We start from the raw sequence: 115343 nt of genomic DNA, 5'->3' as shown, positions 1-115343 counted from the left end.
ACATTTTCTCAGCCAGAACAAAGGATTTCATCACCACTTTAAACGATCAAAACGTAGTCTTAGTTCGTGAACTCCAGTCCACAGACAGCCAAAAGACACTCCGTGACACTGCCAGGATGCTCGTAGATATGCTCAATATGGAGGCCATGACGAAGGCCTGGGTCTCATACAGCAACCCTGTAGATGAATTGGTCAGCCTCCCCAGCGCCTATAAGGAAGCTATGACAGCCCTTGAAGTAGGAAAAATATTCTACAGCGATAAAAATACTTTCGGTTATAGCCAGCTAGGTATTGGACGGCTGATCTACCAACTTCCGGTATCTGTCTGCGAAATGTTTATAGATGAGATCTTTAAGAAAGAGACTCTGGATTCCCTGGACGAAGAATCTCTGATCACAATTAAGACTTTTTTTGAAAACAATCTGAATCTGTCAGAGACCTCCAGGAAACTCTATGTCCATCGAAACACTCTGGTCTACCGTTTTGAGAAATTAGAAAAAAAGTTCGGACTGGACATCCGAACTTTTGAAGATGCTTTAACCTTTAAGCTTGCCATGCTAGTTTGCAACTATATAAAATACAAAAAGTAAAAAAGAATCCTACGGAAGATTTCTGTTATAGGAAAGAACTTTCACGCATTAGCGTGACAAGTTCTTTCCTAAATCTCCTACATGGATTTTCTCTCGGCAATCTCCGCCATCTTCGCGTCATTGAGGCGGGTATCACCATGCACACGGCTGTAGGACAGATACCCGTTCATCCGGTCAATTTTGGTCAGATTACTGGACCCGCAGACTGGACATACATCCATATCCAACTCCTCATGCCCGCAGTCGTCACAGTAGGCTAAAGACAAGTTCACACCCTCATAATATCCCAAGGCCATAGCACGCCGAATCAATGTGCGAATCGCCTCTTTGTTATAACTCACCGGGTATCTCACATACTGAATCTTTCCACCATTGCACAGCTCCCAAAATCGCCCTTCCAGGTCCTGCTTTTCGATGGGAGTAATATCTTCTGTCACATGACAGTGGAAACTGTTGCTCACATATGGACGGTCCGAAACCCCTTCCACAATACCGTACATCTTACGGAATTGTTCAATCTGAAGACCGCAGAGGCTCTCCGCCGGTGTCCCATAAATCGCATATAGATAGCCGTCTTCCTCTTTGTACTGATTCACCTTATCGTTGATATATTTTAGCACTTCCAGAGCAAACTGGCCGTCCTCTGTGATAGATTTTCCATTGTAAAGTTCTTGAAGCTCATTCAAAGCAGTAATTCCAAAAGAAGCAGTCATCGGTTTTAAAATCTTCCCAATTTTCTCATGGGGCTGAAGATGTCCTCCATAAAAACCACCTTCACAATATGCCAGTGGATTCGTGGACGCTCTCATCTGTCCCAAATACTCATAGGTTCTGATATGGAGATTTCGTATCATTTCCAAATAGAAATCCAATACTTCATAGAAATCTCTGCTCTCCGAGCGGGCCTTGGCCAAAATCATCGGCAAATGCAGACTAACTGCTCCCACATTAAATCTTCCCACAAATACCGGCACATCTTTCTCGTCTGCCGGCTTCATTCCACCTCTCTCATACCAAGGACTCAAGAACGCTCTACAGCCCATAGGGCTGATTACCTTTTTGTACTTTTTATACATACTGGCAATATAGCCGTCTCCGGACATAGAGAGCCAGTCTGGATACATCGTCTTGGCAGAGCATTCTAAGCCCACCTCAAACACATCCTCACAGCACTTTCCTTCCCCATGAATGTTCTCATCATATAAAAATACAATCTTTGGAAACAGCACCGGTTTTTTATGTCCTTTTTTGCCCTGACCATCTTTATGCACATTCAGCAAAGAAATCGAGCACATCTTTTCAAACGGCTCTGTCCCTAAGCCAAGGGTCACTGTCACAAACGGATAGTCCCCGCGGGAAGAGCCAACCGTGTTCAATTTATACTCAATTCCCTGCCAGCCTTGATCGTACTCTCTTTTCACTTTGTCCAGCGCGTACTCCACTGCACGTTCTTCTCTTCCCTCCCAGGAAGGATCTGAATACTTCATATACTCCTCAATATATTTCTCATAACTCTTCTGGGCGTAAGGAGCTAGAATTTTGTCGACTTCAGGAACCGTAAAGCCTCCGTACTGCTGAGCCGCAGTACTCAATACGATGTCCCCCATCACGTCAAACGCCGTATCCAAACTCTTTGGCTCATTGTACCAGACATTTCCCATCTCGAACCCGTCCTTCAGAACAGTAGCCACATCAAACAGACAGCAGTTCATGGTATCCAGACGCGCAGATTGATCGTGTATATAGATATATCCATCCTTACACGCCTGCAATTCGTTGCGGTTCATAAAGAATTTCCGGTAGAGTTCCTTGTTCAACTCATTAAAAATCAAACTCCTCTTGGTCGCCACCAACGCGCTGTCCGTATTCGCATTACTTTTGTCCCCAATATAACGAATTGCCTGGCTCTTCGTATACACATCATCCATCATATGAATGAAATCCAACTTATAATTTCTATAATCCCTGTAGCTTTTTGCCACCGCTGGATTCACCCTTTCCAGCGCTCCCTCCACAATGTTATGCATATCCTGGATGGGAATTTCTTTTTTCCCCAGAGATTCCGCCTTCTCAGTGGCAAAACGACAGATAAATTCTTTTTCTTCTTCAGAAAATTTATAGAGAATACGGGCTGCGGATTTATTGACAGCCGTCACTATTTTCTCAGCGTTAAATTCTTCTCGGGTTCCGTCTTTCTTGATGATGTAAATCATAATTGCTCCTTTCAAACACAATATATAGATTTTTCATAATCTCCCCTAACAATATCTTGTAGAAAAGAGTATAGCATATTCATTCTAAAAAGAAAAGCCCCTTTTTGTCGCCGAGAAGCTATAGCCGAGAGACTGCCGTTCGCACAGTACTATTCCACAGGGTATTCTAGCATGAATACAGCTCTAATTTAGCGTGTGATATTTTTCAGCCAGCGGTAAGAACGATACCGTTTCCACGAAAAAGGCATCTTAATCACTTCATCCGCACACAAAATCATATACACCCAAGGCATGGGAATCTTCAGCACAAAGGCAGAAAACGCTCCCACACAGATGGAAACACCCCAGAGAGCCGCCGAATCCAAAATCAATCCGAACCTCGTATCTCCCCCAGACCGAAAAACTCCCACAATCCAAGTACTGTTCAAGGTTTGGAAAATCACAAAATAAGCCATAATGAAAAACATCACCGTCAAATAAGACCTGGCCTGAGGCGTCAGATTCATCACTCTGTGAAGCAGCGGCAGAACTGCGAGAATTACACAAGAGCCGCAGACTCCTACGACGATGGATAGCCGGGTGAGTCTCCGGGCATATTCCTTCGCAAGTTCCTCTTTGCGTTCACCAATCGCTTTTCCGCAGAGAATCGCCGTGGCGCTTGCCACTCCAAACCCAACAACCATAGCTAGCTGCCGGCTAACCTGCGTCACGGAATGCGCTGCCACCGCGGCGCTGCCCAGATGTCCCACAATCGCTGAGATCATTGCCATTCCCAATCCCCAGGCCAATTCATTCAGCAAAACAGGAACCGCGTAGACTCTAAAATCGCTCATCAACTGAGGACTTCTCTCCAACAGATCACGAAAACGAACTTTGACTGTATCATTGAATTTTCTGGCATAGATTATAACCAGAAGAATTTCCGTACATCTGGCTACCAGAGTACCCACTGCTGCTCCTTGGCTACCGAGCTGTGGCGCACCTAAAAGGCCAAATATTAAAATCGCATTGATGACAACATTGACGATCAGTGAGATTAAATATACCACTGTGGCGACGATTACCCTCTCTACACTTCTCATGATACTCAGATACACACAGGTTATACCTGAAAGCACATAAGAGCAGGAAACAATCTTAAGATATTTTACTCCCTCGGCGATCACTGTAGGCTCATTGGTAAAAATTTTCATCACGGGTACCGGAAAAAGCCAGGCCACAACCGTAAACAATAGTCCCGCATATATTCCTACTCTCAAAGAAATCCCCAAAATTCTCTCAATTGTCCGCACATCTTGTTTTCCCCAATACTGGGCTGTCAACACTGCTGCCCCAGATGTCAATCCAAAATAGATCAGTGACAAAATGAAATATACCTGATTGGCCAAGGAAACACCTGATAATGCGTTTTCTCCGACCCTCCCAAGCATAATGACATCGGCGGAAGTCACTCCGACGTTGATCAGATTCTGAAGCGCTATCGGCAGTACCAGTACAGCCACTGTCCGGTAAAATTGCCTTGAATTTAATTCCGTTTTCATGTCTTTCCCCCTATCTTTTTTTCTTCTTAATCTGAACAGACTCCATCTATTTTAGCATTTCCAATAAATCTTTCAAGAGAAAATTGCTATTCTTTTCAATTCCTGATATAATGTTTCCATTAATGAATAGGAGGGGTTCAAATTGGAAAACTTTACTGTACCCAAAGATTACCATGCAGAGCTGAATCTGCACGATACTCAGGTCGCCATTAAAACCGTCAAAGATTTTTTTCAGCAGACTCTAGCTCAGCGTCTGAATCTTCTACGTGTCTCGGCACCTCTCTTCGTCGATCCTAAATCCGGGTTAAATGATAACTTAAATGGTGTAGAACGCCCAGTAAGTTTTGACATTAAAAACATGACAAACACTGCAGAAATCGTCCATTCCCTCGCGAAGTGGAAACGTTACGCTTTGAAAAAATACGGTTTTTCTGAAGGAGAAGGCCTCTACACAGATATGACCGCGATTCGCCGGGATGAAGATCTCGACAATATCCATTCTGTCTATGTGGACCAGTGGGATTGGGAAAAAATCATTTCTAAAGAAAACCGGACTGTGGACACTCTGAAGGAAGTTGTCCGTACCATCTATAAGGTACTCCGCAAGACGGAAAAATATATGGCTATTCAATATGATTACATAGAAGAAATCCTCCCCAAAGATATTTTCTTTATCACCACTCAGGAGCTTCTAGATCTCTATCCAGACTGCACTCCAAAGGAACGGGAGTACAAAATCACAAAAGAAAAAGGCGCTGTTTTCCTGATGAAAATCGGAAAGACACTCAGCAACGGGGAACGCCATGACGGGCGTGCTCCTGATTACGACGATTGGGAATTAAACGGTGATATTTTGGTCTACTATCCTGTTCTGGATATCGCATTGGAGCTTACCTCTATGGGTATCCGTGTGGATGAGGAGTCTTTAGACCGACAGCTGAGCATCTCAGGCTGTGACGACCGCCGGGAACTGGATTTCCAAAAAGCCGTTCTGAACAAAGAACTTCCCTATACCATAGGCGGAGGAATCGGTCAATCCCGTATCTGTATGTTTTTCCTGAGAAAAGCGCACATTGGGGAAGTTCATGTATCCATCTGGCCGGACGAGATGCGTAAATCCGCCAAAGAAAGAGGTATTATGCTCCTATAACAAAGTAGGCGATCCCACTTTAGCTCCTCTATCCCCTCAATTTTTGAGGTGCGTAACTCATTTTGCGCGCTGCCGCAACACCGCTTTGCGGTGAAATTCCTCTTTGCGGCGTGCGCATCCTTAACGGAGCGTTTATGTAATAGGAAAGAACTCTCACGCATTAGCGTGACAAGGTCTTTCCTATTACATAAAATAACAAATGCCGTGTAGCCATCTCTGTTGATGACTATACGGCATTTGTTTGTATAAAATATTCCTCGTCTTTTCATATTTTCACGGCAGCGTATAGATCAGCACTCCGACCATGATAACCAAGTTTCCCAATACTTTCCTGCGGGTAAACCGTTCCCGCAGAAGAAGCCAAGACAACACCATCACAAACACATAGCTAAACGTATCAATCACAGCGCCATATTTCATATCCACCTGCGTATAGGCGTAGGTATTCACCAGCAGCACTCCGAAAAAAATACCATATGCCACAATTACCCGCCAGTTCAGATACTCATAAATCCAGCTTTTATATGTCTGATTGGCACTCTTTTTCAACAGCACTTGGGAGATTGCGGTCAAAAACGTCATTCCAAACATCAATAGCATGTAAACATTCATACGGTCTTCTCCCCTTCCTTCCCGCCTGTCTGCGTACTGACAATTATAACGCCCGCAAAAACGATCAGTAAGCCTACGATATTCCTCACAGTTAAATTCTCATGGAAGATTGCCACCGCCCATACCTGGCTCCAAATCAGGTAAATACTTCGATTCGCATACGCCACATTCAACTCGAATTTTTTAATTACCTTTTGCCATGCCAACGCATAGACAAAGCAGTTTAAAAGCATCAAAAACAAAAAGATGTACAGCCAAAGACTGCGGATACCGTCTCTGTTCAGACAGTTAGAAGCCAATTTTGAGAACACACTGGTAAAAGAAAAAAGCATGATATTCAAATGCAACAAGATATAATCTTTGATTCTTTCCATAACTCCTCCAGTGTTTTTCCATTGACAGCGACACACCGCTGCACTTCCTCTATGATGTTGTCCAGCTCACTTTCTGAATTTACTTGCGCAATGACATGGCCGATACGGTCTGTCCCATTGGCCATAGCCGCCACAGCATCTCCCACGACATAGTCTAAGGCCACCGCCGTCCCAGCCATACGTATCTTTTCCAGATTCTTTTCATAGACAGCCGTGATCTTCCCGTTGACCGGGCTCATCAATAACTTCGCCATACAAGGCTTATGGCCCTCCTGTTCAAACCGGACGTCTTCTCCCAACGCATTCCATATCATTTTTTCATAAAAATTAAAGCCACAGTACCTTTCAATCAGTTCTGGTATACAGGTCGCGCCTGTCCGTCCGCCTACTTCGATCACCCAGGCTTTTTCCCCTTTCACAAACACATCCGCATTCACAGGGCACTGGTCCATCCCTGTCGCCTCCACTGCCAGCTGTATCTGCCGTTTAATCTCCTTCCTCAGTGCCTCGCTGCCCCGGTAAGGAAAGCCATGTCCCATGGGCACCGTGATTTTTTCTCCCTGGAATACAAATTTCTCATGGGGTTCCAAAAAAACCAGCCTGCCGTCTCGCACAAAGCCATCCACACCAATCTCTGTTCCTGTAAGACACTCTTCCACCAGCACATAAGGACACCTGGACCCTCTCATGGCGTCTTCATAGGCTTTCTCTACGCCCTGCTCCTCGGACACAAGGGTAATGCCGCGACTCCCAGAGCTGTCCACCCGTTTTATCACCACGGGATATCCCAAATGCCCCGCGGCTGCTTTCGCTTCCTCCGAGCTTGCGGCTGTGAAAAACTTTGCTCCGGAGACACCTCGCGCAGCAAAAGCTGCTTTCATTCTGGCCTTATCTGTGACTGTCCTCGCTGCCTTATATGAGATTCCAGGCAGTCCCAGCTTCTCACACACATAGCCAATCGTAACCACTGCCACATCGGTTCCAGAAGTACAGATACCGTCAATCCTTTCTCTCTGGGCTGCTCTGAGTACCGCTTCTTGATCTCTGGTATCCAATTTATAAACCTTATCGGCAAAGGCAAATCCCGGATAATTTCCGGGAATACTCACAACGATGGTCTCCAATCCCATCTCCTTCGCTTTTTGAATCAGCGGTACCTGATAAATGCCCGCTCCGAGAATCATTATCCTCTTCAATCCGCACCATCCTTCTCTTCTATATTCACTGTCTCTCTGACGATATACTGAGGAGTGTTATTCAAAGACAGAATAATCTTTCCCAGATATTCACCGATAATCCCCAGTACCATGAGCACCAATCCAAAGAACACGACCATAATACAGATCGTAGAGGACCACCCCACGACAATGCCTGGGTCTAAAATTTTACGTATCACAATCACAAGAGCTGCCAGAAAGCCACCACATGCTGAAATGCCGCCCAAGACAGAAGAAATCCGAAGAGGAATCACAGAGTAGTTCCAATAGGCCAACCAGAGGCGTATCAGCTTCTTCAATGTATAGTTGGAGGTTCCTACTTCTCGCTTGAAATGCTCCACCTCTACATTTCCGATGTTATGAGTAGTTCGGTAGAAAATTCCGTCCACATACGGATTAAAGCTGGTATATTTCACAACCTCATCCCGGACAGCCTTGGTAATCATCCAGAAATTACTAGAGACAATCTCCTTAGGTCTACCCAACAAGATTCTAGAGCTGACTTCGTTCAATTTGCTGGAAAAATTTTTCAGCAGGGAATTTTTCTTCTGCGGATAGCAGCCATAGACAAGATCATAGCCTTCCTCCATTTTCTCAATCAATTTGTGTATCTGAGAGGGATGGGTCTGCATATCATCGTCCATTCCCAATACATAATCCCCTTTCGTATAATTCATCGCTGCCATAAGCGCGTTGTGTTGTCCAAAATTTCGCATCAGGTTAATCCCTCTGACTTGGGGATAGTCCTCGCCTAGTTTTTGTATTTCATGAAACGTCCGGTCCTTGGAACAGTCATTCACCAGTACAAATTCACAGTCATAGCCTTCCATCTTTTGAAATTCTTCCATCACCATCTCCACCACTTTTCGAATCGTGGCCTCTGAGTTATAGCACGGAATTACAATCGACACTAGCATGTTCTCAACCCTCATTTCCCAGATTATCATAGAACAACGGAGTCCCTCCTGTATGGATAAACAGGATATTGCTGTCCCTAATCTCTTTCTCTTTCAAATAGTTTTTCATTCCCCAAAATGCTTTGCCGGTGTAGGTAGGGTCCATCGGAATTCCATTTCTACAGAATTCTTCCCTGATCTGGTTCAGAATCTCCTGGTTGTACTTCCCGTAACCTCCGGCCTTATACTGATCTAAGAGATGTATCTGCGCTCTGTCCTCCGACTTCAATGGTAATCTGTTTTTCTGAAAATAGCTCTCAATTCCCTCCCAAATAATTCGCTCCGCTCTCTCTTTTTCTCGAGAAGAAATCATCACTCCGATAATTTTCCGGCAGTCTTTTCTCAAAAGATGACCGCCTACCAATCCGCTCTGAGTCGCACCAGTCCCCGATGGAAAGAAAATATAGTCAAAGTGAATTCCTCTCTCTGCCTCATACTCGCAAATTTCTTGGTAAGCCTTCACGTAGGCTCCCACCGGTACTCCCTCATTGCCAGTCCCAAATTTACTCCCATAAATATAATAAGGGCGATATCCCTGCTTTCTAAGTCTGAGCATAGTCTCCTCCACTGTCTCAGCGATCTGGTCCTTCTCGCAGGGAATCACTTCAGCTCCTAACCACCTCATCAGACGGCTGTTGTTCGTCTCAATCCTCTCTTCATTCTCTTCCCGGGAACTTATCATAAAACAAGGAACTCCCTTTGTCCAGCACAGATTTGCCAACACTCTGCACAGATTGGAACGGCTATTTCCATAGACCAACATACAGTCACATCCCTGCTCTGTCATATCGTCAAAAAATTCCTGCCCTATCCGAACTTTATTTCCGCCCAGAGAAAATGGCAGTAAATCTTCCCTCATAATAAACAACTGATTACCATTCTGATTTGGATAAATCAGAGAATGAATTTTACTTTGCATCTCAATAACCTTCTTTGACTCTTTTCTCACTATTATAGGAGATTTTCAAAGTCCACGCAAGTTAAAAAGTGAACAAGCTTGTTTCATCTCTCCAATCTGCTGAACAAAGTGGGCAAGCCCACTTCAATTTCCCCTTCCCCTCAATTTTTGAGGGGCACAGTCTCACTTTACGCGCCGCCACAACGCTGTTTTGCAGTGAACTACCTTTTACATAAAAAATCTCCGGCTGGAATTTCCTACCGGAGATTTTTATTTTCTTTACTTTTTATTAGGTTTCCGTTCTTTATACTGCTGGGTCCGTCGGATCATAATTCTGGCTGCCCGGAATCCAAATCCAACCTGGTTTGCCCAGTGGATCTCTCAGGTTATCGCCAATATGAATTGTGGCACCGTTACAATTCGTATATACCCAGAGAGCATCCCTCACATTTGTACGGATACAACCATGTGATGCCGGCTGTCCTAACAGGTCAAACTCTGCCGCTGGAAGGCTGTAGCTGTTTGGTGCAGACCCTGCCACAGAATGAACAAAAATTCCGCCCTGTCCTGCTCCTACCACATGACTCGCATACTGTCCATAAGACGGTCCCATCAGAAGCTGCCATCTTCCAGCGCGATTCAGACGATAGGTTCCTGTAGGCGTCGGCGTGCCTGCTTTTCCTACAGATACACGGATTGCCTTTACTGGTGTCGTACCACTCGCATTGTAGATCGTCATAACACAGGTTGTACGATTTACCTGGACGCTGTACGGCCCTTTGATTTCATCGCTCACGTCCAGTTTCAACCATCCATCGGCTTTAAAGTGGAATTTCAAACCGTCGATGGTTTTCCATTTGTTTTTCACAAATTTTCCGTTGGACGGGTCGATATAGCGCAGGCCATCGCCTTCTTTTTCTCCCAGATGGGTCTTTACCCATCCAGTCTGCCATACACCGGTACCATCTGCATAACCCCATTTTCCTTTCAACTCCGATTTCCAGCCTGTATACTGCCTGCTTTTATAAGTCATCATAATACCTTTTTCAGAATTGAAATAATAATTCTTTCCGTTGATGGTATGCCATCCTCTGTAGAGCTTGCCGGTGGGATACGCATAGTATTTCCATTTTCCACTCTTAATCCAGCCGCCTTTGACCATCTGTCCATTGCATTTTGTCTTGGTAGACGGTTTAAAATAGTACAGTGTACTTCCAACCTTATACACACCAGATGCCATCACACCGTTGGACTTAATATAACGTGAACCCTGCCAGCCATTCATCTTCATCTTGCCATATCCGCTTCCGCTCTTATAATAGTATGCCCAGCATACACGTTTCGGATCGCTCTTCAAAGTGATACTCTGCCAACCAGTCTTAATCACCTGTGCATAATCGTTTCCAAAATAATACCAATCCTTGGTCTTAGGAACCATTCCCCAGATATTCCGATAGTTAGCCCGCACTCCGGAGGAAGAGAAGCAATAAGTTTTCCACTTTCCGCTGGAATCTTTTACTTTTCCCAGAACACCGCGGTACAGACGACCTTTATTGTTCACACCGTAGTATTTACCCGGACGGTTAAATGTTCCCTTTACTAATTTATCATGCTCCACATAACCTCCCTTGGTCAGAAAATACCAGGGGTCGTCTCCCATATCTCTGTCCGGAGCATTGACACACTGCTCTATCTGACGCAGTTCATACATCGTCTGGTTCCACATATACTCAGAACCTTTATAGTACTTACCGTTAGTCTGTTTATTCAGCTCAGCGCCGCCGACTGACAATCCATAGTACTGATAACGGGATGCAATCGCTCCACTAGAAACCTTTGTCGGAAGATATACCCAACCCTTCATCAGAAATCCGATGTAGCCATTCTCATCCGCATTTTCACTGCCGTAGAAATAACTGCTCTTTCCATTATATGGATTTTTCACTGCAAAGCGTCCAGTCTGAGGAACACATTCATCGGTCAATGCATAGTACTGGCCACCAATCTCAAAAATTGTATTTCCAGGATCACTCTGTTTTGCTTTCAACTCGTCCAAAGACAGACGTTTACCGCTCTCATCATAGTAATACCAGTGACTCTTTCCAGTAGCTTTATCCGGCGTCCATTTCCAGCCGTTCTGAAGTGTCCCCACTTGAGAATCCATCGGTGAGATACTTGCGGACATCAAGGCCACCTTGCTCGTCTCAATCACTCCGTCTGAATTATTTTCTCCCACGCCGAGGAAATAATAAATTCCGTCTTCTTTGGGAAGGCCGGTATCTGATGCCTGTATCTCAGCCGCGCCTGTCACCATATATCCATTCTGATCAAAATAATAATAGGAAGTTCCTTCTGCGGATTGGACTCCCACGATACCGTCATTCGCTGTAAAATATGCAGAATCACAACCATCCACATGACAGTATAACTGATAATTTCCGTTTTCATCCTGTACCCATTCCACATCGTCGCCAGATACAATTCCCTGCGAATCCACCAAATGCTTATGTACTAGTCCATCCGTACGAATCTCAGTCACAGTCTCTTCCTGAACGGATTCTTCCTCTGCCTCAGGCTTTTCTGTCGGAGTAGGCTCCACCTCCTCGTCAGTTCCAAAGTCAGTGTCATCCTCCTCGACAGGTACAGTTGTCTCTTCTGTTTCATTCTCCTCACCCTGTTCAGTCTCCTCGTCTGTACTAGGCAAGTCTGTCTTTTCTTCGGTTTCCTGCTGTTCCTCCTGTGCCTGTGGGTCAGCTGCAACGGCTGCACCGACTTCCAGGATCATGGAAGCACACAAAGTCATACTCAGCATTACACACAAAACTTTTTTCTTCATTTTTTCCTCCTGCTTCGTTCTCCTTACTCATAAATTTTTTCATTCTCCAAGCCCCGACTCAATAAAGCTAGTCAATGTCTCTAACGCTTTTTCCTCATCCTCCCCTTCACATACTAATTCAATCTCATCGCCACATTTTACGCAGGCCCCAAGAACACTCAGCACGCTTTTCGCGTTCGCGGTCCCACCGTTAAAATTAAAAGTAACCATTGATTTGTACTTCAATGCTTCTTTACACAAATTACCTGCTGGCCGTAGATGCAGCCCTGTCGGATTTTTTACCTGTACTTTACAGCTTCTCATAAAAACACCTCTACTCTCCTGGTATCGTTACCTCTGTGGTCTCTGACAATTTTACATCTGTGTTGATCTCACTTACCAATGTATAGCCATCCGGCAAAACTACTTCCACCGGTATCTGATAACTGCCTGCCTTCTTTCCATCCAAGTTAATGGACGCCTGAATATCACTTACCTTCAGACTATCTAAGCTGGCTCCATTTTCCCTCACCCGGATCTCAATCTTATCGGTCTCAAACACAACTTCCAAATTAGATGGTGCATTTTTCACTGTAATGTCTTTGGTAGAAATCGTATAGGCTTGACTTCCTAAAGGTAATATTTCTGTCTTCACAATCAACGTCTCACTCGTACCCGACGTGAGCTTCAAATTTGAGGGTAGAAAATCTGTCAAATTTATCTTTGTCTCAAAGTCCTCACTGTGCCCGGATACATCAATCTGATCTGCTGATATCCAAATTGTATTTCCTTGCTCCTCCAGCTCTCTCAGTGCCTCTTCGTCTCCAGCCACACTAATCTCACTGGGTGTCATTGTCAACCCATTCACTTTATAGCCATCTGCGGGAGCCCCCACGTAATCAGCTTTCACAGTCACATCCGATTTCACTTTCCACAAATTCACAGTCACAGAAACCTCCGGCGATGAGATATCATATTTCAGATACTTCATCTGACTCTCTGAGAGCCCTTCCTGATTTTTATCAATAATCTTCAGCTGTACCTGTTTCGTTGTGTCGCTAGTGATTCCCTCTACGTCATCCACATATGCAATGACCTGGTCAATCTTCCGAATCAGTGACTGAGGCCCCGTGATTCTCACTTTCTCTGGATTTGCCTCCACAGAGCCTATCTCATAGCCTTTCCCAGGCTTCTCATCACCAGTATCCACAGTAACAATGAATTCCTGTGTCATCATCTCCTCAATCTGGATTTCCATATTCCTTGGCGCTGCCTGAGCATTATTCTGGTCAATTCCTGCACATGTCACCGTGATAGGCACCATAATGGGCTCCGTATCCAAATCCACAACCTGTTTCAAGTCAGCTGTGGCTTTCAAATCTTCTTTGGTCAAATCATCGACAATTTTTCTCTTTCCAGTGACCGTTACGTTCACTGAGTCCTGATTCTCTGGAATCAGGCACATTTTTCCTCCGCTTTCTATGTATGCCTCATTTAAAACCTCCACCGGAACATCTTGAAACGTCCTGGTTTTTATCGGATTGTCCACATTGACAATAATCAGCCAAATGAGTATAGCCGCCAAAACAGACATGATCTTCAGAGGAATATTAGTGGTCAGACTTTTTTTCATACTTTCCCCTACCCTTCCATAGACTGATCAGTTTACTGTTATTGATGACGGTCTTATTCTGTACGTGCAGAAGTTGTTCTTTCAGCTGTGCACTGGTAATATTACGCTTCAGCACACCGTTCATTGCAGTCGAAACTTCTCCTGTCTCTTCTGAGACGATAATTGTAAAGGAATCGCTCACCTCGCTGATGCCCACACCGGCGCGGTGTCTAGTTCCCAATTGTTTACTCAACTCCATATTGTCCGACAATGGCAAATAACAAGTGGCCGCTACAATTCGGTTTCCCCGCACAATTACCGCTCCATCATGTAGAGGAGTATTGTGCTCAAATATATTAATCAACAGCTGGCTGGTAATCAGTGAATCCAGAAGAATTCCTGTCCTCTCATACTCTGTCAGCACGACTTCCTGCTCAATCACTATCAAAGCTCCCGTCTTAACCTCGCCCATGTCAAAACAGGCCTTCACAATCTCGTTGATCGTCTTATCTGTAAAACGGGCCTGCACTTCTTTCCCGCTCTCAAAGGGAATCACTGAGGCGATAATATTTTTCTGTCCCAACTGCTCCAGTATTTTCCGCAATTCCGGCTGAAAAATAATTACCAATGCCGTCAACATGACAGTTGCCACATTATTGATGATCCAGATCAATGTGTTCATATGAAAAATATAGATCACAATAACAAAGCACAGAACTACCATAATTCCCTTCAGCAAGGTATACGCTCTGGTCTGCTTAATCCAAATCATAAATTGATATATGAAAACGGAGATAATCAGAATTTCAATAATATCAATAATGCCTATACTCGGCAATGAAATCTTTGACACATACTTTTCTAGAAACTGATTGACACTATTCATTCTGTCCTCCTTTCCCTAAGTTTTACAGGTCCTTCAAAGACTCCTCCAATTTCTTTTCAAAGTCTACTTCTTTTATCTCTGAGGCATCCTTAAGAGGAAGCGCATCTGCTTCCAATTCACTGGTTCGCTCCATCCTCTCAGTAGGAATACTGTCCAGAGATTCTCCCTGCGGCTCCCACTGCTCTCTCGAACGAGAAACCACATATTCCGCTCCCTTCTTATTCGGTTTGTTCTCTTCCTCGCGCTCAGGAGCCGCATTAATCTTTTTAATGTTTCTCTCTGATGTAGCCACAGTAGCCTTTGGAACTGCTTTCACATAATAATAGTACTCATCATCCTCATATTCCAGACGCTCTGTCCGACTATAATCTCCTCCAAACACAAAGAGCTCCAAGACCATCCCGATTAAGATTGCGATCACGCTGAAAATCAACAGCTCCAAAATAGAAGTCTGCACATTCAGAAACAGTCCACCAATCAGCATCAAAAAAATATAGGTGACTCCGCCTGCCACAATGGATACCCTCCAGGCATAGTCAAACGCTCTGGTACGTATCGCATATACCAATAAAATCACTGCCACAAAGGCAATCATCGTCATCCACATCTCCTGATTTTTCATCAGTCCATCCATCAAAACTTTGAGCTTCTGTGGAATCTCTGTGTCCTGGTTTTGAAGTACCGCGGACTGTTCTCTCACCAGATCAATAAAATAGTAAAAAATCACTCCACACCCGGCTGGAAGAGCTGCCATAGGACTGGCCAGCAGTCCGCTTCCCACAGGAAGTAGCGCCGGTATGTGCAGCCCCATAGTCAGCGGTGTGAAAATCATTACAAGGTTTACTTTATTACTGAAACGCAGAAACAAAATCAACATAAATAAAATCAGAACCAGTGCAAAGGCGGCCACCTCAATCCCGATTCCGTAACAGTGCCCAATCACCATCGCAAAACTTAGATATAAAATTAAGTTTGCCGGCAAAATTGCACATAACAATGCCAGAATCACAACAACAAATGGGCTATTCAAAGCCTCTGTGAAACCAAGCATCGAATTAATCCAGATAAAACTGGCCAAAGCCAAAATAAACTTCAAAAATGGGACGATATAAATCTCATACTGCCCATAGAAATTTTTTATCTTCTGCTTCATTTCCAAAAATGTTGTCATTTTTCTTATTTCCTCCTACTGGTTCTTCTGTCACCGTTCTTCTTTTCATTCTTGCCGTACATTCTTTCGAGCTTTGTAAGCTGAATATAGTACTGCTTGACACTTTTTTTCGCGCGATGATATCTGACAGAATACTGTACATAAGTCAGCACAGTATAGACCGCGAGGACTACGAGATAGCCAATAATGAGTTCAGCCCCCAGAGTCACCAAATTCATTTTATGAATGCTATTCAGCAGATATTCCGCAAAATACGCAAAAATCACTGCCACCAGCAAAAGATATCCAATAGTGACCAGAAAAAAATTCTTAATCAAAGCCATCCCTATATAGTCGCTCCGGTAAAATTTACTGATCGGAAGATATGTTTTGCCCGCGTTATTCTCGTACATCGCCAAATGATTCATCAACTTCACTTTTTCCAGATTTAGCATCAGAAATTCCTCATTTCTCTCCATCTTTTCAGTCAAACTGTTCATTTCTTATACAGATTAAGATGTCAAAAGCTTCCTGATGAATATTTTACATCGTGTAAACACAGACAAATTTTCCAACTTTTGACCCTAGAATCCATATAAAATTATTCTAACATAAATCTATGACCATGAAAAGGGCTTTTTCAGTCCCCTCTTCCGATACAAACCGTCAAAAAATAGATATTCTCAACGCCATGTCGCTTTGCTTCCTCACTGACTGCATCAACCGTGCTCCCAGTAGTGTAGACATCGTCAATCACCAAAAGTCTTCGTATTTGCCAGTCCCCTTCTCTTCCCTCAAAAGAATTTTTTAGGTTTTTTCTTCTTATAGAAGCTTCCAGAGATTTTTGGGCAGAAGTCACAGATTTTTTTCTCATGTAACCGCAGCATAAGGGAAGTCCCGTCGCCTCTGCCACAACCTTCGCCAGATATCCCGCCTGGTCGAACCCTCTTATTCTCTTTTTTCTGGGATGAATCGGAACAGACAGAACTGCTTGCGGTCTCCAACGCCTCAGATCTATTCCTCCATATCTAATCATAGCCTGTGCATAAAAATCTCCATATTCTCTGCGACCCCCGTCTTTGTATTTTAAAAGAGAAGCACGCATTCTCTCATCATAGTCAAAAATTCCTCTTCCCTCATCAAACACATGCTCTCTTCTGCTGCAATCCTGACAATACTCTTTCTCCATGTAAAAAATTCTCTTTCCGCACTTTTTACATCTCGGTTCCCCTATTGGCTTTAGCTCGCCCTCGCATTTCGGGCAAATTAGCCAATTCTGTTCCTTCAAAATCTGATGACAAATTGGACAACAACGAGGATAGAGAGCGTTCAAAAAACTTTCCTTAATCCTAAATTTCATTCCCTCCTTTATATTTTCAGTTCTCCCAATTCCTCAATCCGCAAATCCAAGGAGCTGTATCTCTTCTGTTGTCTCTCATTTCGAATCATCTCCTGAAAGGTCTGCGGACTTCCCACCAAAGTAACGCATTTTCGAGCTCTGGTCACCGCTGTATAGAGAAGATTCCGGTTCATCAGCATCTTAGGGCCATTTAACAGCGGAATAATCACCGCCGAATATTCACTGCCCTGGGATTTATGAATCGTAACCGCATAAGCCAATTCCAGTTCATCAAGCTGCTTAAAAGAATAGTCCGCGAACTTTCCCTCCTCAAATTCAACAGTCAGCATCTCGGCAAACTCATTGATTTCACAGATTCTTCCCACATCTCCATTAAAAACTCCGACTCCTTTGTCCACCGGTATTCCATATTTTCCTCGAACCTCCCACTCTAGCTGATAGTTGTTCTTCACCTGCATCACCTTATCACCCTGACGCAGAAGTCCGCCTCCCACCTCTTTTTCTTTTTTCTCATGAGACGGTGGGTTCAGATAATACTGTAGAATCTGATTCAGCCGCTCTACCCCCAGAAGTCCTTTTCTCATGGGTGTTAAGACTTGAATATCGAAAGGCTCCGACTGGACATAAGGCGGTAGCTTTTCCTGAATCAGCGCTAAAATCACTCTCACTATAATGTCTGCATTATCTCTCTTTAAAAAGAAAAAATCGCGGCTTCTGTTGTCCAGGGCGACCGGCTGCCCCGCATTGATCTTATGCGCATTCACTACAATATCGCTTTGCGTCGCCTGACGAAAAATCTTATTCAGCTCCACCACTGGGAATGCTTTCGAGCGGATGATATCTCTGAGCACATTTCCCGGCCCTACACTGGGCAGCTGATCTACATCTCCTACCAAGATCAGCCTCGTCCCCACTGTCACTGCACTCAGCAAAGCGTGTATCAAGTGGATATCCACCATCGACATCTCATCAATGATAATCACATCCACCTCTAGAGGATTCTCTTCATTTCTCTCAAAGTGAATTCCCTTGCCTTCCTCCTGTCCCATGCCGTTTAGTTCCAACAGTCGATGTATTGTCTGTGCCTCACACCCAGTAGTCTCAGTCATCCTCTTGGCTGCTCTGCCTGTGGGAGCCGCCAAAGCAATACTCATACCCTCCGCCTCGAAATACCGAATAATCATATTAATCGTGGTTGTCTTTCCAGTGCCCGGACCTCCTGTCAAGATAAACAGACCACATCCGGCTGCCTGCCGCACTGCCTCTCTTTGCATCTCATCCAATTCAATTCCTACACCGTCCTCAATTCTACTGATGTTTTTCTCCACCGTGACTGGATTTTCCGGGCACTGCACATTTAGTTCTGCCAGCATTCTTGCCGTATTCAGCTCCAAATAATAATACTGGCTTCCATAAATTCTCTGCTCTTCTCCCTGCGTCTTCACCACGATCTTTCTCTCAATCGCCAAATCCATCAGGTGTTTCTCCATATACTCTGCTTCCACCCCTAAGATATCCTCAGCTCTGGACAAAAGTATTTCTCTTGGAAGATAGATATGTCCCTCTCCCACAGCCTGAAGCAGAGTATAGAGCAGTCCGCTGCGAATTCGATAGTCAGAATCTGTGTGGATTCCAATCTTAGCAGCGATTTCATCGGCAATTTTAAACCCCACTCCCTCAATGTCCTCTGCCAAACGGTAAGGATTTTCCTGAAGTACTCCATAGAGGGACTGCCCGTATTTATGGTAGATTTTTGCTCCCAAATTAAGGGTGATACCGTATTTTTGCAGGAACATCATAGCCTGCCTCATATCCGCTTTTTCTGTAATCTGGGCAGCAATCTCCTGAGCTTTCTTCTCACTGATTCCCTTCACCTCAGAAAGCCTCTCCGGCTCCTCTTCCACAATGCGGACCGTCTCTTCCCCGAACTTTTTCACAATCCTTGCGGCCAAAGCGGGCCCAATCCCTTTGATAGCCCCGGACCCGAGATATCTCTCCATTGCCTGGGTATCCTCCGGAACTTTCACCTCATAGGCATCGATCTGAAATTGATCTCCATAGGTGTGATGCTGAATATATTTTCCACTGGCTTCAATCAGTTCTCCCGGAGAGATACTCTGAAATGTTCCCACGCAGGTGAGCTCTTCTTTTCCTTGAATCAACACGAAAACTGTGTACCCATTGTCCTCATTCCGAAATATAATGTGATCTATGTATCCTTTGATTTTCTCCTGCATATCTTCTCCTAAAATTAGGCAAAATAGGCTGTTGCAGAACACAGTCTGAGTTCTGCAACAGCCACTCTCTTCTTTCACTCCATGCGGGCTGCAAATTCCGCATATTTTCCAGTTCCCTCTGCGGCTACCAGCATTGGATTCTCAGCAATCATCGTATTGATTCCGGTCCTCTGCTCAAGCAGCTCCTCCATGCCATTCAACAAGGCTCCGCCTCCTGTCAGCACAATCCCCCGATCTACAATATCCGCTGCCAGCTCAGGCGGTGTCTTCTCCAGAACACCATGCACCATCTCGACAATCTGTGCCGTGTCTTCTTTCAAAGCGACACGAATTTCCTCCGAAGTCAAAGTCGCCACCTTGGGAAGCCCAGTCACCACGTTTCTGCCCTTCACTTCCATAGTATTCCCGCCAGGCCGCTCACAGGCTGTCCCAATCTTAATTTTAATACTCTCCGCCGTCTGCTCCCCGATAAACAGATTATGTGCCTTGCGGACGTATCTCATAATTGATTGGTCAAAGCTATCCCCGGCCACCTTAATCGAATTGAATTCCACCACATCTCCAAGGGAGATGATCGCCACATCGGTCGTCCCTCCGCCAATATCCACTACCATATTTCCAAATGGCTTTAAGATATCAATTCCAGAACCAATCGCTGCCGCAATCGGTTCTTCAATCAGATAGACCGCTCTGGCTCCTGCCTGATAAGTAGCTTCCTCCATCGCCCTGCGCTCTACCTCGGTAGCCTGACTGGGAACGCTGATACTGATTCTAGGTTTTCGAAAAGCCCTTCTGCCCATAGCCTTGGAGATAAAGTATTTCAGCATCTTCTCCAAGACCAAATAATCCGTGATCTCTCCCTGCCTAATCGGACGGATAGCCTCAATGTTACCTCCTGCCCGCCCGATCATCTGGCGTGCTTCCTCTCCAATCGCCTTGATCTTCTCGGTATCTTTATCGTATGCCACGATAGAGGGCTCTTTTAATACAATTCCTTTTCCTGTGGAATAAACCAATGAACTGGTCGTTCCCAGATCAATGCCGATATCAATTGCAGGCATATGGACTCCTTTCTTCTACTAAAGCCTTCGCATTACTGATTATCTCTCATTATATACAAAACTTCCCCATATGAAAAGAGGCATTTTAGATCGGTTCGTGAGCAGTCACACACTTTCCGGAACGTTAGAGATCTAAGCTGTAACATTCCGCCTTCTCTTCGCCGTCACAAATATCTCGCTACATACTGGCCAGTATAGGAGTCAGGATTTTGAGCGATTTCCTCCGGCGTCCCCTGGGCAATAATCTTCCCGCCTTTGTCTCCGCCTTCCGGTCCAATATCAATAATATAATCTGCCGTCTTAATTACATCCAGATTGTGTTCAATCACTACAACCGTATTTCCGCCTTCTGCCAGCCTCTTCAAAATTTCGATCAGTTTTCTCACGTCTTCAAAGTGCAGCCCCGTCGTAGGTTCATCTAAAATGTAGATGGTCTTTCCGGTACTGCGCTTGGACAGCTCCGTGGCCAGCTTGATTCTCTGTGCCTCTCCGCCGGACAGAGTAGTCGAAGGCTGCCCCAGTCTTATATAAGACAATCCCACATCATATAAAGTCTGAATTTTCCTTCGGATAGACGGAATCGGCTCAAAAAATTCAAGAGCCTCCTCCACGGTCATATCCAGCACATCATAAATACTCTTTCCCTTATATTTAACTTCCAGAGTTTCCCGGTTGTACCGCTTCCCATGACAGACTTCACAAGGCACGTACACATCCGGCAAAAAGTGCATTTCGATTTTCAAAATTCCATCTCCGCTGCATGCCTCGCACCTTCCGCCTTTTACATTAAAGCTGAACCTGCCCTTCTTATATCCCCGCGCTTTCGCATCCGCCGTGGAGGCGAAGAGATCTCGTATCTGGTCAAACACACCTGTGTAAGTGGCTGGGTTCGATCTGGGCGTACGTCCAATGGGAGATTGGTCAATATCAATGACCTTGTCCAACTGCTCTGTGCCTATAATCTCTTTGTGTTTTCCTGGAATCGTCCGTGCCCGGTTCAGTTTTTTCGCTAGGCACTTATACAGAATTTCATTGACCAGAGAACTCTTGCCTGAACCTGATACACCCGTGACACAGGTCATCACTCCCAACGGAAATTTCGCAGTGATATTTTTCAGGTTATTCTGGGAAGCTCCCTTGACTGTCAGCCAGCCCACAGGTGTTTTTCTCGTCTCTGGAACAGGAATCTGTCTTTTTCCGCTCAGATAATCCCCTGTGATGGAGGCCGGGTTTTTCATCAGTTCCTCCGCTGTACCGATTCCCACCAGCTCGCCTCCGTGTTCTCCTGCCCCAGGTCCAATATCTACTACACAGTCGGCTGCTCTCATGGTATCCTCGTCGTGCTCTACCACAATCAGAGAATTGCCCAAATCCCTCAAATGCATCAACGTCTTCAGCAGTTTGTCATTATCCCGCTGATGAAGACCAATACTAGGCTCATCCAAGATATAAGCTACCCCGACTAGCCCGGATCCTATCTGCGTCGCAAGTCGAATTCTCTGGGCCTCCCCACCGGAAAGCGTTCCCGTAGCCCTCGACAGCGTGAGATAATTCAGTCCCACATCACACAGAAAACCGACACGCGCTTTGATCTCTTTAAGAATCTGATTTCCGATCAGTTTTTGCTGCTCAGAAAGCTCTAGCTGATTCAAGAAATCTTTCAGGTGATCTGCCGTCAGAGAAGTAACCTCAAAAATGTTCTTCTCTCCTACTGTTACCGCCAAAGATTCTTTCTTCAATCTCTGGCCTTTACACTTTGGACAGGGTGTGATCTGCATGAAACTCTCATATTCCTGCTTCATGGTCTCTGAGCCTGTCTCCCGGTATCTCTGTTCCACATTTCGAATAAGTCCCTGAAAGGCCACATCATAGACCCCTTCTCCCCTCTGGCCCTTGTAACGTACCTTCAAAACTTTTCCATTGGTACCGTACAGAATCACATCCTGAATTTCCTGGGGATAATCCTGGAAGGGTGTGTCTAAGCTGAAATGGTATTCTTCACACAGAGCATCCAAAATCGCGCGGGTAAAGCTTCCCTTGTCCGTGCAAGACTGCCACCCCATCACGGCAATGGCACCCTGGGAAATACTCAGACTCCGATCCGGTATCATAAGCTCCGGGTCAAATTCCATCTTATATCCCAGTCCCAAGCATTCCGGGCAGGCTCCAAAAGGATTGTTGAAGGAAAAACTCCGCGGTTCGATCTCATCAATGCTCACCCCACAGTCCGGACACGAAAAGCTCTGGCTGAAATTCATCACAGTTCCATCCATTTTGTCCACGACCAACAACCCTTCGGCCAGCTCCAGGACATTCTCAATGGAGTCTGTCAGCCTTTTTTCAATTCCCGCTTTCACCACAAGGCGGTCCACCACGATCTCAATATTGTGCTTAATATTTTTGTCCAGTTTGATTTCTTCTGAGAGTTCATACAGACTGCCATCTATCTGCACTCTCACATATCCGCTCTTTTTCGCCTGCGCCAGCAGCTTTGCGTGTGTTCCCTTGCGTCCGCGCACTACGGGTGCCAGCAGCTGTATCCTCGTACGCTCCGGCAAAGCCATAATCTGATCCACCATCTGATCTACGGTCTGCTTCTTGATCTCTTTTCCGCAGACGGGACAGTGGGGGATTCCAATCCTCGCATAGAGCAGACGAAAATAATCATAGATCTCCGTGACAGTTCCCACCGTAGACCTGGGATTCCTGTTGGTGGATTTCTGGTCAATGGAAATCGCTGGCGGCAGTCCTTCAATACTCTCCACATCTGGTTTTTCCATCTGTCCCAAAAATTGTCTCGCGTAGGAAGACAGCGATTCCATGTACCTTCGCTGCCCTTCCGCGTATATCGTGTCAAAAGCCAGAGAAGACTTTCCCGAGCCACTTAAACCTGTAAGCACCACCAGTTTATTTCTGGGGATGTCTACGCTCAGATGCTTTAAATTATTCTCGTTCGCTCCCCGTATCCTGATAAATTCCTTCCTGTTTTTTTCTGCTTCCATGTATCTGTATTCTCCTTTTTCTCTCGTCATCCAGGTACAGTCGACTATACTACAAATAAAAATATAATGCAATCCTAAGCAACTGCAAACTGTCGGCCTCAACCATTCCCCTTTGCACGGACACCGCCGGAGTTTTCCTCTCTAAATTCCGTCATATTTCTGCGGTACCACAGCGGCATCATAGTTCTCTGACATTTTGGGTTCCTTCTCTGTTCAATTCCTATCGCGTGAAAGAAAGATTTCCACAACCCTACATAGGGGTCTGATACCTCACAGCTTCTCTCCATCGCATTCAATTCCTCCCCCGTAATTTTCGTGAGATAGAACTCCTCATCCGGCGGATGTACCGCCGCCGTCATCCTTCCCTCGTCCACGATGATCCATGCCTCCGACGGCATCCGATCTGAAAAATTCGGCGCCAGAAGAGTTAAAATCTCCGACTTCGGCTGAATTTTGGCCCACAGTATCTCTCTGCCCTCCACGCTGGAAAACCTGGTAAACTCTCGAAAATAGTGCGCCTCGTTTTTTACCTTGCGGTCTAACTGAAATACCCGGTTTACCCACTCATTTCCCAGAAGGTCTACCGCCTCTGCCCCAACATGAAAACCCAGAATCAAAAAACGATAGATCGCATCCAACTTTTCCCGCTGACAGGACAAAGATGCACCATATACCATCCGAAACGCCTGTTCCGAAATTTTACGCCGTATCGAGCTCACCACTTTCCGCGCTTTTTCTGAATCACGTTCCACGTGGTGATAACTACAGAACAATTCCAATTCCTCCACTGGCTCCAGCATCAGCCTCACATTAGAATGCCCTGCCCGGGACGCCCATGCCTCATACACACAGGTCATCATCCCCTCAAAGCTGTCTTCACATGTAAATACTTCCATGATTTCTTTGTCCTTTCAAATCTGGCCAGATATGGATTTTTTCATATCTTCCACAGTAGGCGGCATTTGCAATTTCATATCCTCAAACAGAGACAACTGCCGGTACGACTGTGGGTGTCCCATCTCCCAGTTCGTCCTGGCATCCTCCCCTGTCAGCTGTCTAGTCAAAAAATCTTCTTCGATCGGAATGGAGTACATCATTCTGCCCCGACAGGTTATAAAGTATTTTGCCCGTTTTAGCACGACTCCAATCTTCTTCAGGCCGTCAAAATCTAAGCTGCTTCCCTGTCTGGCCTTGATGATTCTCATGGCCGATTTGACTCCAATCCCCGGCACTTTGAGAAGTTCCTCGTAGGTAGCCCGATTGATCTCCACTGGAAAAGTCTCCAGATGGCGAAGTGCCCAATCACACTTTGGGTCCAGCAAAACATTGAAATTTGGCCTCTGGGGGCTCAGCAGTTCCTCCGCCTGAAAGCCATAATACCGCAACAGCCAGTCAGCCTGATACAATCTGTGCTCCCTCAGCAGCGGCGGAGCCGTTCCCAGCTCCGGCAGAAGCGGGTCCTCATTCAAAGGTATATAGGCTGAGAAAAAAACTCTCTTCAGATCAAATTTCTGATACAAAGCCTGAGTAGTCGCAAGCAGCTGGTAATCGCTCTCCTGAGTTGCCCCGATAATCATCTGAGTACTCTGTCCCGCTGGTACAAAGCTTCTTTTTCTTTTCCTCTGCGGATTCTGAAAGCTCTGCGGGCCCGTGATTTTCATGCCTCCATTCGCAAAAATGGTCCCGGACAGATGCCGATTAATCTGATGCCGTTCCATCCTGGGGTCTTTTCCCAGAGAAAGCCGATATTCCCCAATTCCCCTCTGAATCTGCCGTATCGGCCTGAGAATACGATCGTGTGTCTTATTCGGAGCCAGCTTTTTCATCCCCTCTGCTGTAGGTAATTCCAAATTTACACTCATACGGTCTGCCAGATATCCCGTCTGTTCGATCAACTCTGGCGCTGCCCCTGGAATTGCCTTTACATGGATATATCCCCGAAACCGATACTGTGTGCGCAGCAGATAGAGTGTCCGGTACATCTGTTCCATTGTATAGTCAGGTGTTCTTACCACTCCTGAGCTTAAAAACAAGCCCTCAATATAGTTTCTCTTATAAAATTCTATGGTAAGCCGGCAAATCTCCTCCGGTGTAAAAGTCGCTCTCGGAGTATCGTTGGAACGCCGGTTCAGACAGTACTTACAGTCATAGACACATTCATTGCTCAACAGAATCTTCAACAGAGAAATACACCGGCCGTCCGCCGCAAAACTGTGGCAAATCCCAGCGGCACAGGCATTTCCCAGACTCCCTTTCTCCCCTCTTCTGTTCACTCCGCTGGAAGTGCAGGCCACGTCATATTTCGCCGCGTCTGCCAAAATAGTCAGCTTCTCCTCCAGACTCATGGACTCTCTCACAGCTAAATTTCGTTCCTCTTGTCTGCCTTCCATGTGTTTTCCTCCTCCAAGTCTGTCTCATTTTCAGAACATTTGTTCTTTCTATCTTAACATATTCTTTCTCTGCGCACAAGCAAAATCGAACATATTTTCTATTTTTTTGTAACTATTCAGCCATGCAACTGATAAGAACAAAAATCCGGAGCAAGCTTGCTTACGGAGGAGTTTTGCTCTTATCAGGCATATGGCGCTTAGCCATAAGCAAGGATTTAGCCGCATATGCGGCGATATAAGCTGCATAGCAGCTAAACCGAGCTGTTATGGCGGAATAGTTACACTTCTTTTGTAACAGTTCAACTCCCTCTTCCCCTCAATCTTTGAGGGGTGCGTTCCACTTTTCATGCCTCAGCGTGACAAGACCTTTCCTATAAAATAAAAAACCGCACCGGACAAGTATCACTCCTCGTCCGATACAGTTTTTCTTCCTCTAACTCAAAAAATCGACAAATACCTGATTACTCAGGCTGATTCCCCTTCTGGTAAGCCTCAACCTCCCATCCAGTCTCTCCAAGAGTCCAAGCTTCTCATGCTTTTCAATTACATTCCCATAAGCCTCTTCCAGAGGCCGGCCAAAATTCTTCAGGAATTCCTCTTCCCGAATTCCCTGAATCATCCGAAGGCCCAGAAACAGAAATTCTTCCATCTCTTCTCTCTGAGTCAAAACTTCCCTCTGTTTCTGGAGTACGTCCAAATCTGCTCCGTGGGCCAGATACTCCTTCAAGTCGGAGGTATTGCAATATCTTACATTTTTCCTGAGAGATGCTGCTCCTAGACCAACTCCCAGATAGGAAACTCTCTGCCAGTACCCCAGATTATGAAGGCATTCCTTCCCCCTCAGCGCATAGTTTGAAATCTCATACTGATGGTACCCGTGCTCCTCTAGTATTTCTCTGGTTCTCTCATACATTCTCCGCTCGCTGTCCTCATCCGGAAGATTCAACTCTCTCTCATAAAAAGGAGTCCCCTCCTCCACTATCAGGCTATAAGCAGATATGTGTTCCGGAGTAAGTGCCAGAACTGCCTCCAAGTTTTCCTCCCAGTCCAAAACACTCTGGCCCGGAATCCCAGACATCAAATCCACATTGATATTTTGAAAGCCTGCCTCTCTCGCCATATGGTAAGATTTCAAGAATTCTTCCCAGGTGTGAATCCTCCCCAATCTCTTCAGTTCCTGGTCCTTAGCCGACTGACAGCCCAGGCTAAGACGGTTAATTCCACCACTTTGATAAGCTTTTAACTTATTCTCCGTCAAAGTCCCTGGATTTGCTTCCAGAGAAATCTCCGCCTCCGGCTCAAACTGAAAATCCCGCCGAATCTCGTCTAGTATCTGCGTAATCTCCTCTCCATTCATCAGCGACGGAGTTCCTCCGCCGAAAAAAATAGAACGGACTTTCCAATTCTCTGCCCTCTCCCGTCTTCCTAGACTTCTGATCTCTTTTAGAACCGCCTGCACATAAGCACTCCTTATGTCCTCGCTGTAAGGTCCTGAGAGGAAATCACAATAGTCACACTTTTTTACACAGAAAGGCAGGTGCACATAGATTTCCAGCGGCTGCCAAATCCTCGGGGTCTCACTGCTCATCGCTGCCATCCTGGTCTGCGGTTTCCTCCCCGCTGCCGTCTTCCCCAGCTCCCGTCTGGTCCCCGGAACCATCCGCACCGTTTTCTCCTTGATCGGTACTGTCCTCGGAAGATACGTTTTCATTATCTGAAATATTTGGAGCCTGTCCAGCCTCTTTTTGATTCAGATAGTCATTGGTCATAGACACACCATCCTTTGTCTGAGTGTTCTCAGGATTGTCCGCCTCCGGCTGAACCGTCGGCGTCGGCGACTCTTTTACTAACTCCTTTATTTGCGTCTCCTCCTCGCTCTTTTCTTTACCGCAGCCGCTAAAGACAACCATTCCCGCTGCGAGAAACAGACACAAAACTGCCGCAATTCTTTTTCTCATCTCCATGTTATCCTCCCTGCCCTGAGCAGACCTTTTCACTATTTATCATCTAACTTCAATACACTCATAAATGCTTTTTGGGGAATCTCCACATTTCCCACCTGGCGCATTCGCTTCTTGCCTTCCTTCTGCTTCTCTAACAGCTTCTTCTTACGACTGATATCGCCACCGTAACACTTTGCCAATACGTCTTTTCTCATGGCTTTTACCGTCTCCCTGGCGATAATCTTACTACCGATTGCCGCCTGAATCGGTATCTCGAACAGCTGGCGGGGAATCTCCTCTTTTAACTTTTCACACATTTTTCTTCCCCTGTCATAAGCCGTGTCCGCATGGACGATAAATGAAAGAGCGTCTACCTCCTCTTTGTTTACAAGAATATCCAGTTTCACCAATTCACTGCGTTCGTAACCACACAGTTCATAGTCCAAGGAAGCATATCCCCGTGACCTGGATTTCAGGGCATCAAAAAAATCATAGATAATTTCATTCAATGGAAGTTTATATTTCAGCAGCGCCCGCGTCTCTTCCATGTACTCCATCCCCTGATACTGTCCTCGGCGTTCCTGGCACAAATCCATAATCGCGCCGATGAATTCTGTCGTCACCATAATCTCCGCGTCGACCATCGGTTCTTCCATGTACTCAATCTCCGAAGGGTCCGGGAGATTTGACGGGTTGGTCAATTCCAGCATCTCCCCGTTGGTCTTGTAGACTTTATAGATAACTCCCGGCGCTGTCGTTACCAAATCCAGATTATACTCTCTTTCAAGCCGTTCCTGAATAATTTCCAAATGCAGCAATCCTAAGAATCCGCAGCGAAAACCAAATCCCAACGCGACCGAAGTCTCCGGCTCATACTGCAACGAGGCATCATTCAACTGCAACTTTTCCAGCGCATCTCTTAAGTCCTGATACTTTGCACCGTCTGCCGGGTACATTCCACAGTACACCATAGGATTGACTTTCTTATAGCCTGGAAGCGGCTCGGCACAGGGATTATTCCGGTCAGTAATCGTATCCCCCACTCGGGTATCTCTCACATTTTTAATGCTGGCGGTAATATAGCCAACCATACCCGCGCTCAGCTCATCACAGGGAATAAACTGTCCTGCACCGAAATATCCTACCTCTACAACTTCTTCTTCAGCTTCGGTTGCCATCATGCGGATGGTTGTACCCTTTCGGACGCTCCCCTCCTTAATCCGGCAAAATACAATCACTCCTTTGTACGCATCATACACGGAGTCAAAAATTAAGGCTTGCAGCGGAGCCTTTGGATCTCCCTCAGGAGCTGGAATCTTCTCCACAATCTGCTCCAACACCTGTTCTACGTTTTCCCCGGTTTTGGCGGAAATACGGGGAGCGTCCATAGCCTCAATGCCGATCACATCTTCAATCTCATTGATTACCCGGTCAGGGTCCGCGCTTGGAAGATCAATCTTGTTTATCACTGGCAAAACATCCAAGTCATGATCTAAGGCCAAGTAGACATTCGCCAGAGTCTGCGCCTCGATTCCCTGGGCCGCGTCCACCACAAGAATTGCCCCATCACAGGCTGCCAGACTTCTAGATACTTCGTAGTTAAAGTCCACGTGTCCTGGGGTGTCAATCAAGTTAAAAATATATTCCTGTCCATCTTTTGCCTTATACACAATTCGCACTGTCTGTGCCTTGATCGTAATGCCTCTCTCCCGCTCCAATTCCATATTGTCCAGCACCTGAGCCTGCATCTCCCGGTCTGTCAACAGACCTGTCATCTCGATAATCCTGTCTGCAAGTGTGGATTTTCCGTGATCAATATGTGCAATGATACAAAAATTTCTTATTTTACTCTGATCTATCGTCACCAAAGATAACTTCCTCCTATAACCAATATGTACTCCTGTCATCTTATAAATCATATCATTAAACAGCCGTCTGCCGCAAGCCCATCTTTCCTATAACAATCAGATAACCGCTTATCATGCAAACCCTCAAGCCGCCTGTCGGCGGCACCTCCAAAAAATATAAGCTACGGATTGCTCCGTGCATTGCACGTCCGCAATCCTGACAGGTATTCTCACTCCGGCGCATACGCCTGCGTGCTCATATCTGTTGCCCCTTCCAATGTCTGTGCGTCTTGGCAAGCAAGCTTGCCAGCCGTTGCCCGGAAGCTTATACAGTAAAAGGCCCGCCTGTATTCTGGCGAGCCTCCCTCTTCTATCCTTCTCCTGTCAACACCCTGTTCAGTATATCCGCAAAAGGTTCCATCGCATTTTTTACTTCCACCACAGAATTCGTCTGCGCCCCTGCCTCGAGCAAAATAGCTTTGGGTCTAAGATGAAGATTATACCTAAGACCCGCAAGGTAAATTCCCCGATACAAATCAGGGTAATACTGCTCTGCCTGATACTCCAATTGGAAAGAAAACGCCAAGTTATCCTGGACATAAGGATTCGGCAGATAGTCAACCGGACCGTTGTTCACCGTGTAGCTCAGCCCGTTGTAACACATAATCTGGGCCGTGGGTTTTCCATTGATCTCTGTCACCAGATGCCGATCTTCCGGGACTCCATCCCGGTGCAAATCAATAACTACTTCAATAGAAGGATTCTCCTGCAATACCTGTTCTACTTTTGCCCGGGCAAAATCATAAGCTTGATTTCGGTCTAGTTCCCCATTGACAATATCAAATGCGTCTGTGACATGAATGACCGAATATCCGTATTGGTCCTGCAAAATCTGTGCCAGATAATCCCCCACACCCACCACCGTCGTACTGACATCGCCAGGAACTGTATCTGTAAAATCTTCCTGAGAATGGCTGTGGTATATCAATATCTGAGGCTTTGAGTTATCCTGCTTCATCGTCAAATCTTCTGCCAGAAAATTCGCCGCGTTTAGTTGTTCAGGATTTGTCGCCGTGTTGGGGTCCACAATAAAAAAATTATTCAAAAGATAGTTATAATCTGCCAGTCTCTCCGGCGACAAATCGAGAACCGGGTGCGGCGTTACTGCTGTCTCAGTGGCTTCTTGCTCCTTCTCTTCTTTTTCCTTTTGGAGTTCTTCTTCTTTCTGTTTCTCCTCCTGTTCTTTCTGCGCTTCCTGCTGGACCAATTCCTGATTCTCGTCCAGCACCTTTCCTTCCAGATACTCTTCGTTAGCCTGCACAATCTTTTCATAGGTCTCAGGATCTTCTTTCTTGGGTTCCCACACCGACTTTTCCTGCAAATAACCGTATATCGGAAGACGCTTCCAGAGGCGTTCCAGATCATCGCTTTTTATCTGTGGTATCTGGATTAAGTCCGCTTTTCTCATCATGGGAATTCCCACCAGACATAAGCATAAAATTATGCAGAACGCTTTTTGGAATCTCGTCACCTAATCACCTCTTAGAATGTATATGACGATTTGTCTCCCAAAAGTCCTCTATACTTGCGCAAAAGCCATATTCAATCCTTCAGAGAGCGTATAGCCCAACCTCTTGATCGTCTCATCTACGTCCTTCGGCGTCACAAACAGGCTGTGAAGCTGCGGAGAGATCATCTCCTCCAAAAATTCTTTCTGTTCAGCTTCATCTAAGGCTTCCAGCAGATGAGACATGGCATCGTGGACAATCGTAGCCGCGTCTACCACAGTGGGAATACCGATTCCAATCACCTTTACCTGAAGATTTTCCTCATTGATTCCTTCTCTGTGGTTTCCCACTCCCGACCCAGGATTAATCCCTGTATCCGTGATTTGAATTGTTCGGTTCAGCCGCTTCGTACTCCGTGCCGCCAACGCATCAATGGCAATCACCACCTCTGGCTTCGTCTCTGCCACTACACCTTGGATAATCTCCAGCGTTTCCATTCCGGTCTGCGCCATGACTCCCGGCACAATACCGCTGACCCGATGCGCCTTCTCCTCACCTATGCCGGAGATTCCGTACTCCCGGATAATATGCCGTGTCATACGCAGGTTGCCAACCACGTGTGGCCCGAGGGCATCCGGTGTGATCTCTCGGTTTCCCAGCCCCACCACCAAGACCGATGTCTCCTCTTTCAGATTAATCAACTGCCGTAGATGGCGCGCAATCTCCTCTGAGATCTCTCTGTGGTAGTCCTCGTCTGGAATAGATAGATTCGGAGCCTCAATTGTAATATAGGTGCCCTGGGGACGTCCCATAGCCTTCGCCCCATTTTCTGTCTCAATTTTCACCACTGTCGTCCGAATATCCTTCTCCTGATCGTAATTCTCGTGAATAACCACACCACGAATCTCCACGTTGTCCTCTTTGAACCTCTCCGTTGTCTCCAATGCCAGGTCTGTACGGATTCTGTAATTTTCCAACATCTTTCTCCCTCCATAGGCTTTTATTTAGCTGCCGTTCTTCTGCCACTGTCCACAGGTGCCGAAACCCAACTGTAAACAGCAGCCATTTTCTGTTACTATTCACAACTCCGAATCGGCCGTGATTAGTAACCTTTTTCTATATATTCTGCATTTTTTACGGAATTATGTATTGACAACAGGAACCACTTATACTAAACTATATAAGCATGTTTCCTTAGAGATGTCCGTGTCTATTTCTAAGGAAGAATTCAAAACTCGACAAATCGCGATAAATTGGAGGTGTACACATTGGCAAATATTAAATCTGCAAAAAAAAGAATTCTAGTAAACAGAACAAAAGCTGCGAGAAACAAAGCTATCAAATCTGCGGTTAAGACTTCTATTAAAAAAGTAGAGGCAGCAGTGGCAAAGAAAGACAAAGAGGCAGCCAGTGCTGCATTGGTGAATGCTGTATCCACCATCAGCAAAGCTACTTCAAAAGGTGTTTACCACAAAAATAACTGCGCAAGAAAAATTTCTCGTTTGACCAAGGCCGTAAACAGCATCGGCTAATAAATTATATTTTTTATTCGAATAAAAAACATGCAAAAGGCAGCCATTCCGTCAGTGGCTGCCTTTTTTATGTTATAGGTAAGGCCTCTTCACATCACCTCTCTTATTCTCCGCTGCTGTACTTGACAATCAAAAGCTCCACACTCAGTACATCTCCCAGGCGTCCAGTCTTCACCAGTTCTTCCGCCTCTGTAAAATCCTCCACGGCCTGCCGAAGCTGACTGAGTCGGTACCTTTTCACGATTTGAAAATAATTCCTGACTACAAAGGGCGGTACCCCCAACTGGCTGGCGATCTCCGGCTGTCCATACCCTTTCTCCGACATTTCTTTCGTTATCATCAATTGATTGAACTGTTTCGCTAATAAAAACAAAATCCTCATCGGCGGCTCTTTTAAAGTAAGCAGGTCATTGTATAAATCCAGTGCTTTTTTTTGATTCCGCTCTGTCACTGCCCGGACCATGTCGAAAATTTTGTTGCTGGTCTGAGTCGTACACACAGCCTCTATATCAGCACTGCTCACGATCTCTCTTCCCATTGTGTAAACCAACAGCTTTTCCAGCTCCATCCGGATATTTCCCATATCTGTTCCCGTCTTTGTCAGAAAAAGCTCCATATCTCTTTGGGTAATCCGCTTTCCCTCCCTGCCCAACATCTGCAAAACCCATCTCGTCAGTGTCTGGATATTCTGCACAGCAAACTCCGTAACCCTCCCTGCCGCCTTCGCCGCCTTGTACATTTTTCCTCTTTTGTCCACCTCTGACTCTACAAAGATCATGCACAGATAGTCAGGTAGCTGCTTAAAATATTCTGCTAGCTCTTCGCATTTATTTTTAAAAAATCCCGTGTCTTCCAGCAGTATCACTCTACGGTCCGCAAAAAAGGGCATAGTCTCCGCCAGATCTATGATCTCCCTAGGTTCAATGCCTTTTCCTTCATACCTACTGTAATTCATCGTATCTTCCTCTGGCATCAGCGCATCTAAAAGCTTCTGCTTATACTGCTGCCTCAAATAAGCCTCTTCTCCAAACAGCAGATAAACCGGTTTAAACTGCTGATTTTTAATGTCTTCTTGTATACTTTTCACGGCTGGTCCTCCGCCCTTTCTTTATATACCCTCAAAACCTATTTATACTGGGATTCCAAGAGTAAATCTTTTTCCATGTTACCACGATTTTTTCTCCCAGTAAAGGACACATTCTCACCCCTCCTTGTGCTGAAATCCCTTTGCTCTCACTGTATCTCCATCTGTCCAAAGCATCACCGCCCCCTTATCTTTCGTCATGTAAATCTGACTGCTCCATTTTCTCAGACGTTCCATTGTATCTGGATGAGGATGGTGATAAAGATTGTTTCTGGCCACTGAAACCACACTCAGCTTCGGCTTTACTCTTTTCAGAAATTCCTCACAGCTAGAGTTCTTAGAACCATGATGGGCGACTTTCAAATAGGTACATGGATGTAATTCTTCCAGTATTTCCAATTCCTGCTCCTCGCCGGTATCCCCCGTGAACATTCCCCGAAAATTGCCGTACTCCATCTCTGCGACCAGGGAACCTCCATTGATATCTTCCAAGTCATTTTCCTGTTCTGGTTGTAAAAAACGCAGCCTCAGCTCTCCCGAGACCATCACATCTCCTTTTTTCAGATATTCTACAGAAATCCCCACTTTCTTCGCCAGTGCCTCCAAATCCCGGTATGCCTTTGGACGGCTCTTCCAGGCCGGTAAAATCAGTTTCTGTATCCTCACAGAAGTCGTATGTGCAATCTGCGCCTCCAGAATCTGTGCAATTCCATTGTAATGGTCTTCGTCCGTATGTGTAATAAAAGCTGCGGTAATCCTGGAAATCCCTCTGCTCTTCACATAGGGAAGTATCTGGTAAATGCCACACTGAGACTGGCTGGTGCTGCCTCCATCCATCAAATAGCACTCGCCGCCTTCTTTTTCCCAGACAATCGCATCTCCCTGCCCCACATCCAGACAGGTAATTCTCAGCCCCTCCCTGTCCTTCCACCCCAGAAAATTCAAAGAGAGTAGGCAGGTACACACCCATAAGCCTCTCACCAAGGCTGGTCTCCTTACCTGTTCCCTCGAAACCCTCCTCAATCCTTCCACAGCTAGTATCAGGATTCCATAGTAAACCGTCATCTGCCAAAGCTGAGGCTTTCCGCCTACCCAGGAACAAAAAGGCAGACGGCAGCACAGAGTTCCCAGAATATCATATAACTCCAAAAGGACCCTTCCCGGCAGAATCAGAAGCTTCCCCAGCGGTAAAAATATCAGGCCGGCAAGCGCTCCGCCCACTCCGCTGGCCAATACAGCCGCCACTGTGGGAATCACCAGCAGATTCAGCAAAAGCCCCAGCAAAGAGACTTCACTGAAAAAATACAGCAGCAGCGGAACCATCACCAGATTCACACTGGCAGCTCCCAAAAAGGGCTTCAACAGACGTATTCCCGAAAAAGCCGCTTCCAAAACCGGAAGAATCCATCCCAGCCCCAAAACCGCTCCAAAAGACAGCAGAAATCCACTGTAATACAGGCAGGCGGGACATTCTAGAAGAATCAAAATTGCTGCCATAGACATGGCTGTGAGAAGATCATAGCACCTTCCCAACATCTTGGCACCAATCCCCATCAGAAACATTGTCACCGCACGCATCGTCGCCACGCTCTCTCCTGTCAAAACGCCATATTGGAGAATAAGCATCAGAGATACCACACCCGCCAGACCATTGCCGGCTCCCAGCCGTTTCATCAGCCTGTAAAGACCGCTTCCTAACACCGACAGATGCAGTCCAGAGATTGCCAAAATATGTATAATTCCCGCCAGCTGATATTGACTTTTGATACTCTCGTCCAGATTGCTCTTATCTCCGAGAATCATTGCCTGAAAGACTCCCGCATGTTTTCCAGCAATTTCTTGAAAACACTGAATCAGTCTTTCTTTCACCTGGCTGACTGCCTCCTGATACCGGCTGTACCCTCTGGAATATCTCAGAAGCTCCCCTTGACTCATCTGGTAATAGATTCCCTGGGTCTCACAGTACAGTTTGCTGTCAAACTCCCCCGGATTACTGGGGCCTTCTATCTCCTTTAGTATTCCCCGAATCTCTGCCTGTGTCCCAAGGGGCAGGGCGACTAGCTCCTCCATATAAATTTTCAGATTGTTAATTGGAATTTTTTTCGAATGAAAAATAAGAAATGTATGAGTCAGACAAATAGAAAAATTTTCTTCCCGTTCCGTCCTTTCCTTCAATATGCCCTGGACGACCACCTGCTCCCCCAGAACTTCCTTTTCCAGTCCGGCGGACAGGGGCCTTTCCCGAAATACGGAAAGCCCCAGCAAATCCGCCGCCCAAATGCCAAGCATCAGGAAAAGACATAAAACACAGATCGGCCGTGTTCTCAATAAGTCCCTCCTCTCAGGATGGATTTGATACAACTAATTTCTTGTTCTTTTTGTAAAATTTATTTAGATTCATCGTCTCCCGAAAAGTCAGTTTGCTCTCCCCGTTGACGGAAATCTGTACCTGCTTTATCTGGCAGGCATCGATCAGAGAATTCACAATCGAATAAATGGGAATGCTCTCCTGTACTGCCAACGCTCCATCCACAAAAGTATCATCAAAATTCACATAACAGGTGTTTTCAGAGATTGTAATTCCCAAAAGGTTCGTTTTTTCCGGAAGAGTTGGGCACACTCCATCTTCTCTCGGCCCTTTTAGCAATTGCTCCATCACGACCCTCTCCAGAGGAAGATTGCTGCTGTAATAGACACTTCTATTCTCCGGAATCAGCTTATCCCCTTCTTTGTTGGTGAAATACAGCGTCAGCGTGGTGTATTGATAATTGTTAATGTCCGTACCAGCATGTTCCACAAATGTATTTACATTCATGGCTCCTATTGGATCTCCTTTGGAGTCCACCAGTGCCTCCCCATCTACTGTAAATTCTACCTCCTGGATTCCAGGAATCTGAAGCAAAGTCTTCACAATCCCTGCTCTAGCCAGAATTTCTCTGACAGTCTTCATCTTCCGGTACCCTTTGTTGAAGTCGATGACAACCGTCTCTTTGCGAATCGCATAGGAATTAATGTTCACATCTTTGGGCAGCAGGGCCTGCATATTTTCCTTTGGTTTTTCGTTATCCAAAAGGTCTAGAAGTTTTTCCACAGTTGCCTCCGTGTTTTTGCCCTCTGCTTCCACTGAATCCTTTTCCAGTCCCGTCTCGTCCATATTCATGTAATACACAGAATAAGTCCCCTCTTCCGCCTTATCCTCTTTCGCTTCCTCCGTCCCCAGTACCTCCGGCATTTTGCATCCACCAAGGATACAAAGGCACAGGAGAACTGACAACAACAGATATCCTCTTATCTTCATTCCGGTACCTCCTATGGTATATAAGACAAAGGAATTCTGACAGAAAAGGTAGTTCCTTCGTCCTCCTTGCTGAATACTTTTATGACACCATGGTGCATTAAAACCGCACTCTTTGTGATAGCCAAGCCTAGACCAGTACCTCCGATTTCCCTAGAGTGGGACTTGTCCACCCGATAGAACCTCTCGAAAATCCGCTCAATGCTCTCCTCAGGAATTCCCATTCCTGAATCGGCCACAGTCACATAGAAATACTTGTAATCTGCGTCCAGGGAAACTCTCACCCATCCGTCATCCACATTATACTTAATGCCATTCTCCACTAAATTGCTGATGGCCAAAGTGAATTTGACCTCATCCACGTCTGCATCCACAGGACGAAAACTGTCCAAAATCAAGTCGATATTCCGCTTGTCCGCTATCGGCCTTAACCGTTTCAAAATGGCCTCCAAAAGCTCATTGATATTCAAATGTTCCACTGTCAAATCTGAGGCTTTCTTATCCAGTTTTACCAGAGACAACAGATCTGTGATGATTTTATTCTCCCTGTCTATCTCTACTGTGATATCCTGAAGAAACTCCTGATACAGTTCCTCCGGCACATTTTTCTGCCCCACCAATGAATCTGCCAGTACTTTCATGGAAGTCATAGGTGTCTTCAATTCATGGGACACATTGGATACAAACTCCTGCCTCGACTCATCCAGCACTTTCATCCGGCTCAGCATTTTATTAAATGCTTCCGTAATCAGTTCTGTCTCTGTGTAGTCTGGTACTGAAATCTCATCTTTTTGATACCCGTCTGTCAAATCCTCGATGGCTTTTGTCACCCTCGCAAAAGGCTTCACAAGGAGACTGGACAATACATAGCCTAAGACAATTACCAGCACAGCGATAATCCCCAGTATCAGAATCTCTCTCTGTTCTAAGAGTTCAATGTTGGAAGCAATCTCGTTCGTAGATACGTTCACATAGATAACCCCGTAGATTTTGCTAGCATCCTCCCCCTGAATTGGAAAAGCCATCTCGATAAACTGACTCTTCTCATTATATTGGGTACTCACCTCTCCCCGGTAACACTTAATCACATCCTCCGAGATCAGCGTTTTTCCTTCATCTAGGTTATAAGTATCCTTTATAACCCGAAAATCCAAATCCACAACCATCACCCGACCGCTGTAGACACTAGAAAACATCTCCAACTTACTGTTTATGGACACGGAACTTTGATCGCTCATATATCCCTCGTTAATCAGCATATTCGAGATAATATCACACTGGTTCTTAACATTGCTGATTCTGACAGATACAGCTCTCTCCTCATAAGTTCCTATGATACTTGCCGCCACGATCACACTAGGCACAATCCCCAAAATGAACAGGATAAACATAATCCGGAACCGGAGACTTTTGAAGAACTTTGATTTCTTTTGCGTTTTTTTCATTGAATTCTCCTTTTGCCGGGCTTATCGCACAAGAACAGGAGAATCCTGATTTCTCAGAACTCTCCTGCCCTCACTTTTTCTAAGCCTGAAAATAGTATCCGACTCCCCACTTAGTATGCACGTATTTCGGCTCGCTGGGATTGGACTCAATTTTTTCCCGAAGCCTCCGAATATGTACATCCACGGTTCTCACATCGCCAGGATACTCATAACCCCAGACAATATTTAACAGATTTTCTCTGCTGTAGACCTTATTGGGATTAAATACCAGCAGTTCCAAGACATCAAATTCTTTTGCTGTCAGGTTAATCTCCTTATCTCCGATAAAGACTCTGCGGCTCTCACAATCCATTTTCAGTTCTCCCACCTGAACAGTCTTTGCCTTCTCCTGGGTCTTTGCCTCCAGATGTGCCCGGCGCATAATTGCCTTAATCCTTGCTTTTACTTCCAATATGTTAAAAGGCTTGGTAATGTAGTCGTCTGCTCCGTATTCCAGACCTAAGATCTTGTCCATGTCTTCTCCCTTAGCAGTCAACATCACAATAGGCACATCTGAAAATTCCCGAATCTGCTGACACACTTCCAGACCATCCATCTTTGGAAGCATAAGATCCAGCAGAATAATATCGTATTTATTTGCCTTCGCCAACTCCAAAGCTTCCTCTCCGTCGTAGGCACAGTCCACATCCATATCATCTTGCTCCAAGCTGAAGCGGATACCTTTGACAATCAATTTTTCATCATCTACTACCAACACCTTTTTGCTCATGGGTTTTCTCCTATTCTATTACAATCTCATCTTTGATACGACTAAAAATACCATCACCGATGCCGCTGACTTCCTTAATCTGCTCCACACTCTGGAACAAACCGTTTTCTTCTCTGTATGTAAGAATTGCCTGTGCACGGCTCTCGCCAATTCCATTTAAAGTCATCAGTGTCTGTGCATCAGCGGTATTTATATTTACTTTTCCATCTGATTCCCCTGGTTGTTCAGAGCCGGCGCTTTCTGTCTGACCCACTAGCTCCGGCTGACTTTGAAGCTCCTCCTGAGTCAACACACGGATTTGCTGGCCGTCTGTCAGTACTTGAGCCTGGTTCAACACCCCCAGAGCCGCTTCAGGTGTGTAACCACCGGCCATCTCCACAGCTTCGTACAGACGGCTACCTTCCTCTAAAAAATAAACCCCCGGATTCGCCACCGCCCCGCATAAGTCCACACAGATCTGTATGTTTTGGACAATTCCTGACTCATCCTGGGATTTGCTCTCACTTTCCTCCTCAGCCTCTTCTTGTTCACTTTCTGCCGCCACGTTCTCCTCTGTCAGCAAAAATTCCTCCTCGCTTTCTCCACAGCCTGAAAACACAGTTAGACACACGAACAAGTAAAGCAGATAACTGAATAGACTTTTCTTACTTCTCATTTCTGTCACTCCTTTACATTTTATCAATGTAAAGTCCCCGACAGTATACATAACCACTTTTATTTTATCGAATTTGCACTTCAATTACAAGTACAAAGTCAAACTCCTGCCATTTTTTGGTAACTACTTAGCCATAAATGAGGATTTAGCCGCGTATGCAGCGATATAAGCCGCAGCAACTAATCCGAGCTGTTATGGCTGATAGCTACATTTTTGTATCAGTTCGGCCATTCAGTATACGGGAAGTATAAAAACATACTCGTATGTTTTCGCGAGCGGACATCTTTATGAGTTGAGTACGCAGTATTTTATTCCCACTTAAAAATCACAATTCCCACAATCGCGATAGCCATTCCTAATACCTTTCTCCACTCAAAAGGCTCTTTATCCACACCAAACATCCCAAACAGCTCGATTAAATAGGCAACTGCCAACTGAGAAATCACAATCAACATCGCCGCCTTTGCCGGCCCTAACTGACTCATGCTCTGAATCACCGTCACAGTGATAAAAGCTCCTATGACACCACCCAACAGCGTATATTTGTTGTCCACCTGCATCAGTGCACCTACACTTTGTCTACCATTGTACAGCCACGCCACCACACAAACTAAAAAAGCTGATAATTGCACCCATCCTGTAGATACCCAAAGGCTGGTCTGTTTTGTCACTTCTGTGTTAAAAACTCCTTGAATACTCATCAGTGCTCCCGAAAGCAATGCTATTAGAATTCCCATTCTCAGATCTCCTCTATACTCTGTGAAATTTCCAGAAAACCCTTTCTTCTAGCATATACACTTTCTTGCAATTTTATTCAAGCTCCATCAGGCATCCCCGGTAAGTCTGAGAATATCTCTGATCTCATCAATGTCCATATCCAAGAGAATGGAAAGCTCCTCTACACTGAATTTCTTCTCTTCGTTCTCTTCTGTCAGTTCTCTCACTGCCGCCTCTAATTTGCGGACTTTTTCCACCAGTATATCGTCTTCGAATTTCTGTCGTTCACTTTGACTCACCATACCGCAGATTCCCGACTCTATTCGCCTTCTCAGCCATTCTCCCGGTTCCCCGTCAGGCCTCCACTGATTCAGAGCTGACATCAACGCTACATTTCCTTCCTGAATCATATCTCCCAGATAGCCTTCTTCCGTGTGGAGGCGCTTAGCGATCTCCACGACTTCTGGCAGAAACAGTTGAGCCAGTCTGGACTGCGCCTGGGTTTTCCCTGCACTCATAGCCTGATATAATTTTTCTAACTCTCGAGTTTCCGGGGGCGCCACCCATTGCAAACTTTCCTCATAGTCTTTTAAATATCTCTGTTCGTCCATAGAAAGCGGGGCCATCTTCACTTGCACAGCCGCCGGACACTCCTCTGCCTGAATTTCTCCTGAACTGGCAGTCTGAGCCTTTAGATATGCCTCAATTTTATCTATCTGAGACTCCTCAAGCTCCTCCCCTTGAAAGAATTGCTGAATTTTCTCACGGCTAAATTCCCTTTTCTCCGCTTTTGCGGCAAAAGTGATCTCCCGTAGCTTTTCCTGAAACACTTTCACATCCATCATCTTATCTTCACCTGTCTTTCTTTTTCTATCAATCTCTTATCCCTGATAAATCAAAAGAGAACCCCGCACACAACGAAGTTCCCCCTCTGCTCATTGAACTATATTTCCCACAATCAGGTAGGACACCACATACATGATAACCGTCGCCAGCGCAACACCGCATAAAATCGCCAGCGAAGATTTTTTGATATCAATTTCCAACAGGGAAGCAATCAGCGCCCCCGTCCATGCCCCTGTACCCGGCAAAGGAATTCCCACAAAAAGCATCAGCCCCCAGAATTCATACTTTTTAATTCGATCGCTTTTTCCCAACGCTCTCTTTTCCAGCTTTTCCACCAATCCGCGGAACAACTCGATCTTTTTCATCCATTTGAATATCTGTCTGATAAAAAGAAGTATAAAGGGAATCGGCAACACATTACCGATCACGCAGATGGGAATCGCCTGCAGCTCAGGAATCTTCAAAAGACTTGCTGCCAGCAGTCCCCCTCTTACCTCCAGAATTGGCATCAGAGAGATAATAAAAATAACCGCATATTCAGAAATATAAGGGGATAAAGTTGCCGTAAACCATTGTACCAGTGATTCCATAAATTTCCTCCACTATTTCTTTATATATTTTTTCAAAAATTCAACCAAAATCTCCATCTCCTGAGGAGTTCCAATGGTAATTCTCAGATATTGGTTAATCCTTGGTTTATCAAAATATCGCACGTAAATATGTTCCCGCCTCAAAGCTTCAAACAGCTCTTTCGCTTCATACCGAGGGTGGGTCGCAAAGATAAAGTTTGCCTTTGAGTCTGCAAACTCAAATCCCAGCTTTTTCAGCTCTTGTTTCGTCCACTCTCGGGTCTGCTGAATCTTTTGCACAGTCTCTTCAAAATACTTCCTGTCTCTCACCGCGGCTGCCCCTAAGGCCAGGGAAGTACGATTCATCGTATAGGAATTAAAGGAATATTTCACATCGTTCAGGTACTTGATTAATGCTTCGCTTCCAAAAGCATATCCAATCCTCATTCCCGCCATAGAACGAGATTTAGAAAATGTCTGAACCACCAGCAGGTTATCGTACTTTTCCACCAAAGGCAACGCCGACCGAGCTCCAAAGTCCACGTAGGCTTCATCCACGATCACCACCACATCCTGGTTTTTCCTGACGATTTCCTCTATGTTCTCAAGAGAAAGCTCTACGCCCGTGGGAGCGTTTGGATTTGGAAATACGATTCCGCCATTTCTCTGTAAATAGTCATTTTTCTCGATCTCCAACCGTTCATTCAGCTTCGGACAGCGATAAGGAATTTTAAATAGTTCTGCCCAAACATCATAAAACGAATAGGTGATATCTGGAAACAAAATCGGCCATTCCGAATTGAAAAATGCCTGAAAAGCCATGGCCAAGACATCATCTGATCCGACCCCCACAAACACCTGCTCTTTTTTCATGCCGTACTCTTCTGCAATTGCCTTCACCAGCATATCAGCCGTCGGGTCTGGATACAGACGCATGGCCGACAAGTTCAGCTTCCTCCATGCCTCCTCCACCTTTGGAGACGGCGGATATGGATTCTCATTGGTATTCAGCTTAATCATATTCGGCTCGTTTGGCTGCTCTCCGGGGGTATACGGAACAACTTCTCTTACGTTCTTTTCCCATGCTTTCATCTCGATACTCCTCTAAAATATGTAACAGTTCAGTCAGCGCCATTCGTAAAACCGCACTGTGTGCTTATCGTGGCTAATGCAACCTTTTACTCATGAAATGGCGCTCAGCTCATACAGATGTCCGCTCGCAAAAACATACAAGTATGTTTTTTTGCTCCCTGTACACTGTATGGCCGAACTGTTACTAAAATACTATGCCATGTTATAGTTGCTATTGTAAATAGATTCGTTTCGTTTGTCAAAGGGTATTTCCAAATTGCGGCGTATACACCCATAATAAAAAAGAATCCTGCTTGCAGGATTCCCCGTCTGCTTATATGAAAAAGGCTGCCGTACCTTCCGATACGACAGCCCCAGTTAAAATGCAAAAAACAATTCCCATATTTACCGTGATGCCACGGACAGCTCATCGCGCAAAATCTTAAAGACCAGCCTGCTCAAGAAGAGCTGGAATCTTAGACTCCCATCCCAGAGCCATGATGTGTACACCCTGACAATATGGTTTACACTCTTTGATAATACGCGCTGCAATCTCCACGCCTGTGATGCCTGCCTTGGTTTTTTCTTTATCCTTCTTAAGCTCATCCAGCATCTCCTGAGGAACATGGATACCAGCTACGTTATCGTTCATGAATTTCGCCATTCCTGCTGATTTTGGAATTACAATTCCCAACTGAACCGGTTTTCCAAACTGTTTTGCTTTCTCCATGAATTTGATAAATTTCTCTGGCTCATAGACTGCCTGAGTCTGGAAATAATCTGCACCGGCACGAACCTTGCGCTCCATTTTCGCAAGCTGCGCATCAACAGAATCGCTGCAAGGAGACACAACTGCTCCCTTCGCGAACTTCGGTGGCTCTCCTACCAGCTTATTTCCACCCAGATCTTCGCCTTCTTCCAGTTTTCTCACCGTGTGCAGCAAAGAAACAGAATCCAAGTCAAACACAGGTTTTGCCTGAGGATGGTCTCCCATCTTCGTATGATCGCCTGTCAAAAGCAACAGGTTCTCAATTCCCAGCATAGCTGCGCTCAGAAGATCTGACTGCAACGCAATACGGTTCCTGTCACGACAGGTCATCTGGAAAATCGGTGTCAGCCCCTCGTCTTTCAGAGCTTTACAGACAGCCAGAGAGCCAAGACGCATAACGGAGGACTGATTATCTGTCACGTTTACCGCCGTGATACCGCTCAGATAAGTTTTCGCTTCTTCCAGCAAATGTTCAATATGTATTCCTTTTGGCGGACCTACTTCCGCAGAAACTACAAATTCACCACGTTCAAACAACTCAGTAATTTTCATTATACATTGCTCCTAATCCTTAAAAATTTCAACGGTTTCTCTATTTAGACACTTCATCATCTGTCGCAAAATTGCGCACCTGGGTCGGACATTTCAGCACATCCAGACGTCCAATCTGCGCAAGACGCCTGTAGATACGCTCCCAACCACATTCCATATTGCCGTCCACTTCGCACTTACCATCCTTAGAACCGCCGCACTGTCCATTTACCAGGCTCTTGGAACAGGCAGTAATCGGGCAGATTCCACCAGTCAGGTTCAAGTAGCACTCTCCGCACTGATCGCAGTCGTACTCCAGAGGGGTTACTCCCTGGAAGCCAGGCAGCGGGAAGGTATCGCAGGCAGCGTATACCGTCTTCTCCTCAAGATACTCGGCAATTGTCTGCACTCCAACACCGCAGGAAAGTACCAGCACCGCGTCTGCCGCCTCAATCTCTCCCATGTGTTGTTGGAGGCGTAATTTCATATTCTCAGGATTACATATGTAATCTGTCGTGATAACTCCAGTCAAATTCCCGTCAGCAGCCAGTTCCTTCTGTAACTCTACGGCCTCTTTTTCCGGGAAATGAACTTCTTTGCATCCATGGCAGTTAATGATAAAAACTTTCTTTCCATCCACCAGTGATGCGATAGTTTCCTTTGATTTTAATTGAGTAATTAACATATCACTTCATCTCCCTTACCGCACTTTTTCCGGCTTTAATCTTGCTAACCAATGGAATCTTAGAAGAACAGATGTATTCGCAGCATCTGCACTCAATACAATCCATAACATTTTTATCTTTCATACCCTGCCAATTCTGCTCGTCCGCATATTTCGCGAAATACAGCGGTGAAAGCTCCATAGGACAGACATCAACGCAGCGCCCACACTTAATACACTCTAAAGTCTCTGTGTGGTCTGTCTCAATGGCAATGATTCCGTTGGAACCTTTCATAATCGGCACATTTACGTTTGGCAGATCGAATCCCATCATTGGCCCGCCGGCTTTGATTGTGATATCTTCGCCGATTACACCGCCGCAGTAATCAATCAGCTCTTTTACGTTTGTTCCGATCTTCACGATGTAATTTCCTGGCTTTTTAATCCTCTCACCAGTCACTGTCACAACTCGCTCAATCAGCGGCATTCCTGTTTTAATCGCGTCGGCAATTGCTTTTGTGGTACTGATGTTGCTGACCACACAACCCACATCTGCCGGAAGTCCGCCGCGCGGCACCTGTCTTCCCATCACGCGCTTAATCAGCATCTTCTCAGCGCCCTGAGGATATTTGGTTTTAGCCACTACGACATCTATATCACTGATGTCAGCAGTCTTGGCCTGGAGCAGCTCGATGGCATCCGGCTTGTTGTCCTCGATCACAATGAGACCTTTCTCAGCTCCCACTGTCTTGATGATCGCCTTTAAGCCATAGATCACATCGTCTGCGAATTCCAGAAGTACTCTGTGGTCCGCTGTCAAAAGCGGTTCACACTCACAGCCGTTCAGCAGAATCGTATCCACCGGTTTTGCAGGTTTTAACTTCACAGATGTCGGGAAGCCTGCGCCGCCCATACCTACAATTCCTGCCTCACGGACAATATCAACGATTTCATCTGGTGTCAGACTATCGAGATCTTTATTCGGTTTTACTGATTCGTGCAGAGTATTTTTTCCATCCGACTGAATAACTACAGACATACACTCGCCCCTTGTGGCATGCGGACGAGACTCAATCGCAACTACGGTTCCGCTGACGCTGGAATGAACTGGGCTGCTGATAAAGCCAGCTGCCTCGCCAATCATCTGTCCCACCTTGACAGTGTCCCCCACCTGTACGACAGGATTTGCAGGAGCGCCTGCGTGCTGTGATAGCGGAATCACCACTGTCTTCGGCTCAGGAAATTTCTCCAGTGCCAGATGCTCGCTCAACTCTTTACGTTCTGAAGGATGAACACCGCCGTAGTAACCGTCAAGCCTGTTTTCACGGATTGATTTTACATAATCCTGAACAGCCTTGAAGTTCACCTTGGAGTAATCCCGCAGCTGTACGGGCTGATCTAAGAACTCCTGAAGACGTCCTTGTTTTTCCAGTCTTCTGTATATTTTCTCCCATGCACAGTCTTTGTCGCCGTCCACTTCACATTTTCCGTTCTTTGCACCACCGCACTGTCCATTAACTAAGCTCTTGGAACAGTCGACGATAGGACAGACTCCGCCAGTGATATTCAGATAACACTGCGCACATGCATCACAGCTTTTTTTCGTCAGCGCCATGCCGTGATGTCCCGTATAATTCAATGAATTGCTGGCCGCATATACGGGTTTTCCCGCTAAATCTGCAACAGTCTGAATTCCCAGACCACAGGAGATCACAAAAACATTCTCCGCGTTTTCCGGTATCATGTCCTGTAATTTCTTCTCTGTCTGGATTTTGTTGCACAAAAAGTCCACCTTTGCAGTTCCTACAATAGTTTTTCCCTGCTCGGTGACAATCTTCTCAAACTCCCCACAATCTGGTTCGTCAATGGTTTCAAATTCCTTGAAGCACTTGTTACAAGCAACGATGAACAGATGATCCTTTTCGGCCAGTAATGATACCAGCTCATCGTTCTCTTTCAACTTATACTTAGTATAGTTCTCCAATTGCCCACCTTCCTTATCAATTGATTCGCAAACCTTGTTTTTTTACCTGCCTCTGCCATTCTTCCACCTCTGCACATTGAAAAAAACGGCCCAAAACAGATAACTTAGCTCTGCACCTAATACATATTAAATATAACATATATTAGCTATATTATCTAGTCTAATCGTATATTTGCACTCAAAAATATACATTATGCGCAAAAAATCCCTTCCTTTTTTTGGCATCTTTCAGACCGGCAGGCTGTTTCTGAGGCATAAAGCACCATACCCCACAAAAGAATTGGGATATTCTGTGAATTCTGGCAGCGGGACCGCCCCTCTTTGCAGATAGGCCTTAAGCTTTTCCCCATACAGATACGGGTCATTCTCCTTGACAATCCCCCATTCCATCAAAAGAGCTGCACTACCTGCCACAAAAGGTGTCGCAAACGAAGTCCCCGTCACACTTCCGTAGCCATTTCCCGGTCTAGCTGCCAGGATATCCACCCCTGGCGCAACCAAATCCGGCTTCTGGTTCCATCTCATACCCTCAAGCCCCCTCCCTGAAAAATCAGAATATGTCAGGTAACGGGAATCGTAAGCTCCCACAGAAATCACTTTTCTCGCCGTAGATGGAATTGTCAAGGTAAACTCCGGCGTAGGCATATAAAAACCCGTGCCAGAATTCAGAACATTTCCTCCCGGCAGCCACAAGTTAAATTTCCCTTGATTTGCACTTCTGTTTCTCAGCCGTATTTTCCAGATTCCAGTGTCGATGTAGGAAGACTTGGGAATAAAGTCCATATAGATCTCCTGGGCCAGCAGATAGGGACTGGGCTCACCATAATAGATTAAAAGCTCTGTCTGTCCCAATATATGCCTTTGAGTCCCTAAGTTCTCATAGAGAGGCCCCACCTGCTGCCCTGAAGGATGAATCAAGTAAATATCCATGTCTTGAACATAAGATTTCCAGAGCTGAATATTCAATGCACTCTCATACTCACCAACTGCCACCTCAATCTCCATCTGCTGTCCGCGGGCCAGAGTTCCCGCTGTATGAAGGGGCTGATTTCCATTGTTGCCAGCTCCTACACAGACAGAGCAACGCCCCATATCAGCCACCTGGTCCAGATACGTCTCCAAAAGAGAATTTCCCTGGTGAGAACCGTAATTATTTCCAAAACTCAAATTAATCACGATAGGCCTGCGCAAAGCCAGCGACTGGCGCAAAAGATAATCCACTCCCTGCATCAGCTCCGTCGTTTTCGGAAATGAATTTTCCCTAGGCGTTCCCAGTTTCACAACCATTAATTCGCTGTCATAAGCCACTCCTCGGTTGACTCCATCTGATGCTCTTCCATTTCCCGCAGCAATTCCCAAAACCGATGTTCCGTGACCGCTTAGGTCTCTGCTCGCCACCACTTGATACCCCTCCTGAGGCGGCAGGCGCAGTGCCTCGTCGATCTGCGCCTTTGTGTATTCCGTTCCAATCCGATAGCCTTCCGGCGCATTTCCCTGTACCGTCTGGTCCCAGAGTCTCAATATCCGGGTACTTCCATCCTCATTGCAGAAATCCGGGTGCCTGTAGTCTACACCTGAATCCACAATTCCCACTAACACCCCTCTTCCTGTCAATTGATACGGTTCTCTTTGTACCTGAGGTATACAGGACACTTCCCTGCCCTGAAAAGCTGCAAAAAACAACCTCTTCGGCTTTTCTATGTACTCCACCTCAGGTCTTTGGGATAAGCTCATGATCTCCTCCTCCGGCAAAGTCACCACCGCATATCCATTCAGTAACTCCACCACCTCGACAGTATCGCTCTCCAATTCTTTGATATTTCCTGTGTACTTGACAACCACATCCCACAGATGACTCTCAGAATTGTATCCCACGTTCAGATTCAGGGATTTTTCCCTTTCCTCAGTGGTAGAATCCAAAGCTAAATCCAACAGATTATCCACTTTTTGGCTATTCACTATATCCACACCTGATCTTCTTTTTTACAATATATGTCCCCTCTGCCCACAAGATTAAAATGTTTCAAAGCTTTATATATTCCGTCCAGATTGATCGTAAATTGCCCTGTAGCGATAGACAGCTTCCTCCTATTCCTGAGTTTCTCCAACGTATACTATGTGAATCTTGCCATACTATGAAACTTCAGACTCGACAAGTTTCCGTCAATGTCGAAAAAGCCGTTTTGTTGTCGTCGCTTTCTTCCTTTTTCTGATAAAACTGGAATTTTGTTATTTTGTTTATTTTTGGTATACAGTATATTTTTGAAAAAACAAGTTAAACATTGACTTTCACTTTTTTCTTTGACTTCCGAAATACAATAATGGAAGTAATTACATCAGCACAAAAAACAAATTGAAGAATTCCGTAAAAGAAAGTTTCTCTTGCTGATATAGCCTTATTATCGCAACTGCGTATAACGGCAGATATACCAATTAAGCCACTTAAAACAATAGCCATCGCATCTAAAACCATCAGAATAACGGAAATTGCAAATGTAAAAATTGTAAGCATACAGACAGTTCCAAAGATAAAAGTAAAAAGATATGCTGGAATCGAAATCGTTTTAATCAACATATTTACTCGACACAATTCAACAAAATCCCATTTTCTCATCAAACTGACAGCACAAGTCGAAACTGCACAAATGAGAGCCACAAGCCAAATGATAAGCAATATAAACAGACAGAAATAAATATTGTTTTGAAAAATATTTTCCATTAGAAAACCGCTAAAAATACCGTACAGTACAAATGCAACAGCATACGGAAACAGCACTATACTTAACGCTGGCACAAACTTTTTCATTAAATTTGCCTCTTTCTTACATACAAATTCTCTTTTTTCTTGGCTGGTTTTTATGGGTGCTTATTTAGTTTTACTGTTTATTTCTTAACTTATATTCTAAGGGAACCTGTTCTTTTTCCATTCTTTTTATAAAATTGCTGTAATGGTCTGTCATACCGTCAACAAAAAAAGCCTTTCTCCTTCTTCCTTTTACATATACATTCGCGCCACCGAGTTTCAATTCGCAATGTGATATACTGGATATTTTCCAATGCCATTTAAAAATCCAAAAATGTACAACAGTTATATCATCATGATCAACGATGATATCCCAAAAACCTTTTATTGGTGCAAGCATCATGATAAACACCACAAAAAAGAAAGCGCCAAAAACAACTGTACCCCAAATATTCCAGTCTTCCCAAAACTCTGGATTATTTATCGTACAAATAATCAAAAGAACCACTACAACTGCTGCACAAAACGTGCCCAAATAAGCAATATCTAGTATTGTCCGTATCGTAAATCTCTTTAGAGAGCGAGTTTGTTTATGACTTCTTTTTCTCATCAGATCCAGCACAAATAAAACAAAATATGCTATGATTACCCCGACTATATATTTTATATCCATATTTTGTCCCCCAAATTCCGGTTTAAAAATTTTTCTGGTCTATAGAATCTATCAATTCCTGTACTTCAATAAAAAACCTTGACAAATGAAAACCGTCTGCTACAGCATGATGAATATTCATGGATAAAGGCATAAGATATTTTTCTTGTTCTACTTCATATTTCCCCCAGGTAATAACTGGAGCAAGAAAATCGCCTTCATCAAACACATGAACGTCAAAATGTCTATATTTTATCCACGGAAGACAAGAAACATCAAAAAAGTTTCGCGGCTGATTTTCGACAAAGGCACGTCTGAACTTGTTTTGTTCTTTATCAGCCATAAAACGATTGTGAAATTCAAATATGTCGTCAGAAAATACGGTAACAAGTTTTGTGAAATTCTCATCTTCCTTATGAAAATCAGCATAAGACGGGGAAATAAAATCCCATTTAATCAAATTTCTGTCGTTATCCCAACTATACTTAAACTCATCATGTGCATTAACAACTTTTGAAACTATCCATATCATAGAGGGATAAAATTTCAAATGGTTGTTTTTAATAAATGTAATTAGATTGGTTACATCAATATCAACTGTCAGGCTCATAACAATTCTCATATTGTCCATGTAACTTTTAAATAAATTTCCTCTGCTCCACTCGTTTATATTTACCTGTGTATAATTTTCTTTCATTGATCTATTCTCCTTTGCATTTAAAAAATTCTTTCATCAATGCAAAGCTCATTGGATAGCATATCTCCATACAAGTCCATTCCATTAAGCCTTGCATGGAGTTTTTCCAAGTCCTAATTTCACAATATCACCTCTTTTTGATACCTATCTATTTCCCAGTTCTATAAAACAAGGATTTGTCTATAGCTTATATCTGCACAACATTTACTGTATTTCCGTGTTGCTGAATAAGTTTCATTAAGTCTTCTGTTTTAAGAAAAACTGTTGCAGTATTGTCATTTGGGTGGACACCTATTAAACCCAAACCATTCATAAAGTCATTATCTAAAAATAATGTCACCCTACACTCAGAATCATTCAACAACCCTAGAGGTGTTACTGATCCAGGTATCAATCCCAAAATATCCATTAAGTCATCTGCCGATGCAAAAGATAATGCTCTTGTGTTATTGTTTTTACGAAACTCTTTCAAATCTACTCGTTTATCACCTTTGACTGTAATAAGATAATAATTTCTTTTCTTATCATCACGAACAAAGAGATTTTTTGCATCATATTCGGGATAAGGTATTTCAAGACTAGAAAGTTCAGCCATGTTATAAACAGCTTCGTGTTCCGTTATCTCGTGCCAAACATTTTCTTGTTTCAAATAATCGTATATTTGCTGCTTATTCATCCATCCATCACTCCTACAACTTCTCATTTGCTTACTGTATATAATATCATAGAACTGCAATGCCGTCGTCTCTTTTCTACCATTGAAAAGTAAACGGATCTGTAATTTTCTCCAACACTAAAAAAGATGCTGCAAATCCATCTAATTCCAATGATTTTGCAGCATCCTCACTTCACCAAACGAAATCAAAAAATACCAGAAGCTCAATAATTCAAAAATTCAAAAGGGTCTTTGGTCTCGTCGAGAAAATGCATAAGCATGTAGGCACACATGATGGCCACCTTTTCTTCCCGCAGAATTCTTCGGACCTCCTGCCGGTCAGCCAAAACCACTTCGATCTCCTCAGAATCCTCCTGTTCATCCTTTCTCACGGTACCACTAGCATAACCGTAGACTGTAGCACAGGTCTCGTCCGTCATCCCAATCGTCGTAAAGTAGGGTTTCTCATATCCCTCCTCCACCGGCACCAGCTCCAAAGTCAAACCGGTCTCCTCCCTGAGCTCACGGACAGCAGTCGCATGAAAATCTTCTCCTTCCTCCACAAGCCCTGCAGGAAATTCATAGATATAATCGTCAATGGTATACCGATACTGCCGTACCAGAACCACCCGGTCCCGGCGCTCTCCGTACAAACTATAGATGATTACACCGTCTGCCATATTCTCATGAGTTTTCAATTTCAGTTTTTCCACATTTTTCGCTCTGGAAGCCACATTATATACCACAGGCGTCTCATGAATACTGGTGGCATGGAGCTGATACAGATTCAGATAAGACAGATCTGTCAGCTTTCTCACATCATGTATAATCCCCATTTTAGTCTCAATCTCCTCTTAAAATCACTCGTACCCGTTTATAGATCAGCAATACAATCACTGACACAATCACATACTTAAACAGATTAAACGGAACCAGAATCAATGCCGCAAAGGTTAGCAAATTGTTCACGGAACCATGAACGGCATTCCCCATCTCGATAAACGCGCTGACTGGCATTCCAAAAGCCTTGCCATAGGCTGGCAACAGAAAAAAAGCGTTGATAAAACAAGCCATAAATGTGGTGAGCACTGTTCCAACACTCATCCCTACCAGTGCATGTACACGGGTCTTTTTATTGTGGTAACGGTAAATTAACCCTGCTGGCACTGCAAATGCACAGCCAAAAATAAAGTTTGCCAGTTCTCCCACTCCAGCCGTCATCGTCCCGTGTAGAACAAAATGTAGTAAAACTTTGATTAGCTCAATGACTACCCCGGCCACAGGCCCCATCGCAAATGCTCCCAACAGTACGGGAACTTCAGAAAAATCCATTTGGTAAAATGGAGGTGCCAATATGGGAATTGGAAATTCAAAATTCATCAGGACTCCGGCCACAGCGCCGAGCATAGCCACCTGCACTAAGTTTCTTGTTTTGCTCCGATTCACCACTTTGGTGTTTCTGATTACTTGTTCACTCATACTTCTCTCTCCTTTTAAAATATTCTCACTAATAAAAGGAAATTCTCACTTAAAGAATAGAGTCAGCGACCGATGAAGTTTATGACACTCTCTGAATTTCCACGAGCTACCTTTTAATAGGAAGATTCTCATATCTCAATATAGTCTCTCTCTAAAACGTAAAAAACACCCAGAGGAAATTCTCAGGGCGTATCAATCACTTCATCTTCTTCATTCAACTTTCTTCTCTCATCCAGACTATACTGTCGGTTTTGGAATTCCCGTTAACAGACATTCAAATATCTGCTTAGAGTCACCAAATCAGCCAAAAGGCTCGCGGACTTTACCGCCGGTAGGGAATTCTCTCTATCAAGAGTCACCCTGCCCCGAAGAATTTTCTTTTATTTTGAAGTTATTATACCCCTTAATATACATGATTTCAAGAGTTTTCCTACTTTTAGTAGAAAAGATTAATCTACCCATTTCCTTTAATCAATATTTGAGGTAAAATTAAGATAGTCAAGAATTCTATCTACTTTTCTCTGAAAAAGTAGGACTTTGCTAAATAAATTATAAAATTTAGGAGGATTTTTATATATGAACGAAGATAAATATTTACTCAGCTCTGTGTCAAATGCTCTGCGTATACTAGACCTTTTAAGTGAAGAGGAACTTCTGGGGGTCGCAGAGATCAGTAAGAGATTAAAGCTTGGAAAAGCAAGTGCTTTTCGTCTGCTCTACACCTTGGAGTACAAGGGTTTTGTAATTAAAAATCACTCTGCGAAATATATGCTCGGAAGAAAATTTTGCTATTTTGGAGAAGTAGTATCGAACAGACAAAGCGATTTCTCCCTAGCCAAACCTGAACTTATCAACTTGAGAGACCAATTAAATGAAACTGTTCACCTTTCTATTTTACTTCCGGACTTAAATCTGACTTTCCTTGATAAAGTCAGTTCCTCACATTCACTACAGATGAATTCCAGAATTGGTTATCAAATGCCAGCATACTGTAGTGGTTCTGGAAAGGTTTTATTAGCAGATCTTTTAGAGACTGATAGAGAAAACGAATTAAAAAATATTGAACTTCAGAAAAAAACAGAGACGACAATCACAGATTACAGCACCCTTCTGAAAGAACTATATAAGATCAAAGAAACGGGCTATGGTATAGACAAAGAAGAATCTGAAGTTGGACTGACTTGTATCGCTGTCCCTATACTCACTTACAATGGCAAAGCCGTCGCAGCTATCAGCGTTTCCGGCGCCGCCCAAAGAATTGAACAAAATGAACTTTCCTATGTGTCAGCACTCAAAGATACTTCAAATAAAATTTCCAAGCTTCTCGGGTGTTGATTTGTCAAAACCAATAACACCCTGCAACCATCATGACCTGTTGCAGGGTGTTGTCCGATTCTCTCTATAAAATAATATCCCTAAAATTATTTTTTATTTCTTTACGAATGCCTTGTAAGCTCCCACGGTAATCAAAGGAAGAATAAATGAAACCACCATTCCAATGGCCATTGCAGTATATCCCTTGTCTACAAGTGCAATGATTCCAAAACGTGACATTAAGATTGCCCCCACTAAATAAGCCGTTGTGATCAATGTTCTGGTGCGAGCTTTCAACGGAGGTTTATCATTTTCTGCCAATTGTTTATCAATTCTCGATGTCATGGCATTCATTACTCCAACTGTAGTTGCCACTAAAGTCCAACCTGCGATAACTCCAAAAATTATTACAACAATTGGATGTACATTCATCATCATAATCAACCATGGAACTCCCGCCCCAAACACATTCTCATCAGGATAGTATGCCATCAATGCTAAATATGTCAAAACCCATGGAATAATAATGATAAAACCTGCTATAAAACCGGAAACCATTGCTTCTCTGCGATTTTTAAACTTTTCACAGGTAAAAAATGCCGTGGTCAATGGCTGTACATTAAACCCCACATACAAAATACCTACCCAAATTAATGAGAAAATCCCCAATTCTCCACTGACATAACTGGTATCTCCCTCCGCAAAAACCCGCGCTATATTATCGGTTCTGCCATAAATGGCCAAAATTGCAAACGTAATATATCCTATATACAATGCTACAGCCCCTGCTACGGCAAACTTCTCAATTAACTGTTGTCCAAAAAAGCTTAGCAGAGCTGAAATTACAATAATCACGAGAACTCCTACATAATATGGGAAATTCATTGTTTTTTGCAGAATATCTCCAGTAGCAGATGCCATTACTGACATAACTAAAAGGGACTGAATAAAAAAGATGATGTCATAAACATGTGCTAACGGGCCCGCATAAACCTTTAAATGACTGCGATAATCAAATACCTGAAATTTTCTCGCCACCTCAAAAGATATTACACACAGCGCTGAAAAAGTCAATGCAATTGTCAACCCCACAATCCACCCTTTATAGCCATATTGTCCCCCATATTGTACAATTTCACGTCCAGTGGCAAAACCGCCGCCAATCATAACTGACATAAGAACAAAACCAGGTGATAAATATCTGTCAACAAAACCTTTCATCTTTACGTTCCTCCTCTCGTAAAAGAGAACTCATCCGAGATAAATATCTCAGTCATTCACGAGCAATTCGTACATCTTATCCGCTGGGTCTAAAATAGGAATTCTTACCTTCTCATCCAACACTCTTCGTATATACGGAAAATGTGTACAACCTAAAATAAAAGCTTCCGCCCCGGCACTCTCAAAAAATTCAAACAAACTCATCAAATGAAATTTTTCAACTATTTGTTCTGGTAGCGTCTGAGCTTCTATTTCCACAACCATAGGCAGCAAGCTGGCTCCGACAACTGTGCAGGAAAGATTTGACTGCAAAATAGCTCGTTCAATTCCTGCTAAGCCTTGATTATTACCTGCCAACACAGAAAGCACTTGATACTGTTTCGCATAACAGGCATAGGCCATGAGCGGTGTTACGATCTTGATTCCTAGCTTCCTCGACAACATCTCCATGTCCACCGTCGAGCTCAGTGAATTACAATATATCATCATTGCATTCATGCCATCTGATTGAGCCGATTGAATTAGTCTTTGAATTCTGTTCGTCCGAACCTCCGAAGACTGCATTTGAAATTCTGTCTGCTCCCTCGCCGCTTTTGCAGCAGGATAAGCATAAGTTTCTATCCCTCTTACATTTAAAACTTCTACTCCCATCTGTGTATCAACTGGAGAACCTGCTATAACACCAACCTTCATCGCCAAAGCAAAACATCTCCTTTCCTCTACTGCAATTAAATGCAGATATCTACTTCGATAAATATACCGCCAGTGCCATCGACAATATTTTATTTCGTATCGAATCTGTCCTGGATGTCATAATAACTGGTGCCGATGCGCCTGCGATGGCGGATGCCATGTCTTTCTTTGCATAGTATGTAAGTGCTTTAATCAAGACATTTCCTGTCTGGATATTGGGAACCAACAAAATATCTGCCGAGCCAGCCACCGAACTTTTAATCTTCTTATGCCTGGCTGCCTCCGCTGAAACAGCATTATCCAATGCCAAAGGGCCGTCCAACACACAACCTTTAATCTGGCCCCTCTCATTCATCTTACACAGAGCTGCCGCATCCAAAGTATCCATCATTACTGGATTTATGACTTCCACCGCTCCTAAAAGCGCCACTTTTGGACATTCGTATCCCAACTTATGGGCCAACTCCACAGCATTTTCAATGATTTTTCTCTTAGCATCCAGGTCCGGCGCGATAGAAATTACACCATCTGTAATCATCTGTATCCCATCACCTTGTATACTATCAATAATTGAAATTTGACTGATTAACTTTCCTGTGTGAAGCCCTTCCTCCTTGTCCAAAACCGCCTTCATAAACTCCTTCGTGTACAGCAGCCCTTTCATAACTGCCTGCGCTTTCTGTTCTTTTACAAGACGAACCGCCAACTTTGCAGCTTTTTTCTCATCCGGTTCATGAATAATCTCTGCATCAGTGTCTATCCCTTCCTCCTGCTGAAGTTCACGGATCTCCTTCTCATCACCAATCAAGATAAAGTTCGCCAGTCCGTCAGTTTCTGCCTCCCGCACCACTTCCATAATTTCTCGGTCAGCGGCTGCTGCGACTGCCACTGTCCTTCTCTCCTCATTTTTCACATTCTTCAAGATGGCCTCTAAGCTATTCAGCACGTAATCACCTCCTCATACTCTCTCGCCTTTTCTGCCCCTGTCAGATACCGAAGAGAGCTCTCAGCCAACGCGACCATTTCATTCTCCCCCGGTACCAAATAGACAGGGGCCAGACAACCTGTACGTTTTTTAATCTCTTCTGTAAGACATTTAGAATGGGCCAAGCCACCTGTTAAAGCAATTGCATCTACCTTTCCCTCCAACACCGTATACATGCCTCCGATCTCTTTTGACACTTGGTAGGCCATTGCCTGAAAAACCATTTTCGCATAGGCGTCTCCGGACACAATTCTCTTTTCAATTTCCTCTCCATTATTGGTTCCCAAATAAGAGGTTAATCCTCCCTGTCCTTTGAAATACCGCGATGCCTCTTCCTCTGTATATTCCCCGCTGAAGCACAGATGTATAACTTCTTCCACAACAATCGTCCCAGTACGTTCTGGAGAAAATGGTCCTTCTCCATCCAGAGCATTGTTCATGTCAATCAATTTTCCTCTCCGGTGGGCTCCCACAGAGACTCCGCCGCCTAGGTGCACGACAATCATATTGGATTTCTCATAAGAAGTCCCCCTCATCTGTGCTACAATTCTGGCAGTCCTCTTTTGATTCAGTACATGGCCACTTGATATTCTGGGCAGCTCCTTCTTTCCTGAAAACCTGGCCAATTCACAGAATTCGTCCGCGATGGGAGGGTCCGCCGTCAATGCAGGGATGCGGAATTTTTTTCCCAACTCAAACGCAACTTCACAACCGACTCCTGTCGCATGTATTCCGTATCTTCCACTCTTGATATCCTCGAGCATCGCCTCGTTAATTCTGTAAATTCCTCCTGGCACAGGCCTACAGTTTCCACCCCTGGATGCAATAGCCTGAAACTGTTCCAGTTGAAATCCCTGTTCCTTTAGTGTCCTTACTACCGTTTCCTCACGAAATTCTTTCTGTTCTCCCACGGTCCGATATAAGGCCAATTCTTCAGGCAGATGTTTAACGGAGACTTTTAGCCGCTCCGCGGTATTCTCAAAGACAGAAATTTTCGTGGAAGTCGAACCAAAATTAATCACCAATATGAGATATGACACAGGTATCCCCTCCTTCCCTCAAAAATCTGTTCACCGCCGACTCATAAATTCTAATCTTCTCATCGTCTCACAATGGCTCTTCTCTACATACCTCTGAAACTCTTCCCTCTGCTCTGCTCCCAAATGTCGGAACCTCCCCTGAAGACAAAGATACTTCTCTACAGGTTTTAGCTCGTTAATCTTACTGTTCACATTTACCTCTCCATCTACATACTCATAGAGGACCCAGCAACCTGTCTGTTCCGCAAGCCTTGAAATCTCAATTGTCTTCTCCGGTGCACTTCTCCATCCCGTGGGACAGGGAGCATATACATGAAGGAAGGCTGGCCCCTGTGTCTGTCTCGCCTTTTTTACCTTACGCTTCAAGTCTGGAAGATTGTGAACCGCAGCGGTAGCCACATAGGGAATATTATGGGCAATAGCAATCTGTCCCAGATCTTTTCTCCCAGTTTTCTTTCCACCAGGGGTTGTAGTCGTACTTGCCATGTAAGGAGTAGAACTACTCCCTTGAATTCCTGTATTCATATATGCCTCATTGTCATAACACAGATACAAAATTCGATCTTGACGCTCAAAAGCTCCTGACAATGACTGTAGCCCAATATCTGCCGTAGCCCCATCTCCCGCAAAACACAGCACTGTCGTGTGAGTATTTCCCTTTGCATCCAAAGCTGTGCGTATTCCAGATGCGCTGGCAGCCGTATTCTCCAAATTCCCCTGATATCCTGGTATCTTTAGATTTGTCTCCGCTCCAAAACCGGAAAACAGTGCAGAACACCCCGGCGGAATTACTACAATCACATCCTCATCCAATGCCTCCATCACATTTCTCATTACGATTTCCAAACCGCAACCGGCACAAGCACTGACCCCTTTGGAAACCAGTCCTTCCGTCTCATGTCTAATCTCTAGCATATCTCGTCACCTGCCTTAATCTCATTGCATCCTCTTTCACATCAATCCACTCCGTATTGACGTTCCGTTTGCCTTCCTTAATCGCCAACAGTTCCAAGAACATTTTTTCCACCACCGAGGCCGGAACATCCCTGCCTCCTAGGCCACCTATGTAATGACGCACATCCACATCTGTTCGGGTCAATGCCGCTGCCACCTCACTCCACAGTGGTCCGCACTGATTTCCCAGACAGGAGCTGCGATCGAAGACTCCGATCACAGGAATATGAGCCAGAGCCTTCCTGATCTGCTCCCCAGGGAAAGGACGAAACATCGTTATCTTCAACAGTCCTACTTTCTCTCCCTTGTCACGCATCTTATTTACTACATGCTTGACTGTTCCACACATGGAACCTAGGGCCACCAAGGCTACCTGTGCATCCTCCAGCTTGTATTCCTCGATTTCACAAAGTTCATGTCCAAATTTCTCCCGATACTCCTTCATGACCTCTGAGATAACCTTCATAGCCTGGTCCATTCCTATCTTCTGCTGATATCTCATCTCCGTAAATTCCTCCGGTCCAGTCAGATCGCAGCAAAACATAGGGTCCTCTGTATCCAAATACATATTCTGGGGTACATAATCTCCGATAAAATCATCTACCTCTTCCTGAGACGGCAGCTCCAGCTTTTGCATAGAATGCGATAAAAAGAATCCGTCCAGGCATACCATAGCCGGCGTCAGTACTCTCTTGTCTTCCGACACTCTATATGCCACCATCATCAGGTCAAATACCTCTTGGACATTCTGACAATAGAATTGCATCCACCCCAAATCTTTGACTGTCATCGCATCACCATGTTCACACTGTAGCGTCCAAGGTGCCGCCAGTCCACGGTTTACCACAGGCATGACGACCGGCAGCCGCAGCCCTGAAGTCATAGACAATACCTCCGTCATCAATGCCAATCCCTGGGAAGCAGTCGCCGTCCCCGCCCTCACACCAGTAAGAGCTGCGGCCGTCACCGCTGACATAGCTGAGTGTTCCGATTCCACACGGATATATTTTGCGTCCAGTTCGCCGTCATCTACATATTCTGCCAGCTTCTCTGAGATAGATGACTGAGGCGTAATTGGATACAGTGCTATGACCTTCGGTCTGGCAAGACGCATAGCCTCCGCAGCTGCCCCATTTCCATCCAGCATCTTTTTTCTCATATCTGCTCCCCTCCTTCCGGTATCATAGAGATACATTGCTTCGGACATTCATTGGCACAAATCCCACAGCCCTTACAATAATTCCAATCAAAATAAACGCCTTCTTTTACAGTCTTATCCACCACAATAATTCCTGCTGGACAGTATCGCGCACAAGTTCCGCACTTTACACAAATGTCAAAATTCACAGCCGGACGTTCTAATCTCCAGGAACCAGTATTAGCACTGGTAAAAGTCGCCGCGACCGGCCCTAGAAGATTACATTTTTCTTGTTCTCTCAAAAGTTTCTCTCGCTGCTTCTGCATTTTTCACACCCGCCTTCTCTCCAAATGTCTCCATGATAGCCTTATCCACAGATTCGATTCCTGCCACTCCAATCGCTGCCACCGCTCCTAGCATGGAACAATTTGGAATAGCCCTATGAATATGTCGGTAAGCAATTGCCGTACCGTCCACATAATAGATGCTACGAAAGCCTATCTCACTGTAAGCTTTCAGCACATCCTTCCGTTCGCTGTTCAGTACCAATACACTGTCCGGATGAATCCCCTCCGCCACATTTACTTTTTTGTGAATAAGTTCTGGGTCAAAAACAACCACAATATCCGGCTCGTAAACAAAAGAATTCAAAAGCACAGGTTCCCGATCTACAATGATGCTGGTATTCACCGGTGCTCCCCGTCTCTCATGCCCATAAGAAGGAACTGTAATTGCATATTCATCCTCATAAAGCGATACTGCCTTAGACAGCAGCTTCGCGGCGGTGACTACCCCTTGTCCTCCAATTCCATAAAATTTTAACTGAATCATCGCTGCACCTCCCTGCTCAATAGTATTTCTTTAGAAGTAATCCAAGACGCCGCATCCCTTCCTCGATCTGTTCCTCATCCACAAAGGAATAACTTAGTCGAATGTAATTCTCATGTCCCGGTCCTGTAAAGAATCCGCCACCCTGCACAAACCCTACTTTTGCTTCTCTGGCAGCCTCGATCAACAGTTCTCCTCCGTCTATCTCTTCCTTCAGTTCCAACCAAACGAAAAAACCTCCATGAGGTTTCGTGTACCTCACACCACTTGGCAAATATTTCTCAATACACTCCAACATGCGATCTCGTCTTCCACGGTAAACTGCTCTGACCTCCTCGATATGAGTATTCAAATCAAATTTTCTCATGTACTCTGCCGCAATCTTTTCATCCAATGTGCTACACTGCAAATTCGAAGACTGCTTACACAAAATATATTTTTCCAATATCTGAGGTTCCGCACATACCCATCCAATTCGAAAACCTGGACAAAAAATCTTTGAAAACGATCCCAGCATAATCACCCAGCCTTCTTCGTCAAAGCTCTTCACAGCCGGATGACGGTCTCCATCGTAGTACAGATCTCCATAGGGACAGTCTTCTATCACCGGTATCTCGTATTCTGCCGCTAACTGGGCCAACCTCCTCCGGCGTTCATCGCTCATGACAATTCCTGTAGGATTCTGAAAATCTGGAATCGTGTAAATCATCTTCGCCTCAGGATGAGCTTTCAATGCCTGTTCTAGCTCGTCCATCTTCATTCCATCCTCGTCCAGAGATATTCCCACGTAACTAGGCTGGTACGCCTCAAATGCAGAATACGCTCCCACATAACTAGGATTCTCACAGATGATCACATCCCCCGGATTCACAAAGATTTTTGCTGACATCTCAATTCCCTCCTGAGAACCAGAAGTCAATGTAATCCTGTCAGCAGTCGTTCTCACCCCGGCCTCTCTCATCCTCTGCTCTGCGATCAAGCTGCGTAAATCTGGAATACCTTCTGTGTCACTGTACTGAAGGGCCTCCTGATAATCCCTCTGTAAAATCTCGATCACAGAAGGTATCAATTCGTCCGCTGGAAACAGCTTTCCCTCAGGCTTACCTGCCGCAAAAGAAATAAGCATTGGATCGTCAAACAGTTTATTTCTCACAGACGTCCCTTTCATTCCCTTCATTCTCTCTGCAAATGAAATCCTCATGGCAACTCTCCTTTCTCTTCTGGAAATATTTTCTATATCGAAATATAGTTTCTTAAAGTGAAATTATGTTTTTTATTATAACAAATAAATTCCGAAAATCAATAGTATGTCCGCAAAATGTTTCTCTAATTAAAATTAGGTATTGTATATCGAAACAATTTGAACTATAATAAGACCAAAGAAAATTTATAGTAAGGAGGTTATTATGAAAAAAAATGTTGACAGTTTAAGAAGTGCTCTCGATTTACTCAGAACTATGCCAGGACAGCTCCTGGAAACAAACACAGCGGTAAACACGGAAGCTGAGCTTGCCGGTATCTACCGCTACGTGGGTGCCGGCGGAACCGTCTCAAGACCCACGAAAGAAGGCCCCGCCATGCTTTTTCACAATATTCAAAATCATCCCGGAACCTCCGTAGCCATCGGACTTCTTGCCAGCCGCAAAAGAGTAGCCGCTCTGCTGGACTGTCCTGCACAAGAATTGGGCAAGAAACTATTTCGATGTACCGAACATCCAGTTCCCCCTGTCCTCTCCCAAAAACCAGCTCCTTGCCAAGAAATTATTCACAAAAGTTCTGATCTTGGTTTTGACTTGCACAAGCTGCTACCTGCCCCCACCAATACTCCCGATGATGCCGGACCGTATATTACTCTGGGAATGTGTTATGCTACCCACCCGGATACTGGCCTGCACGATGTAACCATACACCGTCTCTGTATCCAAGGAGAGAGAGAACTCTCCATCTTTTTCACCCCAGGAGCCAGACATATCGGTGCGATGGCCGAGAGAGCTGAGCAGTTAGGCCAGACGCTGCCTATCTCCATCAGTATTGGTGTTGACCCGGCTATAGAAATTGGCTCCTGTTTTGAGCCGCCTACTACCCCATTAGGTTATGACGAACTGGCAATTGCCGGAGCTCTGAGACAAAAACCAGTAACATTAACTCGCTGTCTCACCATAAACGAATTTGCCATCGCCAATGCGGAATATGTAATCGAAGGTGAAGTACAGCCCAACATCCGCATCCGCGAAGACCAAAGGCGCGGCACTGGTTATGCAATGCCTGAATTTCCAGGTTACACAGGACCTTCCAGTGACCAATGCTGGCTCATAAAAGTATCCGCAGTAACACATCGTCGTAATCCTATCATGCAAACCTGCATCGGCCCTAGCGAAGAACACGTATCCATGGCAGGTATTCCCACAGAGGCTAGCATCTTCGCCATGATTGAAAAAGCTATGCCTGGTCGTCTGAAGAATCTCTACTGTTCTTCTTCTGGAGGAGGAAAATTTATGGCTATCCTTCAGTTTCAGAAACTGTCAGCCAGCGACGAAGGTCGTCAGAGACAGGCCGCACTTTTGGCCTTCTCAGCTTTTAGTGAACTCAAGCACATTTTCCTAGTGGATGAAGATGTGGACTGTTTTGACATAAACGATGTTCTTTGGGCCATGAACACCCGCTTTCAAGGAGATAAGGACATCATCACGATTCCGGGAGTCCGCTGCCATCCCTTAGACCCATCCAACAGCCCGGATTTTTCCCCTTCTATTTTAGACCAAGGAATCGCCTGTAAGACTATCTTCGACTGTACTGTTCCCTATCACCTAAAATCTCGCTTCATAAGATCACGTTTTTTAGAATTGGACCCGTCACCATGGCTGAGAGAGGAGAAAAAAGACCATGCAAAATAAGAAAAAACGTATTCTCATTGGTTCTAGCGGAGCAAGCGGCATGCCTCTTCTACTTTGCTGTCTGGAACTGATTCGCAAAGCTGAAAACTATGAATCTCACCTGATTCTGACTCCCAGTGCCCTCCTCACTTTAGAGCATGAATGTGGACTAAAAGAAAAAGATCTCCAAAAATACGCTGATAAAATTTACTCTCCTGAAGACATCGGCGCTTCACCTGCAAGCGGTTCTTTTCTGACTGAAGGAATGTTAGTGATTCCCTGTAGTATGAAAACTCTCGCTGGCATTCAGACTGGCTACACAGATAATCTTCTCCTGCGTGCTGCTGATGTGACAATCAAAGAACAGCGTCGGCTTATTCTGGCTGTAAGAGAATCTCCCCTGAGCGCCATTCACTTAAGGAATATGGCCCAACTCGCACTTCTTCCTGGTGTACGAATTATGCCACTTATGTTAACCTATTACCATTGTCCACGTACTCTAGAAGATATGACAAATCAAGTAGCTGCCAGACTTGTAGAACCCTTTGGAATTAAATCTGAAGAATACCACAGATGGGAGGGATTAAAAACATGACTGAACAATGGACTCCCAAGACCCTGCATCTGGAAATACCACTGAGCTTTTCCTCCCTTCACCTCCAGCTCCAGTTCGTGGGAGAAGATCTCTCCGTCCTCGTATACGGCGGAGAACACGCCCATATCGGATGTACTGTCCTCTCTATCCCGCGTCCTTCTCTCACTGACAGCCAAAAAACAAGCTGCACTTCATCCGTCCTTAATGTCACCGGACATAAAGACGAAATCATCTGCCGCTATCTCTCAGAAGTAATCACCTGCAAGTACAACCGTACCACCGTGTGCAGCGGTGGTTTTCACTGTGATAATCTTAATTCCGAACAGATTCAGGAAATTGTAGATGCTGTCAAAACAAGCTGCATAGATCTATTCAAAGAAAAAGGAGAATAGAAAGACTTTCCGTCTAAAATTTTCAGCGGAAGCCTTAATATAAGAAAAAATCGGCCAGCCCCAATACCTAGGGGCTAGCCTTTGTCAAAATGCTCAAATATGAAAAAATTAAAGTCTGTCCACAAACTCCCGTATTCTCCGCAGCCCTTCGTGGATATCCTCTGCTGAAGTGGCATAAGAAATCCGTATGTACCCTTCCCCAGACATCCCAAAACCGCTGCCCGGCACCACGCCCACATGCTTCTCCTTCAGCAACCTTTGGGCAAACTCCTCCGAAGAAAGCCCGGTATCCCGGATGTTCACAAAGGCATAGAAGGCTCCCCTTGGCTTCGCGCAGCGCAGTCTTCCTGTCCCATTGATTCCCTGATACACCAAATCTCTTCTTTTCTGGAATTCGCTGACCATAGACTCTACATACTTTTTAGTCCGGCTATTCAACGCCTCAATCCCAGCCCACTGTACAAAGGTATTTACGCATGAAATCGAGTTCTCATTAATTCTCCCCATGGCGTCAATAAGATCCGCAGGCCCAGCCGCATAGGCCAGTCTCCACCCCGTCATGGAAAAAGATTTTGAAAAAGACTGGCATAAAATCACCCTCTCTTTCATCCCCTCAATCATTGTGGGACTGTAAAATTTCAGGCCATCAAAAATAATGTCATGGTAGACCTCGTCAGAAATCACGATCAGATCATGTCTCTTGCAGAAATCGCAGAATTCCATCAAATCCTCGTATCCCAGAACCGCTCCTGTGGGATTGTTGGGATAATTGAGCAAAATCGCCTTCGTCCGGTCAGTGACCGCCGCTTCCAAATCCTCCATCGCATAGACAAAACTGTTCTCTTCCCTGAGAGGCACAAAAACCGGCCTGCCATGCACCATCTTTGGGTGATTGGGATGGTTACTCCAGCAAGGATCACTGACAATCATCTCATCCTCCCGGTCCAGCACTGCCGCTGCTGCCAAACGAAGAGTATCCATGCCGCTGGGAGTAATCAATATCTGTGTCTGAGAATCGTAGTACACCCCATAGTCTCTTTTAAGATATTCCGAGACCGCTCTCTTTAACTCAGGAATTCCTGCATTGGGCGCATACTTCGTCTTTCCCGTCTTCAATGCTCTCATCCCTGCCTCCACAATATTGGGCGGCGTGGGAAAATCCGGTTCTCCCACCGTAAACGAAATCATATCCCCACAAGTCCCGGCAATCCGAGTCTGCTCTTCCAGAAAAAGCCTGATCGCTGATCTCTCCAGACTTCTTCCTTCTTCTGATATTCTTCCCATATGTTTTCCTCCCTCTCCTGCCTCAGCCAATTACTCTCGTGTAATCCAGTTCCCTCATTCTTTCTATCAACTCTCTCTCCTCTTCCACTGATAGATTTTCCAGAGGAGCCCGCACCGCAGCAAAACAGAGAATTCCTTTTTCTCTGAGCATCACTTTATAGGCAGAAATGTTATTTTTTTCGCACAGAATGCGGTTCAATACATTCGTCCTGCGCTGTATTTTTCTGGCTACATCCCACTCCCCTGCCTGAAGTGCCTTCCATATTTCCCGGTAATGCTCCGCCAGTACCATCGCATTCCCTGAGACGACTCCGTCTCCGCCCGCGGCCACCACTGCCTGAAACAGATGGTCCGGTCCCACGAGCACAGAAAAAGTCTCCTGATTAATCAGCATAAATTCCTGCAATCTGGTCATATCTGGGTAACTGTATTTCATTCCTACAATATTCGGACATCTGGCCGCAACCTCCTGAGCGACCTGAAAAGATATGTCATTGACTGCATTCTGAGGAATCCCATAGAGATAGACGGGAAAATCGCTGGGGACGCTCTGCGCCACCCGTACATAGAAATCCACCAGTCCCCTGTCTGAAATCTGAAAATAAATAGGAGTCACCACTCCAATCCCATCACAGCCCGTCTTCACCGCATGTCTGGCCAGCTCCACAGTCTCTTTCTCCGTCATGGCTCCCACCTGGGCAAATACCGGAATTCTGTGGTTAACTTGCCTCACCACAGTCTCCACCACAAGCTTTCTCTCGTCTTCACTTAACAGACACATCTCTCCCGTCGTCCCACAAGGATAGATACATTGAAGTCCGCTCTCTATGATATACTCTGCCAGATTTTTCAAAGAACCCACATCTATCTTCCCGCTCTCATCAAACGGTGTAACTATGGGGACTACTGTCCCGTACAATTTCTTCATCCCAATTTTCCTCTCATTTCATCCTTTTACCGCTCCTGCGGTCAGTCCCTGTACAATATATCTCTGCAAAAATACCGATAACAGGATAATCGGCAGCGTCACAATAATTGCCGCAGCCATCAAGCCGGACCAATTAATTTCTGTGTGTGATAAAAAGTTAAATATCACCGTCGGCAAAATCTTTGTATCAGAATTTCCTAAAATCAATCCAAACATAAAGTTATTCCATGCGTTGATGAAAGACAAAATCGTAACCGTCATGATTCCCGGCAGGGAAAGCGGCAGCATAATCCTCAGAAAGCAGGTCATTCTGGAAGCCCCGTCGATCAAAGCAGACTCTTCTAATTCCACCGGAACCCCTTCAAAATAAGGAATCATCACCCAAACCACAAAGGGTACCGCAATCAGCATATTCGCCAGGATAATCCCCGTATAGGTACCCGTCAGGCCGATCTTCGAAAACATCAGATAGACGGGAACCAAAAATGCGATGGATGGGACAATTCGAATACAGAGCACGACAATCTGAAGCATGTTTTGCTTATATCTCGCCATAGAATAAGAAGCCGGGAGTCCGATCAACAGTGACAGCCCCGTCGCGCCAAAGCTGATAATCAGGCTGTTTATCAGAGGCTTCTGAAACTGATAGGTCTCAAAAACCTGGATGAAATTCTTGATTGTAGGCACAAAATGGAAAGTCTTGGATGGATTCACGATATCCACTGTATTTTTAAACGCTCCCAGTACCATATACAGAAACGGAAAGACCGTCACAAACAAAATTGCCAGAACCACCAGACAGAACAGTACTTTTTTCCAATAAAATCCTGTACCCCTCATCAATACACCACCTCCACCTTTTTCTTGATCTTCATAAATACCCCGCACACAATCAATATGAAAACCACAAACAAGACCACATATGCCGAGACCCGCCCAAAGCGAAAGTTGGAGAATGCCTCTTCATAGACCAGAATATTCAGAGTCTTCGTGGAATTCCCCGGTCCGCCCTTCGTCGTGGCATAGATGATGTCAAAAGATTTCAAAGCGTCAATCAGCCGCAACAGTGTGGCCATGAGAATCGTGGGATTCAGCAATGGCAGCGTAATTCTTCTCAAAATCTGTCCCTTCGTCGCTCCATCCAACATCGCCGCCTCATAGGGGTCTGTGGGCAAGGACGCAAGACCTGCGCTGACCATCAGCATAATAAACGGAGTCCACTGCCAGATATCAATCACAAGAAAGCTGGCTAAAGCCGTGTCTGCCGAAGAAAGCCCCTGAAAGGAAAGCCCGATCTTTCCTAAAAGATAATTGATATACCCGTAGTTCACATCAAACAGCAATTTCCAGGTCAGCGCTACAGCTACCGGAGTGGCCACCATCGGAAGAATAAACCCTGTCTTCACCAGATTCTTTCCCTTAAACTTTTTAGACAGCAGTAGCGCCAGCAAAACGCCCAAAAATACTTCAACCGCCACCGAGACCACCGCGTAAATCAGCGTAATCCACACAGAATGCCAAAAATCTGAGGAAGTCAGGGCATAGATGTAATTGTCCAAACCTGTCCACTGCGGAGCCTGCCCTAAGGCAAGACTCCACTCATAAAAACTCAGTTTTAAGATATAGCCGATAGGATAGATCGCCATAACCAGAATAAAAAGGATGAGAGGCAGCACAAAGAGATATTTTTCTTTTCCAGTCAGCCATGTATCTTTCTTTTTTCTCATATTATCATCTCCTGCCTAAGCTCACCGAAGTTACTGATACTGTTCATCATACAGTTTTTGGAGTTCCTCGGAAGCTGCTTTTAACGCATCCTCATAATCTTCTCCCTGCCATGCCAAAGACAGCGCTTCTCCTACAATGGTTCTGGCTTCCGAAGCGTATTGCAGATCTGGGAGAGTTCCGCCGTCAGAAATCTCCGGGTCTGAGACTGCCAATACTGCCTCAACCAAATCCTCCGGATAAGTCTTCAGCACCTCCTCGTTCTCCCAGGTGGACTCACGCGCGCTGAAATTTCCCTGAGCCGCCGCATAGACATCCATTTCCTTGCCTGACGCCCACCGTATGAACTCCCAGGCAGCACCTTTATTCTTACTGCCTGCCGACATTGCCAGCGACCAGCCGGATTCACTTCCACTGGCCTTCACGTCTCCCTTGGGAACCACCGCGAACCCCACAGAATCTGCCACCAGAGAAGATTCCGGGTCTGTGGCATACGTGTACTGTGTATCGCAGTCAATTCTCATAGCCGCAATTCCCTGAGCAAAATCATCGGAAGTCTCTGACCATCCCTTACTCAGATAACCCGGAGGAGAATATTTCAAAAGTTCCTGATAAACTTCAATGGCTTTCTTCGCCTCCGGCGAAGTCAGATCACAGACCCCGTCTTTAAAATAATCCGCTCCGTAAGCCCTGGCCACGGTAATCCAAGTCAATACAGACGCAAATCCATCCCCTCTCATGCTGATGCCGTACCGGTTCTTGTCCGGGTCTGTCAGCTTCTTCGCCGTCTCGATCAGCTCTTCATACGTCTCCGGCACCTTCTCTATCCCCGCTTCCTGAAAATAATCCTTGTTGTAATAAAGTACATAATGTTCGTCAAAGACCGGCACCGCGTACAGCTTTCCGTCGTCTCTAGTCCCCTGCTCCACAGGGATATCCAGAAAATCTTCCACATCAAAGTCCTCATCGTCCTGGAAATATTCGTCCAAAGGTTCCACCCATCCATTGGCTTGATATGCCCCTAAATCCTGGAATGGCTGGAAATAGAAAGCATCCACATCGGAGCCTCCCGCCGCCATACTGACCGCAATCTTGTTTTTCAATTCGTCATTGGAAAGCTGTTCAAATTCCACCTGAATACCAGTTTTTTCCGTAAATTCAGGCAACTTTTCTTCCATCGCGGAACAAGTCACTGCGCTAAATCCCAATACTGTCAGTGTCGTCCCGTCGTAGGGCTTTTCTGGGTTTCCGCTCTCTGTCTGTGCTGCCTGCTCAGGACCTTCCCCACCTGAACACCCGTTCAGCACAGCGCTAGACAGCAGCCCCAATACCACTATACCAGCTACGATTTTTTTCCTCATATTTCTTCCTCCTTCTCTCATTTTGTACATATCTTATTCTGATTCTCACCCTTTTCAGGCAAGCACCAAAAAGTTCTCGTAAAAGCCCACCGCTTTTCTGATCTGTTCCTCCTCCACGTACTCATCAATCTGATGCGCCAACTCCAAACTTCCTGGACCGCAGATAATCGTATTCCTATATCCATTTTCTGTAAAAATGGGCATATCCGTACTTCCATTAAAGCATCCCACAGTCTGCCCTCCTCCCAGCGCCTGAACCGCCGTCCGACAGCAGCTACTCTCCCTCGATGACGTACCCACAGGCGCACACAGCAGAGTTTCCAGTTGAAAAGTCGTCTGGCTGTTCTGCCTGGATTCCAAAAACAAAAGGGTAAGCTGCCCTCTGAGCATTTCTTCCGTCTCCCCTTCCACTGTCCGGCAGTCTAAGAGTGCGGAGCACACCGGCGGAATCATGTTTTCCTTGACCTCCGCATGCAGTATCGTAGGGGTGATGACCGGCGGCGGTAAAATCCCATACTGCTGTTTTTTCGCTCTGTCCTGGTTGAACCGTTCCACCGCCAACAGAAAACGGCTCATCTCCAAAATAGGGTTGATTCCCTTTTCCGGCGTGGCCGCATGGGCCTGTTGTCCTCCTATATCCACCCGAAACCTACTGATTCCTCTGTGAGCAATCTGTACCTGCATCTTCGTGGGCTCCCCGATGATTACCAGCGTCTCTTTGGCCGGGTGGTAGTTCCTCACAAATACACGACTCCCGTCCCCGCTCACTTCCTCATCGCAGACAAACACGAGGGTAATCTTCTTCTCCGACAGGAGTTTCGGTTTTTTCGCTGCCTTGACTGCCGCAGCCATCATAGCGGCCACAGCCCCTTTCATATCGCTGCTACCCCGTCCCCAGATCTTTCCCTCAGACCGGGTCATCTCAAAAGGCGGTTTCTTCCAGCCTTCCCCCGCCGGTACCACATCTAGATGGCCAGTCAAAATGATTTCCTTCGCTGAACTGTCTCCCACGGATGCTATGACATTTTCCCTGCCTTCGGCGACTCTCTGGTAATTCACTTGAAATCCTTCCTGCCTCAGCCGTTCACCGATATATCTGGCTGCCTGTGCCTCGTTTCCTGGTGGATTCGTCGTGTCCGCCGCAATCATTCTCTCTAAAAGCTCAAAAACCAGCTCTTTCATCTCTCTCACCGCCTTCCTTCTGCCCGTATTGTCTCATATTTCTTCTGACAACTCATTGTAATAACTCTAATATTTTCTCATAAAATTTTTGATTTCATACAATAGAAGGGATTGTAAACTTCCGTTGATTTCAGGTATAGATAAACGTAGAAAAGCCCCAGAGCTGCTGCTCCGGGGCTTTTCGTTTTATGCCCAACATGGTCTATTAACATCTTTTTACCTACTGGTATCATAATATATATCGTTTTTATCCCAAGATTCTCTCTTATCATCCAGAACTATCTTCCCACCGTGTGCCAAGCTCATAAATCCTCACGGCGAGACTCATCTGCTCCAAAAAGGTCGGGTCTTCCTCCATGTTGAGCAGCTCTCGCACCTTATTGATGCGGTATCGAATCGTGTTTTTATGCACATGCATTTTCTCGGATACCGCATGGATATCTCCGCTCTGCTCAATATAAATACGAATCGTCTGGAACAGCTCTCCGTCATACTCTCTGTCAAACTCCAAAATCTTTCCGAGAAAACGCCTGCTGTACTCTTTCATCCAGCTCTCTTTATAATATGGAAACAAAATCTGATAAACCCCCATGTCATCGAAAAAGATCTCTTCTTTTCCCTTCAGACATGCAAATCTTTCTGCGTATAGGCACTCCATCACTGCCTGCCTGAGTTCATCCTCTCTAGCATGATGGCTGCCAACTCCCACCGCCTGGTGTCTCTCGCCAGGCTGAATCTCTCGCAAAAGCTGCCTTGTATATCTGCTGAGCATCTCACCTTTTTCAGCCGCCAGAATAACCAGACAGCCTCCGTGGTAAATCAGAGCGCCTCCTCTCTCTCCTATCCGATCATTCAGCAGCCGATATCTGCGCGCAAGCTCACTTTCTTTTATTCCGTCTTCATACTTTTCATATACAGCCAGATAGTGCCGCCATTTCCCTTTAACAACTCTTTTGAGAATATTGCTGCGCTCTTCCTCGCCTAAATTCCTGTCAATCAAAGAGTCTATTCTCTTTTCCATATTTTTCACATCGTTCCACCCTGAAATCCTCCCTTTGATTTCAAAGACGATCTCCTCAAAATAGGCGTCGTCTCTACCAAACAAAAAAACCGGGAGATTGTTCTCATCCGCATACTCAATGGCTTCCCTGGGAAGCTCCTGATAGCAAACTGCTTTGACAGCCAATGCACTCACTCGATCTCTGACTAGGCCTTCAAATGCGTTCAGAATTCTTTCTGGATGATCTTTTGCAAATAATAGCGAAGAGATCACAAACCCTTTTCTTCCAAAAGCCCATTTCTGCTGAAGCTCCTCATCTTCAACCGCATATTCATAATCCAGAATGCCAATATTTTCTATTTCATTGTCTAAGCCCTTTTCCCCAGCTACCAAGCGAAAAGCTTTAAACTTCTCCATCTGCCAGATCTCTCTCACCGTCAAAGCCATCTCTACATACTCCTGTCTTTGTCACAAAATCCCCGCTCTTCTTGAAGCTTTTCATTGATGAAATTAATCTCCAAAGCCGTCCTCTCCCAATGATTTTTTGTCACCATAGAAATCATAAAGCTGTCTCTCATCTCCAAGTCTTTTATCAGCTCTAGATGGTCTGAAATCGACTCTTCTAGAGTCATCGTCTCCTGAAAAAATCTGTACTCTAGCCTCAAAATATGAATCCAAAGCGTATTGCAAAAATCTATAATATACTCATTTCCGGCAATTCTTAAGATATAATCATGAAACGCTCTGTCAGCCTGCAGCAGCTCCATAGGGTCCGCTTGGCTTCTCACACGGCGCAAAAAGACATCGCTTAATTGTTTTAGATCGTCGATTTGTTCCTGTGTTACCTTCTCAATGGCAATGGTAGCAGCGAGCTGCTGTAGACTCACCATCGGCAGATACCACTGTTCGATGTGATCTGTCTCGATCTCTGTGACAATCGTCGCCTTGCCCGGATATGATTTTATCAGTTTCTGCATCTCTAACTGCTGAAACGCTTCCCGGACGGGAGTTCGGCTCACATGAAATAAAGCAGCGATATCCGTATCTGACAGCTTCTCACCTGGCTTCAGCCTTCCCTCGATAATCCACTGCTTAATGCTCTCATATATCTGAGTTCTCACAGTTCCTCTCGTTTCTCCTGTCTCCGGCATTTGCATATCCTGACACCTCCTGTTGGAATTATACCAACTTTTCGTTCCTGTGTACAGAAAAAGTCCCTTTTAATGAATTGCTTATCTTTTCTAAAGATGTTAGAATATGGTTTAGTATCGTACCACAAGGAGGACTTTATGGGGGATTTTTTTCACAAGCTAACAGATAATTTTGATGCCTTCACATACTCACAAAAAACTGTGGCCAACTATCTGATCGACAATCAGGACAACGTGGCTTTTGATACACTGGAAGATCTAGCTGAAAAAATTGGCGTCAGCACAACTACCGTCATACGCTTTTCTAGGGTTCTCGGCTATCAAGGATACAGCGATATGCAAAAAGATATCCAGAACAACGTCCGCACAAAAGCCGCTCTTCCAGATCGTTTCGACAAGACTAATTTACAGATACCTAAAAATCAGCTTCTCCAGCAGTCTTTTACCAATGATTTAAACAACATTCAAAAAACTCTTTCACTCCAAAAAGATCAAGATTTGGAGCAGGCGATTCAAATGATATCCGACGCTCAAAATGTATTTGTTCTCGGAATGCGCGCTTCCTTCTCCATTGCTCACTATTTCGCCTCGCGAATCGGAGAAATCAAAGCCAATGTACGCCTAATCTCTTCCACAGGTCTCATCTATCCGGAAGAAGTGAACTCTGCGCAAAAAGGAGATGTCTGCGTCGCTTACATGTTTCCTAGATACTGTAAAACAGCGACTACGATTCTCTCCTGGTTCAGAAGCTGTGGTGTCAAGATCATCCTAATCACCAGCCAGAATATAACTTCCGTCACAAATTACGGAGATATTATACTTCCCTGTACCGTTTCTAGCGTCTACTATAAAAATTCCTACGCGGCCCCTCTGTGTCTGACAAATTTTTTGATCGCTGCTCTGGCCCAGGCAAGCCCTGAGGAATCCCGCGCGATGCTAGAACGCACAGAAAATATTCTCAGCCAGGGATTTTATCTGGGATTATAAAAATTGGATAGGGGAGATTTCACTCTCCCCTATCCAACACGATGCCAGCTCTCTTCCATTTAAATGAAGAACAGCTTCTCCATGAATCAATCCGTATCCTTGAAGTCCTACCTCAATACAGGCAGTCCTGTCTGCGGTTTCGGATAAAATAAAATCTGTCCTCTCTCTTTTTTGCACAATTCTTCCGCTCTTTTCAGCGCAGCCTCCAACGTGGGACAAGGCTCCATAAACATTTCACGAATTTCCTCATCAGAGATACTTGGGCAGCAGACAATTACTTTCACCTTTTTTCTGAGAATCTTGGCAAGCAAAATGACATGGTCGCTCTGAACCTCATAATGATTTATCGTGTAAGCAACTGCTTCTTCCAGATTTTCACTGCTCTTAAAACCGTTCAGCATATCTGGAGAATTCACCCCCTCCGGGCACCCACAGTAGAGAATCACCACCGTCCTCTCATCGAGAACTTCTGTCAGGGCAATCAAAGCTTTCACGGACTGATAAAAATCAATATCCAATGGTTTTCCTGGAGTAGTCACCAAAATATCCGGCCTTTGAATCCTCACCCCTAGACGTTCTCTCACATTCCGAACCGCAGCCTCATGACTCTCGCGTAATTTTCCCGCAAACACAGCTGCCAGCTTCAACTGGTTATTCAGAATACAATTCACGCTAAAATCAATTCGAAACAAATTTGCAGCTTCCAACATATCCTCGTGCACTGGGTTTCCATCCAGCTTACCGATTCCAGCGCCCTGCGCGAGAATCATCTCTGGACGGTGATTTACCTTAATCGTCTTCTCTGAACTGACACCTGGCAGCACCGACTTTCTGCCGCCGGAGAACCCGGCAAACTCATGGGGTTCCACTTTCCCAATCTGCACGTGGATATCGCACGCCACCGCTCTTTTGTTCACCCACACTGGCGTTCCTCTCGTCGTCTCTCCCAAATACACCAAATTCTCTTGGTCGTACGGCGTATGATTTTCTATAGAAACTCTCCCATAATAGTCTCCCAGGATAAGTTTCATCTCTGACTCCGTCGCTTCTCTGTGGACACCGAGCGCCACAAAAACACGCACATTTTCCCCAGAGATTCCGCTGGCTGACAATTCCTCCGCCACGTATCTGAAAAGCCGTGCCGTCGGAACCGCCCTCGTAGCATCCGACACCAAGACACAAGCAGTCTTTCCGCCTCGTCTCCGCACAATTTCCCTCAAAGGCCATCCATATTTCGGCTGTCTCACAGCCTTGCTCACTGCCTCTTCATGATTCAGTTCCAAGAGATCTGGCGTCTGAACTAGCCCCGCTTCCCAGCCATTCATAATCGCACAGGATACTCCCAGCTCGTCATCTATATAGTTCACTCTTCCATCTCGATCTCTTAACCGATACATTTCGCCCTTCTATTCCTTCATATCCAGGTGAAACTCACCGCCACCTGTCAAGTCTTCTTCCGGCTTCTCAATAGCCGCGTGATTTCCCTTGCCCGTCAAATCTACGATCAGGTTCCGTATCTCATACACCGTGACAAACAGGAAGGAAATTGGAATTGCAGCATATGCATAACCATAAGGCAGCCCAAGAGCCGGTGTCGGTCGATAGCCTGCCTCCATCACATAATTGGCTCCGACGTAGATCACCACCAAACACACCAACACTGTGATTATCTGAGTCACCTTTGACAACACAGCCGCTACACGTTTGGGCATGTGTTCCTTGAATATAACAATAGAAACGTGCTCCCGACGGATAGCCAGAAGCGATACGCTCAGCATACCAAACCACACCAATAGAATTTTCAGCAGTTCTTCCGACCAAGTCAGAGAACTGTTTAAAATATACCGGCAAAAAATATGCGCCATTAAAATTGCCACCATGCCCAAGAGCACCACACTGAGAACTGCTCGGAGCACTTTAAATGAAGACGCAATAAATTTATCCATAGCTTCTACCATACTCTATTTCCTCCATTAAAAAGCTCTGCTCTTATTCATCCTGAAGACTGCCAGCCACAGTCTGGCAGTCTCCCAACATAATGCGCAAACCCTCATACCGCTTGTCGGCGGCACCTCCAAAACGGTTAAGCTGTCCATTAGTAATCTTTAATCTGATTTAAAACATCTTCTACATCTTTCAAATACTGGTCCACTTTGTCCTGTCCGATATCGCTGCTGACATCCTCGATGACCACCGGCTGCGCAGTCTCCTTCATCTCATCTCTCGCCCCTGCTTCAACCTCATTGATCTGCATTCCGTATCCTTCCAGTTCTTCCAGTATCAAATCTTCACGTTCAGCGTTGCAAAACCGGCTATATTCCATTCCCAGAACAGCCCCTGTCTTGACGATTCCCTGATATTTGCCAGGCAGACTTTCAAAAAAGTCTAAATTACAAATCAGAGGCATCGCGTCGTAGATGTGGTTGGTGATGGATAAGTATTTCTGTACCTCATAGAGTTTTTTGTCTGTGACATTTGCTATAGGATTTTCCTGAGCATCCACCGTGTTCTGAGAGAGCGCCATATACAACTCCGAGAACGAAACAGGCGTCGGATTTGCACCCAGTGCTGAAAACGCCGCCATATGGTTATTATTCTGCATGGTCCGAATCTTCACACCTTTTAGATCAGCTGCGCTCTCTACCGGAGAAGAGTTCGTCGTCACCTGACGGAACCCATTTTCCATAAACGCCATTCCAATCATTCCGTAATCCTGTAGAGAATCTAGCAAGTCCGTTCCTACGTGACTGTCCAACACCATCCAAGCTTCCTGATAAGAGTTGTACACAAATGGGATATCCAATACTTCAAATTCTGAATCATAGGAGACCACCGGAGCAAAGGACGCGACCGCCATCTCCAAAGACCCTTGTGCTACCTGTTCTAGTGTCTCTTCCTCTCCGCCCATCTGACCGCCAGCGTAGATATTCACTTTCACATTTCCATCCGTCTGTTTTTCAATATATTCTTTCATTACCTGCAGACCTAACGTGGAAGGATAGGTCTCAGAGTTCTCACAAGCGATTCGAATCGTATAGCTGCCGCTGACATCTTCCTCAACAGCTCCTCCGCCATTTGCCCCGCCGGAGCTGTTTGTCCTCTTACACCCCGCCATTGTGGCAATCATAGAAACCGCCAGCAAACCTGTTATCAGAAGTCTCATTTTTTTCATTTTCATAACCATCTCTCCTTCCTCTTTATCCTGTGTATCCCATCAGATTCGGGAGCCACAGACTCACCTGAGGTACAAATGTCACCAGTAACAAGACGCCAATCGTGACTGCCAAGAACGGCAAAGCTTCTCTGGCTGTCTCCTCCAATTTAACTCCAGCCACCGGGCTTGTGACAAACAAGGTAATTCCGAACGGTGGTGTCGCCAAACCAATTACCAGGTTAATACAGAACACAGCACCAATATGTAACGGGTTAATTCCCAGCGCCCATGCAATCGGCGCGATAATCGGAGCTAAAATAACCGTAGAAGCATAGTCATCCATAAACATACCGCAGATCAGCATCACAATATTTACCAGAAGCAGGAATACCCAAGGTGGCAGTGAGGACAGCGGTCCAATCAGCATGTCCATCACTCTCTCATTGGCAATTCCCCAGGCCATGGCTGTGCCGGCTCCCGCCAGAACCAAAACCAGCCCAGAAGTGGATGCCGCCTCTACAATCATATCCGGTATATCTTTAAGCTTCACACTCTTGTTCACAAAGAACGCCAAAAGGGCACTGTACACCACCGCGACTCCAGATGCCTCAGTGATAGAAAAGATACCGCTGAAGATACCACCCAAAATTATCACCGGCAGCAATAGTGCAGGGATTGCTTTTTTCGTGGCTGACACTTTCTCTGCCCAGCTCGCTTTTCTATAGGAAGGATAATTTCTCTTTTTCGATATATGATGGGCCATCATACACTGCAAAACTGCAATCATAATCGCCGGAGTCACTGCTGCCATAAAAATACCTGTGATTGATGTCTTTCCCACCGCTGTACAGTAAAGAATCATCAAAACACTAGGTGGCATAATCGGCCCTAATAAAGATGCCGACGACATAACCGCTGCCGAAAAAGGCGCTGAATAGCCTTCTTTTTTCATCATCGGAATCAAAAATGCTCCCAGAGAAGCAGCTGACGCCACCGCCAGTCCCACGATAGACCCCATCAGCAAAGAAGCGCCGATCGTCACGATAGCTATTGCCCCTTTGAATCTTCCAAACCAGGCGTTGACAAATTTAATCAGGGACTCCAGCAATCCTCCTCGAAGCATAAGCTGTCCCGTCAATACAAAAAACGGCACCGCCAAAAATGAAAAACTATTCATTCCGCCATACATTTTAATTGCCATCTGAATCGGGTCAAACCCGGCGACCAACACATAAACCAACGTGGTCACAATCAGATTGTAGGCAATCGGTAAACCAATCACCATGAGTGCCAAAAAACAGATAATCATTGCACCTAATGATATAGACACTCAACCCCACCTCCTTCTTACAATTTTCATTTTACTTCCCGTCCTTATTCACTGTATCACCATTCATAAACAGTAGACATACCGCATCCTAACCTATTTTCCCCAAAATCAGGCAGCAGATCTTACTGCTGATACGGCTCGTCCCAAAGAATCAGTTTTTGGCCAATTCCCTTTTTTAATGCAGTCTTATACAGATCGTACCCTAGGCCAACATCAAAAGTAGCCATACCACACGCTACAAAAGTCACTCTCTCCTTATCATTAGTACGTCCTTCTTTCTTACCCAGAATTACCTCTCCGATGCTCGTGGAATCCTTCAAAGCTGGCATCTTCCCTTCATCAATTAAAGTATAAATTGGGCCTCCGATCACTCCTTTATAGTACCCAGCTTTGTCTCCAGATTCGATCGCTTCCTGCACATAAGCTTCGTGAAGTCTCACATTGTCATAGATCAACTTCGTGCTCGTCCAAAAGGAGGTATCCGTCTGCATCGGACCCGTAATCAGTACTGTAACGCCCGCTTTCAGCCACTCATCTTTCACATACAGAGGTTTCAGACGAGACGCTGCGACAGTCAACACATCAGCTCCTCTTACCGCTGCTTCCAGATCACTTGTGGCCTCTCCGTCCACACCTAATTCCTCTTTTGCCCAGCTTAAGAATTTCTCCGATGCTGCCTCAAAAATATCATAGCACACGATCTTTTTAACCTGTGGAAGCTGCGTCAAAATGGAGCGCAGACAGGAACGGTTAATCTGTCCGCAGCCTAGTACCGCGACGATCTCTGAATCCTTTCTCGCCAAATGTCTGGCTGCTACTCCCGGCACAGCCCCTGTTCTGGCCGCACTCAGTAGATTTGCAGACATAAACGCCAGTGGTTCCCCTGTATCTTTGTCATTTAGAGTCACTGTGAGCACCGACCTTGGCAATCCTTTCTTCGGATTCTCTGCGTTTGAACCGTACCATTTGTTACCACACACATCAAATCTGCCTCCCAGATAAGCAGGCATAGCCACGAACCTGCGATCTGGTCCCGCTACAGGCATATTGGGAAAAGGACTCTCTTTCGGAAACACTAAGCCCAGACCATGGCTATTGTGATTACTTCCACCCATCAGGTAGTCTCCCTCACTCAGAAGCGTGAATACTTCCTCCGCATTATCAATGCATTTTTTCGCATCCAGGACTCCTGCTTCGATCGTGTCTCTCTCTGACAAATACAAAAATTCCGTTTTCTTACCCATTTTCGTTCTCCTTCACATGATTTTATAAATAAGTTGCTTTTAATTTCGAAAAATTTGTTTTTTGTTTCTATTTTTTCTTTCTTTTTCTTTTTTCTACTCCACATTTCTATACGAAATGTATTTTTTAATACATTTAGTTTATAACGCATTGCAATATACGTCAAGTATACATTTTATTTTTTACACTTTAAACAAAATCAATTGATTTTTTTAGATAATATGCTATTTTCCTATAATTTTTAAATTTTTTTGCTTTTATAGTTGACTATAGCAATATATCTCATTATACTTAAACCAAATTTTATGTATCAAATAATATATAATGTATTTTTCTTTGTTCTTTTTTCTACCTATCTAAATCAGAAATGGAGATCACAATATGCAAAAAATTCGTAATTATAACGCCCTCACTTCCCATGGTGATGTGGAATCCAGAAAAATTGTGCTAGACATCACTGAGAAGACCCTCCAAAAATTGGACGCCTCTCAGAGAATCAAAAGCATTATGCACATGGATGGTTCCATTCTCCATATAGGAACAAAGTCCTGGGATCTCTCAAAAAAACGTCACGTCTACCTGCTGGGAGCCGGCAAAGCCTGCAACCACATGGCCATGGCTGTAGATGAAATCCTGGGAGATTATTTGACGAAGGGAATCGCCATCGTAAAGGTAGCTGAGGAGGCTGATATCTTTCACCGCACGGATGTCTACGTAGGCGGCCACCCTCTCCCCAATGAGGAAGGTTATCATGCCTGCCAGAAAATTCTGGAACTGGTAGACCAAGCAGGACCCGACGACTTATTCTTAGTCGTCATAAGCGGCGGGAGTTCTGCTCTCATGAGCTGCCCTATTGATGGCATCACTCTCGACGATGAAATTCAGACTACAGATGTGATGTTAAAATCGGGCGCCAACATCTACGAAATCAACGCGATACGCCGCCATATTTCGGCTATGAACGGCGGAATGCTGGCCAAACGTATTCAATCCGTAGGTGCAGAACTGATCGGTTTCGGAATCAGTGATGCTGTGGGAACCCCTGCGACCTCGGATATTGGAATTCCCTACGCTGCTTATGCCAGCACGCCTATGGGTCCTGATAAGACCACCCTGGACGATGCTCGAAAAGCAATCCGAGACTACAATGTGGCAGACCGTCTACCCAAAAGAGTCGTTGATTATCTGATGAACGCTGGCCCTGAATGCGAAACACCAAAGGCGTTCCCAGGCAATACTTACTTTCTCTTAAATACATTGCCCGACTCTTGTATCTACGCAAAACAGATCGCGGAGGACATGGGTATTCCCGCTATCATTCTCTCTTCTTTTTTAGAAGGAGAGAGTAAAGACGCTGGCTCTTTCTTTGCGTCTATAGCCAGAGAAATTCAAGCCTACGGAAATCCCCTACCCGCCCCCTGCGTAATTCTCAGCTCCGGCGAGGTAACCACCCAGATTCTGGATAACAGTCTAATCACTGGTCACGGAGGTCCATCTCAGGAGTTGACCGCCAGTTTCGCACTCCTAGCCACTAAGACTAAAGGAGCATGTATGCTCTCCATCGATTCTGAGGGAACAGATGGGACTACTCCTGTGGCCGGCGGTATCACAGATTCCACCAGCTACGCTGCGGCTCAAAAAGCAGGCGTGGATATCCATGCAGCTCTGCGCGGCCATGCCTGCTATGAAGCCTTAGAAAAAATCGGAGACACCGTCTTTACAGGAAACACTGGAACAAATCTGTGTGATTTCAATATTCTCTACATCCCTAAGGTAGAGAATTCATAAAAAATGAAAGGAGAATTCCAATGAGTTCTAAAATTCAATCTGTACACGCCCGTCAGATTATTGACTGTAAATGTCGTCCCATGGTGGAGGTGGATGTTATCACAGAAGACGGCTCCATAGGGACCGGCTGTGCCCCCACCGGTTCCTCTGTGGGAATGTATGAATCCTATGTATTAAGAGACAACGACCCAAAGGAATACCACGGTCTTAGTGTTCACAAGGCTGTGGACAATGTAAATCGGAAGATTGCCCCAACTCTGGTCGGCATGGACGTACACGACCTAGCCGCCATAGATCATAAGATGATCGACCTGGACGGTACAAAAGACAAACACCATTTGGGTGGTAACGCAATCTACTCAGTATCTATTGCAGCCGTCCGCGCAGCAGCCGCGAATAGCTGTATGCCTCTTTACAGATATCTGGCTCAAAAAGACATTGAGACCGTACCTGTTCCCAGCTTCAACATTGTAAATGGAGGCCACTACGCCACATTGACCCAACCTTTCAACGAATTTATCATCACCCCATACGGGGCTAAAGATATCTATCAAGCTGTAGAAATGGGCGTGAACACATTCCAGGAATTGGAGAAAGTCATCACCAAATATCTGGGCGGTACGAAACCAGAAGTCGCTCCATCCTATGGCTATGCCGCTCCTTCTGAAGACCCGGAAGTCATTCTGGAACTGATTCAGGAGGCAATCGACCTCTGTGGCTACACCGGTAAAATTGGTTTTGCCTTTGACTGCGCCTCCAGCGAGATGTATGACAAAGACTCCAACACTTACCTTTTAAAAGGAAAGCGCATATCCGCTGACGAGCTGATCGCCTATGCTAAGAAACTCACAGAAAAATTCAACTTTGTCTTCATCGAAGATCTGCTGGATGAAAATGACTGGGAGTCCTATCCAAAAGCTCATCAGGAAATTACTCGCACCATTCTGTTGGGAGACGATTTCATTGTCACAAATATCGACCGCCTAAAACGCGCATATGAACTTCAGGCCATCGACGGTTTCATCCTGAAGCCAAACCAAGTAGGAACCATCACAGAAGCTTTGGATACCTACCAATTCGCAAAAGAACACGGTATGTTCGCTACCCCTTCAGGGCGCTCCGGAGGTGTAGTCGGAGATGTGGTTATGGATTTAGCGGTGGGTCTAGGCATTCCGTTCATCAAAAATGGAGCCCCCCGTTCCGGCGAGAGAATCGACAAACTAAATTTCCTGATGCGCGCCTGTGACACAAGTCCTGGCTGCCGACTTGCAGATATTACACCTTTACTGCGCTTTTAATCCTTTCTTTATGTGACAACTTTTACTCCAAGCCGGGCAGTCTCTCTCGAAAAGAGACTGCCCGGCCTTCCTATCCCCAACGTCTCTCCCTCATGTCTAAACTGTTGCGCCCAATTGTAACTATTCAGCCATAACAGCTCGAATTAGCTGCTACGCAGCTTATATCGCCGCGTATGCGACTAAATCCTCGCTTATGGCTAAGCGCCATATGCCTGATAAGAGCAAAACTCCTCTGCAAGCAAGCTTGCTCCGGATTTTGGTTCTTATCTGTCGCATGGCTGAATAGTTACGCCCGATTTTGTGCAGTTTCGATAAAATATTGACATTATCCTTTAGAAATTTTATAATAAAATCACCAACGAGGAAGATCTTCTGACTCGAAAGAAAGGAAAAAAGAATATGTATAAGTATGACCCAAAGTCTCTCTGTGCGGATGAGTTCATCAATCACGAGGAAATATTAGAGACGCTCCGCTACGCAGATGAGAACAAAGACAACGTGGAACTCATTGACCAGATTCTAGAAAAAGCCCGCCCCAGATTTACCGAGAAGGGAACTTTCTGCACAGGGCTGACACATCGCGAGGCATCTGTCCTTCTAGCCTGTACCATTCCTGAAAAAATTCAGGAAATGTATTCTCTGGCAGAGGAAATCAAAAGAGCCTTCTACGGCAACCGGATTGTGATTTTTGCCCCTCTGTATCTCTCCAACTACTGTGTGAATGGCTGTCTCTATTGCCCATATCACATGAAAAACAAACATATTCCGCGAAAAAAGCTGACCCAGGAGGAAGTAAAAGCAGAGGTTATCGCACTTCAGGACATGGGGCACAAACGTCTGGCCATCGAATCCGGGGAAGACCCCAAGATGAACCCCATCGAATACATACTGGAATGCATTGATACAATCTACTCCATCAAACACAAAAACGGCGCTATCCGCCGTGTCAATGTAAATATTGCGGCAACCACCGTAGAAAACTACCGCAAATTAAAAGAAGCCGGAATCGGCACCTACATATTGTTCCAGGAGACCTACCACAAAGAAAGTTATTTGACGCTGCACCCCACAGGACCAAAGCACGATTATAACTATCACACCGAAGCTATGGACCGGGCAATGGAAGGCGGCATTGACGATGTGGGCCTCGGCGTACTGTTTGGCCTGGAGCTGTACCGCTATGAATTTGCAGGCCTGCTGATGCACGCGGAACATCTGGAAGCTGTTCACGGCGTCGGACCGCACACCATCAGCGTTCCCAGAATCAAACGGGCAGACGATATCGACCCATCCACTTTTGACAACGGCATCGACGACGATACCTTTGCCAAAATCTGTGCCTTAATCCGAATCGCAGTTCCCTACACAGGTATGATCATCTCCTCCAGAGAGACCCAGGCTGTCCGGGAAAAAGTTATTCGCCTCGGGGTGTCACAGATCAGCGGCGGTTCCCGTACCTCTGTGGGCGGTTATCAAGAAGAAGAGCGCCCCACCGACACGGAACAGTTCGATGTCTCCGACCAGAGAACCCTGGACGAAGTAGTCCATTGGCTGATGGAGATGGGATATATCCCCTCTTTTTGTACGGCCTGTTATCGGGAAGGCCGCACCGGAGACCGTTTTATGTCCCTGTGCAAATCCGGTCAGATTCAAAACTGCTGCCATCCCAATGCACTGATGACACTCAAAGAATATCTGGTAGATTACGCCAGCCAGGAGACAAAAGAAATCGGCGAAGCTCTTATTCAGGCAGAGCTGAAAAATATCCCAAGAGAACGTGTGAGAGAAATCTGTAAAGACCATCTCGAAAAAATTCAAGAAGGAATACGTGATTTTCGTTTCTGATTGAATACAGCTTGAGGCAAGAACAGAAACCGCTTACCAGACTTATCACGCAAAAGCCCCTGTGCAGATATTTTTTCTATCTGCACAGGGGCTTCTTTCTCTTCCAATTTTCGGGATACTTTCACTATCCTCTATATATCACACTCACTATAGTTCAAGCGTGTTCTCCTGTTTCTCGATATTATGTCTATTGGCATAGCCAGTCAAAATCATCGTCAGAGCTCCGTCCCCAGTCACATTACAGGCAGTTCCAAAACTATCCTGAAGCGCAAAGATTGTAAGCATCAGCGCTGTTCCCGTATCGTTAAAGCCCAGAACTCCTGTGATTAACCCCAGAGAAGCCATGACCGTTCCTCCCGGAACACCCGGTGCTCCCACCGCGAACACTCCCAACAGGAAACAGAACAAGACCATAGTCCCTACAGACGGTATGTCTCCATAGAGAATCTTTGAGACAGTCATAACAAAGAATACCTCTGTCAGCACGGAACCACACAAATGAATATTCGCAAACAGAGGAATCCCAAAGTCCACCATATCTGAGCGAAGAGGCGGTTCCGATTTCTTCGCACATTTTAATGCCACCGCCAGGGTCGCCGCAGACGACATGGTTCCTACTGCCGTTAGATAAGCCGGCCCATAATTTCTCACCACCTCTAGTGGGTTGCTCTTAGAATAGATACCACCCACAGTATACAGAAGCGTCATCCAGATAAAATGTCCCACGATCACAATCAATACCACTTTGATAAATACAGGCAGCTGTTTTGTGATCGTTCCTTCATATGACAGAGCACAAAAGGTAAAACCTATAAACACCGGCAAAATTGGAATGACAATCTTAGTTACCACTTTCAACACAATTTGCTGAAACTCTTCCAGAATTTTTGTGACAGTAACTGCCTTTGTCCAAGTCGCCGCAAGTCCAATCATCACCGAGAAAACCAATGCACTCATCACCGGCATGATCTCTGGAATATCCAGCTGAAATACCACCTCCGGCAGTTCCTTCAGTCCTTCCACTGCCGAAGAGATAGACAGATGCGGAATCAGACCATACCCCGCCGCCATAGACCCCAGCGCAGCCAGCACAGAAGATGTATATGCACAGATCAGCGCAACCCCTAACATTCTAGACGCGTGATTTCCCAATTTTGTGATAGAAGGCGCAATAAATCCGATAATAATCAGAGGCACGCAGAAATTAATCAGCTCGCTCAAAATATATTTGACCGTAACCACCACATTCATAACGCTGACATTTGCCACCTGCCCTACCAAAATCCCAAGCACAACACCTAGTAACAGCTTAAACGGTAGACTGCTAAATATTTTCTTCATCGCTTCTTCTCCCCTTTACACGCTTTTTATTAGTATATCTCAAACTGGAGAATTTAGCTACTTTTTTCTACACCCGTCTTCCCTACAGGAGACATTTCATCTATCAATCTAAAATCATGCTAAGACCGATTCTCTTCTTTTGGAGATCTACAGAAATCACTTTAACCTCCACCACATCTCCAACGCTCACCGCTTCCAACGGATGCTTAATATAACGTTTTGTCATTTTAGAGATATGCACCAGACCATCTTGGTGAACGCCGATGTCCACGAACGCACCAAAATCAATGACATTTCTCACAGTCCCTTTTAGAACCATCCCTTCTTCCAGGTCTTTCATCTCCAAAACGTCCGTGCGCAGAATCGGTCTCGGCATCTCATCACGAGGGTCCCTGGCCGGCTTTTCCAATTCCTTGACGATATCTTCCAGAGTAATCTCTCCGACACCCAGTTCCTGCGCCATTTTTTTCGTATTCTTGATCTGTCTAGAAATCCCCGTCAGTTTTCCGTCCGCGATATCCTCAGAGGCATATCCCAACTTCTCTAAAAGTTTTGTAGCAGCCTCATAGCTTTCCGGATGTACGCTGGTGGCATCCAGCGGATTATCCCCACCGAGAATTCTCGTAAAACCTGCACACTGTTCATAGGCTTTCGGTCCCAACTTTGCCACCTTTAACAGCTCTCTACGGTTCCTAAAGCTGCCGTTCTCCTCACGATAAGCTACAATATTCTTCGCGATAACCTTAGATATACCAGAGATATATTCCAGGAGAGGAGCAGAAGCTGTGTTTAAATCGACACCGACTTTATTCACACAGTCTTCCACTACCCCGTTCAAAGCCTCTCCTAACTTCTTTTGATTCATGTCATGCTGATACTGTCCCACTCCGATGGACTTCGGGTCAATCTTCACCAGTTCTGCCAGCGGGTCCTGTAGACGTCTAGCGATGGAAGCTGCGCTTCTCTGTCCGACATCAAAATTCGGAAACTCTTCCGTCGCCAGCTTACTGGCTGAATACACTGAAGCTCCGGCTTCGTTGGTAATTACATACTGCACCTTTTTCTCTGGAATCTCTTTCAGCATCTCTACAACTACCTGCTCAGATTCTCTCGAAGCCGTGCCGTTACCAATGGAAATCAATGAAATCCCATAAGTTTCAATCCATTCCTTCACTTTATCCTTCGCAGCCCTGATCTTTTTCTCATTGGTAGGTGCCGTGGGGTAGATTACCGTTGTGTCCAACACCTTCCCCGTAGAATCCACCACAGCTAATTTGCAGCCCGTTCGAAAAGCTGGGTCCCAGCCCAACACGACACGTCCCACAATCGGAGGCTGCATCAAAAGCTGTTGCAGGTTCTTTCCAAAAACTCCAATGGACGCCTCTTCTGCCTTCTCGGTCAAATCATTTCTGACTTCCCTCTCAATGGCTGGCGCAATCAGACGTTTATAGGCATCCTCCACAGCAACTTCCAAAACGGGAGTCGTGATAGGATTTTCCTTCAGAATCACTTTTTTCTTCAAATAACGGAGAATCTCTTCCTCCGGAGCACTGATCTTAACTGTCAGAAATTTCTCTTTCTCGCCTCGATTCAGAGCCAGAACGCGATGTCCCGCTATTTTAGAGACCGGTTCCTCGTAATCATAATAAGAATCATAGACAGACTGTGCCTCTGAATCTTTAGCCACAGAGACTACACTACCCTTTTTAACTGTCACATTTCTAATGTGCATTCGGTAATTTGCCTCATCTGAGATAGACTCCGCTATGATGTCCATAGCTCCAGCGATCGCCTCCTGAGGAGTACGGACTTCTTTTTCCTCTGACAGGTATGCTTTTGCCTCTTCTTCCAAAGGAACACTGGTAGCCTGAAGACGTATGAGATTTGCCAGCGGTTCCAACCCTTTTTCCTTTGCGATAATTGCTCGCGTCCTTCTTTTGGGTCTATACGGACGATAGAGATCTTCCACAACTACCAAAGTCTGCGCCGCCAGAATCTGTGCTTTAAGCTCATCCGTCATCTTACCCTGATCTTCAATACTGGAAATCACCTGTTGCTTTTTCTCTTCCAGATTCCGAAGATAACTCAGTCTTTCTCCCAGCTTTCGAAGCTGCTCATCATTCAACGAACCTGTAACCTCTTTTCGATACCGGGAGATAAACGGAATCGTATTTCCCTCATCAATCAGCTGAACTGCCGCTTCCACCTGCCATTTCTCTACGCCTAGTTCTCCGGTAATTACCTGAATAATATCCATAACAATCTCATTCCTCTTCTTTTAATCTCTCGGAAATCTGCCAATTTCTCTTACAGTACAATAGCAACGTCCCGTAGGTTTGTCAACACCTAATTGGACTCCACGCCTTGCCAGGCCTTTCATTACATGCTACAATTACATTGATAATTTCTGGACAACTACAAAGAATGGAGTACATCGTTTATGAAAAAATCTAATAGAGAACTAAAAATGATGGCTAGAAATGCCCTCCGGGGCAACTATACCATCCCCATCATCGCAAATATTTTGATTAGCGCACTCAGTATGGCCTTTGGCTCATTGACAACCGTACTTTTCCCCACGAACACAACTTTGTCATGGATTATGAGTCAGATATTTTCTTTCGCCGTCTCCGTGATACTGTCTCTATTCACTGCCGGATTGATATATATGTATCTAAACATTTCCAGGGGATTGCCCTACAGCTTTTCCGATCTGACACGCATGTTTTCACGGAATCCTGACCGTGTGCTGATCGTGGGATTCGTGCTGGCACTGATTAATCTGCTCACCACAATTCCCTCACTTTTAGTAAATTATATCTATCTAAACGAGGAAGCCCTAAATGGTAGCACAGAAGCTCTTCTACAAGCTCTATATCTTACTTTTGCTGTGATTTTGCTTGGCCTTTTCCTCTACATGATTCTCACAATACCTCTGTCTATGTCCTATTACCTCTTGGCTGACCAGGAACGCCTCTCGGCCAAAGAAGCAATGAGCCTCAGTTTTCAGCTGATGAGAGGAAACTGGTGGAGATACTTAAAGCTTCAGTTAAGCTTTATTCCTCTGTATATTTTATCCGTCTTCACCTGTTATATCGCACTACTGTGGATTATCCCGTACTTGGGAATGGCAGAGACATTTTTCTATCGAGAGCTAATCGACGATTTGCATCTGCAACAAAACAGCACGGACATCCCCCAGATATTCAGGGAAAACAATGATTACAATTCCGAAGCTTAAAACAAACCATTTTTTACGAATATGCATCTAAAAAACAAAGTGGGCAAGCCCACTTCAGCTCCCACATCCTCTCAATCTTTGAGGGGGCGCGTCCCATTTTGCGCGCCGCCGCAACACCGCCTCGCGGTGAAATTCCTTATTGCGGCGTGCGCATCCTTAACGGAGCGTTTTTATAATAAGAAAAAGCTTTCACGCATTAGCGTGACAAGGTCTTTCCTATTACATAAAAAAGAATCTCAATGAATGAGATTCTTTTTTACTTTTGCCATTTCTTCATTGTTCGCCACGAAAACACACTTTCATGACAGCAGATAACTCATCATATCCCAGCCATGTCCCTTTTGAATTCCTCCTGCCTGGGCCTCTCTTTCATTGTAATTCCAAGTCTCTTTTCTCTTCCTGCTGCTGTCATAGAGCATATATGGAACCGGGTCTGACACATGCGTGCGCAGACGGATAGGCGTCGGGTGATCGGGCATCACCAGCATCCGATAATCTTCACCGCTGGCATCCAAGCCCTCCTTCACAATCTTGATGACTCTCTGGTCCAGATTCTCAATGGCCTGAATCTTTCTCTCCACGCTTCCCTGGTGCCCCATCTCATCCGGCGCCTCCACATGGATATAGGCAAAATCGTAGTCTTCCTTCGTCAGAGCATCTACTGCCGCCTGGGCCTTACCCTCATAATTCGTGTGAAGGCCACCATTAGCTCCCTCCACGATTTTCCGGTCCATCTTTGCTCCCACGGCAATCCCCTTCAACAGATCGACCGCCGAAATCATAACTCCTTTTTTGTGGTAGATATCTTCAAAGGCATCCAGCGCCGGCCTCGTGCCCGCGCCCCAGAACCAGAAGCTGTTCGCCGGGTTCAATCCCTTTGCTTTGCGTTCTAGGTTCAGTGGATGGTTTTTCAAGATTTCATAGCTTCTCTCCTGCATTCTGCGCAGAATCGGGTCTTCAGGCAGATGCTGGCCAATCACCTGTGTCAATACATCGTGCGGAGGCACCAATTCCAGAACCTGGCCATTCTCCCATACCATACAGTGACGGTAACTGGTTCCCACATAAAACTTATAGGTATCATTTTCCAGCTCTTTGCAAACGGCATCCATCAGAATTTTCGCGTCCTCCGTACTGATCTCTCCTGAACTGTGATCTACAATCTTCTGCTGCTCATAAGGGCAATCTTCTTCCGTCAGCGTCACAATATTACACCGGTAGACTACATCTGTATCCTTCATATCCACACCGATACTTAATGCCTCCAGCGGAGAACGCCCCGTGTAATACTTCCTCGGGTTATAGCCTAACACCGACAAGTTCGCCGTATCACTTCCAGGACTCATGCCCTCTGGGATAGTACGTACCATCCCAATCTCAGACATTTTTGCCAGCTCATCCATCACCGGAGTTTTCGCTGCCTCTAGAGGCGTCTTTCCTCCTAGTTCCTCAATAGGCTCATCCGCCATGCCATCTCCCAATACTACCACATATTTCATAGCCTTCTATCTCCTCAATCTTTTACACGGATTGTCTGAGCAACCTTGCCCAGTTCCTCCACCTTCTTCTGAAACTCTCCGTAAGTCATTTTCCAAGTAATAAATCCAATCTCACCGTCAACGATACCTTCTACCACCTGCTCCACATTTCCAAAAACAGCCTCGACATCTTTTTCTGTTCCCTGATGCCGCACAAAATAGCGTTCTTCAACATTATCTACACTCATCAGGTCCATTTTTTCTTCACTCAGGCCATACATCACATTTTTATTCAGGTTTTTGGCCTCCTCAATGATATCCGCCACAACAGCACTGGCTGTCGGCAATTTTCCTGCCCCGCTTCCATAGAACATCGCGTCTCCCAGCATATTACCATGCACAAAAATGCCATTGAAAACATCGTTCACACTGTAAAGCTGACTGGATGGACCCACCAGGTACGGGGCCACCTGTGCATACACCTGATCTCCTACTTTACGGCTGGTTCCCAACAACTTCACTGTCATCCCCAACTCTTTCGCATACTTCATATCCATCGCAGTGATCTTCGTAATTCCTTCCGTGGGAATCTCCTGAAAATCCACGAACTTTCCATAGGCCAAAGACGATAAAATCGCGATCTTACGGCATACGTCATGGCCTTCGATATCCGCCGTCGGGTCTGCTTCCGCATAGCCCTTTTCCTGAGCCTCTTTCAGTACCTCATCGAAATCACACCCCTCAGTACTCATCTTATAGAGCATGTAGTTTGTCGTTCCGTTCAAGATACCCGTAATTTCATCAATCACCTCTGCTGTCAGTGCATTGTTCAACGGCCGGATAATCGGAATTCCGCCTCCACAGCTAGCCTCAAATAAGAAGTTAATGTTCTTCTCTCTGGCAATCTTAGACAGCTCAACACCGCACTGAGCAACCATCGCTTTGTTAGAGGTGGCCACCGATTTACCCGCCTCTAACGCACGCTTCGCAAAAGTGTGCGCAGGCTCAACACCGCCCATCACCTCCACTACAATATCCACGTCTGGGTCGCTGATAATCTTTTCATAATCATGTACCAATACTTCCTCTACCGGATCCCCTGGAAAATCTCTTAAATCCAGTACATATTTGACATGAATCTCATCTCCGGTTTTTTCCTTGATGCTGTCACGGTTTGTCTTTAACACCTCATAAACTCCGCTTCCCACTGTACCGTAACCTAAAATTGCAACTTGAATCATAATTTCCTCCGTTCCGTACGTACTCTATGCGCACGCCTTTCATTCGTAATATAGAGCGGATAGGAGAAGGAAAACTTCTCCTATCCCTTGTGATACTTCGGGCATCCCAGCAGGTCTTCGCTCCGCTATGGTCCGTGCTAGACGCGTGCCGGGCTTATCGCGCAGACAACGAGTGAAAGGATTTTAAAAAACCCTCTCACCCGCTGTCACTCTCTGCCTAAAATTTTTAAATAATGAATGCCCTCACAGCGTTCTATGGCTTCCACCATCGCCTGCGCATCACCTTCATTCGGTAATATGGCCACACTCAAAGTCAGAGTAGCAACCCCACTGATTGGAATACTCTGATGAATTGTCAGAATATTTCCGTGATACTGGGCAATCATTTGCAGCACACTGGACAACAATCCCGGCTCATCATCCATGGAGATGATAAAGGTAAGAGTCTTTCCTCTAGTCTCCTCGTGGAAAGGAAAGATATCATCCTTATACTTATAAAAAGAACTGCGACTGATTCCCACCTGCTCCGTGGCATCCTGAACCGTCTCTACCTTTCCCATGTCTAAGAGCTTCTTGGCCTCAACCACCTTAATCAAAACTTCCGGCACTGCTCTCTCTTTGACTACATAGTATTTTTTCTTCTCTGATTCTTTTCCCATATTATCTTCCTTTGTTTGTCTGTTAAAAACAAATGTTTACACTAGGAAGATAGTAGCATAGAATTTCTATTTCTGCAAGTCTTTTTTCGACAATGCTATCCATTTCAAATAGGCATTGATAAATAGGTCAATGTTCCCGTCCATCACAGAATCCACATTCCCGGTCTCCTCGCTGGTTCTATGATCCTTTACCATGGTGTACGGCTGCATAACATAAGAACGAATCTGATTTCCCCAGCCGATCTCCGTCACCTCGCCTCGAATTCCAGAGAGCTTTTCTTCATTCTCCTGCTGCTTCAGCAGGTACAGCTTTGCTTTCAGCATCTGCATAGCTTTGTCTTTGTTCATGTGCTGAGAACGTTCATTCTGACACTGCACCACAATGCCAGTTGGCAGGTGCGTGATTCGAATTGCCGAGGATGTTTTATTGATGTGCTGCCCACCGGCACCACTGGACCGATAGGTATCCACACGAATATCGTCATCCCGTATCTCCACATCCACATCTTCCTCGATATCCGGCATCACATCGCAAGACACAAAGGAAGTCTGCCTCTTGCCCGCCGCATTAAACGGAGAAATACGCACCAGACGATGAACTCCTTTTTCAGATTTTAAATACCCATAGGCATTCTCTCCCCGTACTTCAAAGGTCACCGACTTGATTCCCGCCTCGTCTCCGTCTAGATAGTCCAGAACTTCCAAAGAAAATCCCTTCTTATCTGCCCAACGGGTATACATCCGGTAGAGCATACTCGCCCAGTCGCAGGACTCAGTTCCTCCTGCTCCGGCGTGAAGCGTCACAATGGCATCGTTACTGTCATACTCACCAGACAGCAAAGTCTTCACACGAATGTCATCGAAACTCTTCTGAAACTCGTCCAACATCTCCTGAATCTCTGGGATCAAATCTGGGTCGTTTTCCTCGTATCCCATTTCAATCAGCGTCTCCATGTCCTCCATCTGTGTCCTCAGATTCTCATACGTCTGGAGATCATCCTTCATGTACTTTAATTCTTTCATCTTTTTCTGAGACTCCTCTGCATCATCCCAGAAATCAGGAGCTTCCATCTCCCTTTCTAATTCTTCGATTCGCTTTTCCTTGTTAGCCAAGTCAAAGTGAATCCCTCACTTCCACTAATGGTCCTGCATATGTGCTCAAAATAGATTTGAACTGATCTAACTCAACCACAGCTTCACCTTCTTTCTTAAATTTTAGGCTTATCAAGCCTCATTTTCTATTATACGTCTTTCCCTAAAGAGGGTCAACTAAAAGAAAGACCTGAAGATTCACTCTTAGCAAATCTTCAGATCTTCTCATATCCTCGTGGATAACTTTTCTCTATGATACAAAAAAGCTCTCATCCAGATAAATGTCTTCCACAAACTGAATCTCTCTATTTCTCTTCCCGCAGGCCCTCCAGTCCGTCTGAAATTCCATATCTTCTAGACTCACATCCAAAAGTCCTACCTGCACACCATCCTGGGGTTCTCCAGCAAAATAACACGCATCCACCAGATAATTAGCAAACGCGCCAATTTTCCCCTCCCCTGCCTCTTTTGAGGCGCACTCTGGCTGAAAGATTTTCATCCGCGCTTTTCCATTTTCCAAAATTGGCCCGTACAGCACACTATCGCCACCAATTCCCAGACTGCGGCGGCAAATCAACTCTACCTTCTTACCCGCCAGCAATTCCTGATTCTGATTGGGGTCCAAAATCAGACAGTCCGTCCCCTGTCCCTGATAACGGCTCATTTTAATGCGATGATCACACATTCTCTCATCTTCTTTCCACACAATCTTCCGCCTGCTGGCGGCTCCTTCATTGACAAAGACCAGTTCTCGGTCTACTCTACCTATCATTTACAAGTTACATTTTTTCACAGTTAAAAAAGATATTTATTTAATTAACAATAGTATACAACATTTTTCTCATAAGTATATGGGATTTTATGCTTGATATATTGCAAAAAATGCTGTAATCTCAAAATATAATATTTTAATAGAACTCGAACACCCGCCGTTTTTCACAGCTATCAAAGACAAGGAGAACCTTCATGGACGACAAAAACCTCGAGAAAAAGGCTGGCTATCTGCTTCAAGATTTTCGCCTGTTTCATATTCAGGATCAGCTTTCCAAAGAATTTGAGTTTCACTATCACGATTTTCACAAAATCATTTTCTTTTTATCCGGGAATGTCACCTATCAGATCGAAGGAAAATCTTACTATCTGAAGCCCCAGGATCTTCTCCTGGTGAACCAGTATGCCCTGCATAAGGCCGAAGTGGCCCCCACGGTGCCCTATGACAGAATCATTCTCTGGATACGCCCTGATCTTCCCCATCTTATACAAGGAGACGACCTCTATTCTTGTTTCCGCAAGGCCTCTGACCGCAGCTTTAACCTCATACGACTGCACGAAGAGCTACAGCGCCAACTTCAGGATTTATTTCTACATTTAGAGAAAGTTTCCAAATCCCAGGAATTCGGTGCCTCCCAGCTTAACCAAGCCCTGTTTGTCCAGCTCATGGTCTACCTGAACCGAATTTTTCTAGAGAAAAAGTATATACAAGACCAGGAATCTTATTCCTGCGACAAACAAATTCAAGATCTGCTGCGCTACATCAATCACAACCTGTCTGATGATCTCAGTATTGAAATACTCTCTCAGAAATATTATTTGAGCAAATACCACTTGATGCGCAAGTTCAAGGCCCAGACCGGTTACACCTTACACAGCTACATTCTCCAAAAACGCCTGCTGCTGGCGCGCACTTTGATTCAGCAAGGCATATCTATAACCACTGCCTGTACCCAGAGCGGTTTCGGTGACTACACCACTTTTTCACGGGCTTATAAAAAACAGTTTCATGTGACACCCAGCAGCCACAGTCCTCTCGGCGTAACCAAAGTACGCAAGCCCACTTCAACTCCTCCTTCTCCTCAATTTTGAGAAGCGCAGTCCCACTTTGCGCGCTTCCGCAACACTGCTTTGCGATGCACTACTTTATGGCGGTATGTGCATCCTTAGCGGAACGTTTATGTAATAGGAAAGAGCTTTCACGCATTATCTTGACAAGGTCTTTCCTATTACATAACAGATAAAATTTCATTTTCCTCTTGTCACACAAACTAATATCCGCTACAATGGAATTAAATCTTGACAAAAATACTGCATTTTATTTTGTTCCAAGAGGAGGTCATTTATGAGAACCTATTATGAGATACTCGGCGTCTCACCAGATGCCAGCCAGAAAGAAATCAAAGCCGCCTACCGCAAGCTCGCAAAAAAGTATCATCCGGACACCTCTCCTCAATCGGAGGAAATCACAAAAAAATTTCAAGAAATCTCAGAAGCCTATTCTGTCCTGTCAGATAAAGAAAAAAGACGCCAGTATAACTATATGGGTCACTCTGCCTACAAAAATAGTTACCACAGCACTCACACTTCCGCTGCTTCTCATGCTAAGGACGGCCATTGTGGTGCCTGCTCAGAAGGACGCCAGGAGGAGGACGAAGGACCGCCTGAGAAGAGTATACGCATCGCAGTCTGGCTAGATTTGGAGGAAACACTTCACCCTGTGCGAAAAACCGCTATCTATACTGAGAGAATCCCCTGTCCTCACTGCCAGGGTGAACAGGCTAATATCCCGTCCACAGAATGTCCCGACTGCCATGGTACTGGACGCAAAGTCCAGTATCAAACCCAGTGGGGCCACACCACCTCCACCAAGACTTTCTGCAGCCGCTGCAAAGGCACCGGAAAAGTGCCTGCTCAGCGCTGTCCTCAGTGCAACGGCTTAGGGTATGTGGAAAAAACCTGGACGTTTCATGTCCGTCTGCCAGGCGGTACCTATGAGCGTGAATTCTTCTTTCTGGAAGATGTTCTTGAAAACGAGACCGATTTTATTAATATCCACCGAGAAAAAGACCCGTCCCGCCTGTATGTGGTCATCATTCTTCTGAAAGAGAAGGAAGGATACCACCGGCAGGGCTTTCATTTATACACAGACCTGGATATTGACTTTCCGACACTGGTACTGGGAGGAACCATCCCTATTCCCACAATCGAAGGAACATTGCTCTACGACCTTCCTCCCGGAATGCAGAACCAAAAACTACGCCTGATAAACCGCGGACTAATTCGTCCCAACAAAATGGGCGGCCGAGGTGACCAGTATGTACGCCTGCACATTCAGATTCCACAAAATCTGTCAGATCTACAGAAATCTACCCTGGAGGCTTTTCGCAATGCAATGAATGTACACTCCTGAGTAAAGTAACTCGCCCACTTCAGCGTAACAAGGTCTATAACAAAGCGGGTAAGCCCACTTCAACTCCTTCTTCCCCTCAATCTTTGAGGGGCCCCTCCCACTTCGCTCGCCGCCGCAACACCGCAAAGCGGTGAAATTCCTCATTGCGGCGTGCGCATCCATAGCGGAGCGTTTGTGTAATAGGAAATACATTCACACATTAGCGTGACAATGTCTTTTCTATTACATAAAAGAGCCCCCAAAAACAGCAAAACACCTGTTTTTGGGGGCCTATTCATTATTTATTTCTGCCGCAGCACTGTTTATACTTCTTACCGCTTCCACACGGACACGGATCGTTAGGATAGACCTTCTCACTGGTACGCTGCACCGGTTTCTTTGGGCCGCTGTTATCCTTATTGGTCCCTGTCACCTGAGCCACCTGTTCTCTCTCGATCTTCTGTTCCACATGAACATGATACAACAGACGAACCGTATCCTCCTGAATACTATTCGTCATGGAATTGAACATCTCATAAGCGCTCATCTTGTACTCCACAACCGGGTCTCTCTGTCCATATGCCTGTAGGCCAATTCCCTGACGAAGCTGTTCCATATCATCAATATGGGACATCCATTTATTATCAATCACTTTCAGCAGAATGACTCGCTCTAGCTCTCTGAGCTGCTCAGCTTCCGGGAACTCCGCTTCTTTCAGCTCGTAGAGCTTCACAGCTTCCTCTTTCAGTTGATGCTTCAGCTCATTCTTTTTCATCCCTTTAACTCGCTCTTGCGTCAGAGGCTTCAGAGGAATAATCGGTGTAATCACAGAGTTCAGCTCTTCCAAATCCCACTCTTCAGAATCCACATCCTCTGAAAAGCACATATCTACCGTATTGTCCACAATATCCGTAATCATATGGTAGATCGCATCGCGCATATTGTCTCCATCCAGCACACGGCGTCTCTCTTTGTAGATGATCTCTCTCTGCTCGTTGTTCACCTGATCGTAGTCTAGCAGGTTTTTACGGATACCAAAATTGTTGCCCTCAATCTTCTTCTGGGCCTTCTCAATGGCATCAGACAACATCTTGTGCTCAATCTGCTCATTCTCTTCCACTCCCAAGGATGTAAAAACCTTCATCAGACGCTCAGAACCGAACAGACGCATCAAATCATCTTCCAGAGAAATATAGAATCTAGACTCTCCTGGGTCACCCTGACGTCCAGAACGTCCGCGAAGCTGATTGTCAATACGTCTAGACTCATGGCGCTCTGTACCGATGATCTTCAGACCACCGGCCTCCCTAGCCACATCGTCCAGTTTAATATCGGTACCACGTCCTGCCATGTTCGTGGCGATCGTCACCGCATTTGCTTGTCCAGCCTGAGCCACAATCTCAGCCTCCAGCTCGTGGAATTTCGCATTCAACACATTGTGGGCAATTCCCTCTCTTTTCAGCATCTTGCTCAGGAGCTCAGAAGTCTCAATCGTGATGGTTCCCACCAGAACCGGCTGCTGCTTCTCATGGGCTTTTTTAATTTCTTCGATAACAGCACGGTATTTTTCTTTTTTGGTCATATAGACCGCATCATCTAAGTCTTTACGCTGTACTGGAACATTCGTCGGAATCTCTACCACGTCCATTCCATAGATATCGCGGAACTCCTTTTCTTCTGTCAGGGCAGTACCTGTCATACCAGATCTCTTTTTATACTTATTAAAGAAGTTCTGGAAAGTGATCGTAGCCAGTGTACGGCTTTCCCTCTTTACCTTCACATGCTCCTTCGCCTCAATCGCCTGGTGCAGACCGTCGGAATAACGGCGTCCTGGCATAATACGGCCTGTGAATTCATCAACGATTAGAATCTCGTCGTCCTTTACCACGTAATCCTGATCTTTGAACATCAGGTTATGGGCGCGCAGGGCAAGAATAATATTATGCTGAATCTCCAAGTTCTCAGGATCTGCCAGATTCTCAATGTGAAAGAATTTCTCTACTTTTTTCACACCTTCCTCTGTCAGATTCACAATCTTATCCTTTTCATTGACGATATAATCTCCGGTCTCCTCAATTTCCTCGCCCATGATAGCCGCCATCTTTGTCATCTCGCCACTGGCTTCCCCGCGCTCTAGCTGTCTTGCCAGTATGTCACACACCTCGTAGAGTTTCGTGGACTTTCCGCTCTGACCTGAAATAATCAGAGGAGTTCTCGCCTCATCAATCAACACAGAGTCCACCTCGTCGATGATCGCATAGTGCAAAGAACGCTGTACAAGCTGCTCTTTATAGATGACCATGTTATCTCTCAGGTAGTCAAATCCCAGCTCGTTGTTCGTCACATAGGTAATGTCACAGGCATAGGCTTCTCTTCTCTCGTCACTCTTCATGCTGTTCAACACACAGCCAACTTTCAATCCGAGAAATTCATGAACCTTTCCCATCCATTCCGCATCACGGTGTGCCAGATAATCGTTGACAGTGACAATGTGAACGCCTTCTCCTTCCAACGCATTTAAATAGGCTGGAAGAGTGGACACCAAGGTCTTTCCCTCACCGGTCTTCATCTCAGCGATTCGTCCCTGATGAAGAATAATTCCACCGATGAGCTGCACCCGGTAGTGTTCCATATTCAAAACTCTCTTGGCAGCTTCTCGGACGGTAGCATATGCCTCAGGTAAAATATCGTCCAGAGTCTCCCCTTCCGCCAAACGATTTTTGAACTCTCTAGTCTTTCCTTTCAGTTCTTCATCGCTTAGTTTCTGCATTTCCGGCCGCAGAGCTTCAATTTTATCCACGAGTCCGGAGATTCTCTTGACCTCTCTCTCGCTCCTTGTTCCAAAAACTTTCGAAAGTACACTCATATATTGAACTCCTAAACTATCTGAATTTACAAAACTATCTATATTCTATCACTTTCCCTTTATGAAAACAATAAATAAATATTGAACAATCTGTAACAACAAACGCCACCCAAGCAACCTCTTCATCACAGAACGCCTATCTTCTCATAGCACAAAAATACCGCACAGCCCGCGTCTTGACACTTCCGTGCACTCCCGCTGACTGTGCGGCTCTCCTTACTTATCCGATCTTTAATACTCTGGCTCAATCAGACCATACGTATTTCCTTTTCTCTTATAGACCACATTCACCTGGTCAGTCTCCGCATTACAGAATACGAAGAAATTATGTCCCAAGAGCTCCATCTGCACACAGGCATCTTCCGGATACATGGGCTTAATATCAAATTTCTTAGTACGCTGAATCTTCACTTCGTCTTCTTCCTCGTACTCTTTTTCTATAAATGCTTTCTGGAAATGATCTCCAGCTTTCTCCTTATCTACAATTTTCGTCTTGTATTTTCGCAATTGTCTCTCGATCACCTCTTCCACCAGATCGATGGAGACATACATATCATTGCTGACCTGCTCAGAGCGAATGATGTTTCCCTTGACAGGAATAGTAACCTCAATTTTTTGTCTGCTTTTCTCGACACTCAATGTCACAATAATCTCGGTGTCCGGGGTAAAGTAACGCTCCAGTTTACCCAGCTTGTCTTCCACTGCTGTTCTCAACCCATCGGTAACTGTCAGGTTCTTTCCGCTGATAATAAAATTCATATGCCCAGCCCCTTTACTGTTTATTCACCTGAAATCCTGTTATTCCAACAAAATGTGTTCTCTTCTGAAACCTTTACTCCCAATTACTGATACCATTTTCAGAAGATCTCTCGACCGGTTACAGCCGAATCAGGTTACCTATATTATAACACAAACTTGTACAATTAACATCCTTTTTATGAACAAAAAGATAAAATTTCTGTGAATAAGAGGGGTCCTCCAAACAAATCCAGAGCACTTCCCACTGTGACATCCACCCTTCCACATCCATGCTCTTTCAATTCCTTCAAGTCCTGGAAGTTCCCCACACCACCGGCATAGGTCACAGGTCGTTCTGCATATTCGGCCAACAGCTTAACCAACTCCGTTTCTATTCCCCTGGCCTTTCCTTCCGCATCCACCGCATGCACCAAGTACTCACTACAGTAACCACCTAACTCCCGCAGCGTCTCCAAGGTAACAGGAACCTCCGTAAACTTTTGCCATCTGTCTGTCACAATATAATAGAGATCCCCTCTCTTTTTACAGCTCAAATCCAAGACCAAACGCTCTGCTCCCACCGCTTTTCGCAGCTTCTCTAGATTCTCATAGGAAATCTTTCCATCTTTAAAGACATACGATGTCACAATCACATGGCTGGCTCCGGCCTGCAAAAACTCCTCTGCGTTTTCAGCATTGATACCTCCGCCGATCTGCATTCCACCTGGATACGTGTTCAGAGCTTTTACAGCCTGCCTTTTTGTCTCTTCATAATAGGGAGAGCTGGCCGGATTCAACATAATAATATGTCCTCCCGTCAAACCCAGCTCTTTATATAACTTGGCGAAAAAAAATGCGTCCTGTTCTGCCACATAATTCTCCGCAGCCCAGTCGTTCTGATCTCGTAGGCTGCTACCCACTATTTGCTTTACTTTACCGTTATGTATATCAATGCATGGTCGAAATTTCATCATTTCACTTCCTCTCATGCATTGATAATAACATGATAGACAAAAGTCCGCAAGCTATCGTCTGCTGAAAACACCCTTCCACAGATCGGCAGCATGCCAACCTTTTTACTATTCAGCTACGTTGTTGTCTTTCGTCTCTTTGGTCGTCTTGTTGTCATCCGTAGTCGTTCCGTCATCCTCACCATCGAAAGCATCACCTACAGCATCTCCTACATCCTCAACAGCATCTCCGACACCGTCACCTAAATCTTTGACACCATCACCCAGATCTTCAGAAGGAGTATCTACATCTTTGTCTGTATCTTTGTCTGTAGTTCCCTCCGTCGTATTCTCATCCATGGTGTCATTCTCATCGGTAGTCTCATCCGTCGTCTCCTGATCTTCTGTCACTGTTCCATTCTGATCGTCTTTCTCAGAGGCATCTCCACATCCGGCTGCCAGAGCAAGTACCAAAACCATACCACTGCAAAGTAAAAGATTTTTCATTTTTTTCATATTCTCAATCTCCTTTTTCAAGTTGTACTTTCGATAAAGATAGTATGTTCCAAACCATCTTTCATTATGCAGTCTTATTTTCATCGAGCAAAATGCCATTCTCTGGAATGAATGGAAATTTTTTTAATCACTGGATACGCAGACACAATACCGTAGACATCTTATCGCGCAAAACAACAAGACCGCCCTTGACAGAATCCCCTGCCTTCGTGCGGTCTTTCTCTCTAAAAATTATATATTTTATGTCGGCACTTATATTTCAGCCATTGATTACATCTTTCATATCATATCTACCGGCTGGCTTACCAGCTAAATATTTCGCAGCTTCCACCGCACCTTTTCCGAAAACAGCCTTGGAATACGCAGTGTGTTTAAACTCGATCACCTCGTCCGGCCCTGCGAAAATAATCTCATGCTCTCCCACGATGCTTCCACCTCGAACCGCACTAATTCCAATCTCTTTTTCATCTCTCTTTTGTCTCACCTGGCTTCGATCATAGACATAATGATATTTATGGTCCATTGCCTCGTTCAAACTGTCTGCCAATGCAAGTGCAGTCCCGCTAGGCGCATCCACTTTAAGGTGATGATGCCGTTCCACAATCTCCATGTCAAAGCCCGCCGTAGCCAACACCTTTGCCGCCTCCTGAATTAATTTAAACAAAGTATTAATTCCCAGAGACATGTTCGCAGACTTCATAATCGCCACTTTTTTGCTGATCTCGTCTACCTTCGCATTCTGCTCCTCACTGAGCCCTGTAGTACATAATACTAACGGAATTCCTCTCTTGGCGCTGTAATCCATTAGAGCATCCACTGCCTTTGCGTTAGAGAAGTCAATGATAGCATCCGCATCCACCTGACAAGAATCCAAATCAGTAAATACCGGATAACCATTTTCTCTATTGTCCATCATATCAATTCCGGCTACAATCTCAGCATCCGCATCCTGAGCCACCAATCCGCTGATTACTTGCCCCATATGGCCGTTGCAGCCATGCATAATAATTCTCGTCATCTCAGCCATCCTCTCTTATGCCAGTTTGATCCCGAAATCAATCATGGCTTTTTCCAGCCTCTTCAAATTGGCAGGCTCCATATCCGTCAGAGGCAGACGCAGCGGTCCTGCATCCTTCCCCATCAGGTTCAATGCTGCCTTCACCGGAATCGGATTTACCTCACAGAATAAAGCTTCCACCAGCTCTATGGCTCGAAGCTGAATCTCACAGCTACCCTTTACATCGCCTTCCAGATATTTTGCAACCATATCGTGGGTCTCCTGAGGAGCTACGTTGGACAAAACTGAGATCACACCTTTGCCTCCCAAAGACAGAAGCGGTACCACCTGATCGTCATTTCCTGAGTACAAATCAATACAGCCATCTGCCAAAGACATCAGTTTTGCGATCTGAGAAATATTTCCTGAAGCTTCCTTGATCGCCACAATATTTTCCACATTTCTAGCCAATGATACCGCTGTCTCTGGCATAATATTACAACCAGTACGGCTAGGTACATTATACAGAATAATCGGAATAGACACGGCATTGGCTATCGCAGTGAAATGTGCAATCAACCCATTCTGCGTCGCTTTGTTATAGTATGGAGTCACCAGCAAAAGCGCATCCGCTCCATAGGACTCAGCTTCCTTTGACATCATGATCGCTGTCTCCGTACAGTTTGAACCTGTTCCCGCAATAACCGGTACTCTCTTTGCTACCTTATCAACTGTATATTTGATTGCCGAAAGATGCTCTCCATGCGTCAGAGTGGAGGACTCTCCGGTCGTCCCGCAGATGATGATCGCATCTGTGTGATTCTCAATCTGAAATTCAATCAATTCACCAAGTTTATCGTAATTCACCTCACCTGTCGGAAGCATTGGGGTTACAATCGCTACACCTGCACCAGTAAAAATTGCCATAATTTTCTCCTCCTTAATGATAATATGTACTCTCAGAATCTCTTCGTTCAGGAACAAAACGTGCGCATCCGCAACGGAACGTTTATGCTATAAGAAACGGCTTTCACTCACCAGCTTGACAAGAGCTTTCCTATAACATAAAAAGAGGCCGACCTTTTGCCCGCCTCTAAAGAATCTAATCCATTATCTGATCTTTAGATAGCGCACCATCTTACGATGACAGTCACACAGCTCTTAACTGTATGCCCAAGAACCACCAAAACAGGCTGGCAATCCTTTCGGCGTTTTTTCCTTTCCTCTGTTTTCTTCTGTGCCTGCCACATCCAACAGATTACTAATAAAAAACGCAACCTCTATCTTTCTTAACTGTGATTTCTGTAACTATAGCATGCTTTCCGATGATTGTCAATGCATTTATTCCGAATTTCGTTTCACAATGGGATTTTAGGTTACAGTTCAGGGCTTCAATATCCCGCGAGTTGTTTTCGTACATTTTGTACAAAATCTAAGACATACTCGCGCCAAACTACTGTTTACAGCAGTTTGTGTGCATCGCATAGCGTGTTACTGCTCACGAACTGCAAGTGAGTGAACAGTAAGGATTTGGGCAGCTCCAAACCGACTGAGAATTTCTCCTGCGCAAGGCCACAAACGTGCGGTCCAGTTTTCACGGAATAAGCTGTTACTATTCTCTCTCCCGCAGTACTTTCGTCTCTAGAGTTGTGATACAGTCCACCATCGGCTGAATTTCCTGGGGCATGCAATCCCCAGTCAGAACCAGATGCATCTCATCCACCAGCTCCATGAGCTTCTTCAGTTCGTCCACGGTGATAATGCCATGATCCACAACTCCAAAAATTTCATCCAGAACCAGCAGATCACACTCCTCTGTAGCTATCACTTTTTTCGCAAAATTCAGCCCATTGAGAATATTTTTCTTCTCCTCTGCTTTCTCCTGTTCACTTAAATTTTCATAATAAATTTTGGACTTCTCAAATCGGAAAATTTTTAAGTCCAATGGACTCAAATCTTCGATAAACTCCAACTCACTGCTCTCTTTACCCTTGAGGAACTGTATGATAATCACACTCTTTCCCTGGGCACATGCCCGAACACTCTGACCGAGAGCTAGCGTAGATTTTCCTTTTCCAGTACCGCAGTACACTTCTACAAGACCTTTTTTCATCGCCATTCCTTCTTAATAATCATGTGTGGTTTATCTGCGGCTTTCCAAGCACACGGATAAATTCTTCTGTTGCTCTGAATTTTCCAGTCCTCGCATGTCGCTGTCCCTATCTCATGCAATACTCCATAACAAGGATAAAACTATAAGTATGTTTTATATTACAGCAAAATCCCTAAAAATGCAAGTATTGTGCCTGTTTATTGCCAAAATCAGGAAAAGCTGCATTACGGTTCAGGCCTCCAATATCCTGCGAGGTGTTTTTGTACATTTTGTACAAAATTCCCAAATATATTCGCGCCAAACTGCTGTTTGCAGCAGTTTGTGTGCATCGCGTAGCGTGTTACTGCTCACGAACCGCAAGTGAGTGAACAGTAACAAAGCTGCCTTCGCTCTCGCAGCGGCTTTCGCAAGCATGCTTGCTCCTTCCTCTGCCTTCGCTTCGGCGCATGGCCACACAGCTTTTCCTTACTTCCGTTCATCCATGCAGCTCGATTCCACTTCGCTCCATCTCGCTTCGGGACGTCGTCCCTATGCCTTCGCTCTCGCAGCAGCTTTCACAAGCATGCTTGCTCCTTCCTCTGCCTTCGCTTCGGCGCATGGCTGAACTGTTATTCCAAATATTCTAACTTGCTGACGGAGACTTCGTAGGCGGTTCGCTTTTCAGTTTCGTTCTCACCGATCTTTTTCATATAGTCGCGGCTTTGAATCCGCCCCCAAATCAGCACATGTCCGCCCACCTCAAAAGCTGACGCATAGCGTGCATTTCTTCCCCAGCATATGCAGGGTATGTAGTCAGACTTTCCATACGGACGATTGACAGCCAGCAAGAGATCTGCAATCTCTCTTCCCAGAGGTGTTTTTCGATAAACCGGCGGTTTGCAAATATAGCCGTCTAGAAAAATCTGGTTCACCGTCAGGGAATCGTCTTCCTCTTCCACAAAACTTAATTCTCTTACAAACACAGACAATACCAGCCGGTTTCTCTTTTCCTCATGCCGGTTATAAGAACGAAACTGTCCGTGCACCTGGATGTACTCGCCCACATAGTCCTGAGTCACATCCACAAGTCTCTCTGAGACCATCAGCGGAATTCTGTCTTCCGAGTCGCTCAGTCTTTTCACCAGCAGTTCCAATGTGTAGAACCCCTCTCCAAATACCTGGTGACTAAACGTAAATTCCGTTGAAATTTTTCCCATAATGGATACTTGATTGTTTTCAATAATCTTATCTGCCATGATTGATAGTTCCCCTTCCTCTTAATAGTACCATAGGTCATCTCTGACGGCATCGGCGATACCGTCCCCGTTTTTACGGTTTTCTATATATGTGTATTAACGGGATTGCATTTTTAGAACCAAAAATAATTTTTTTTTGAAGGACCTTGTAATCTTTAAAAAATATGGTACACTTTAGGGGTTGACTCCATTCAATAAGTAGAAAAATATTATGTACAGGTTCACTTTACATGCCTGTACCCTAACAATAGCAAGCAATTATCTGTTGTTAAAGAAAGGATATTAAATTATGAAAATCAAACGCGAAGACGTGAGAAACGTGGCGATTATTGCTCACGTTGACCATGGCAAAACTACCCTGGTAGACGAACTGTTAAAACAAAGCGGTGTGTTTCGGGAAAACCAGGAAGTCAAGGAACGTGTCATGGACTCCAATGATCTGGAAAGAGAACGTGGAATTACTATTCTCTCCAAAAACACTGCCGTCTATTATAAAAATACAAAAATCAATATTATAGATACACCTGGACATGCTGATTTCGGCGGCGAGGTTGAACGTGTCCTTAAAATGGTTGACGGCGTAATCCTTCTGGTGGATGCTTTTGAAGGTGCCATGCCACAAACAAAATTCGTGTTAAAAAAGGCCCTAGAGCTAGATCTACACGTGATTGTCTGTATCAACAAAATCGACCGGCCTGAGGCACGCCCCAACGAAGTCATCGACGAAGTTCTAGAACTGCTCATGGACTTGGAAGCTTCCGATGAACAACTGGACTGTCCTTTCCTTTATGCCTCAGCAAAAGCAGGACACGCCGTATTGGATTTAAATGACGCCCCTAAAAACATGGTTCCTCTCTTTGAGACCATCCTAAACTACATTCCTGCCCCAGAAGGAGACCCCGATGAGCCAACTCAGGTTCTGATCAGCACCATCGACTACAACGAGTATGTAGGCCGTATCGGCGTCGGAAAAGTAGAGCAAGGAACTATCCACGTCAACCAGGATGTCATTATTGTAAATGAACACAACCCTGATAAAAAAGCCCGGGTAAAAATCAGCAACCTCTACGAATTTGACGGTTTAAACAAAGTGGAAGTAAAAGAAGCCCAGATCGGTTCCATCGTCGCAATCTCCGGAATCGCAGATCTTCACATTGGAGATACCATCTGCGACCCAGAACATCCATCTCCGATTCCTTTCCAGAAGATCTCTGAGCCGACCATCTCCATGAATTTCATGGTCAACGATAGTCCTCTGGCGGGACTGGAAGGAAAATATGTTACCTCCCGTCATCTCCGCGACCGCTTGATGAGAGAGCTGAACACCGATGTCAGTCTTCGTGTGGAAGAGACTGACACCACAGAGTGTTTTAAAGTTTCCGGACGGGGCGAGCTCCACCTCTCCGTCCTGATCGAGAATATGCGCCGCGAGGGTTACGAGTTTGCAGTCAGCAAAGCAGAAGTTCTGTACCACGAGGATGAGCGCGGAAAGCGCCTGGAACCCATGGAAATCGCCTATATCGACGTTCCTGAAGAATTTTCAGGTTCCGTAATTCAAAAGCTCAGCGAGAGAAAGGGGGAGCTCCACGGAATGAGTCTGCTCAGTGACGGCTCCTCCCGCCTGGAATTCTCTATTCCGGCCCGCGGTTTAATCGGATTCCGCAATGAATTTCTGACGATCACAAAGGGAAATGGAGTCCTAAACACAATCTTCGATGGCTATGGTCCCTATAAAGGCGATCTTCAATACCGCAAACAAGGCTCTCTCATCGCATTTGAAGCCGGCGAGGCAGTTACTTACGGTCTTTTTTCAGCACAGGACAGAGGTACTCTTTTCATCGGCCCCGGTGAAAAAGTCTACTGTGGAATGGTAATCGGTCAGAACGGTAAAGCAGAGGACATTGAATTAAACGTATGCAAGACCAAACATCTTACAAATACTCGCTCATCCTCAGCCGACGAAGCTTTGAAACTGACTCCGCCTAAAATTTTGAGTCTCGAACAAGCTCTAGAATTCATAGATAACGACGAACTGCTAGAAGTAACCCCCACAAGCCTCAGAATCCGCAAACGGATTTTGGACCCTCGTGAGCGTAAACGTGCCAATATGAAAAATAAGTAATTACCTTCTCATCACTTAAAATAATTAAGTATTTTTATACTTTCAAAAGCCATCCATAATCTCATATCCTTTTTGATTGAGTATGGATGGTTTATTTTTCCTCAATATTGACATTTAATTAACGTTATCTTATTATCAATTATGTTATATTTTCTAAAATCTTATAATCAAATCCTTTAATTTTCATGTAAATAAAAACACTTTTTTTATTAATCAAACATTGTTAAATTGATATTGACTTTTTTCACAAGATATGTCTATAATAAGCCATACAATTCAGATATCCATTTAGACATTTAATTAACAATCTTGGGAGGATAAGTTATGGCAAAAAAAGAAACCACTACACCATTCATTGATTCTGTGGAAACATTAACCGCAAAAATGGAGGATATGCGGAAAGCTCAGAAAATCTTCTCTACCTACACACAAGAACAAGTAGATAAAATTTTTCTGGCGGCAGCTACTGCTGCAAATAAAGCACGAATTCCACTGGCAAAAATGGCTGTCGAGGAAAGCGGTATGGGCCTCGTGGAAGACAAAATCATCAAAAATCACTACGCTGCTGAATATGTATACAATGCTTATCGTCACACGAAGACCTGTGGTGTAATAGAGGAAGATCCTATATATGGAATCAAAAAAATCGCAGAGCCTGTAGGGTTGATTGCAGCAGTTATCCCTACTACTAATCCTACTTCTACAGCGATATTTAAGACTCTTATTGCATTGAAAACTAGAAATGCCATCATCATCAGCCCACATCCAAGAGCTAAAAAATGTACTGCTGAGGCTGCCAAAATCGTTCTTGACGCTGCTGTGGCAGCAGGTGCTCCTGAGGGTATTATCGGATGGATTGACGTACCGTCCTTGGAACTGACAAATCAGGTTATGAAAGATGCAGACCTCATTCTGGCAACTGGAGGCCCCGGCATGGTAAAAGCTGCCTACTCATCCGGCAAACCAGCTGTGGGAGTAGGCCCTGGAAATACACCTGTCATCATCGACGATACTGCGGATATTCGAATGGCTGTTAACTCTGTCATTCACTCAAAGACTTTTGACTACGGTATGATCTGTGCTTCCGAGCAGTCCGTGACCGTCCTGGAATCCGTATACGATCAGGCCAAAGCTGAATTTCTCAGAAGAGGCTGTTACTTCCTGAATCCAGAAGAGCTGGATAAGGTTCGCTCCACCATCTTAATCAATGGCGCATTGAATGCGAAAATTGTCGGACAGCCCGCCCCAGTAATCGCTTCCATGGCTGGCATCAAAGTACCAGATAATACAAAAATTCTAATAGGTGAAGTGGAATCTGTCGATATCTCCGAACCTTTTGCTCATGAGAAATTATCCCCAGTATTAGCTATGTATAAGGCTAAGACCTTCGATGAAGCGTTAGAAAAAGCAGCACAACTCGTGGCAGACGGCGGATATGGACATACATCCTCACTTTACGTAAATGTAAACGAAAAAGAGAAAATCGCAAAACACTCCGACGCTATGAAGACTTGCCGTATTCTGATTAACACTCCGTCTTCACAAGGTGGTATCGGAGATCTGTATAATTTCAAGCTGGAGCCTTCTTTGACTTTAGGTTGCGGTTCCTGGGGTGGAAACTCTGTCTCCGCAAACGTAGGAGTAAAACATCTTCTAAACATCAAGACCGTGGCAGAAAGGAGAGAGAATATGCTGTGGTTCCGCGCACCTGAGAAAGTTTATTTCAAGAAAGGCTGTACGCCGGTAGCTCTCGACGAATTAGGTACTATTATGCACAAAAAGAGAGCATTTATTGTAACAGACAGCTTCCTCTACAAAAATGGATATACCCAAAAAATTGAAGCAAAATTAGACGAAATGGGCATTGTCCACACCTGCTTCTACGATGTAGCTCCAGACCCAACTTTAGCCAGCGCAAAGGCAGGAGCAGCCGCAATGCGTGCATTTGAACCTGACTGTATCATCGCTCTGGGCGGTGGTTCCGCAATGGATGCCGGTAAAGTAATGTGGGTGCTTTACGAACATCCCGATGCAAACTTTGATGATATGGCGATGGACTTCATGGACATTCGTAAGAGAGTCTACACATTCCCGAAGATGGGTGAAAAAGCTTACTTTGTAGCAATCCCAACTTCCTCAGGAACAGGTTCCGAGGTTACACCTTTCGCGATCATTACTGACCAGGATACCGGTGTAAAATGGCCTCTAGCAGACTATCAGCTAATGCCAAATATGGCCATCGTAGACACCGACAACATGATGAGCCAGCCGAAGGGCCTGACTTGCGCTTCCGGTATTGACGTAATGACTCATGCTATTGAATCCTACGTCTCTGTCATGGCCAGCGATTACACTCAGGGCTTATCCTTAAAAGCAATCAAATTGGTATTTGACTACCTTCCAAGGGCTTACAAAGATGGTAATGACGTGGAAGCGAGAGATCACATGGCCAACGCCTCCTGCCTGGCAGGTATGGCTTTCGCCAATGCATTTTTGGGATTAAACCACTCCATGGCTCACAAACTTGGAGCTTTTCATCACCTGCCTCATGGAATCGCTAACGCTGTGATTCTCACCGAAGTTATGAAGTACAACTCTGTGGAAGTTCCTACCAGAATGGGTACTTTCCCACAGTATGAATATCCTCAGGCTCTGGCCCGCTATGCGGAAATTGGTCGTTATGTAGGTTTGACCGGAAAAGATGACCAGGAAGTCTTTAATAAATTAGTTCAGAAACTCGAAGATCTGAAAAAAGCCATTGAGATCAAGCCAAGCATTCAAGCTTATGGTATTGATGAAAAATACTTCTTTGACACTCTAGACAACATGACAGAACAGGCCTTCAATGACCAGTGTACTGCTGCAAATCCGAGATATCCTCTGATGTCTGAGATCAAAGAACTGTACACAAAATGCTACTACAATAAATAACCTTTTTGGCCGGTGAATTTCTTCACCGGCCAAGATAAAATAGACAATTCCCCTACAGAAAAAAGCCGCTGTTTTTGCAGCGGCTTTTTTCTGTACAACATGAGCAGCCTGCCAATCACAGACTGCTCATAAAGGATCATAAAATGTTTATTTAATTTATGATGGGCGCCAATGCCGATAACTCTTGTGCTGATTCCTCACACTCGGCAACTGATAGATATGGGGCTGTTCCTCGCCCCTCAACAGACGTAACCCACCGAAAGCCAAAGCCTCCATCTCATTCTCTCCCGGCAATACCTCAATAGGAGCAATGAAACCTGCATACTCTTTTACCATATCCGTAAGCATCTTGGAATTTGCTACACCGCCAGTCAGAATAATTGCATCTGTATTTCCTCTTTGAGCGACACTCAAAAGTCCAATTCCCTTGGCAATCTGATAAGCCTGAGCTCTGAATACCAGTTCTGCATGCTTATCTCCATCCTGAATCATTTTCTCAATCACACGGCAATCGCTGGTTCCCAAGTGAGCATACATACCGCCTTTGCCGCGCACTTTCTTTTTCATGTCTGCTCTCGTATAGTTGCCGGAATAACACAATTCCACCAACTGCAGACCTGGAACACTTCCTGCCCTCTCCGGCGAAAACTGTCCGTCATCGTCTCCCAGAGAATCCACAATCTTTCCTTTAGAATGCACACTGATGGAGACTCCGCCGCCCAAGTGAGCCACGATAAGGTTCAAATCTTTATAGTCCCTGCCTATAGACTTCGCATATTTCAAAGCCATCGCATGGCTATTCAGCAAATGGCAAAAACTCTGTCTGGTGATCTCCGGGATTCCTGTCACTTGCGCCACAGGAGTCAACTCTCCTCCTGTCACTGCGTCATAGATATAGGCCGGAATTCCCACAGATTCCGCACATAATTTCGCCAGCATCCCCCCTAAATTCGAGGCATGGGGAGAACTGATATCGCTTTCCAAAGCAAAAAACAGTTCATCATTCACAGTATAACCCCCCGCATGTAGCCCAGGAACTAATCCTCCTCGCCCTACAATCGCAGACAGTTCTTCCTGTTTCACTCCGTTTTTCTCTAAAAATTGCCGTATAATCTCCATTCGAAATGGAATCTGATCAGGAATTTGATCGTATTTTGCCAGTTCTGTAGTATCATGTTCTATATTTTCCTGAACAATTTTCTTCTCATCCTCATAGATCGCCAGTTTTGTGCTGGTCGAACCAGGATTAATGATTAACAGCTTATATGCCATTGTCCACCTCCGTAGGCCTGATGTCTAGAACAGCTCTTTTGCCAGCTTAGCAAACTCCGGCAAGCTGTTTTGAATACTTTCATAAGAAACGCAGTAACTTAATCGAACGTATCCTGGGCAGGCAAAGGAACTTCCTGCCACCATCAGAATATTATACTTTTTAGCAGCCTCCACAAATTCTTTTTCATCCTTTGTTGGAGATTTCACAAACAGATAAAATGCTCCCTGAGGTTTTACACATTCAAAGCCCAGTTTTGTAAGACCTTCGTAGAGTGTCTTGCGGTTCCGGTCATAGTACTCCACATTAACTGCCGCATCCACACATCTTCCAACTACTTTCTGAATCAAAGAAGGAGCGTTTACGGAACCTAAAATTCGGTTAGCGATCGTAGCCGCCTGAATCACCTCATCACTGCCATCCAGTTCATCCGGGATTACCACATAGCCGATACGCTCTCCGGGAAGTGACAGAGATTTGCTGTAGGAATATCCAACGATCGTATCTTTGTAATACTTCGTCAGGTACGGAACCTCAACTCCATCATAAGCCAGCTCTCTGTATGGCTCATCTGAAATCAGGTAGATTGGATGCCCCACTTCTTTCTCTTTCTCTTCCAGAATCGCAGCCAGTTTTTTGATGGTATCCTCTGAATAGACCACTCCTGTAGGATTGTGCGGGTTATTTACGATAACTGCCTTGGTCTTCTCATTGATCTTACTCTTGAACTCTTCCAAATTCGGCTGGAATGTGGAAGTATCCGGTGATACCTCAACCAATACTCCATCATAATTCTTTACATATGCACCATATTCCAGGAAGTAAGGAGCGAATACGATTACCTCATCACCTGGGTTTAACAAAGCCTTAAAAGTAATGTTCAAACCACTAGCAGCACCTACCGTCATAATCAAGTTCTTAGCTGCAAAATTCGTGCCAAATCGTCTATTCAAGGATTCCGCAATCGACTGTCTCACATCCTCAAAACCAGCATTATTCATGTATCCGTGCAGAACAACCGGGTCCATATTTTTTACCAGATCAATGATTGTCTCCTGAACACAATCTGGTGCCGGAACGTTTGGATTCCCAATACTGAAATCAAAAACTTTGTCTTCTCCATAAAGCGCTTTCAGCCTGTTTCCTTCTTCAAACATAGCACGAATCGCAGAATTATTATTTACATAAGGTTTCATTCTTTCGGAAATCATATTATACACACCCTTCTTCATTCAAAACATATTTACTTGATACTGTTCTCCTCTCCATAGATGTCCTCATCTCCTATAAAGAGGAATCACCCTGTCCTTACGGACAAGGTGTCCCTTTCTCCGTTCGAATCTAGTATATTCACTTCTAAGCTTTCGAACGGTCACATAGCTTCCATTCCCACCTTAATAGCCTTCAAGTTCAAGTCAACAAACTGTGGTTTAATGTTGGCGCGCAGAATGCTCTCCCAGTCAATATGCTCAAGTCCCATGGATTTTATGATAGTTCCCAACAGAATAATATTGGCAGCCTTCTCATTTCCCAGACCTCTCGCCAGCTCCGTTGCATTCAGTA

General features: G+C 45.1%; 101 protein-coding genes, 1 pseudogene and 2 riboswitches (2 of these 104 running past the window's edge). Of the genes and pseudogenes, 16 read left to right on the top strand and 86 right to left on the bottom strand.

Features of this window, described 5'->3' with window-relative positions; translation table 11 throughout:
- Positions 1-590, top strand: the 3' portion of a protein-coding gene (locus tag BLHYD_RS02195) for a PucR family transcriptional regulator (RefSeq protein ID WP_005947183.1). The gene continues 490 nt to the left of window position 1, outside the view; the window shows 590 of its 1080 coding nt (coding positions 491-1080); its start codon lies beyond the left edge, outside the window; its stop codon occupies positions 588-590.
- A 77-nt stretch (positions 591-667) separates the two neighbouring features.
- Here the strand turns inward: BLHYD_RS02195 and nrdD are convergent, their stop codons facing one another.
- Positions 668-2803: an anaerobic ribonucleoside-triphosphate reductase gene (gene nrdD, locus BLHYD_RS02190; protein WP_005947181.1), complete on the bottom strand. Its 2136-nt coding sequence runs from the start codon at positions 2801-2803 to the stop codon at positions 668-670.
- Positions 2804-2991: 188 nt separating this feature from the next.
- Positions 2992-4344, bottom strand: coding sequence for an MATE family efflux transporter (locus BLHYD_RS02185; RefSeq protein WP_005947180.1), 1353 nt, complete (start codon positions 4342-4344; stop codon positions 2992-2994).
- A gap of 142 nt (positions 4345-4486) precedes the next feature.
- On the opposite strand from BLHYD_RS02185, the gene asnA reads away from it, so the two are divergent.
- Positions 4487-5494, top strand: coding sequence for an aspartate--ammonia ligase (asnA, locus tag BLHYD_RS02180; RefSeq protein WP_005947176.1), 1008 nt, complete (start codon positions 4487-4489; stop codon positions 5492-5494).
- 273 nt (positions 5495-5767) lie between these two features.
- Here the strand turns inward: asnA and BLHYD_RS02175 are convergent, their stop codons facing one another.
- From BLHYD_RS02175 to gpr, 23 genes and pseudogenes are all read right to left on the bottom strand, one after another.
- A complete protein-coding gene (locus tag BLHYD_RS02175; protein ID WP_005947172.1) occupies positions 5768-6106 on the bottom strand; it encodes an EamA family transporter in 339 nt (112 codons plus the stop codon).
- Positions 6103-6480, bottom strand: coding sequence for an EamA family transporter (locus BLHYD_RS02170; protein WP_005947170.1), 378 nt, complete (start codon positions 6478-6480; stop codon positions 6103-6105). Before BLHYD_RS02170 ends, BLHYD_RS02175 begins: the two co-directional genes overlap by 4 nt.
- On the bottom strand, positions 6444-7676 hold the full coding sequence (locus BLHYD_RS02165) for an ATP-grasp domain-containing protein (RefSeq protein ID WP_155799544.1): 1233 nt from the start codon (positions 7674-7676) through the stop codon (positions 6444-6446). The genes BLHYD_RS02170 and BLHYD_RS02165 overlap by 37 nt, the downstream gene beginning before the upstream one ends.
- A complete protein-coding gene (locus BLHYD_RS02160; protein ID WP_005947166.1) occupies positions 7673-8644 on the bottom strand; it encodes a glycosyltransferase family 2 protein in 972 nt (323 codons plus the stop codon). Before BLHYD_RS02160 ends, BLHYD_RS02165 begins: the two co-directional genes overlap by 4 nt.
- A complete protein-coding gene (locus tag BLHYD_RS02155; protein ID WP_040350439.1) occupies positions 8619-9572 on the bottom strand; it encodes a 1-aminocyclopropane-1-carboxylate deaminase/D-cysteine desulfhydrase in 954 nt (317 codons plus the stop codon). Before BLHYD_RS02155 ends, BLHYD_RS02160 begins: the two co-directional genes overlap by 26 nt.
- Positions 9573-9855: 283 nt before the next feature.
- Entirely contained in the window at positions 9856-12387 is a 2532-nt protein-coding gene (locus BLHYD_RS02150; RefSeq protein WP_005947162.1) for a L,D-transpeptidase family protein, read from the bottom strand.
- A gap of 39 nt (positions 12388-12426) precedes the next feature.
- Complete coding sequence (locus BLHYD_RS02145; protein ID WP_005947159.1) at positions 12427-12690, bottom strand: HPr family phosphocarrier protein; 264 nt, start codon at positions 12688-12690, stop codon at positions 12427-12429.
- A 10-nt stretch (positions 12691-12700) separates the two neighbouring features.
- The gene (locus tag BLHYD_RS02140; protein WP_005947157.1) at positions 12701-13999 is read right to left on the bottom strand and encodes a CdaR family protein; all 1299 of its coding nucleotides are present in this window, start codon (positions 13997-13999) and stop codon (positions 12701-12703) included.
- Positions 13977-14864, bottom strand: a complete 888-nt coding sequence (gene cdaA / locus BLHYD_RS02135; protein WP_005947155.1) for a diadenylate cyclase CdaA — start codon at positions 14862-14864, stop codon at positions 13977-13979. Before cdaA ends, BLHYD_RS02140 begins: the two co-directional genes overlap by 23 nt.
- Before the next feature lie 22 nt (positions 14865-14886).
- Positions 14887-16035 carry a hypothetical protein gene (locus BLHYD_RS02130; protein WP_005947153.1) on the bottom strand — a complete coding sequence of 383 codons (1149 nt, stop codon included), beginning with the start codon at positions 16033-16035 and terminating at the stop codon, positions 14887-14889.
- Positions 16036-16040: 5 nt separating this feature from the next.
- Entirely contained in the window at positions 16041-16505 is a 465-nt protein-coding gene (locus BLHYD_RS02125; RefSeq protein ID WP_313901926.1) for a hypothetical protein, read from the bottom strand.
- Positions 16506-16654: 149 nt separating this feature from the next.
- Positions 16655-17203: a ComF family protein gene (locus tag BLHYD_RS02120; protein ID WP_242648392.1), complete on the bottom strand. Its 549-nt coding sequence runs from the start codon at positions 17201-17203 to the stop codon at positions 16655-16657.
- Positions 17204-17236: 33 nt separating this feature from the next.
- Positions 17237-17374: pseudogene (locus BLHYD_RS17395) on the bottom strand (double zinc ribbon domain-containing protein); the annotation flags it as partial.
- A gap of 8 nt (positions 17375-17382) precedes the next feature.
- On the bottom strand, positions 17383-19611 hold the full coding sequence (gene recD2 / locus BLHYD_RS02110) for an SF1B family DNA helicase RecD2 (RefSeq protein WP_005947146.1): 2229 nt from the start codon (positions 19609-19611) through the stop codon (positions 17383-17385).
- Positions 19612-19685: 74 nt separating this feature from the next.
- The gene (gene mreB, locus BLHYD_RS02105; RefSeq protein WP_005947144.1) at positions 19686-20672 is read right to left on the bottom strand and encodes a rod shape-determining protein; all 987 of its coding nucleotides are present in this window, start codon (positions 20670-20672) and stop codon (positions 19686-19688) included.
- 164 nt (positions 20673-20836) lie between these two features.
- Positions 20837-23674, bottom strand: a complete 2838-nt coding sequence (gene uvrA / locus BLHYD_RS02100; RefSeq protein ID WP_040350438.1) for an excinuclease ABC subunit UvrA — start codon at positions 23672-23674, stop codon at positions 20837-20839.
- A 98-nt stretch (positions 23675-23772) separates the two neighbouring features.
- On the bottom strand, positions 23773-24570 hold the full coding sequence (locus BLHYD_RS02095; protein WP_005947140.1) for a TIGR03915 family putative DNA repair protein: 798 nt from the start codon (positions 24568-24570) through the stop codon (positions 23773-23775).
- A gap of 15 nt (positions 24571-24585) precedes the next feature.
- Positions 24586-26064, bottom strand: coding sequence for a putative DNA modification/repair radical SAM protein (locus BLHYD_RS02090; RefSeq protein ID WP_005947138.1), 1479 nt, complete (start codon positions 26062-26064; stop codon positions 24586-24588).
- 433 nt (positions 26065-26497) lie between these two features.
- Positions 26498-27661: a radical SAM family heme chaperone HemW gene (gene hemW / locus BLHYD_RS02085; RefSeq protein ID WP_005947136.1), complete on the bottom strand. Its 1164-nt coding sequence runs from the start codon at positions 27659-27661 to the stop codon at positions 26498-26500.
- Positions 27642-28028, bottom strand: a complete 387-nt coding sequence (locus tag BLHYD_RS02080) for a hypothetical protein (protein WP_021845718.1) — start codon at positions 28026-28028, stop codon at positions 27642-27644. The genes hemW and BLHYD_RS02080 overlap by 20 nt, the downstream gene beginning before the upstream one ends.
- A gap of 32 nt (positions 28029-28060) precedes the next feature.
- Positions 28061-29875, bottom strand: a complete 1815-nt coding sequence (lepA, locus tag BLHYD_RS02075; protein WP_040350437.1) for a translation elongation factor 4 — start codon at positions 29873-29875, stop codon at positions 28061-28063.
- 349 nt (positions 29876-30224) lie between these two features.
- On the bottom strand, positions 30225-31385 hold the full coding sequence (locus BLHYD_RS02070) for a stage II sporulation protein P (protein ID WP_021845716.1): 1161 nt from the start codon (positions 31383-31385) through the stop codon (positions 30225-30227).
- A gap of 48 nt (positions 31386-31433) precedes the next feature.
- Positions 31434-32342: a GPR endopeptidase gene (gene gpr, locus BLHYD_RS02065; protein ID WP_005947126.1), complete on the bottom strand. Its 909-nt coding sequence runs from the start codon at positions 32340-32342 to the stop codon at positions 31434-31436.
- Between the two features lie 288 nt (positions 32343-32630).
- Here gpr and rpsT point away from each other — a divergent pair, with 288 nt between their 5' ends.
- Complete coding sequence (rpsT, locus tag BLHYD_RS02060; protein WP_021845715.1) at positions 32631-32894, top strand: 30S ribosomal protein S20; 264 nt, start codon at positions 32631-32633, stop codon at positions 32892-32894.
- A 103-nt stretch (positions 32895-32997) separates the two neighbouring features.
- Here rpsT and holA read toward each other — a convergent pair whose 3' ends face one another.
- From holA to BLHYD_RS01960, 20 genes are all read right to left on the bottom strand, one after another.
- Complete coding sequence (gene holA / locus BLHYD_RS02055) at positions 32998-33981, bottom strand: DNA polymerase III subunit delta (RefSeq protein WP_005947122.1); 984 nt, start codon at positions 33979-33981, stop codon at positions 32998-33000.
- Between the two features lie 114 nt (positions 33982-34095).
- The gene (locus BLHYD_RS02050; protein WP_040350436.1) at positions 34096-36306 is read right to left on the bottom strand and encodes a DNA internalization-related competence protein ComEC/Rec2; all 2211 of its coding nucleotides are present in this window, start codon (positions 36304-36306) and stop codon (positions 34096-34098) included.
- Positions 36307-36319: 13 nt separating this feature from the next.
- Complete coding sequence (locus tag BLHYD_RS02045) at positions 36320-37276, bottom strand: GerMN domain-containing protein (RefSeq protein ID WP_021845712.1); 957 nt, start codon at positions 37274-37276, stop codon at positions 36320-36322.
- 11 nt (positions 37277-37287) lie between these two features.
- The gene (locus BLHYD_RS02040; RefSeq protein ID WP_005947114.1) at positions 37288-38718 is read right to left on the bottom strand and encodes a sensor histidine kinase; all 1431 of its coding nucleotides are present in this window, start codon (positions 38716-38718) and stop codon (positions 37288-37290) included.
- A 79-nt stretch (positions 38719-38797) separates the two neighbouring features.
- Positions 38798-39487, bottom strand: coding sequence for a response regulator transcription factor (locus tag BLHYD_RS02035; protein WP_005947112.1), 690 nt, complete (start codon positions 39485-39487; stop codon positions 38798-38800).
- A gap of 10 nt (positions 39488-39497) precedes the next feature.
- On the bottom strand, positions 39498-40142 hold the full coding sequence (locus BLHYD_RS02030) for a ComEA family DNA-binding protein (RefSeq protein WP_021845711.1): 645 nt from the start codon (positions 40140-40142) through the stop codon (positions 39498-39500).
- A gap of 308 nt (positions 40143-40450) precedes the next feature.
- Positions 40451-40879 carry a DMT family transporter gene (locus tag BLHYD_RS02025; protein ID WP_005947107.1) on the bottom strand — a complete coding sequence of 143 codons (429 nt, stop codon included), beginning with the start codon at positions 40877-40879 and terminating at the stop codon, positions 40451-40453.
- 87 nt (positions 40880-40966) lie between these two features.
- On the bottom strand, positions 40967-41704 hold the full coding sequence (locus tag BLHYD_RS02020) for a sigma factor (RefSeq protein ID WP_005947105.1): 738 nt from the start codon (positions 41702-41704) through the stop codon (positions 40967-40969).
- 90 nt (positions 41705-41794) lie between these two features.
- Entirely contained in the window at positions 41795-42295 is a 501-nt protein-coding gene (locus tag BLHYD_RS02015; RefSeq protein ID WP_005947103.1) for a COG2426 family protein, read from the bottom strand.
- 12 nt (positions 42296-42307) lie between these two features.
- Positions 42308-43366, bottom strand: coding sequence for a histidinol-phosphate transaminase (gene hisC / locus BLHYD_RS02010; RefSeq protein ID WP_005947101.1), 1059 nt, complete (start codon positions 43364-43366; stop codon positions 42308-42310).
- 421 nt (positions 43367-43787) lie between these two features.
- Positions 43788-44666 carry a methylenetetrahydrofolate reductase gene (locus BLHYD_RS02005; protein WP_005947098.1) on the bottom strand — a complete coding sequence of 293 codons (879 nt, stop codon included), beginning with the start codon at positions 44664-44666 and terminating at the stop codon, positions 43788-43790.
- Positions 44667-44706: 40 nt separating this feature from the next.
- Positions 44707-45330 (bottom strand): methylenetetrahydrofolate reductase C-terminal domain-containing protein, encoded by a 624-nt coding sequence (locus BLHYD_RS02000; RefSeq protein WP_005947096.1) that lies wholly within the window; start codon positions 45328-45330, stop codon positions 44707-44709.
- A gap of 1 nt (position 45331) precedes the next feature.
- A complete protein-coding gene (gene rsxC, locus BLHYD_RS01995) occupies positions 45332-47293 on the bottom strand; it encodes an electron transport complex subunit RsxC (RefSeq protein WP_005947094.1) in 1962 nt (653 codons plus the stop codon).
- A gap of 228 nt (positions 47294-47521) precedes the next feature.
- Positions 47522-49252, bottom strand: a complete 1731-nt coding sequence (locus BLHYD_RS01990) for a S8 family peptidase (RefSeq protein ID WP_021845707.1) — start codon at positions 49250-49252, stop codon at positions 47522-47524.
- Positions 49253-49568: 316 nt separating this feature from the next.
- Positions 49569-50099 carry a hypothetical protein gene (locus BLHYD_RS01985; protein ID WP_005947087.1) on the bottom strand — a complete coding sequence of 177 codons (531 nt, stop codon included), beginning with the start codon at positions 50097-50099 and terminating at the stop codon, positions 49569-49571.
- 70 nt (positions 50100-50169) lie between these two features.
- Positions 50170-50709 carry a DUF6560 family protein gene (locus tag BLHYD_RS01980; protein ID WP_005947086.1) on the bottom strand — a complete coding sequence of 180 codons (540 nt, stop codon included), beginning with the start codon at positions 50707-50709 and terminating at the stop codon, positions 50170-50172.
- 22 nt (positions 50710-50731) lie between these two features.
- Positions 50732-51385, bottom strand: a complete 654-nt coding sequence (locus BLHYD_RS01975; protein WP_005947084.1) for a CatA-like O-acetyltransferase — start codon at positions 51383-51385, stop codon at positions 50732-50734.
- A 187-nt stretch (positions 51386-51572) separates the two neighbouring features.
- Positions 51573-52061 (bottom strand): prolyl-tRNA synthetase associated domain-containing protein, encoded by a 489-nt coding sequence (locus BLHYD_RS01970; protein WP_005947082.1) that lies wholly within the window; start codon positions 52059-52061, stop codon positions 51573-51575.
- 203 nt (positions 52062-52264) lie between these two features.
- Positions 52265-52876 (bottom strand): NUDIX hydrolase, encoded by a 612-nt coding sequence (locus tag BLHYD_RS01965; RefSeq protein ID WP_005947080.1) that lies wholly within the window; start codon positions 52874-52876, stop codon positions 52265-52267.
- A gap of 7 nt (positions 52877-52883) precedes the next feature.
- Complete coding sequence (locus BLHYD_RS01960) at positions 52884-53519, bottom strand: ECF transporter S component (protein ID WP_005947078.1); 636 nt, start codon at positions 53517-53519, stop codon at positions 52884-52886.
- 216 nt (positions 53520-53735) lie between these two features.
- Positions 53736-53896: riboswitch (FMN riboswitch) on the bottom strand.
- A 199-nt stretch (positions 53897-54095) separates the two neighbouring features.
- Between BLHYD_RS01960 and BLHYD_RS01955 the strand changes: the two genes are divergently transcribed.
- Positions 54096-54854 carry an IclR family transcriptional regulator gene (locus tag BLHYD_RS01955; RefSeq protein WP_005947076.1) on the top strand — a complete coding sequence of 253 codons (759 nt, stop codon included), beginning with the start codon at positions 54096-54098 and terminating at the stop codon, positions 54852-54854.
- 93 nt (positions 54855-54947) lie between these two features.
- Here BLHYD_RS01955 and BLHYD_RS01950 read toward each other — a convergent pair whose 3' ends face one another.
- The 9 genes from BLHYD_RS01950 to BLHYD_RS01910 are packed head-to-tail and all read right to left on the bottom strand — an operon-like array spanning position 54948 to position 62893.
- Positions 54948-56054 (bottom strand): YkvI family membrane protein, encoded by a 1107-nt coding sequence (locus BLHYD_RS01950; RefSeq protein ID WP_005947075.1) that lies wholly within the window; start codon positions 56052-56054, stop codon positions 54948-54950.
- A gap of 48 nt (positions 56055-56102) precedes the next feature.
- Positions 56103-56747 carry an aspartate/glutamate racemase family protein gene (locus tag BLHYD_RS01945; RefSeq protein WP_005947073.1) on the bottom strand — a complete coding sequence of 215 codons (645 nt, stop codon included), beginning with the start codon at positions 56745-56747 and terminating at the stop codon, positions 56103-56105.
- Positions 56748-56796: 49 nt separating this feature from the next.
- Entirely contained in the window at positions 56797-57693 is an 897-nt protein-coding gene (locus BLHYD_RS01940; RefSeq protein WP_005947071.1) for a bifunctional enoyl-CoA hydratase/phosphate acetyltransferase, read from the bottom strand.
- Complete coding sequence (gene buk, locus BLHYD_RS01935) at positions 57687-58772, bottom strand: butyrate kinase (protein WP_040350434.1); 1086 nt, start codon at positions 58770-58772, stop codon at positions 57687-57689. The genes BLHYD_RS01940 and buk (BLHYD_RS01935) overlap by 7 nt, the downstream gene beginning before the upstream one ends.
- 30 nt (positions 58773-58802) lie before the next feature.
- A complete protein-coding gene (locus BLHYD_RS01930; RefSeq protein WP_021845702.1) occupies positions 58803-59687 on the bottom strand; it encodes a thiamine pyrophosphate-dependent enzyme in 885 nt (294 codons plus the stop codon).
- Positions 59674-60885: a hypothetical protein gene (gene porA / locus BLHYD_RS01925; RefSeq protein WP_021845701.1), complete on the bottom strand. Its 1212-nt coding sequence runs from the start codon at positions 60883-60885 to the stop codon at positions 59674-59676. Before porA ends, BLHYD_RS01930 begins: the two co-directional genes overlap by 14 nt.
- Positions 60882-61190: a 4Fe-4S binding protein gene (locus BLHYD_RS01920; protein WP_021845700.1), complete on the bottom strand. Its 309-nt coding sequence runs from the start codon at positions 61188-61190 to the stop codon at positions 60882-60884. Before BLHYD_RS01920 ends, porA begins: the two co-directional genes overlap by 4 nt.
- Positions 61144-61695 (bottom strand): 2-oxoacid:acceptor oxidoreductase family protein, encoded by a 552-nt coding sequence (locus BLHYD_RS01915; protein ID WP_005947059.1) that lies wholly within the window; start codon positions 61693-61695, stop codon positions 61144-61146. The genes BLHYD_RS01920 and BLHYD_RS01915 overlap by 47 nt, the downstream gene beginning before the upstream one ends.
- A 16-nt stretch (positions 61696-61711) precedes the next feature.
- Positions 61712-62893, bottom strand: coding sequence for an aminotransferase-like domain-containing protein (locus BLHYD_RS01910; protein WP_005947057.1), 1182 nt, complete (start codon positions 62891-62893; stop codon positions 61712-61714).
- 205 nt (positions 62894-63098) lie between these two features.
- Here BLHYD_RS01910 and BLHYD_RS01905 point away from each other — a divergent pair, with 205 nt between their 5' ends.
- The 3 genes from BLHYD_RS01905 to lpdD are packed head-to-tail and all read left to right on the top strand — an operon-like array spanning position 63099 to position 65552.
- Positions 63099-64586 carry a UbiD family decarboxylase gene (locus BLHYD_RS01905; RefSeq protein WP_005947055.1) on the top strand — a complete coding sequence of 496 codons (1488 nt, stop codon included), beginning with the start codon at positions 63099-63101 and terminating at the stop codon, positions 64584-64586.
- Positions 64576-65160 carry a UbiX family flavin prenyltransferase gene (locus BLHYD_RS01900; protein WP_005947053.1) on the top strand — a complete coding sequence of 195 codons (585 nt, stop codon included), beginning with the start codon at positions 64576-64578 and terminating at the stop codon, positions 65158-65160. The genes BLHYD_RS01905 and BLHYD_RS01900 overlap by 11 nt, the downstream gene beginning before the upstream one ends.
- The gene (gene lpdD / locus BLHYD_RS01895; protein WP_040350433.1) at positions 65157-65552 is read left to right on the top strand and encodes a prenylated flavin chaperone LpdD; all 396 of its coding nucleotides are present in this window, start codon (positions 65157-65159) and stop codon (positions 65550-65552) included. The genes BLHYD_RS01900 and lpdD overlap by 4 nt, the downstream gene beginning before the upstream one ends.
- Before the next feature lie 108 nt (positions 65553-65660).
- Here the strand turns inward: lpdD and BLHYD_RS01890 are convergent, their stop codons facing one another.
- From BLHYD_RS01890 to BLHYD_RS01850, 9 genes are all read right to left on the bottom strand, one after another.
- A complete protein-coding gene (locus tag BLHYD_RS01890) occupies positions 65661-66836 on the bottom strand; it encodes a pyridoxal phosphate-dependent aminotransferase (RefSeq protein WP_040350432.1) in 1176 nt (391 codons plus the stop codon).
- 22 nt (positions 66837-66858) lie between these two features.
- A complete protein-coding gene (locus tag BLHYD_RS01885) occupies positions 66859-67764 on the bottom strand; it encodes a dihydrodipicolinate synthase family protein (RefSeq protein ID WP_005947046.1) in 906 nt (301 codons plus the stop codon).
- An 18-nt stretch (positions 67765-67782) separates the two neighbouring features.
- Positions 67783-68604: a carbohydrate ABC transporter permease gene (locus BLHYD_RS01880; protein WP_005947044.1), complete on the bottom strand. Its 822-nt coding sequence runs from the start codon at positions 68602-68604 to the stop codon at positions 67783-67785.
- A complete protein-coding gene (locus tag BLHYD_RS01875) occupies positions 68604-69491 on the bottom strand; it encodes a carbohydrate ABC transporter permease (RefSeq protein ID WP_005947042.1) in 888 nt (295 codons plus the stop codon). The genes BLHYD_RS01880 and BLHYD_RS01875 overlap by 1 nt, the downstream gene beginning before the upstream one ends.
- 30 nt (positions 69492-69521) lie before the next feature.
- Complete coding sequence (locus BLHYD_RS01870) at positions 69522-70850, bottom strand: ABC transporter substrate-binding protein (RefSeq protein WP_040350431.1); 1329 nt, start codon at positions 70848-70850, stop codon at positions 69522-69524.
- A gap of 54 nt (positions 70851-70904) precedes the next feature.
- Positions 70905-72032, bottom strand: coding sequence for a M20 family metallopeptidase (locus BLHYD_RS01865; protein ID WP_005947039.1), 1128 nt, complete (start codon positions 72030-72032; stop codon positions 70905-70907).
- A gap of 77 nt (positions 72033-72109) precedes the next feature.
- Positions 72110-72304, bottom strand: coding sequence for a hypothetical protein (locus BLHYD_RS01860; protein ID WP_005947037.1), 195 nt, complete (start codon positions 72302-72304; stop codon positions 72110-72112).
- The gene (locus BLHYD_RS01855; RefSeq protein WP_005947035.1) at positions 72301-73479 is read right to left on the bottom strand and encodes a PucR family transcriptional regulator; all 1179 of its coding nucleotides are present in this window, start codon (positions 73477-73479) and stop codon (positions 72301-72303) included. Before BLHYD_RS01855 ends, BLHYD_RS01860 begins: the two co-directional genes overlap by 4 nt.
- Positions 73480-73481: 2 nt before the next feature.
- A complete protein-coding gene (locus BLHYD_RS01850) occupies positions 73482-74189 on the bottom strand; it encodes a GntR family transcriptional regulator (RefSeq protein ID WP_005947033.1) in 708 nt (235 codons plus the stop codon).
- A gap of 132 nt (positions 74190-74321) precedes the next feature.
- Between BLHYD_RS01850 and BLHYD_RS01845 the strand changes: the two genes are divergently transcribed.
- Positions 74322-75170, top strand: a complete 849-nt coding sequence (locus tag BLHYD_RS01845) for a MurR/RpiR family transcriptional regulator (protein WP_021845691.1) — start codon at positions 74322-74324, stop codon at positions 75168-75170.
- Positions 75171-75277: 107 nt separating this feature from the next.
- Here the strand turns inward: BLHYD_RS01845 and BLHYD_RS01840 are convergent, their stop codons facing one another.
- From BLHYD_RS01840 to BLHYD_RS01820, 5 genes are all read right to left on the bottom strand, one after another.
- Positions 75278-76567 carry a nickel-dependent lactate racemase family protein gene (locus BLHYD_RS01840; protein WP_005947030.1) on the bottom strand — a complete coding sequence of 430 codons (1290 nt, stop codon included), beginning with the start codon at positions 76565-76567 and terminating at the stop codon, positions 75278-75280.
- 9 nt (positions 76568-76576) lie between these two features.
- Complete coding sequence (locus BLHYD_RS01835; RefSeq protein WP_005947028.1) at positions 76577-77128, bottom strand: TRAP transporter small permease; 552 nt, start codon at positions 77126-77128, stop codon at positions 76577-76579.
- A 137-nt stretch (positions 77129-77265) separates the two neighbouring features.
- Positions 77266-78348 carry a DctP family TRAP transporter solute-binding subunit gene (locus BLHYD_RS01830; protein WP_021845690.1) on the bottom strand — a complete coding sequence of 361 codons (1083 nt, stop codon included), beginning with the start codon at positions 78346-78348 and terminating at the stop codon, positions 77266-77268.
- A gap of 19 nt (positions 78349-78367) precedes the next feature.
- Positions 78368-79654, bottom strand: a complete 1287-nt coding sequence (locus BLHYD_RS01825; protein ID WP_155799540.1) for a TRAP transporter large permease — start codon at positions 79652-79654, stop codon at positions 78368-78370.
- 122 nt (positions 79655-79776) lie between these two features.
- Positions 79777-80898 carry a tyramine oxidase subunit B gene (locus BLHYD_RS01820; protein WP_005947021.1) on the bottom strand — a complete coding sequence of 374 codons (1122 nt, stop codon included), beginning with the start codon at positions 80896-80898 and terminating at the stop codon, positions 79777-79779.
- 379 nt (positions 80899-81277) lie between these two features.
- Here BLHYD_RS01820 and BLHYD_RS01815 point away from each other — a divergent pair, with 379 nt between their 5' ends.
- From BLHYD_RS01815 to hydG, 3 genes are all read left to right on the top strand, one after another.
- Complete coding sequence (locus BLHYD_RS01815; RefSeq protein ID WP_005947019.1) at positions 81278-82684, top strand: glycerate kinase type-2 family protein; 1407 nt, start codon at positions 81278-81280, stop codon at positions 82682-82684.
- Between the two features lie 20 nt (positions 82685-82704).
- Entirely contained in the window at positions 82705-83982 is a 1278-nt protein-coding gene (gene eno / locus BLHYD_RS01810; protein ID WP_021845687.1) for a phosphopyruvate hydratase, read from the top strand.
- A 399-nt stretch (positions 83983-84381) separates the two neighbouring features.
- Positions 84382-85827 carry a [FeFe] hydrogenase H-cluster radical SAM maturase HydG gene (gene hydG / locus BLHYD_RS01805; RefSeq protein ID WP_005947003.1) on the top strand — a complete coding sequence of 482 codons (1446 nt, stop codon included), beginning with the start codon at positions 84382-84384 and terminating at the stop codon, positions 85825-85827.
- A 147-nt stretch (positions 85828-85974) separates the two neighbouring features.
- On the opposite strand, the gene BLHYD_RS01800 is transcribed toward hydG, so the two are convergent.
- Complete coding sequence (locus tag BLHYD_RS01800; protein WP_005947002.1) at positions 85975-87168, bottom strand: dicarboxylate/amino acid:cation symporter; 1194 nt, start codon at positions 87166-87168, stop codon at positions 85975-85977.
- Positions 87169-87271: 103 nt separating this feature from the next.
- Positions 87272-89425 carry a Tex family protein gene (locus tag BLHYD_RS01795; protein WP_005947000.1) on the bottom strand — a complete coding sequence of 718 codons (2154 nt, stop codon included), beginning with the start codon at positions 89423-89425 and terminating at the stop codon, positions 87272-87274.
- Positions 89426-89608: 183 nt separating this feature from the next.
- Here BLHYD_RS01795 and BLHYD_RS01790 point away from each other — a divergent pair, with 183 nt between their 5' ends.
- Complete coding sequence (locus BLHYD_RS01790; protein ID WP_005946998.1) at positions 89609-90409, top strand: DUF975 family protein; 801 nt, start codon at positions 89609-89611, stop codon at positions 90407-90409.
- A 299-nt stretch (positions 90410-90708) separates the two neighbouring features.
- Here BLHYD_RS01790 and BLHYD_RS01785 read toward each other — a convergent pair whose 3' ends face one another.
- The 5 genes from BLHYD_RS01785 to BLHYD_RS01765 all read right to left on the bottom strand — a co-directional run bounded on the left by BLHYD_RS01785 (position 90709) and on the right by BLHYD_RS01765 (position 95651).
- Positions 90709-91908 carry a cofactor-independent phosphoglycerate mutase gene (locus BLHYD_RS01785; protein ID WP_005946996.1) on the bottom strand — a complete coding sequence of 400 codons (1200 nt, stop codon included), beginning with the start codon at positions 91906-91908 and terminating at the stop codon, positions 90709-90711.
- Between the two features lie 14 nt (positions 91909-91922).
- Complete coding sequence (locus BLHYD_RS01780; protein WP_005946994.1) at positions 91923-93128, bottom strand: homoserine dehydrogenase; 1206 nt, start codon at positions 93126-93128, stop codon at positions 91923-91925.
- A 206-nt stretch (positions 93129-93334) separates the two neighbouring features.
- Positions 93335-93787 carry an ACT domain-containing protein gene (locus BLHYD_RS01775; protein ID WP_005946992.1) on the bottom strand — a complete coding sequence of 151 codons (453 nt, stop codon included), beginning with the start codon at positions 93785-93787 and terminating at the stop codon, positions 93335-93337.
- A 66-nt stretch (positions 93788-93853) separates the two neighbouring features.
- A protein-coding gene (gene prfB / locus BLHYD_RS01770) for a peptide chain release factor 2 (protein ID WP_148391203.1) occupies positions 93854-94979 on the bottom strand; the annotation gives its coding sequence in 2 pieces (ribosomal slippage) (positions 93854-94903 and positions 94905-94979; 1125 coding nt in all).
- Between the two features lie 150 nt (positions 94980-95129).
- A complete protein-coding gene (locus BLHYD_RS01765) occupies positions 95130-95651 on the bottom strand; it encodes a hypothetical protein (protein WP_005946988.1) in 522 nt (173 codons plus the stop codon).
- 194 nt (positions 95652-95845) lie between these two features.
- On the opposite strand from BLHYD_RS01765, the gene BLHYD_RS01760 reads away from it, so the two are divergent.
- Positions 95846-96742: a helix-turn-helix domain-containing protein gene (locus tag BLHYD_RS01760; RefSeq protein ID WP_005946986.1), complete on the top strand. Its 897-nt coding sequence runs from the start codon at positions 95846-95848 to the stop codon at positions 96740-96742.
- Positions 96743-96995: 253 nt separating this feature from the next.
- Positions 96996-98063: a DnaJ domain-containing protein gene (locus tag BLHYD_RS01755; protein WP_005946982.1), complete on the top strand. Its 1068-nt coding sequence runs from the start codon at positions 96996-96998 to the stop codon at positions 98061-98063.
- Between the two features lie 277 nt (positions 98064-98340).
- On the opposite strand, the gene secA is transcribed toward BLHYD_RS01755, so the two are convergent.
- The 8 genes from secA to BLHYD_RS01715 all read right to left on the bottom strand — a co-directional run bounded on the left by secA (position 98341) and on the right by BLHYD_RS01715 (position 107457).
- The gene (secA, locus tag BLHYD_RS01750; RefSeq protein ID WP_021845679.1) at positions 98341-100908 is read right to left on the bottom strand and encodes a preprotein translocase subunit SecA; all 2568 of its coding nucleotides are present in this window, start codon (positions 100906-100908) and stop codon (positions 98341-98343) included.
- Positions 100909-101139: 231 nt separating this feature from the next.
- Positions 101140-101667 (bottom strand): ribosome hibernation-promoting factor, HPF/YfiA family, encoded by a 528-nt coding sequence (gene hpf, locus BLHYD_RS01745; protein ID WP_005946975.1) that lies wholly within the window; start codon positions 101665-101667, stop codon positions 101140-101142.
- A gap of 176 nt (positions 101668-101843) precedes the next feature.
- The gene (gene hisA, locus BLHYD_RS01740) at positions 101844-102617 is read right to left on the bottom strand and encodes a phosphoribosylformimino-5-aminoimidazole carboxamide ribotide isomerase (RefSeq protein ID WP_055164239.1); all 774 of its coding nucleotides are present in this window, start codon (positions 102615-102617) and stop codon (positions 101844-101846) included.
- A 108-nt stretch (positions 102618-102725) separates the two neighbouring features.
- On the bottom strand, positions 102726-103112 hold the full coding sequence (locus tag BLHYD_RS01735; RefSeq protein WP_021845677.1) for a hypothetical protein: 387 nt from the start codon (positions 103110-103112) through the stop codon (positions 102726-102728).
- Between the two features lie 259 nt (positions 103113-103371).
- Entirely contained in the window at positions 103372-104130 is a 759-nt protein-coding gene (dapB, locus tag BLHYD_RS01730; protein ID WP_021845676.1) for a 4-hydroxy-tetrahydrodipicolinate reductase, read from the bottom strand.
- Positions 104131-104145: 15 nt separating this feature from the next.
- Positions 104146-105036 carry a 4-hydroxy-tetrahydrodipicolinate synthase gene (gene dapA / locus BLHYD_RS01725; protein WP_021845675.1) on the bottom strand — a complete coding sequence of 297 codons (891 nt, stop codon included), beginning with the start codon at positions 105034-105036 and terminating at the stop codon, positions 104146-104148.
- A 191-nt stretch (positions 105037-105227) separates the two neighbouring features.
- Positions 105228-105400, bottom strand: a riboswitch (Lysine riboswitch).
- Positions 105401-105721: 321 nt separating this feature from the next.
- Positions 105722-106222: a cob(I)yrinic acid a,c-diamide adenosyltransferase gene (locus BLHYD_RS01720; protein ID WP_040350428.1), complete on the bottom strand. Its 501-nt coding sequence runs from the start codon at positions 106220-106222 to the stop codon at positions 105722-105724.
- A gap of 608 nt (positions 106223-106830) precedes the next feature.
- Positions 106831-107457: a single-stranded DNA-binding protein gene (locus BLHYD_RS01715; RefSeq protein ID WP_005946958.1), complete on the bottom strand. Its 627-nt coding sequence runs from the start codon at positions 107455-107457 to the stop codon at positions 106831-106833.
- Positions 107458-107746: 289 nt separating this feature from the next.
- Here BLHYD_RS01715 and typA point away from each other — a divergent pair, with 289 nt between their 5' ends.
- Positions 107747-109579, top strand: a complete 1833-nt coding sequence (typA, locus tag BLHYD_RS01710; protein WP_005946956.1) for a translational GTPase TypA — start codon at positions 107747-107749, stop codon at positions 109577-109579.
- Between the two features lie 324 nt (positions 109580-109903).
- The gene (adhE, locus tag BLHYD_RS01705) at positions 109904-112510 is read left to right on the top strand and encodes a bifunctional acetaldehyde-CoA/alcohol dehydrogenase (RefSeq protein ID WP_005946954.1); all 2607 of its coding nucleotides are present in this window, start codon (positions 109904-109906) and stop codon (positions 112508-112510) included.
- A gap of 156 nt (positions 112511-112666) precedes the next feature.
- On the opposite strand, the gene buk (BLHYD_RS01700) is transcribed toward adhE, so the two are convergent.
- From buk (BLHYD_RS01700) to BLHYD_RS01690, 3 genes are all read right to left on the bottom strand, one after another.
- Positions 112667-113782 (bottom strand): butyrate kinase, encoded by a 1116-nt coding sequence (gene buk / locus BLHYD_RS01700; protein WP_005946952.1) that lies wholly within the window; start codon positions 113780-113782, stop codon positions 112667-112669.
- 24 nt (positions 113783-113806) lie between these two features.
- On the bottom strand, positions 113807-114991 hold the full coding sequence (locus BLHYD_RS01695; RefSeq protein ID WP_021845671.1) for a pyridoxal phosphate-dependent aminotransferase: 1185 nt from the start codon (positions 114989-114991) through the stop codon (positions 113807-113809).
- 161 nt (positions 114992-115152) lie between these two features.
- Positions 115153-115343 carry the 3' portion of an indolepyruvate oxidoreductase subunit beta gene (locus BLHYD_RS01690; protein ID WP_005946948.1) on the bottom strand. The gene runs 379 nt beyond the window's last position, so 191 of the gene's 570 nt are visible here — the last part of the coding sequence; its start codon lies off the right edge, out of view; it ends in the stop codon at positions 115153-115155.

The sequence above is a fragment of the Blautia hydrogenotrophica DSM 10507 genome, from assembly GCF_034356035.1.
GTDB lineage: Bacteria > Bacillota > Clostridia > Lachnospirales > Lachnospiraceae > Blautia_A > Blautia_A hydrogenotrophica.
This window is presented reverse-complemented; position numbering and strand designations above follow the sequence as displayed.

What these genes read in the sequence shown, in the direction of transcription:
- BLHYD_RS01815 (WP_005947019.1), top strand. Translation starts at nt 81,278, where the DNA reads ATGCAAAAAATTCGTAATTATAACGCCCTCACTTCCCATGGTGATGTG.
- BLHYD_RS01855 (WP_005947035.1), bottom strand. Translation starts at nt 73,479, where the DNA reads ATGGCTTTGACGGTGAGAGAGATCTGGCAGATGGAGAAGTTTAAAGCT.
- BLHYD_RS01720 (WP_040350428.1), bottom strand. Translation starts at nt 106,222, where the DNA reads ATGAAAAAAGGTCTTGTAGAAGTGTACTGCGGTACTGGAAAAGGAAAA.
- BLHYD_RS01695 (WP_021845671.1), bottom strand. Translation starts at nt 114,991, where the DNA reads ATGATTTCCGAAAGAATGAAACCTTATGTAAATAATAATTCTGCGATT.
- BLHYD_RS01920 (WP_021845700.1), bottom strand. Translation starts at nt 61,190, where the DNA reads ATGCAGAAGCAGCGAGAGAAACTTTTGAGAGAACAAGAAAAATGTAAT.
- BLHYD_RS01780 (WP_005946994.1), bottom strand. Translation starts at nt 93,128, where the DNA reads ATGATTCAAGTTGCAATTTTAGGTTACGGTACAGTGGGAAGCGGAGTT.
- nrdD (WP_005947181.1), bottom strand. Translation starts at nt 2,803, where the DNA reads ATGATTTACATCATCAAGAAAGACGGAACCCGAGAAGAATTTAACGCT.
- BLHYD_RS02080 (WP_021845718.1), bottom strand. Translation starts at nt 28,028, where the DNA reads ATGGAGATGAGAAAAAGAATTGCGGCAGTTTTGTGTCTGTTTCTCGCA.
- BLHYD_RS01820 (WP_005947021.1), bottom strand. Translation starts at nt 80,898, where the DNA reads ATGGGTAAGAAAACGGAATTTTTGTATTTGTCAGAGAGAGACACGATC.
- BLHYD_RS02095 (WP_005947140.1), bottom strand. Translation starts at nt 24,570, where the DNA reads ATGGAAGTATTTACATGTGAAGACAGCTTTGAGGGGATGATGACCTGT.
- hisA (WP_055164239.1), bottom strand. Translation starts at nt 102,617, where the DNA reads ATGAAATTTCGACCATGCATTGATATACATAACGGTAAAGTAAAGCAA.
- BLHYD_RS01930 (WP_021845702.1), bottom strand. Translation starts at nt 59,687, where the DNA reads ATGCTAGAGATTAGACATGAGACGGAAGGACTGGTTTCCAAAGGGGTC.
- BLHYD_RS01835 (WP_005947028.1), bottom strand. Translation starts at nt 77,128, where the DNA reads ATGGTAGAAGCTATGGATAAATTTATTGCGTCTTCATTTAAAGTGCTC.
- secA (WP_021845679.1), bottom strand. Translation starts at nt 100,908, where the DNA reads ATGAGTGTACTTTCGAAAGTTTTTGGAACAAGGAGCGAGAGAGAGGTC.
- BLHYD_RS01845 (WP_021845691.1), top strand. Translation starts at nt 74,322, where the DNA reads ATGGGGGATTTTTTTCACAAGCTAACAGATAATTTTGATGCCTTCACA.
- BLHYD_RS02015 (WP_005947103.1), bottom strand. Translation starts at nt 42,295, where the DNA reads ATGGAATCACTGGTACAATGGTTTACGGCAACTTTATCCCCTTATATT.
- BLHYD_RS01960 (WP_005947078.1), bottom strand. Translation starts at nt 53,519, where the DNA reads ATGAGTGAACAAGTAATCAGAAACACCAAAGTGGTGAATCGGAGCAAA.
- BLHYD_RS01735 (WP_021845677.1), bottom strand. Translation starts at nt 103,112, where the DNA reads ATGAAAAAAATGAAAAATCTTTTACTTTGCAGTGGTATGGTTTTGGTA.
- BLHYD_RS01970 (WP_005947082.1), bottom strand. Translation starts at nt 52,061, where the DNA reads ATGAATAAGCAGCAAATATACGATTATTTGAAACAAGAAAATGTTTGG.
- cdaA (WP_005947155.1), bottom strand. Translation starts at nt 14,864, where the DNA reads ATGAATAGTGTCAATCAGTTTCTAGAAAAGTATGTGTCAAAGATTTCA.
- BLHYD_RS01965 (WP_005947080.1), bottom strand. Translation starts at nt 52,876, where the DNA reads ATGGGGATTATACATGATGTGAGAAAGCTGACAGATCTGTCTTATCTG.
- BLHYD_RS01785 (WP_005946996.1), bottom strand. Translation starts at nt 91,908, where the DNA reads ATGAAATATGTGGTAGTATTGGGAGATGGCATGGCGGATGAGCCTATT.
- BLHYD_RS01795 (WP_005947000.1), bottom strand. Translation starts at nt 89,425, where the DNA reads ATGGATATTATTCAGGTAATTACCGGAGAACTAGGCGTAGAGAAATGG.
- BLHYD_RS01715 (WP_005946958.1), bottom strand. Translation starts at nt 107,457, where the DNA reads ATGGCAGATAAGATTATTGAAAACAATCAAGTATCCATTATGGGAAAA.
- dapB (WP_021845676.1), bottom strand. Translation starts at nt 104,130, where the DNA reads ATGACGAGAATTATTATGCATGGCTGCAACGGCCATATGGGGCAAGTA.
- BLHYD_RS02000 (WP_005947096.1), bottom strand. Translation starts at nt 45,330, where the DNA reads ATGTTAATTACTCAATTAAAATCAAAGGAAACTATCGCATCACTGGTG.
- BLHYD_RS02120 (WP_242648392.1), bottom strand. Translation starts at nt 17,203, where the DNA reads ATGGAGAAAGAGTATTGTCAGGATTGCAGCAGAAGAGAGCATGTGTTT.
- BLHYD_RS02145 (WP_005947159.1), bottom strand. Translation starts at nt 12,690, where the DNA reads ATGAGAAGCTGTAAAGTACAGGTAAAAAATCCGACAGGGCTGCATCTA.
- BLHYD_RS02155 (WP_040350439.1), bottom strand. Translation starts at nt 9,572, where the DNA reads ATGCAAAGTAAAATTCATTCTCTGATTTATCCAAATCAGAATGGTAAT.
- BLHYD_RS01860 (WP_005947037.1), bottom strand. Translation starts at nt 72,304, where the DNA reads ATGATAAGAGAGAATCTTGGGATAAAAACGATATATATTATGATACCA.
- BLHYD_RS01905 (WP_005947055.1), top strand. Translation starts at nt 63,099, where the DNA reads ATGAAAAAAAATGTTGACAGTTTAAGAAGTGCTCTCGATTTACTCAGA.
- BLHYD_RS01890 (WP_040350432.1), bottom strand. Translation starts at nt 66,836, where the DNA reads ATGGGAAGAATATCAGAAGAAGGAAGAAGTCTGGAGAGATCAGCGATC.
- uvrA (WP_040350438.1), bottom strand. Translation starts at nt 23,674, where the DNA reads ATGGAAGCAGAAAAAAACAGGAAGGAATTTATCAGGATACGGGGAGCG.
- adhE (WP_005946954.1), top strand. Translation starts at nt 109,904, where the DNA reads ATGGCAAAAAAAGAAACCACTACACCATTCATTGATTCTGTGGAAACA.
- BLHYD_RS01830 (WP_021845690.1), bottom strand. Translation starts at nt 78,348, where the DNA reads ATGAAAATGAAAAAAATGAGACTTCTGATAACAGGTTTGCTGGCGGTT.
- BLHYD_RS01980 (WP_005947086.1), bottom strand. Translation starts at nt 50,709, where the DNA reads ATGGATATAAAATATATAGTCGGGGTAATCATAGCATATTTTGTTTTA.
- BLHYD_RS01870 (WP_040350431.1), bottom strand. Translation starts at nt 70,850, where the DNA reads ATGAGGAAAAAAATCGTAGCTGGTATAGTGGTATTGGGGCTGCTGTCT.
- porA (WP_021845701.1), bottom strand. Translation starts at nt 60,885, where the DNA reads ATGAGAAAAAAGATGCTGGATGGAAATGGGGCAGCTGCGGAGGCTATG.
- buk (WP_005946952.1), bottom strand. Translation starts at nt 113,782, where the DNA reads ATGGCATATAAGCTGTTAATCATTAATCCTGGTTCGACCAGCACAAAA.
- eno (WP_021845687.1), top strand. Translation starts at nt 82,705, where the DNA reads ATGAGTTCTAAAATTCAATCTGTACACGCCCGTCAGATTATTGACTGT.
- BLHYD_RS02130 (WP_005947153.1), bottom strand. Translation starts at nt 16,035, where the DNA reads ATGACAACATTTTTGGAAATGAAGCAGAAGATAAAAAATTTCTATGGG.
- BLHYD_RS02140 (WP_005947157.1), bottom strand. Translation starts at nt 13,999, where the DNA reads ATGAAAAAAAGTCTGACCACTAATATTCCTCTGAAGATCATGTCTGTT.
- lpdD (WP_040350433.1), top strand. Translation starts at nt 65,157, where the DNA reads ATGACTGAACAATGGACTCCCAAGACCCTGCATCTGGAAATACCACTG.
- hemW (WP_005947136.1), bottom strand. Translation starts at nt 27,661, where the DNA reads ATGGCAGCGATGAGCAGTGAGACCCCGAGGATTTGGCAGCCGCTGGAA.
- BLHYD_RS02040 (WP_005947114.1), bottom strand. Translation starts at nt 38,718, where the DNA reads ATGAAAAAAACGCAAAAGAAATCAAAGTTCTTCAAAAGTCTCCGGTTC.
- BLHYD_RS01915 (WP_005947059.1), bottom strand. Translation starts at nt 61,695, where the DNA reads ATGATTCAGTTAAAATTTTATGGAATTGGAGGACAAGGGGTAGTCACC.
- BLHYD_RS01985 (WP_005947087.1), bottom strand. Translation starts at nt 50,099, where the DNA reads ATGAAAAAGTTTGTGCCAGCGTTAAGTATAGTGCTGTTTCCGTATGCT.
- BLHYD_RS02175 (WP_005947172.1), bottom strand. Translation starts at nt 6,106, where the DNA reads ATGAATGTTTACATGCTATTGATGTTTGGAATGACGTTTTTGACCGCA.
- BLHYD_RS02150 (WP_005947162.1), bottom strand. Translation starts at nt 12,387, where the DNA reads ATGAAGAAAAAAGTTTTGTGTGTAATGCTGAGTATGACTTTGTGTGCT.
- BLHYD_RS02020 (WP_005947105.1), bottom strand. Translation starts at nt 41,704, where the DNA reads ATGATGGATGTGAAAGTGTTTCAGGAAAAGCTACGGGAGATCACTTTT.
- BLHYD_RS02160 (WP_005947166.1), bottom strand. Translation starts at nt 8,644, where the DNA reads ATGATAATCTGGGAAATGAGGGTTGAGAACATGCTAGTGTCGATTGTA.
- hpf (WP_005946975.1), bottom strand. Translation starts at nt 101,667, where the DNA reads ATGAATTTTATTATCAGCGGAAAGAACCTGACAGTTACCGATGGGTTG.
- dapA (WP_021845675.1), bottom strand. Translation starts at nt 105,036, where the DNA reads ATGGCAATTTTTACTGGTGCAGGTGTAGCGATTGTAACCCCAATGCTT.
- BLHYD_RS01910 (WP_005947057.1), bottom strand. Translation starts at nt 62,893, where the DNA reads ATGAGGATTTCATTTGCAGAGAGAATGAAGGGAATGAAAGGGACGTCT.
- BLHYD_RS01945 (WP_005947073.1), bottom strand. Translation starts at nt 56,747, where the DNA reads ATGAAGGTTGGTGTTATAGCAGGTTCTCCAGTTGATACACAGATGGGA.
- BLHYD_RS01900 (WP_005947053.1), top strand. Translation starts at nt 64,576, where the DNA reads ATGCAAAATAAGAAAAAACGTATTCTCATTGGTTCTAGCGGAGCAAGC.
- gpr (WP_005947126.1), bottom strand. Translation starts at nt 32,342, where the DNA reads ATGTTGGAAAATTACAGAATCCGTACAGACCTGGCATTGGAGACAACG.
- BLHYD_RS02090 (WP_005947138.1), bottom strand. Translation starts at nt 26,064, where the DNA reads ATGGAAGGCAGACAAGAGGAACGAAATTTAGCTGTGAGAGAGTCCATG.
- BLHYD_RS01755 (WP_005946982.1), top strand. Translation starts at nt 96,996, where the DNA reads ATGAGAACCTATTATGAGATACTCGGCGTCTCACCAGATGCCAGCCAG.
- BLHYD_RS01950 (WP_005947075.1), bottom strand. Translation starts at nt 56,054, where the DNA reads ATGAAAGGTTTTGTTGACAGATATTTATCACCTGGTTTTGTTCTTATG.
- BLHYD_RS02035 (WP_005947112.1), bottom strand. Translation starts at nt 39,487, where the DNA reads ATGAGCAAAAAGGTGTTGGTAGTAGATGATGAAAAATTGATTGTCAAA.
- mreB (WP_005947144.1), bottom strand. Translation starts at nt 20,672, where the DNA reads ATGCCTGCAATTGATATCGGCATTGATCTGGGAACGACCAGTTCATTG.
- BLHYD_RS01840 (WP_005947030.1), bottom strand. Translation starts at nt 76,567, where the DNA reads ATGTATCGGTTAAGAGATCGAGATGGAAGAGTGAACTATATAGATGAC.
- BLHYD_RS02025 (WP_005947107.1), bottom strand. Translation starts at nt 40,879, where the DNA reads ATGGGAATTCTAATAGCATTGCTTTCGGGAGCACTGATGAGTATTCAA.
- BLHYD_RS01765 (WP_005946988.1), bottom strand. Translation starts at nt 95,651, where the DNA reads ATGATAGGTAGAGTAGACCGAGAACTGGTCTTTGTCAATGAAGGAGCC.
- BLHYD_RS01760 (WP_005946986.1), top strand. Translation starts at nt 95,846, where the DNA reads ATGGACGACAAAAACCTCGAGAAAAAGGCTGGCTATCTGCTTCAAGAT.
- hisC (WP_005947101.1), bottom strand. Translation starts at nt 43,366, where the DNA reads ATGAAAGCATGGGAAAAGAACGTAAGAGAAGTTGTTCCGTATACCCCC.
- BLHYD_RS01790 (WP_005946998.1), top strand. Translation starts at nt 89,609, where the DNA reads ATGAAAAAATCTAATAGAGAACTAAAAATGATGGCTAGAAATGCCCTC.
- BLHYD_RS01975 (WP_005947084.1), bottom strand. Translation starts at nt 51,385, where the DNA reads ATGAAAGAAAATTATACACAGGTAAATATAAACGAGTGGAGCAGAGGA.
- BLHYD_RS02005 (WP_005947098.1), bottom strand. Translation starts at nt 44,666, where the DNA reads ATGAAAATTACTGAGTTGTTTGAACGTGGTGAATTTGTAGTTTCTGCG.
- typA (WP_005946956.1), top strand. Translation starts at nt 107,747, where the DNA reads ATGAAAATCAAACGCGAAGACGTGAGAAACGTGGCGATTATTGCTCAC.
- BLHYD_RS01850 (WP_005947033.1), bottom strand. Translation starts at nt 74,189, where the DNA reads ATGCAAATGCCGGAGACAGGAGAAACGAGAGGAACTGTGAGAACTCAG.
- BLHYD_RS01885 (WP_005947046.1), bottom strand. Translation starts at nt 67,764, where the DNA reads ATGAAGAAATTGTACGGGACAGTAGTCCCCATAGTTACACCGTTTGAT.
- recD2 (WP_005947146.1), bottom strand. Translation starts at nt 19,611, where the DNA reads ATGCAGGAGAAAATCAAAGGATACATAGATCACATTATATTTCGGAAT.
- BLHYD_RS02045 (WP_021845712.1), bottom strand. Translation starts at nt 37,276, where the DNA reads ATGAAGATAAGAGGATATCTGTTGTTGTCAGTTCTCCTGTGCCTTTGT.
- BLHYD_RS01775 (WP_005946992.1), bottom strand. Translation starts at nt 93,787, where the DNA reads ATGGGAAAAGAATCAGAGAAGAAAAAATACTATGTAGTCAAAGAGAGA.
- hydG (WP_005947003.1), top strand. Translation starts at nt 84,382, where the DNA reads ATGTATAAGTATGACCCAAAGTCTCTCTGTGCGGATGAGTTCATCAAT.
- BLHYD_RS01875 (WP_005947042.1), bottom strand. Translation starts at nt 69,491, where the DNA reads ATGAGAAAAAAGAAAGATACATGGCTGACTGGAAAAGAAAAATATCTC.
- BLHYD_RS01880 (WP_005947044.1), bottom strand. Translation starts at nt 68,604, where the DNA reads ATGAGGGGTACAGGATTTTATTGGAAAAAAGTACTGTTCTGTCTGGTG.
- BLHYD_RS01800 (WP_005947002.1), bottom strand. Translation starts at nt 87,168, where the DNA reads ATGAAGAAAATATTTAGCAGTCTACCGTTTAAGCTGTTACTAGGTGTT.
- BLHYD_RS01865 (WP_005947039.1), bottom strand. Translation starts at nt 72,032, where the DNA reads ATGAAAGAGCTGGTTTTTGAGCTTTTAGAGAGAATGATTGCGGCGGAC.
- BLHYD_RS01955 (WP_005947076.1), top strand. Translation starts at nt 54,096, where the DNA reads ATGAACGAAGATAAATATTTACTCAGCTCTGTGTCAAATGCTCTGCGT.
- BLHYD_RS02170 (WP_005947170.1), bottom strand. Translation starts at nt 6,480, where the DNA reads ATGGAAAGAATCAAAGATTATATCTTGTTGCATTTGAATATCATGCTT.
- BLHYD_RS02185 (WP_005947180.1), bottom strand. Translation starts at nt 4,344, where the DNA reads ATGAAAACGGAATTAAATTCAAGGCAATTTTACCGGACAGTGGCTGTA.
- BLHYD_RS02030 (WP_021845711.1), bottom strand. Translation starts at nt 40,142, where the DNA reads ATGAGAAGTAAGAAAAGTCTATTCAGTTATCTGCTTTACTTGTTCGTG.